This is a genomic window from Thalassobius vesicularis (genome assembly GCF_004799325.1).
Classification (GTDB): Bacteria; Pseudomonadota; Alphaproteobacteria; order Rhodobacterales; family Rhodobacteraceae; genus Thalassobius; species Thalassobius vesicularis.
The window spans coordinates 1-113344 of sequence record NZ_SSMD01000001.1 but is presented as its reverse complement, the minus strand read 5'-3'; the positions used below and the strand labels follow the sequence as shown (position 1 = coordinate 113344).

The window sequence follows — 113344 nt, the reverse complement described above, 5'->3', positions numbered from 1 at the left end:
GTGTTGGTTCACCTTGTGCTGCCCGAAGGGCATGTCCTGCGGCTGAACACGGGCGGCAGCGTTGTGCCGTGGCTGATGCTGGGGGGGATTGCCGCTCTGGTGCTGGCTTATCGCGCCGGGTTGCGCTGGCTGCGGGCGCGGGCGGTTCCGGTGGTTGAGGCCGCGCCGCAGACCTTCACCGAGACCGAATTGAACCGCTATGCCCGCCACATCGTGCTGCGGGAAATCGGTGGCAAGGGCCAGAAACGGCTGAAGAATGCTCGTGTTCTGGTGATCGGGGCCGGGGGGCTGGGCTCGCCCGCCTTGTTGTATCTGGCAGCGGCGGGTGTCGGCACCATCGGGGTCATTGATGATGACGAGGTGGACAACTCGAACCTGCAGCGGCAGGTGATCCATTCGGACGCGGCCATCGGGATGCCCAAGGTGTTTTCCGCGCAAAAGGCGATGGAGGCGCAGAACCCCTTTGTCACCGTGCGCCCCTACAAGCGCCGTCTGGCCGCCGAGGATGCCGAGGCGCTGTTCGCCGAGTATGATCTGGTGCTGGACGGTACCGACAATTTCACCACGCGCTATTTGGCGAATGCGGCGGCGGTGAAGCGGGGGATCCCGCTGATCTCGGGCGCACTGGCGCAGTGGGAGGGGCAGATCAGCGTCTTCGACCCGGCCAAGGGCGGCCCCTGCTATCAATGCGTGTTTCCGCAGGCCCCTGCCGCAGGTCTGGCCCCGTCTTGTGCCGAGGCCGGGGTGATCGGCCCCTTGCCCGGTGTGATCGGCGCGATGATGGCGGTCGAGGCGGTCAAACTGATCGCCGGGGCAGGCGCGCCCCTGCGTGGCGAGATGCTGATTTATGACGCGCTTTGGGGTGAGACCCGCAAGATCACCCTGAAAAAGCGCGCCGATTGCCCGGTTTGCGGGGGAATGCACTAGGCGCTCTGGACGGGCCGCGACGGGGTGATTACCTGTTGCTCCAAAGGAGACTTCGCATGACCAATCCGCTTTTGTCCCACTGGGATACGCCGTTCGAACTGGCCCCCTTCGATGCCATCAAGGACGAGGATTTCGCCCCCGCCTTTGCCGAGGCGCTGGAGGCGCACAAGGCCGAGATCGCGGCGATTGCCAACAATCCCGAAGCCCCGACATTCGCCAATACCGTCGAGGCGCTAGAGACCGCAGGCAAGGCGTTGGATCAGGTTCTGTCGGTGTTCTACACGGTCTCGGGCGCGGACAGCACCCCCGCGCGCGAGGCGCTGCAGACCGAGTTTTCCCCCAAGCTGGCAGCTCATTGGGCGGCGATTTCCTCGAACAAGGCGCTGTTCGGGCGGGTGGCCGATCTGTGGGCGCGCAAGGATGATCTGGGCCTGATCGCCGAACAGGCGCGCGTGCTGATGCTGACGCATCGCGGCTTCGTGCGCTCGGGTGCAGCGCTGGAGGGGGCGCAGGATGCTCGCATGGCCGAGATCAAGTCGCGTCTGGCCTCGCTCGGCACGCAATTCACCCAGAACCTGCTGGCGGACGAACGCGCGTGGTTCATGGAGCTGACCGAGGCCGATCTGGACGGGCTGCCCGATTTCGTGGTCAAGGCGATGCGCGCGGCGGGTCAGGAAAAGGGCGTCGCAGGGCCGGTGGTGACGCTGGCGCGTTCGATCATCACGCCGTTTTTGCAATTCTCGTCCCGGCGCGATCTGCGCGAGGTGGCCTACAAGGCGTTCATCGCGCGCGGGGCCAATGGGGGCGAGACGGACAATCGTACGATTTCGGCCGAAATTCTTACGTTGCGCCAGGAACGGGCTCAGCTTTTGGGCTATGACAGCTTTGCTGCCTACAAGCTGGAAACCGAGATGGCCAAGACGCCCGAGCGCGTCGAAGAGCTGTTGATGGCCGTCTGGACCCCCGCCAAAGCCCGCGCCGAGGCCGACGCCAAGGTGCTGGAGGACATGATGCACGCGGACGGTATCAACGGCGATCTGGAGGCCTGGGACTGGCACTATTACGCTGCACGCCGTCGCAAGGCTGAACATGATCTGGATGAGGCCGCGCTGAAGCCCTACCTGCAGCTGGACCGCATGATCGAAGCGTCGTTCGCCTGCGCCAACCGCTTGTTTGGCCTGGAGTTTTCGCCGCTGGACGTGCCTTTGTACCACCCCGATTGTCGGGCGTGGGAGGTGACGCGCAATGGCGAACATGTGGCCGTTTTCATCGGCGATTACTTCGCGCGCGGGTCCAAGCGCTCGGGGGCGTGGTGCTCGGCGATGCGGGCGCAGGCGAAGTTCCCGCAGGTGCAGACCCCGGTCGTGATCAACGTGTGCAACTTTGCCAAGGGTGACCCGGCGCTGCTGTCCTATGACGACGCGCGGACACTGTTCCACGAATTTGGCCACGCGCTGCACCAGATGCTGTCGGATGTGACCTATGAAAGCATCTCGGGCACCTCGGTCGCGCGGGATTTCGTGGAACTGCCCTCGCAGCTCTACGAGCACTGGCTGGAGGTGCCGCAGGTGCTGGCCGAGTTCGCAACCCATGCCGAAACCGGCGCACCGATGCCGACCGAGATGTTGGAGAAGGTGCTGGGCGCGGCGAATTTCGATCAGGGGTTCCAGACGGTGGAATATGTCGCCTCGGCGCTGGTCGATCTGGCGTTCCATCGCGGCGACGCCCCGGCCGATCCGATGGCGATGCAGGCCGAGGTTCTGGCCGGGCTGGGGATGCCCAAGCAGATCGCCATGCGCCACGCCACCCCGCATTTCGCGCATGTTTTTGCGGGCGACGGCTATAGCGCTGGCTATTACAGCTACATGTGGTCTGAGGTGATGGATGCCGACGCATTCGAGGCGTTTGAGGAGGCGGGCGATGCGTTTGACGCGGCGACCGCGCAAGCGTTGCAGGCGAACATTCTGTCGACCGGCGGTTCCGAGGATGCCGAGGCGCTGTATGTGGCGTTCCGCGGCCGGATGCCGGGGGTCGAGGCCCTGCTGAAGGGGCGTGGGTTGGCGGCCTAAAGGGGGCTTTGCCCCCTCTGCGTTGAAAATGCAGCCATTTTCAACGCATTCACCCCCAGGATATTTGGAAAAAGAAGAAGGCCCGGCGGTTCAGTGCCGGGCCTTTTCCGTTGAGATGGGAGATCAGATGGTCTGGTCGTAGTCGCCGACACCGGGTTCGGTGCGGATGACGTCGTCGACGGCGGCGAAGATGGCGCGCATCTCGGCGTCGCTTTCGCTGCTTTCGCAGACCACCACCAGGTTGGGGGTGTTCGACGAGGCACGGACCAGCCCCCAGGAGCCGTTTTCCAGGATCACGCGGGCACCGTTGACGGTGACGACCTCTTTGACAGCTTTGCCGGCAAAGCTGTCGCCGGCGTCGGCCTTGGCGACCAGTTTCTGCACGATGCGCTCGAGGATGTCGTATTTTTCCTCGTCGGCGGCATAGGGCGACATGGTCGGGGTCGAGTAGGTTTTCGGCAGGGCCTTGCGAAGGTCCGACATCGACATGTCGGGGTTGCGGTCCATCAGTTTGCAGATCTCGACCGCGACGCGCATGCCGTCGTCGTAGCCGCGCCCGATCGGTTCGGCCAGGAAGTAGTGGCCGGATTTTTCAAAGCCTGCCAGCGCGCCCAGGGCGTGGACGCGGCGCTTCATGTGGCTGTGGCCGGTTTTCCAGTAGTCCGCCTTGACGCCGTGCTTTTGCAGTTCGGGGTCCGAGGCGAAGAGGCCGGTCGATTTCACGTCGGCCACGAAGGTCGAGCCGGGGTAGAGCTTGGCCAGGTCGCGCGCCATGATGACGCCCACCTTGTCGGCAAAAATCTCTTCGCCCTCGTCGTCTACCACGCCACAGCGGTCGCCGTCACCGTCAAAGCCAAGCGCGAAATCGGCGCCCGAGGCCTTCACGCTGTCGGCCATGTCATGCAGCATTTCCATGGCTTCGGGGTTCGGGTTGTAGTTGGGGAAGGTGTAGTCCAGCTCGTTATGGCTGGGGACGATTTCCACGCCGATGCGTTCGAACAGCGCCGGCGCAAAGGCCGAGGCTGTGCCGTTGCCGGTGGCGCAGACGACCTTGAGCTTGCGGGACATTTTGAAGTCGCCGACCAGATCGTCCATGTAGGCATCCCAGACGCCATCGACGAATTCATAACCGCCACCGGGTGCCGGTTCGCCCTTGCCGTTCAGCACGATGTCTTTCAGTTCGGCCATCTCGTCGGGGCCGTGGGTCAGCGGACGCTGGAAGCCCATCTTGACCCCGGTCCAGCCGTTCGGGTTGTGGCTGGCCGTCACCATCGCCACGGCGGGCGCGTCCAGGTGGAACTGGCTGAAATAGGCCATGGGGGTGATGCAAGGGCCGATATCCTTGACCTGGATACCCGCCTGCATCAGGCCGATCACCAGCGCGTTCTTGATCGCCAGCGAGTAGTCGCGGTAGTCGTTGCCGACGGCGATCACCGGCTCCAGACCGTGCTTGCGCATCTGGGTGCCAATGCCCAGGCCGAGGGCCGTCATGCCGGGCAGGTTGATCTCGTCGGGGTATTTCCAGCGCGCGTCATATTCGCGGAAACCCGTCGGTTTGATCATCGGTGACTTCAGAAAATCCCACGTGTTCGGGGTGACGATATAATTCGGTTTGGTCACAGTCAGCTCGCTGTTTGAAATCAGAAAAAAGGTCTAACCGGTTAACGGTATGCCCCCCCTGCAGGGGGAATACAACATTCTTGCGCCGCGTTTTTCGGCAGGTGAACCGGAAGTGACGCGTTTATGGGCAACGGCGGTGGTTGCTCAGTTGGAAACCTGTTCCCTCAGGATCGAGGCGGTCAAAGAGAACATCAGGTAAAGGCCCGAGAAAACCAAGAATGCCAAAAGGGTGCTTTCGAACGATCTGGGATAGCTGGGGGCATCCGGCGGGACAGGTTTGACCGAAGTGGTCAGGTAACGCACCTGGCGGTTCGCCTCTTGCGCGGTCTGTTTCTCGTTTTGCAGGGCCGATTGCAGGAACAGATCAGCCGTCGCAAGGTCGGCCTGCGCGATCTGGATCTGCGCCGCCTTGGCCGCCAGCGAGGTGTCGCCAGCAGTCGCTTGGGTCAGGCGCGCGCTTTGCTTGGTCAGCTCTTCTTTCAGCAGGCGGATTTCCGTGCGCAACGCATCGACGCGGGGTTTCGAGGGGCGCGGGTTGTTCAGCAGCGTCTGCAGTTGCAGTTCCTTTTCCTGAAGCTGCAGCTCGACGTTGTTCATCAGGGCGCGGATGCTGGCGATCTCGCCCTCGGGGTCCAGCAGCGTGCCTTCTTGCAGTTGCACCAGACGGACCTGTGCCTCGCGGCGTTCGCGCTTGGCTTCTTCCAGACTGGTACGGGCTTCTTTCATCTGGTCCTCGCGCTTGCGACGGGACAGGTCATCGACGCGCTCTTCAGCATAGCCGATCAGGTGCTCGGAAAACGCCGCGCTGATCTTGGGGTCGGCGGCGATCACTTCCATGCGGATCACGCCCTCGGTCGGGTCATAGCCGATCTGGACGTTTTTCTTGTAGATCGTGTAGGCCGCTTCGTCCGTGGCGCCGGGTTCCAGCCGTTGGATCGGGTCGATGCCGTCCTGGCTGAAATGGGCCTTGAAGCCCAGGTCGCGGTCTAGTCGCAGCATCGCGTCGCGGGATTTCAGATAGGACTGAACCGCGATCGCATCCTGGTTGGTGGCGAATTGCGTGCCGCTCAGCAGCCCACCCAGGGCCGAGCCGCCAACGGCGTCCGCCTCTAGGATCAGGAATTCGGACTTGGTGCCGTACATGGGCGAGGCGACGGCGAAGAAATACCAGCCGGCCAGGATCGTGGGCAGGAAGACAAAGAACGCCAGGCGCGACAGCAGCAGCAGGGATTTACGGCGACGACGGCGGGCGATGTCGCGCTGAATCTCGGTGATTTCGCGCACGCGCCGTTCAGCCGGGCTCAGCTCGGTCGAGGGCAGCTGCGCTTCGCGGGCCGGGACGGTTTGCGGCAACTGGGGCGCGGCGACGGTCGCAGGGACGTTGTCCTGCGGCACCACCAGTTCCAGCATGGTCGAGCGTTGGAACGGATCGATCCCCTTGGCGCGCAGCAGGCGCACCGCGTCGAAGTCCGAGGTCGGGGCCAGCCCGTGCTTTTGCGCCACGCGGCGGGCCATGCGCAATTGCCGGCCGGTCAGCCCCTCGCGGCGGATTTCGTCAATCGTGTTTTCGCCCTTCACCTGCCGAGGAGAGGCGACCTCGCCCGCCTGTGCGGGCGCCTTTTCAGGCTCTTTCCCGACGGTTTCAAACGCGTCGGGCAGGCCCGGGTCGCGGTTGGGGTCGGCCATCGGTTCGGGCATGGGGTCGGGTGCTACGGCGCGCAGGTGGCGACGGATGCCTGCCTCGGGCTTGGGCTGGTCCTCGGCCATTTCGGCTGGCTCCATATGCTCCGCAACGACGCTGGGATGGCCCCCGTAGGAGAGGGGCTGGCTGCGGCGGACACGGAACTTTCTAGCTTTTGGTTTCGTAGTCATACAGCCTCTTGGCCTCTTCCAAGGTATCGAACATATGCAGCTTGCCGTTCATCAGAACGGCCGCCGAACGGGCGAATTTTTCCAGCGTTGCAGGCTGGTGCGAGACGATGATCACCGTGGTGGTTCTCAGCCGTTCGCGCAGGATGTCACCGGCTTTCTTGTTGAACTCGACATCGGTGGTGCCGGGCATCCCTTCGTCGATCAGGTATATATCGAAGTCCAGCGCCAGCAGAAGCGCAAAGGAAAACCGCGATTTCATCCCGGCACTATAGGTGCCCAGCGGTTGGTCGAAATACTCGCCCAGGCCACACAGCCAGCGGCAGAATGCCTCGACATAGTCGGGGTCCAGGCCATAGAGGCGCGCGATGTAGCGGCTGTTCTCCATCGCCGAATGCTTGTTCACGACGCCACCCATGAAGCCCAGCGGAAAGCTGACATTGCAGCTGCGCCGAATGGCGCCTTCGTCCGGTTTTTCCAGCCCGGCCATCATGTTGATCAGCGTCGTCTTGCCAGTGCCGTTGGGGGCCAGAATGCCCAGCGACTGCCCCAAATCCACGCGAAAGGACACACGGTCAAGGATCACCTTCCGCTGTGTACCCGTCCAGAAGGACTTGCTGACATTTTCGAACTCCAGCATCACTGGCTCCGGCGCTGCTCTTGGCTTCTCGATACCGGCCGCGTCTTTCGACGAGTTTAATCTTTGGGCGGTCCGATCCGAGGTTTAACGTAAAATCTTACATTCTTTCTGGGCGAAAATAAGGCCCGGAAATGCGGAAACCGGCCCCTTTCGAGGCCGGTTTCGCAAGATTGTGAACGGTTGTGCCGGTCAGAGTTCGCGTTTTTCCACGCGGCAGACGACCCCTGCAATCAGCGACATTGCTGCGGCGGCAAAGCTGAACAGGGCGCCCATCTTGGCGGCGTCTTGCACCGGACCACCCGGGAAGGCGACCGAAGCGACGAACAGCGACACGGTAAAGCCGATGGCGGCAACGCAGCCCAGAACGAACAGGTCGATGGTCCGCATCCCTTTTGGCAGGCCAAAGCGCAACACATGCGCGCCGATGATGCCCATGATCAGGATGCCCACCGGCTTGCCGATCAGCAGACCGCCCAGCACCAGCCAGGTCGGCTCGCCGATGGCCGAGAATTCGACGCCGGCATTCATCAGGCCAAAGAAGAACAGGATGATCTCGACCGGGTGTTTCAGCGCATGTTCGATGTGGTTCAACAGGTCCGACAGGTACTGCTCGGCCTCGCTGAAGATACCAAAGGCGCGGTCGGCGTGCGGGATGGTCGGCACGATCGGCAGCAGGCCCAGAGCCGGGTGGATACCCGCGCGCATGAAGGCGTACCAGCTGATGCAGCCCGCGATCAGATAGGGCCAGAAGCTGATTTTCTGACGCATCCAGGTCGAGGTCGGGCGATCCTGGTTGCCGCGGTCCAGATGGCGGGGCAGCCAGTTGAACAGCACGAACACACCGACGGCAGCAGCCAGCGAGACCAGCAGCCAGATCGGGGCCAGCTCGGCCGAGGGGTAGAAGATCGCAAGGATGATCAGGCCAGCGGCGTCATCGGCAATCGCCAACAGCAGCAGGAAGCGCACGGCAGGGTGGCCCGCGCCGAACACCAGGCGGCCAACCAGGTACGAGAACGCGATGTCGGTCGCGGTCGGGATGGCCCAGCCGTTCTTGACCGCTTCGAACGTGTCGGGCCAGAAGAACACTGCCATGCCCAGGTAGACGGCGATCGGGCCCAGCATCCCGCCAGCGGTGGCGATCAGCGGCGTCGCGGCCTTTTTCCCGCGCAGCGAGCCGTTCTTCAGGATCACCGCTTCCCAGACTTCCTTGGCGGCGATGGCGAAGAACAGCGCCATCAGCACGTCGTTGACCAGATAGTGCAGCGTCAGCGTGCGGTGTCCGTCATGCAGATGCCCGATGGGAGCATGTTCCCACAGGGGCATCTCGACGAAGTGGTGATAGCTTTCGGCATCCACATTGGCCCAGACCAGCGCCATCAGCGCGCCGATGATCAGCAGCAGTGAATAGTTGGTGACGAAATTCCAAACGCGATACATCCAACTCCCCGTCATGTTCTGTATTCGGATGGTCGCGAGACCTATGGCATTTGCGCCAAATCGGCAACCGAAAGCCTTGTTTGTCGGTCCGAATTTGACATTTTCCAACGAAATGTAGCGGATTTCGAGGTCACGCGAGGGTAGGAAGCAGTGCGAAGGACAGCTATATGCCAAGCATGACCGAACTGGCGCAGCAGATTCAGGAATGTCGCCTGTGCGAGGGGCGCTTTGCCGGGACGGCGACGCGTCACCGGCCGAATCCGGTCGTTTGGTTCCGGCCTTCGGCGCGGGTGCTGATCGCGGGGCAAGCGCCGGGGATGCGGGTGCATGAGACCGGGCTGCCGTTCAACGATGCCTCGGGCGACCGGCTGCGCGACTGGCTGGGGCTGGGTCGGGACGCGTTCTATGACCGCGACCGCGTGGCGCTGGTGCCGATGGCGTTCTGCTTTCCGGGCTATGACGCCAAGGGCTCGGACCTGCCGCCGCCCAAGGTTTGCGGCCAGACGTGGCACTCCAAGGTCATGGAATCGCTGACAAATCTGCGGATGATCGTGCTGGTGGGGGGCTATTCGCAAAGCTATCACATGGGCGGGCGCGTGCCGGTGACCCAGCGCGTCGCCGCGTGGCGCGACCATGCGCCCCGGGTTTTTCCCTTGCCTCATCCGTCCTGGCGCAATACCGCTTGGCTGCGCCGCAACCCGTGGTTCGAGGACGAGCTGGTCCCGGAACTTCGCACGCAAATTCAAAGGCTTATGAATGACTGAGCACACGCCCCTGGACGCCGCCCACGCCGCCATGATCGCAGATGAGGGCAACGACGCCGCCCGCCTGCGCTTTTACGAGCGACTGGCGGATAGCGAATTGTTCCTGCTGCTGACCGAGGAACCGAGCGGCGAAAACATCTCGCCCGAGGTGTTTGAAGTGCAGGATCAGGCCTTTGTCCTGGTCTTTGACCGCGAGGAGCGCCTGGCGGATTTCGTTGGAAAAACAGCGCCTTACGCGGCGCTTTCCGGGCGGATCGTGGCGGGGCTGCTGGCCCAGCAGGGCATGGGGCTGGGGCTGAACCTGGAGGTCGCGCCGTCCTCGATCCTGATCCCGCCGCAGGCCGTGGCTTGGCTGGACGAAACGCTGGGCAATGCCCCCGACGAGGCCGAGGCACGCATCACCGAAGTCACCCCGCCGGTCGGGATGCCCGAGAACCTGTTGTCGGGTCTGGACGCCAAGCTGGCGACCGCCGCCGGACTGGCCCACAGCGCCTATCTGGTTGGAGTCATTTACGAAAATGGCGTCCGCTCGCATCTGTTGGCTTTCGTGGACGCGGTGCCGGGGGCCGAGGGGGCGCTGGCGAAAGCGGTGTCCGAGGCGCTGACATTCTCGGGCATCGAGGCGGGGGCGCTGGACGTCAGCTTTATCCGCGCGAGCGACCAGAAGGCCGCGGTTTTCGCCAAATGGGGCCTGCAATTCGAGCTGCCCGTGCCGGAAGAGGCGCAGGAAATCGGGAGGGTCGCGCCGGGCACCGACCCCAGCAAACCGCCCATTCTGCGCTGATCGTTTCAGGGGGTTTGTGGGGTTTGACCCGCAAACCACAGGGAAAGCCTGCGCCGGTTTCGGCGGCGGGATTTTGAGTATTTGGATCAGAAAGAAACCAAGGGCGGGGTGCGCCGTCAGTAGCCCAGGGCGCGGTCGACGAGGTAGAGCAGGGGCTGTCCGGCCTCGCTGCGTCGGACGTTTTCGGCGATCACTTCGGAGGCGGTTTCGGGCCGGGTTTCGGACGCGATATGCGGGGTCACCGTGACGCGGGGGTGAGCCCAGTAGGGGTGATCTTTCGGCAAAGGCTCGATCCGGAAGACATCGAGCGTGGCGCGGCTGACCTGGCCGGTCTTGAGGGCGGCGAGCAGGGCGTCGTCGTCGATCAGCGGGCCGCGGCCGGGGTTGATGATCGCGGCACCGGGGGCCAGCAGGGACAGCGTGCGGGCGTTCAGGGTGTTCTCGGTCGCGGGGGTTTTCGGCAGCAGCAGGACGACGATCTCGGCGCCGGTCAGGGCCTGGTCCAGCCCGTCCGCGCCGTGCAGGCAGCGGATGCCGGGATGCGATTTGGGCGAGCGGCTGTAGCCGGTGACGTCGAAGCCCAGCGTGGCGAGGGCGGTGGCGCAGGCGCTGCCCAGCTCGCCCATGCCAAGCACGGTGACTTTGCGGTCGCGGGCCAGTTTGGGGATGTGGCGGGTCCAGCTGCCGTCCTGGTGTTCAAGGTCGAAGTCGATGTCGAGGTGGTGGCGCAGGACGTGGCCGGTGACCCATTCGACCATGCCCTGACGCAGGCCGAAATCGACCATGCGGGCCAGCGGCTGGGTCAGGGTGGGGTTGCCGACGATCGCCTCGACCCCGGCCCAGAGGTTCAGCACGGCCTTGGTGCGGGTGTAGGGGGTGAAGTCCTGCAGCGGCGAGTTGGGGGCGTAGACGATGTAATCGACCTGATCGGCGGCGTGATCTGTGCGCAGATCGACCGAGAGGCCGGCCTTGGCGAAGGCATCGCGCAGGGGGATCTGATACTCGGGCCAGCGGGTGGGGTGGCCGGCGAAAAGGACGTTGATCATGGCTTACCTCGGGCGGTGGACATGGGCGCTTTGGACCAGGCCGAAGGCGGCCAGAAGCACCAGCATAGCAGAGCCGCCATAGCTGACCAGCGGCAAGGGCACGCCGACCACGGGGGCCAGGCCCATCACCATCGACATGTTCACCGCGAAGAACAGGAAGAAGGTCATCGCGATGCCCAGCGTCAGCAGCGAGGAGAAGCGGTCCTTGTTCTGGAAGGCGGCGGCGACGCAGAAGATGATGATCAGCGCGTACAGCATCAGCAGGGAGAAGCCGCCGAGGAAGCCGAACTCTTCGGCGAGGGTGGTGAAGATGAAGTCGGTGTGTTTTTCCGGCAAGAAGTTCAGGCGCGATTGGGTGCCTTGCATGAAGCCGCGCCCGGCCCAGCCGCCCGAGCCAAGCGCGATCTTGGATTGCGTGATGTGATAACCCGAGCCCAACGGATCGCTGCCCGGATCAAGGAAGGTGTCGATGCGGCGGAACTGGTAGTCCTTGATCAGCTGCCACGTGGTACCGCGCGACTGGAACACCGCTGTCACCAGGCCGACGCCCATCGCGATCACGGCGGCGAAATAGCCCCAGTGCACCCCGGCGAAGAACATCATCGCGCCGCCCGCCGTCAGCAGCAGGATCGCGGTGCCAAGGTCAGGCTGTTTCAGCACCAGCGCGGTTGGCAGCAGGATCAGGAACACCGGCAACGCCACCCAGATCGGGTGCGAGACCTTTTTCACCGGCAGCCAGTCGTAATAGGCGGCCAGCAGCATCACCAGTGTGATCTTGGCCAGTTCGGACGGTTGCAGGCGCATGAAGCCCAGGTCGATCCAGCGCTGTGCGCCCATGCCGACGGTGCCGAAAAATTCCACGAACAGCAGCAGGGCCAGCGCGCCCAGATAGGCCACGCCCGCGATGTTGCGCCAGAAATAGATCGGGACCATGCCGACGATGATCATCACGACCATGCCAAGGGCAAAGCGTTTCATCTGCGGCTCGGCCCAGGGCTGGAACGAGCCACCGGCGACCGAGTACAGCATCAGGAACCCGAAACACGCGACCGAGGTCAGCAGCAGCGCCAGCGGCCAATGCAGGAACAGCAGCTTGCGGATGCCCGAGGGGGTCGTTTTGACGGAATACTCAAGATAGCTCATGTGCGCACCTTGCCGACGGTGCCGAAATCGGGGCGTTCCCGTTTCAGCCGGTCTTGTAGCGCCTTGATGCGGTCGCGGTCTTTTTCCGGGTAGGCGGTCAGGGGCGGGTCTTCGCCGTAAAGCGCCTGCAGGGTGATGTCGCGCGCAATCGGCGCCGCCGCGGCCGAGCCGCCGCCGCCATGTTCGACCACCACCGCCACGGCATAGCGCGGGTTGTCGAAGGGGGCGAAGTTGACGAACAGCGCGTGGTCGCGGCGTTCCCAGGGCAGGTCCTCGTTCTTGGTGACGCCGCGCGCCCGTTCGGCGGCGGTGATGTTGCGGACCTGGCTGGTGCCGGTCTTGCCGGCCATGCGGAATTCTTCGGTCACGATGCGGCTGCCATAGGCGGTGCCGCGACGGTTGTTCGAAACCTCGAACATGGCGCGGCGGACCTGACGCAGCAGCGCCTCGTCAACGCCCAGCGGTTCACCGGCACCCGAGGGTTGCTCGACCCCGTCCACGGATTTCAGCAGGCGCGGGGACACGGCGCGGCCGGTGGCGATGCGCGCGCTCATGACCGCCAGTTGCAGCGGCGAGGCCAGCACATAGCCCTGCCCGATCGAGGCGTTCACGGTGTCGCCCACGACCCATTCCTGCCCGGTGTTGGAGGATTTCCATTCCTTGGTGGGGGCGCGGCCGGTGGCGACGGCGGACATCGGGATGTCAAAGCGGTGCCCAAGGCCCAGACGCTCGGCCATGGCCGAGATCTTCTCGATCCCGACCTTGAGGGCGACGTCGTAGTAATAGACGTCGCAGCTTTCGCGGAGCGAGCTTTTCAGGTCGACATGGCCGTGGCCGGTGCGTTTCCAGCAGTGGAAGCGGCGGTTCGAGACCTCCAGGTGGCCGGGGCACCAGACGGTTTCCTCGGGCGAGATGACGCCCGCGTCCAGCGCGGCCAGCGCCGTCACCATCTTGAAGGTCGAGCCGGGCGGGTACAGGCCCTGCACCGATTTCGAGGCGAGCGGGCGGTACTTGTTCTCGGTCAGGGCCCTGTAATCGCTGACGGAAATCCCCTGCACGAACAGGTTCGGGTCGAAACTGGGGGCCGAGGCCATCGCCAGCAGGTCGCCGGTTTCGCAATCGATCACCACGGCGGCCGCACTTTCGTTGCCCAGACGGGCCTGCGCGTAGTTTTGCAAGCGGTGGTCCAGCGTCAGTTGCAGGCTGGCGCCGGGCTGGCCCTCTTGGCGGTCCAGTTCGCGCATGACGCGGCCGACGGCGTTCACCTCGACCCGTTTGGTGCCAGCCTTGCCGCGCAGTTGATCCTCGAGCCGGGCTTCGATGCCGACCTTGCCGATCTGGAAGCGCGGGATGCGCAGCAGCTGGTCGGGGTCTTCGATCTTGGACAGGTCATAGTCCGAGATCGGGCCGACATAGCCCACCACGTTGGCGAAATCCGGCCCCAGCGGATAGCCGCGCGACAGGCCCACCTCGGGGGTGATGCCGGGCAGGGCGGGGGCGTTGACGGCGACGCGGCTGATATCGGCCCAGCTGACACGATCGGCCACGGTGACGGGCAGGAAGGGCGGGCTGCGCTTCATCTCGGTCAGGGCGCGGTTCAGGTCTTCGTCGTCCAGTTCCACCAGGGCAGAAAGGCGGGCGATCACGGTGTCCACGTCGCCGGCATCCTCGCGCACGATGGTCAGCCGGTAGCTGGGTTCGTTCTGCGCGATGGGCAGGCCGTGACGGTCGAAAATCTCGCCCCGCGCGGGCGGGATCAGGCGGACGTTGATGCGGTTTTCCTCGGCCAGCAGGCGGAACTGATCGGCCTGTTCGACCTGCATGTAACGCATCCGGGCGGCCAGCATCGCGGCAAAGCCCAGCTGCATCCCGCCGACGATCAACCCCCGGCGCGAGATGATGCGGGCGCTTTCGGCGCTATCCTTCCCGGGGCGCTTCATGTCCGGCCTCCGATCGCGTCGGCGTCACCGGGCTGCTGTTTCTGCACGCCGAAGACGAAGGCGGTGATCGCGGCGGCGGGCGGGTAGGCGATCACGGTCATCACCGTCTGCATCAGCGTCAGCCCCAGCGGAGCCTGCGGGATCAGCAGGACCGACAGCACCAGCCGCGCGCTGAGCATCAGCACGATGACGGTCACGCCGACGGTCAGCCATTCCACCGCAAAGGTCTGGTCGCGCAACCCGGCCGCGCGGCGTTTCAGGGCCTGGGTGGCCAGCACCGTCAGCGCGGCGGCCAGACCGGGTGGGCGCTGGAACAGCATGTCGGCGGTCAGCATCAGCACGGCGATGGACAGCGCCGGCACGTGATCGGGCCGCCGCACCGCCCAGGCAAAGGTGAAGGCGACGATCAGGTCGGGCCCGGCAAAACTGCTGGGCAGCGTCTGCAGCGGCAGCAGCTGGAAGAAGATGATCATCAGGCCAAGCGACAGGTAGCCCGCCCGCATGATCCACAGCTGAAGCGAGGCGTTCTCAGTCATTTCCGGCCCCGCCAGCGGTTTCAGGCGGCAGCGCGACCCCGGTGACAGGGGCGATCAGCGCGCCATGATCTGTGATGACCTCGGTGCCGGGGTTGCGCAGCACGCGCAGGAATTCCAGACGCTCGTAATCGGCGGACAGGCGCACGCGCAGGCGGCCGCCGGGGTCTTCGGCGACCTGGCCAATCAGCAGGCCCGAGGGGAACACCCCGCCATCGCCCGAGGACACGACCCGGTCACCGGGGCGCACCGCGTCGGGGTTTTCCAGAAAGGCCAGCAGCGGGGCCAGCGTGTTGTCGCCCATCACGATCGCGGTCTGCCCCGAGGGCTGGATCGTCGCCGGAATGCGCGAGGACGTGTCGGTCAGCAGGATCACCCGGCTGGTGCCCTTGCCCACGCCCGAGATGCGCCCGACCAGCCCGATGCCGTCCATCGTGGCCCAGCCGTCCAGGATCCCGTCGCGCTGGCCCACGTTCAGCAGCACCGATTGCCGGAACGGCGAGCCGCTGTCGGCCATCACCACGCCGGTGACATAGGTCAGGCGCGGGTCCAGCCGGACGTTGTTCAGATCCAGCAGGCGGGCGTTTTCCTGCTCCAGCTGGAGGGCGGCCTCTTTCCAGGCTTTCATCTGTTGCAACTCGCGGCGCAGCTCGGCGTTCTGTTCGACGATGCGGCGGTAGGACTGGAAATCACGCGCCAGGTGGACCGCACCGGTCACGGGCGCCATCGCCCAGTCGAACGAGGGCACGACGGTGTCGATCACCTTGGCGCGGAAGCGTTCCACGCGCGGGCTGTCGATGCGCCAGACGATGAAGATGCCGATCAGGCACAGGATGACCACCCCCGTCAGCAAACGCTTTAGCGGGGCGATGAAATCCTCTGACTGGTTCCGATCCTTGGCCAATCGTCCCCCTTACAGGAAAAGGTGGGCGCCTTAGCTGTCGTAGTCAATCGCGTGGCGCAGCTGCTTTTCGTATTCCAGCGCCTTGCCGGTGCCCAGAGCCACGCAGTTCAAACTTTCGTCAGCGATGGACACGGCCAGCCCGGTCTGTTCGCGCAGGGCAAGGTCCAGCTCGCCCAGCAGCGCGCCGCCGCCGGTCAGCATGACGCCACGATCCACGATGTCGGCGGCCAGATCCGGCGGAGTCGCCTCGAGCGCGGTCATCACCGCCTCGCAGATCTGCTGCACGGGTTCGGCCAGCGCCTCGGCCACCTGGGCCTGGCTGATCTCGGTTTCCTTGGGCACGCCGTTCAGCAGGTCGCGGCCACGGATCATCATCGACTGGCCACGGCCGTCGTCGGGCATCCGGGCAGTGCCGATGCTGGTCTTGATGCGTTCTGCGGTGGATTCACCGACCAGCAGGTTCTGCTGACGGCGCAGGTAGTTGATGATCGCCTCGTCCATGCGGTCACCGCCAACGCGGACCGAGCGGGCGTACACGATGTCGCCCAGCGACAGAACCGCCACCTCGGTGGTGCCGCCGCCGATGTCCACGACCATGTTGCCGGTGGGATCGGTGATCGGCATGCCCGCACCAATGGCGGCGGCGATGGGTTCGGCGATCAGGCCGGCGCGACGGGCACCTGCGGACAGAACCGACTGGCGGATCGCGCGTTTTTCAACCGGGGTCGCGCCATGGGGGACGCAAACGATGATCTTGGGCTTGGAGAAGGTCGAACGCTTGTGAACCTTGCGGATGAAATGCTTGATCATCTCTTCGGCCACGTCGAAATCGGCGATCACACCGTCGCGCATCGGGCGGATCGCCTCGATGCTGCCGGGCGTCCGGCCCAGCATCAGCTTGGCATCCTCGCCCACGGCCAGAACCTTTTTCACGCCGTCCTTGATGTGATAGGCAACCACCGACGGTTCGCTGAGCACGATGCCGCGCCCCTTGACGTAAACCAGCGTATTCGCCGTCCCAAGGTCAATCGCCATATCCGACGAAAACAGACCGGGCATTTTATCAAACAAAGCCATTATGCGTGAAGTCCCGCGCTCGAATCCCCATGAGGCCCCGACTCTGATGCCGTGACCACCAGCCTTATAGGGGCGAGGGCCGGATTGGGAAAGGGCCGATCCCCCTCAAATCAGCGCGATTTCGCCACCCGTCGATGCCGTGCCGAACGGCTGCGCGATTGCATCACAGGGGTGGGTCGGTCTATCAGCAGGGAAAATAACGAAAGGCGGGGCGATGCTGTCCTATCAGCACATCTATCACGCAGGAAATCTGGCGGACGTGCAGAAACACGCGCTGCTGTGCACCATGCTGGGCTACCTGACCCAAAAGGACAAACCGCTCAGCTATCTGGAAACGCATTCAGGACGGGGCCTGTACCAACTGGACGCCCCCGAAGCCGTGAAAACCGGAGAGGCCGCCGTCGGCATTGACCTGATCAAGGCGCGCGGGCTGCTGCCAGCCGATCACCCCTATCTGCAGGCGCTGGAACGGGTGCGCGATGCGCATGGCAAACGCGCCTATCCCGGCTCGCCCCTGCTGGCAGCCGAAAGCCTGCGCCCGCAGGACAAGATGCACCTGGCCGAGCTGCACCCCCAGGAACACGCGGCACTGGACTACGTGATGTCGCCCTACGACGCCTATGTCGTCAAAAAAGACGGCCTTACGATGGCACAGTCGCTGTGCCCGCCGCAACCGCGCCGCGGCCTGCTGCTGATCGACCCGTCCTACGAGGTAAAGGACGAGTACGAGGCGATCCCCAAGGCGATCGGCCAGATCCACCGCAAATGGAACGTCGGCGTGATCGCGCTGTGGTACCCGATCCTGACGGATGACCGCCACACCCATATGCTGGCCACGCTCGAGGCGCTCTCCCTGCCCAAGACCCTGCGCCACGAGGTCCGCTTCCCCCCCGCGCGCGAAGGGCACCGGATGGTCGGCTCGGGCATGTTCGTGGTGAACGCCCCCTGGGGTCTGGAAGACGAGGCCGCCCGCCTGGACAGGGTGTTCGCGGCGCTCTGACATCTGCAGCCGGTCGCCTGTGTCTGGCGGCGGAATTTGAGTATTTGCATCAGAAAGAAACACAAAGTCAGCGCCTTGATAGGGCGCGCGGCGAGGCTTCAGGCGCCAAGCCGCTGGCTTCTTTCTGATCTAAATACTCATGTCCGCACGGCGCCACGCGCGTGCCGGATCATTTCTCGGAGGCGGCGGCCATGGCGTCCAGTTTCACCAGCAGCGCCTTGATCTGGTGATCCAGCCAGACGCGGCCCTTGTCCACCGATTGCACGTAGCCTTGCAGCGGGGAGGAGAGCTGGGGGACCTTGGCGCTGATCTGGGGCGCGAAGGCGTAGGTCGACCAGGCCAGCACCGTGACCAGCAGCGCCAGAGAGAACCCGCGGCGGAAGCCGCTGGGGGCGGCGGGTGGCAGCGGGGTGCCGGTGGGGGCGTGGTCGCTGGCGCGGGCGGGGCGGCGGCCTTCGGCGTTCAGCGAGGAGTTGATTTCCTCGATGTCGGGCAGCAACTCGCGGCGCGAGCCGGTGGGTTCGTCTTCTTCTTCGGGCTCGGGGTCCGGTTCGGGCTGCGGCTCGGGCTGGCCGGTGCGGCTGGCCATGCGGCGGCGCGCCTCGAGCGCGCGGCGGGCGGCTTCGTCGGGGGCGGGTTCGTCCAGGCCAAGTTCGGGTTGGGTTTCCAGACCGCCCGTATCGGCGGCGCGGCGGCGGGATTCCAGCTCGGCCTCTTCGCGCAGCAGTTCGGCGATGGCGGGGTCCAGTTCACGCCGGGAGGGGGCGGGAGCGGGTTCCGGCGCGGGTGCTGGTGCCGGCGCGGGGGCTGGCGCCTCGTCCTCTTCGGGGGTGTCGAATTCGGCGGGGTCTTCGAGGTGCTGGCCCTGTTCTTCGGCCAGTTCCTCGGTCAGGTCGCGGTCCTGATCGGGGTGCAGCTGGAACCACGTATTCCCGCAGTTGGAACATTGCACATCACGGCCCTGTTCGGGGATCACCCCGTCGGGAACTTCATACTGTGCGCCGCAATTCGGGCAAATCAGCCGCATCCTGACCCCTTGGAACCGTTTCGTGCCGCACCTTGCGGTGCCGCGTCACTATAGGGTGTACGCTGTTAGCGGAAAAGTGCAAAGCAATCATAAGCCTGAGCGATTGCAACTGTGGCCTTCCTGTTGCAGAACAGGGCATCAACAGGGGAAGCGTTCCGTGATCGAGCTGGACAAGGTGGCCTATAGCTATGGCGGGGGCGAATTGCTGAGTGAGATCTCGCTCAAGCTGTCGCCGGGGTCGTTCCATTTCCTGACCGGCCCGTCGGGCGCGGGCAAGACCACGTTCCTGAAGTTGTGCTATGGCGCGCTGGTGCCGACCTCGGGGCAGGCGCGGCTGTTCGGGGCGGATGTGCGCGGCATGAGCCGCGATGACATCGCCATGACCCGCCGCCGGATCGGGGTGGTGCATCAGGATTGCCAGTTCCTGGACCATCTGAGCGTGACCGAGAATGTCGCCCTGCCGCTGACCGTGGCCGGGCAGGACACCCTGCAAGAGCTGTCGAACCTGCGCGAGTTGCTGAAATGGGTGGGCCTGTCCCACCGGGCCGAGGCCCTGCCGCCCGAGTTGTCGGGGGGTGAACGCCAACGCGCGGCGCTGGCGCGGGCGGTCATCATGTCGCCCGACGTGATCCTGGCGGATGAACCGACGGGCAACATCGACTGGGAAATGTCGCAACGCCTGCTGCAATTGCTGGTCGAGCTGAACCGGATGGGCAAGACGATCATGGTGGCGACGCACGATTTGAACCTGATCCGCGCGGCCAAGAACCAGGTGCAGGCGCGCGTCTTGCGCATCGCCAACCGGCGGCTGCAACTGGCGGGGGCGGACCTATGAGCGCGCTGAGCCGGATCGCGGGGTTTGTTGTGGGGGACGCGCAGGCGGACCGGGCGGTGCCTCCGTCCGGGTTCACGGCGAACCTGACCACGTTCAGCGCCGCGGCGATGGCGTTTCTGGCGGTGTTCGCGCTGGCGCTGTCGCTGGCGACGGGGCGGCTGGCGGATCGCTGGGGGCAGGAGCTGGCGCGCAGCTCGACCCTGCGGATCTCGGCGCCGGGGGACCAGATCCAGACCCAGACACAGGCCGCGCTGAAGGTGCTGCAGACGACGCCCGGCGTGGCCAGCGCCCGCGCGCTGAGCGCCGACGAACAGCGCGCCCTGCTGGAGCCGTGGTTCGGCCCCGACCTGCCGCTGGAGGGGTTGCCGATCCCGCAACTGATCGAGATTTCCGAGGACAGCACAGGCTATGACGCCGCCGGGCTGCGGCTGCGCTTGCAGGCCGAGGTGCCGGGCGCGGTGCTGGACGACCATACGCGCTGGCGCAAGCCGCTGATCCGGGCGGCCGGGCGTCTGCGGGCGCTGGGCTGGCTGTCGATCGCGCTGATCGGCGGTGCGCTGGCGGCGATGATCACGCTGGCCGCGAATGCCGCGCTGGCGGCGAATGCCCGCGTCATCGCCGTGCTGCGGCTGGTGGGCGCGACGGATGGCTATATCGCGCAGGCGTTCGTGCGGCGCTTTACCCTGCGCGGGCTGAGCGGCGCCGCGCTGGGCACCGCACTGGGCATGGGGGCCGTTGCGGTTTTGCCCGCCGCGCAGGATACTGCGGGCTTTCTGACCGGGCTGGGCTTTCAAGGGGCCCATTGGCTGGTGCCTTTGTTCATTCCGCTGCTGGCGGGTGCCGTGGCGTTCATCGCCACACGCGCCGCCGCGCGCAAGACCCTGAGGGAGTTGCCCTGATGGCCTATGCATTGCGATGGCTGCAATCGTTCGTGTTCATGATGTGCGTCTACGGCTGGATGGCCGTGATCGGCATCGGGTGTTTCCCGCTGGCGCTGGTCAGCCGCAAGGGCGCGCGCTGGGTTTGCCGCAGCTATTGTCGGGGCGTGATCTGGATGGCCGGCTGGATGGTCGGCATCCGCACCGAGGTGCGCGGCACCCCGCCTCAGGACGAGGTGATGGTCGCGGCCAAGCACCAGTCGTTCTTTGACATCCTGATGATCTTTGCCGCGCTGCCCTCGGCCAAGTTCATCATGAAGCGCGAGCTGCTGTGGACCCCGATCATCGGCGTTTACGGGCTGCGGATCGGTTGTGTCCCGGTCAATCGCGGCAAAAAGGGTGCCGCGATCTACAAGATGGTCGAGGACGTGAAAAAGGGCACGGCCCAACCGGGGCAGCTGGTGATTTATCCGCAGGGCACCCGTGTGGCCGCGGGCGTCAAGGCGCCGTTCAAGGTGGGCACGGCGGTGCTGTACGGGCAGCTGCAACAGGATTGCGTGCCGGTGGCCACCAATGTCGGTGTGTTCTGGCCGCGCAACGGGTTCTACCGCAAGCCCGGTCTGGCCATCATCGAGTTCCTGCCGCGCATCGAGCAGGGCCTGAGCAAATCGCAATTCCTGGAACGGCTGGAGGACGAGGTAGAGACGGCCTCGGACGCGCTGATGCGCGAAGTGGGGTTCGATCCCGATGCCGTTCGTTGAGACGATCGAGGCGCTGGAGGCCCTGTATGGCACGCCCGGCGCGGCCTCGGTTCGCAAGGTGGTGCACCGGCTGACGCCGCTGTACCGCGACTGGATCATGGCGTCGCGCTATTGCGTGGTGTCCACGGTCGGCCCCGAAGGCGTGGACGGCAGCCCGCGCGGCGATGACGGCCCCGTGGTGCTGGAACTGGACGAGCAGACGCTGGCGCTGCCGGACTGGCGCGGCAACAACCGGCTGGACACGTTGCGCAACATCGTGCGGGACGGACGGATCGCGCTGATGTTCATGGTGCCCGGATCAAACACCGTGGTGCGGGTCAACGGGCAGGCCAAGCTGACCGCCGACGACGCGCTGCGGATGCGGTTCGAGCAACAGGGCAAGCACCCGGCGACGGTGATCGTGATCCGGATCGAGGAGATCTATAGCCAATGCGCCCGCGCCACGATCCGGGCCGGGTTGTGGAACCGCGATGACAGTGCCGGGTTGCCGACGATGGGCCAGATATTGGCCGAGGCGTCGAATGGCGACGAAGGCGGTGACACCTATGACGCGGAATGGGCAGCGCGGGCGGCGTTGACCATGTGGTAGAAGGGGCGCGCTCGGGCGTCCCACCCGGACCCACCCGAGCCCTCGCGCGCCCCTGTCGCCCTGCGGGTTCTGCCCCCCGGCATGATACAGGTCAGAGACTTGGGGTTTGGCGGTGCTAAGCTCGCGGCCGGAGAGTCGATGAGGTGAAAATGAGCACGACATTGCGGAAGATCCTGGCCGGTCGGCCGGTGCATTCGGTGACCCCGGACACGAGCCTGCGCGCGGCCGCGCGGGTGATGGCCGAACATGGCGCTGGCGCCATCGTGGTGACAGAGGGCGACCGCCTTGTCGGTATCCTGTCCGAGCGGGACATCGTGTTCCGCGCCGTGGCGCAGGGGTTGCATTCGGACGACACGCCGGTGCGCGCGGTGATGACCGCCGACCCCGTGACGGTTGACGTGGACGAGCCGGTCTCGAACGCGCTGGCAAAGCGGCTGGGCGATGCGTTCCGGCACCTGCCGGTGACCGAGGGCGGCACGGTCGTGGGCGTGCTGTCATTCCGCGACATCCCGGCCGAATACGTGATGATGTACGAACATTTCCGCGAAATGCAGGGCGCGCGCGCCGACGGGATGTGACGTGGCGTTGCCCCGCGTGGGTGCTTGACCGATGTGCTGGCTGATCCCACCCTGAGCCGCAAGGACAAGGGAGGGAGACACCGCATGGACCTGGACAAGGCGATCAACGAACGGCGCAGCATCAGGGGCTACAAGCCCGACCCGGTGCCGCGCGAGATGCTGGAGGAGATCATCGCGCTGGCGAACCGCGCGCCCTCGTCCATGAACACGCAACCCTGGCATTTCCACGTGCTGACGGGGGAACCGTTGGAACAGGTCCGGCGGGGAAATTCCGAACGGATGCTGGCAGGGGTGCCGCCACAGCGGGAAATCCCCGATCACGGCGCCTATACCGGCGTGCATCGGGACCGGCAGGTCGAGATCGCCAAGCAGCTGTTCGCCGCGATGGGCATTGCCCGCGACGACAAGGTGATGCGTCAGGACTGGGTGATGCGCGGGTTCCGGCAATTCGATGCGCCGGTCTCGATCGTGGTGACGTTCGACCGGATGATCGAGGATCAGGGCACCATTGCGCATTTCGATCTGGGGGCCGTGACCTATGGGCTGGTGCTGGCCGCCTGGGCGCGGGGGCTGGGTGCTGTGATCAACGGGCAGGGGATCATGCAGTCGCCGGTGGTGCGCGAGGTCGCGGGGATACCGGATGACGAGGTGATCCTGACCTGCGTGGCCTTGGGCTGGCCGGATGACGAGTTCGCGGCGAACGAGGTGCGATCAAACCGCCGGACGGTGGGGGAAACCGCGCGCTTCGTGGGGTTCTGACGCACCGGACAATGGCAACGACAAAGGCCGCCCCGAGGGGCGGCCTTTGGTTTGAGCGGGTCGCGATTACGCGTGGATCGCGCCGTCGCCGCAGGCCAGGGCGGCTTCGCGCACGGCCTCGGAGAAGGTCGGGTGGGCATGGCACGTCAGCGCCACGTCCTGCGCCGAGGCACCGAATTCCATCGCAACGCAGATCTCGTGGATCAGGTCGCCAGCGCCCGGGCCGATGATGTGGCAGCCCAGAACGCGGTCGGTTTCCTTGTCGGCCAGCAGCTTGACGAAGCCTTCGCCCTGGAACACGGCCTTGGCGCGGGCGTTGCCCATGAAGGGGAACTTGCCGACCTTGTAGGCGCGGCCCTCGGCCTTCAGCTGCTCTTCGGTCTTGCCGACGGTGGCGACCTCGGGGGCGGTGTAGATCACGCCGGGGATCACGTCATAGTTCACGTGGCCATGCTTGCCGGCGATAACTTCGGCGGCGGCCATGCCTTCGTCTTCGGCCTTGTGAGCCAGCATCGGGCCGTCGATCGCGTCACCGATTGCGTAGATGCCGGGGACGTTGGTCTGCCAGTGGCCGTTGGTCTTGATCTGACCGCGCGGCGACATTTCCACGCCAAGGGCTTCGAGGCCCAGACCGTCGGTGTAGGGGCGGCGGCCGGTGGCGCACAGAACGACATCGGCGTCCAGCGAATGCTCGGAGTCATCCTTGCGCAGCTTGTAGGTGACTTTGGCCTTGGTCTTGGTGGCTTCGACCTTTTGCACAGCGGCGCCCAGAACAAACTCCAGCCCCTGCTTTTTCAGCAGTTTCAGGAAGTTCTTCTGAATCTCGCCGTCCATGCCGGGGGTGATGTTGTCGAGGAATTCGACCACGGTCACCTCGGTGCCCAGACGCTTGTAGACCGAGCCGAGTTCCAGACCGATGACGCCCGCGCCGATCACGACCATCTTTTTCGGGATCTTCGGCAGGGCCAGCGCGCCGGTCGAGGTGACGACGACGGTTTCATCGACGGTCACATCCGCGCCGGGAACGGGCGAGGCTTCGGAGCCGGAGGCGATGATGATGTTCTTGGTCTCGTAGACGGTGTCGCCGACCTGCACCTTGCCAGCGGCGGGGATCGAGCCCCAGCCCTTCAGCCAGTCGACCTTGTTCTTCTTGAACAGGAATTCGATGCCGGTGGTGTTGCCCTTGATGACGTCGTCCTTGTAGGCCAGCATCTGTTTCCAGTCGACCTTGGGGGCGGCGACTTTCAGGCCCATTTTCTCGAAGTTGTGCTCGGCCTCGTGCAGGCTGTGCGAGGCGTGCAGCAGCGCCTTGGAGGGGATGCAGCCCACGTTCAGGCAGGTGCCGCCGAGGGTCTCGCGGCCTTCGACGCAGGCGGTTTTCAGGCCCAGCTGGGCGCAGCGGATGGCTGCGACATAGCCGCCGGGGCCGGCGCCGATTACGATCACGTCATATTGTGCCATTGGGTGTCTCCGTCAGATGTTTGGGTGTTTGAGGGGCAGGGGCAGGGGGCTGTCTGCCCCCTCTTCGTTGAAAATCTGGCGATTTCCAACGCATTCACCCCCGAGGATATTTTGAAAAAGAAGAAGGCTCATGCGTGGGCCTTTCGGTGGGTCCATTCAGCGATGCGTTCCGGTGTCAGGATGGCGGCGCGGCGGGCGCTGAACCAGGTCTGGCAGGCGGTTTCGGCAGCGGCGATGGCGGGGTCGGCGCGCAGGGCGGCCAGGCGGCGTTGGGTGTCGGGCCAGTGGCGCAGGATCGCGGTGTCTTCGACCTCGTTGCGGTTGGCGATGCGGTGCCAGCGCGAGCCGAGGTGGTATTTGCGGCCCTCAACGGTGCCCTGGCCGTTGCCGCGGTCGTTCTTCATCAGGAAGAGGTCGCGGGATTTTACGGCGTAGTGGTTCAGGCGGGCGCGGCGGGTGCGGCAGGCCACGTCATGGGGCCGGAAGCGTGCGGATTTGGCCTGATAGAGGCTGGTGTTGGACAGCTCTTCGCCATCCGGCGACAGGACGGTGGGGGTTTCGACCAGCGGGGCCAGCGGGTTGTGATCGGTGGCAAAGGCGAAGCTGGCGACGCGGAACAGGCATTTGAACTTGGTCACGCCGGGTTCTGCCGCGGCCTGGGCGCGGGTGAAGGCGGTCAGGACGGTGTCGCCCGGCGTCCACTCGGCCACGCCGTTGTCGCCGAAATTGCGCCAGGGCAGGGGGATCACGTCGGCCTGTTGCAGGTCGGCCAGCAGATCATGGATCGAGCCGTTTTCGAGCAGCACAAACTCGTCGCTGTCGATGTGCAGGGCCCAGGTGATATCGTGGCGGCGCATCCAGATCAGCGCGAGATCCATGCCCACATCCTGCGGCGAGGTGCCGGCGGGGACGGTCTGGTCGATGTGGATGATGTGGCCAGCAGCGGCCAGTGCTTCGGCCAGCGTGTCAGAGCCATCGGTGCAGTCGTTGGTGACGACGATGATGGCGTCGAACCCCAGGCCCTGGTGATAGGCGACCCATTCCAGCAAGAAGATGCCTTCGTTCCTCATGCAGGCGACGAGGGCGACTTGGGCAGAGGGGGCGGGGTTTGTCATTGTGCGTAAAGGTGCGTGGTGGCCCGCACCCCCAGGGGATGCGGGCCGCGTTGCATTACAGGTCCATCAGCAGGCGGCGCGGGTCTTCCAGCGCTTCCTTGACGCGGACCAGGAAGGTCACGGCGCCTTTGCCGTCGACGATGCGGTGGTCATAGGACAGCGCCAGGTACATCATCGGGCGGATGACGATCTGACCGTTCACGACCATCGCGCGGTCCTGGATCTTGTGCATGCCCAGGATGCCCGACTGCGGGGGGTTCAGGATCGGCGACGACATCAGCGAGCCGTACACACCGCCGTTGGAGATGGTGAACGAACCGCCCTGCATTTCCGCCATCGAGAGCTTGCCGTCACGGGCGCGGCGGCCCTTCTCGGCGATCTCTTTCTCGATCTCGGCGAAGGACTTCTGGTCGGCGTCGCGGATGACCGGAACCACCAGGCCCTGCGGGGTGCCCGCAGCGATGCCCATGTGCACGTAGTTCTTGTACACGATGTCGGTGCCGTCGATTTCGGCGTTCACTTCGGGCACTTCTTTCAGCGCGTGCACGCAGGCCTTGGTGAAGAACGACATGAAGCCCAGACGGACGCCGTGCTTCTTCTCGAACTGGTCCTTGTAGGTGCTGCGCAGGTCCATGGCTGCCGACATGTCCACCTCGTTATAGGTGGTCAGCATGGCGGCGTTGTTCTGCGCGTCCTTCAGGCGGCGGGCAATGGTCTGACGCAGGCGGGTCATCTTCACGCGCTCTTCGCGCGAAGCGTCGTCTGCCGACACGGGCGCGCGCGGTGCGGCGGCCGGGGCTGCGGGGGCCGCAGCAGCAGCAGCGACGGCGCGGGCGACGTCAACCTTGGTGGCGCGGCCATCGCGGCCGGTGCCGGTCACGGCGTCACGCGAAATGCCGGCTTCGGCCATGGCTTTCTCGGCGGCGGGGCCGTCCTTGATGTCCTTGGCGCCCGAGGCTGCGGGGGCAGCGGCGGGGGCGGCAGCAGCAGCCGGAGCGGCGGCGGCGACAGCACCCGAGGCCGAGATCACGGCCAGCTTGCCGCCAGCGGCGACGGTGGTGCCTTCGGGGGCCAGGATTTCAGCCAGAACGCCAGCGGCGGGGGCGGGAACCTCGACGGACACCTTGTCGGTTTCCAGTTCGCACAGCATTTCGTCCTGCGCGACGGTGTCGCCTGCTTTCTTGAACCAGGTCGACACGGTTGCCTCGGACACCGATTCACCCAGCGCCGGAACCATCACGTCAACGGTGTCGGCTGCGGCTGCGGGGGCAGCGGCGGCGGGCTTGGCTGCGGCGGGGGCCACGGCGGCGCCAGCTTCGCTGATCATCGCCAGCAGGGCGTCGACACCCACGGTGGTCCCTTCGGCGGCCACGATCTCAGCCAGAACGCCAGCGGCGGGGGCCGGAACCTCGACCGTCACCTTGTCGGTTTCCAACTCGCACAGCATTTCGTCTTGTGCGACGGCATCGCCGGGCTTTTTGAACCAGGTTGCGACCGTGGCTTCGGTTACGGATTCGCCAAGGGTGGGGACGCGAACTTCAGTCGTCATGGGTTATTTCCCTTCGATGGTCAGCGCTTCGTCGATCAGCGCCTGTTGTTGTGCTTTGTGCTGGCTGGACAGACCGGTTGCCGGCGATGCCGATGCTGCGCGGCCGGCATAGGTCGGGCGCTTGTGCTTGGCGTCGATGCGGGTCAGGACCCATTCGATGTTCGGCTCGATGAAGGCCCAGGCACCCTGGTTCTTCGGTTCTTCCTGACACCAGACCATCTGGGCGTTCTTGAAACGCTCCAGTTCCTTGGTCAGGGTCATGGCCGGGAACGGATAGTACTGTTCGATCCGCATCAGGTAGACGTCGTTGATGCCACGGGCGTCACGTTCCTCCAGCAGGTCGTAATAGACCTTGCCCGAGCACATGACGACGCGCTTGATCTTGTCGTCGGCCACCAGGGTGTTGTCCGAATGGCCCTTTTCGGCATCATCCCACAGCACACGGTGGAAGGACGAGCCGGTCACGAAATCCTCGACGTCCGAGATGCACATCTTGTGACGCAGCAGCGATTTCGGGGTCATCAGGATCAGCGGCTTGCGGAAGGTGCGGTGCAGCTGACGGCGCAGGATGTGGAAGTAGTTCGCCGGGGTCGAGCAGTTCGCCACGATCCAGTTGTCACCGCCACACATGGTCAGGAAGCGTTCCAGACGCGCCGACGAGTGTTCCGGGCCCTGGCCTTCGAAGCCGTGCGGCAGCAGGACGGTCAGGCCCGACATACGCAGCCACTTGGATTCGCCCGAGCTGATGAACTGGTCGAACATGATCTGCGCGCCGTTCGCGAAGTCGCCGAACTGTGCTTCCCACATGGTCAGGGCGTTCGGTTCGGCCAGCGAGTAGCCGTACTCAAAACCCAGCACCGCGTATTCGGACAGGGCCGAGTCGATGACTTCGTAACGGGCCTGGCCTTCGCGGATGTTGTTCAGCGGGTAGTAACGCTCTTCGGTTTCCTGGTTCACCAGGCCCGAGTGACGCTGCGAGAAGGTGCCGCGGGTCGAGTCCTGGCCGGCCAGACGGACCGGGTAGCCCTCGGTCAGCAGCGAGCCGAACGCCAGTGCCTCGGCGGTTGCCCAGTCAAAGCCCTTGCCCGAGTTGAACATCTCTTGCTTGGTTTCCAGCAGACGCGACACGGTCTTGTGCAGCGGGAAGCCATTGGGAACGCGGGTCAGCGCCTCGCCGACCTGTTTCATGGTCTCTTCGCTGATGGCGGTCTGGCCACGCTGGTAGTTTTCCTGCTTTTCGCGATCCAGGTGCGACCAGCGGCCGTCCAGCCAGTCGGCCTTGTTCGGCTTGTAGTCCTTGCCGGCCTCGAACTCTTCGTTCAGCTGGGCCTGGAAGGCGGCCTTCATGTCCTCGATCTCGCCTTCGGGGATCAGCCCGTCGGCCACCAGACGTTCGGTGTACAGCTGCAGCGTCGTCTTGTGACGCTTGATGTTGTTGTACATCATCGGGTTGGTGAACATCGGCTCGTCGCCTTCGTTGTGACCGAAGCGGCGATAGCAGAAGATGTCGATGACGACGTCCTTGTGGAACTTCATCCGGAACTCGGTCGCGACCTTGGCGGCGTGAACCACGGCCTCGGGGTCATCCCCGTTGACGTGGAAGATCGGCGCTTCGACCATCAGGGCGATGTCGGTCGGGTAGGGCGAGCTGCGCGAGAAGTGCGGCGCGGTGGTGAAACCGATCTGGTTGTTCACCACGATATGCATGGTGCCGCCGGTGCGGTGACCACGGATGCCCGACAGCTGGAAGCATTCTGCCACGATGCCCTGACCTGCGAACGCGGCATCGCCGTGCAGCAGCACGGGGATGACCGAGTGATGCTCGGCGTCGTTCAGCTGGTCGGTCTTGGCGCGGCACTTGCCCAGAACGACGGGGTTCACCGCCTCAAGGTGCGAGGGGTTGGCGGTCAGCGACAGGTGGACCTTGTTGCCGTCGAACTCACGGTCCGACGAGGCGCCCAGGTGGTATTTCACGTCGCCCGAACCATCCACGTCCTCGGGCTTGAACGAGCCGCCCTGGAATTCGTTGAAGATGGCGCGGTAAGGTTTGCTGAGCACGTTGGCCAGGATGTTCAGACGGCCGCGGTGGGGCATGCCGATCACGATTTCCTTGGCACCCAGGTTGCCGCCGCGCTTGATGATCTGTTCCATCGCGGGGATCAGGGCCTCGCCGCCGTCCAGGCCGAAACGCTTGGTGCCCATGTACTTGACGTGCAGGAACTTCTCAAAGCCCTCGGCCTCGACCAGCTTGTTCAGGATTGCCTTGCGGCCTTCGCGGGTGAACGCGATTTCCTTGCCGTAGCCCTCGATCCGCTCTTTCAGCCAGCCGGCTTCTTCGGGGTTCGAGATGTGCATGTATTGCAGCGCGAAGGTACCGCAGTAGGTCCGCTTCACGATGTCCATGATCTGACGCATCGAGGCAACCTGAAGCCCCAGCACGTTGTCGATGAAGATCGGGCGGTCCATGTCGGCATCGGTGAAGCCGTAGGATTTCGGGTCCAGCTCGGGATGCGGAGTCTTGTCGCGCATGTTCAGCGGGTCGATGTCGGCGATCAGGTGGCCACGGATCCGGTAGGCGCGGATGATCATCAGCGCGCGGACCGAGTCCAGAACGGCGCGTTTGACTTGCTCGTCGCTCAGCTGGATGCCTTTTTCGGCGGCTTTCTCGACGATCTTCTTGCCGGCGGCCTTGGTTTCCACGGGGGCGGGCCATTGGCCATCCAGCGCGGCAGTCAGGTCATCCGAGGGGACCGGCGGCCAGTCGGTGCGTGCCCAAGAGGGGCCTGCGGCCTCTTTCTTGACGTCCAGTTCCGCGTCGCCCAGCTGACGGAAGAAATCGGCCCAGGCCGCATCCACGGCGTTGGGGTCATTCGCCCAGCGGGCATACAGCTGTTCCAGGTATTCGGCGTTGTGCCCCTGCATGAAGCTGGAGGCATGGAACATGTCGTTCGGGCTCTGGTCGTTCATTATTGCACCTCAGGTTGCGGTTCACCGGACCACCAGCGCGGCCCGACGGGGTGTAGGATCTGACGGGAGGCCGTTTGGGTCGGGACGGGCGAAAGCATAGCCTTCGGAACACATCGTGTTCGGCGCGCTTCCTTCCCCAGAGCGGTCGTCCAAGAGCATCAGGAAAGAAACCCGGCGGGTGCCTTTCATGAGGCTCTGGTTTTTGCGGGCAGGCCGGACATGTGTCCGGCCCGCGCCAGTGTCTTTGGTGCCGTTGGCGCCGATCAGCCCTTGGCGATGGCGGCCTGCACGGCCTCGCCCAGGGTGGCGGGGCTGTCTGCGACGACGATACCGGCCGATTTCATGGCTTCGATCTTCGATTCCGCGTCACCCTTGCCGCCTGCGACGATCGCGCCGGCGTGGCCCATGCGACGGCCCGGAGGGGCGGTACGGCCTGCGATGAAACCTGCGGTCGGCTTCCAGCGGCCTTTTTTGCGCTGTTCTGCCAGGTATTCTGCGGCTTCTTCCTCGGCCGAGCCACCGATCTCGCCGATCATGATGATCGACTGGGTTTCGGGGTCGTTCAGGAACATTTCCAGCACGTCGATATGCTCGGTGCCCTTGATGGGGTCACCACCGATGCCGACTGCGGTCGATTGGCCCAGGCCGATGTCCGAGGTCTGCTTGACCGCTTCGTAGGTCAGGGTGCCCGAACGCGACACAACGCCAACCGAGCCACGCTTGTGGATGTGGCCGGGCATGATGCCGATCTTGCAGGCGTTGGGGGTGATGACGCCGGGGCAGTTCGGGCCGATCAGGCGCGACGAGCTGTCGATCAGCGCGCGCTTGACGCGCATCATGTCCAGAACCGGGATGCCTTCGGTGATGCAGACGATCAGCTCCATCTCGGCGTCGATCGCTTCCAGGATCGAGTCAGCCGCGAAGGGCGGCGGAACGTAGATCACGGTGGCGTTGGCTTCGGTCACGTGCTTGGCTTCGTGGACCGAGTTGAACACCGGCAGGTTCAGGTGGCTGGTGCCGCCTTTGCCGGGGGTCACGCCGCCAACCATCTTGGTGCCGTAAGCGATCGCCTGTTCCGAGTGGAACGTGCCCTGCGAGCCGGTGAAGCCCTGACAGATGACTTTGGTGTTTTCGTCGATGAGGACTGCCATTTTCTTATCCTTTCACCGCTTTCACGATCTTCTCGGCGCCGTCCGACAGGTTGTCGGCTGCGATCACGTTCAGACCCGAAGTGTTGATGATCTCTTTGCCTTTTTCCACGTTGGTGCCTTCCAGACGGACGACCAGCGGAACCTGCAGACCCACTTCCTTGACCGCGGCAACGACGCCCTCGGCGATCACATCGCAGCGCATGATGCCGCCGAAGATGTTGACCAGGATGCCTTTGACGTTCGGGTCCGAGGTGATGATCTTGAACGCTTCGGTGACCTTTTCCTTGGTTGCGCCGCCACCGACGTCCAGGAAGTTGGCCGGCTCGGCACCGTACAGCTTGATGATGTCCATGGTGGCCATTGCCAGGCCCGCACCGTTCACCATGCAGCCGATTTCACCGTCCAGAGCGATGTAGTTCAGGTCGTATTTCGACGCTGCCAGCTCTTTCGGGTCTTCTTCGGTTTCGTCGCGCAGGTTGGCGACGTCGGGGTGACGGTAAACCGCGTTGCCGTCAAAGCCCAGCTTGGCGTCCAGCAGCTTCAGGTTGCCATCGGGCATGACGATCAGCGGGTTGATTTCCAGCATCTCCATGTCCTTCTCGACGAAGGCACGGTACAGGTTGCCCAGCAGCGCGACGCACTGCTTGACCTGACCACCGGTCAGACCCAGCGAGAAAGCCACGCGACGGCCGTGGTAGGGCATGTAGCCAACCGCGGGGTCGATGGTGAAGGACAGGATCTTCTCGGGGGTGCTTGCAGCCACCTCCTCGATGTCCATGCCGCCTTCGGTCGAGGCCACGATCGAAATCCGCGAGGACTGACGATCGACCAGGAAGGCCAGGTACAGCTCGCGCTCGATGTCCGAGCCGGCTTCGATATAGATGCGGTTCACCTGCTTGCCGGCCGGGCCGGTCTGGTGGGTGACCAAGGTCTTGCCCAGCATCTTCTTGGCTTCTTCGGCGGCTTCTTCCACCGACTTGGCCAGGCGGACACCGCCCTTTTCACCGGCTTCGGCTTCTTTGAATTTGCCCTTGCCGCGACCACCTGCGTGGATCTGAGCCTTCACGACCCACAGCGGGCCGTCCAGCTGACCAGCAGCGGTTTTTGCATCCTCGGCCTTCAGGACGGCACGTCCTTCAGAAACCGGGGCACCGTATTCGCGAAGAAGTGCTTTCGCCTGATATTCATGGATGTTCATGAAAACTGTCCCGTCTTGCTACGATTGGGGGTCGTATACCCCCATTGGACGGTCCTACCTAAAGGAATATTGCGTGGGAAGCAGAATTTCGCCGTTTTTCTGGGCTTTGTGATCACACTCTGAAAAACTGTGATCACAACACCTGGTGACGTTGCGTTCCCATCCGGCGCAAGCAGGGATTGATTCGTCCCTGATGACCCGAATTTACGACATGGGCATGACACTGCAATGGGCCGCGAGTGCCTGATTTGCCGTGAAAATCATGCGAAAATTTGAATTTGGACGGGTCGGCGCATGAAAAAGGGGCGCCCGAAGGCGCCCCTGAAATCCGTCCCGAAACCGGCTTAGGCCAGCGAGGGGTCGATCTCTTTACAAGCAGCGACCAGGCCTTTGACGGCGTCAACCGACTTGTCGAACATGACCTGCTCTTCTTTGGTCAGCTTGATGTCCACGACGCGCTCGACGCCGCCGGCGCCGATCACGGTCGGAACGCCGACATACATGTCCTTCACGCCGATCTCGCCGTCGCAATAGGCGGCGCAGGGCAGAACGCGCTTCTGGTCTTTCAGGTAGGCTTCGGCCATTTCGATGGCCGAGGTGGCCGGTGCGTAGAACGCCGAGCCGGTCTTCAGCAGGCCAACGATCTCGGCGCCGCCGTCACGGGTGCGCTGAACGATCGCGTCCATCTTCTCTTGGGTGGTCCAGCCCATCTCGATCAGGTCGGGCAGGGGGATACCGGCAACGGTCGAGTAACGCACCGACGGCACCATGGTGTCGCCGTGGCCGCCCAGAACGAACGCGGTCACGTCACGCATGGACACGCCGAATTCGACCGACAGGAAGTGACGGAAACGGGCCGAGTCCAGCACGCCAGCCATGCCGCACACCTTGTGCGGGGGCAGGCCCGAGAACTTCTGCAGGGCCCAAACCATCGCGTCCAGCGGGTTGGTGATGCAGATGACGAATGCGTCGGGTGCGTGCGCGGCAATGCCTTCGCCGACCGACTTCATGACCTTCAGGTTGATGCCCAGCAGGTCGTCGCGCGACATGCCCGGCTTACGGGCGACACCGGCGGTGACGATGCAGACGTCCGCGCCTGCGATGTCCTCGTACGAGCTGGTGCCCGACATGGCCGCGTCGAAGCCTTCCGAGGGGCCCGACTCCGCGATGTCGAGGGCCTTGCCCTGGGGCAGGCCGTCGGCGATGTCGAACATCACGATGTCGCCGAGTTCTTTCAGGGCTGCGAGGTGGGCAAGGGTGCCACCGATGTTGCCTGCGCCGATGAGGGCAATCTTGGGTCTGGCCATGGAATTCATCTCCGGTCCGTTTGAATTTCGCGCATGGCGTAATCTTTTCGCGCCTTCGTTTCAAGTCTGCTGCGCAGCGGCGACAGGCTTTTGTGACTGTGATATGACGCGCAAACGCCCTAAATCCGAGTGGCGACGGGACTTTACGGAATACAACGGTATGCAATTGGACTGGGCTTTTTTTGCTGTCGCAGCACCGGCAGTCACCTTTGCGGGGATTTCCAAGGGTGGTTTCGGGTCCGGAGCGGCCTTTGCGGCGGCCTCGATTCTCGCTCTGGTTCTGGAGCCGGGACAAGCACTTGGCATCATGTTGCCACTGCTGATGCTGGTCGATGTGACCACCCTGCGCCCCTATTGGAAGAAGTGGAGCTGGCCCGACGCCCGCCTGCTGATCCTGGGCGCGCTGCCCGGCGTGGCGATCGGCGCGTGGCTGTATCAGGTCGCCGACGCCGATCTTTTCCGGCTGCTGATCGGCGGGATCTCGCTGGCTTTCGTGGGCTGGCAGATGGCGCTGAAGACCCGGCTGATCCGTCCGCCCGCCCGAGAGATGCCGCAATGGGGCGGCGCGCTGGCCGGCGCGCTGGCCGGGTTCACCAGCTTTGTCAGCCACGCCGGAGGGCCGCCCGCCGCCGTCTACCTGCTGTCGCGCGGGCTGGGAAAGACGCCGTATCAAGCGACCACAGTGCTGATCTTCTGGGCGATCAACATTGCGAAATTCATCCCCTACGCCTTTCTGGGCATCTTCACGGCGCAGACGCTGTGGGCCGATCTGCTGCTGGCGCCGTTCGCCGTTCTGGGCGCCTCGCTGGGGGTCAAGGCGCATCACATGGTGCCCGAGCGGGCGTTTTTCAGCCTGACCTACGTCCTGCTGACCCTGACCGGGGTCAAGCTGATCTGGGATGCATTGACCTGAGTTCCGCACCGGAATTGTAGCGAATTCTGCGGCGCGGCGACATTCCGCTTGAAATTTTCGCTGAAATTTGGCCATGTCCCGCGCAAGATTATTACGAGGACAAGACTCATGGACATGACTGCTCGCCCCTATCGCTCGGTTCTGTATATCCCCGGTTCCAAGGACCGGGCGCTGGACAAGGCCCGCACCCTGCCCGTTGACGCGATCATCTTCGATCTCGAGGATGCCGTGACCCCCGACGCCAAGGTCGAGGCCCGCGCCACCCTGAAAACCGCGCTGACCGAGGGCGGCTATGGCAACAAGGCCAAGATCATTCGCATCAACGGCCTGGACACCGAATGGGGCAAGGGCGACGTCGAGGCGCTGCGCGACGCCGACTGCGACGCCTTCCTGCTGCCCAAGGTGAACTCGGCCGCCGATGTGCAGGCGCTGGCCGACCTGCTGGGCAACGGCAAGCCGATCTGGGCGATGATGGAAACCCCGCTGGGCATCCTGAACGCGCTGGAAATCGCCGCCCACCCGCAGCTGACCGGCTTCGTCGCGGGCACCAATGACCTGGCGAAAGAGCTGAACTGCCGCTTCCGCGCCGACCGTCTGCCGATGCAGGCCTCGCTGCAGATGATCCTGCTGGCCGCCCGCGCCCATGGCGTGATCGCCATCGACGGCGTCTACAACCAGTTCAAGGACGACGAGGGTCTGAAATACGAATGCGATCAGGGCCGCGACATGGGCTATGACGGCAAGACCCTGATCCACCCCGCGCAGGTCGACGTGACCAACGCGGCCTTTGCCCCCTCCGAGGCGGAAATCGACCTGGCCAAGCGCCAGATCGCGGCCTTTGAAGAGGTCGAAGCCTCGGGGCAGGGCGTGGCGGTTGTGGACGGCAAGATCGTCGAGAACCTGCACGTCGAGACCGCGAAAAAGACCCTGGCCAAGGCCGCAGCCATCGCCGATCTGGCAGGCTGACGCGAACCGCAACACAGGAGACACGCCATGGACATCAGCCAATCTGCACCGATGCAGCTGGACCTCTATCAGGGGATGCTGATCCTTGGCGTGCTGCTGTGGTCGGGCGCGCATGTGTTTGGCCGGATCGCTCCGGCCAGACGCGCCGCGATGGGCCCCGCCGGGCGTGGGCCCGTGGCGTTGGCGATCGTGGCGGGCATTGCGCTGATGGGCTGGGGTTACCTAAAGGCCGACGGCCCGGTGTTCTGGGGTCGCACCCCGGCGCTGACCGGCATCAACAACCTGCTGATGCTGCTGTCGCTGTACCTGTTCGCCGTTTCGGGCCTGAAAACCCGTCTGGCCCAGTACATCCGGCACCCCCAGCTGACTGCGGTCAAGCTGTGGGCCGTCTCTCACCTGCTGGTCAACGGCGCGCTAGAGGATCTGATCCTGTTCGGCGGGCTGCTGGCCTGGGCCGTGGCCGAGGTCATCATGCTGAACCGCCAGACCACCTGGACGAAACCCGCCCCCGCGCCTGCGAAAAAGGAAATCCGCGCCGTTCTGGGCACGCTTCTGATATATGGTGGCTTTGTCGCCATCCACTATGGCCGCGGCTATTACGTATTTGGATAACACCATGAAACTGTACAGATTCCTGACCGAGGACGACACCTCGGCCTTCTGCCACAAGGTCACCGCCGCCCTGAACAAGGGCTGGGAACTGCACGGCCAGCCGACCTATGCCTTTGACGCCGCCAATGGCGTCATGCGCTGCGGGCAGGCCGTGGTGAAAGAGGTCGAAGGCACCTACACCCCCGACACCAAACTGGGAGAACACTGATGGCGAAGACCAACCCGGGCCGCTTTTTCGAAGACTACAAGATCGGCGACGTGATCGCCCATGCCGTCCCGCGTACCGTGGGCGAGGGCGAGCGCGCGCTGTATCATGCGCTGTACCCGGCGCGTCACGCGCTGTACTCGTCCGATGAGTTTGCCCGCGACAGCGGCCTGCCCGAAAGCCCGCTGGACGACCTGGCCGCGTTCCACGTCGTGTTCGGCAAGACCGTGCCGGACGTGTCGCTGAACGCCGTCGCCAACCTGGGCTATGCCGAGGGCAAATGGCTGAAGCCGGTCTTCGCCGGGGACACGCTGCGCTCGACCTCCGAGGTGATTGGGCTGAAGGAAAACTCGAACGGCAAATCCGGCGTGGTCTACGTCCGCACCCGTGGCTGGAACCAGCTGGACGAGGTGGTTCTGGACTATGTCCGCTGGGTCATGGTGCGCAAGAACGACCTGGGCGCGCCCGCCCCGGAAACCGTCATCCCCGATCTGAAAAAGGTCATTCCGGCGGGCGAGCTGGTGATCCCCGAGGGGCTGGATTTCTCGAACTACGACTTCGTGCAGGCCGGCGAGCCGCACCGCTGGGGCGACTACGAGGTGGGCGAGATCATCGACCACGTCGACGGCGTCACCATCGAGGAAGCCGAGCACATGATCGCCACCCGCCTGTGGCAGAACACCGCCAAGGTGCACTTCGACGCCACCTTCCGCCCCGACGGGCAGCGGCTGATCTACGGCGGCCACGTGATCTCGATGGCGCGGGCTCTGTCGTTCAACGGCCTGGCCAATGCGCAGATGATCGTCGGCCTGAACGGCGGCGCGCATGCCAACCCGTGCTTCAGCGGCCTGACCGTCAAAGCCTGGTCCGAGGTGCTGGACAAGGCCGAAACCACCGCCCCCGGCGTCGGCGCGATCCGCCTGCGCCTGGTCGCCGTCAAGGCCGGTGCCGAGCCCGGCCAGCTGAAGGGCGAAGACGGCAAGTACCTGCCCGACGTCCTGCTGGATCTGGACTACTGGGCGCTGATGCCGATGTGATCTGTCGGGCCGCGCAGGGAAATTCCGGCGCGGCCCAACAAATTCGCCGATCCAAATGTTAGCGGTGCAGCTGCAGCATCGGCGACGGAATCGGCGCAAATCCCGACAAATTCCCTTATGATTGGTTTTGTGATCACGCATAGGAATGCTGTGATCACAACGCGTCTCTTTTCTAACGTTTTCGTGAAATTTGCTGCCGCCGGGGCATCCGTTGCGCGTGACAAATCGGAAAAAACGGCTATTAAAGCGGGCAAGCAAGGGAACCCTGAAAGGATCTGATATGGCCGATGTGAAACGGGTCGAGCGCCCTCTTTCGCCGCATCTTCAAATCTATCGCCCCCAGCTGACCTCGTTCACCTCCATCCTGACGCGGATCACCGGCAATGCGCTGATCGTTTCTGCGATGCTGGTCGTGTGGTGGCTGCTGGCGGCTGCAACCTCTGAGGCATATTTCGACATCGCGAACGCGGTGCTGACCTCGTGGTTTGGCGATATCGTCTTCACCCTGTCGGCCCTGGGCGTGTGGTATCACTACCTGGCCGGTCTGCGTCACCTGTATTACGACGCCGGCAAGGGCCTGGACATCCCCACCGCCGAGAAACTCGGCTGGGCCTGTCTGATCGGATCGGTCGTTCTGACCGTCCTGACCATCGTGATCGTGTAAGGAGACCGACATGCGTTACCTGACCGCACGCAAGCGCGCCGAAGGCAAGGGCGCCGCACATACCGGCACCGAACATCATTGGTACATGCAAGTCAGCGCCGTCGGCCTGGCCTTTCTGGTGCCGCTGTTCGTGTACATCTTCGGCAGCGCCCTAGGTGGCAGCCATGCCGATGTGATCGCCGTTTTCTCGCGTCCGATCCCGGCCATCCTGACCGGTATGACCCTGGTCGTGGCCATGCGCCACTTCGCCAAGGGCGCGCAGATGATGATCGAAGACTACGCGCACGGGACCAGCAAAAAGATGGCGATCATGTTCGTCATCGGCCTGTCCTATGTCCTGATCGCCGTGGGCCTGTTCGCCCTGGCCAAGATCGCGCTGTAAGGAAGAAGAACAATGGCATCTTACGAATACGAAGTTCACGAATACGACGTGGTCGTGGTGGGCGCCGGTGGCGCTGGCCTGCGCGCGACGCTGGGCATGGCCGAGCAAGGCCTGCGCACCGCTTGCGTCACCAAGGTTTTCCCGACCCGCTCGCACACCGTTGCGGCGCAGGGCGGTATCGCCGCCTCGCTGGCGAACATGGGCCCGGACAACTGGCAGTGGCACATGTTCGACACCGTCAAGGGCTCGGACTGGCTGGGTGACACCGACGCGATGGAATACCTTGCGCGTGAGGCCCCCAAGGCCGTCTACGAGCTGGAGCATTACGGCGTTCCGTTCTCGCGGACCCAAGAAGGCAAGATCTACCAGCGTCCGTTCGGTGGCCACACCACCGAATTCGGTGACGGCCCGCCCGTGCAGCGTACCTGCGCCGCGGCTGACCGCACCGGCCACGCCATCCTGCACACGCTGTATGGCCAGTCGCTGAAAAACAACGCCGAGTTCTACATCGAATACTTCGCCATCGACCTGGTCATGTCCGAGGACGGCCAGTGCCAGGGCGTGGTGTGCTGGAAACTCGACGACGGCACCTTCCACGTGTTCAACGCCAAGATGGTCGTTCTGGCCACCGGCGGCTATGGCCGTGCCTATTTCTCGGCCACCTCGGCCCATACCTGCACCGGCGACGGTGGCGGCATGGTCGCGCGGGCCGGTCTGGCGCTGCAGGACATGGAATTCGTGCAGTTCCACCCCACCGGGATCTACGGCTCGGGCTGTCTGATCACCGAGGGTGCGCGCGGCGAAGGCGGTTACCTGACCAACAGCCAGGGCGAACGCTTCATGGAGCGTTACGCACCCCACTACAAGGATCTGGCCCCGCGTGACTACGTGTCCCGCTGCATGACCATGGAAATCCGCGAAGGCCGCGGCGTGGGCGAGCATGGCGATCACATCCACCTGAACCTGTCGCACCTGCCCGCCGAAGCACTGGCAGAGCGTCTGCCGGGCATCTCGGAATCGGCCAAGATTTTCGCCGGTGTGAACGTGACCAAGGAACCGATCCCGGTTCTGCCGACCGTTCACTACAACATGGGCGGCATTCCCACCAACTACTGGGGCGAAGTGCTGAACCCGACCGCCGAGAACCCGACCGGCGTCGTTCCGGGCCTGATGGCCGTGGGCGAAGCGGGCTGTGCCTCGGTGCACGGTGCGAACCGTCTGGGCTCGAACTCGCTGATCGACCTGGTGGTCTTTGGCCGCGCCGCCGCGATCCGCGCCGGCAAGGTTGTGAACCCCGAGGCGCCGAACCCGGTTCTGAACCAGGCGTCCGTGGACAAGGCATTCGACCGTTTCGATGGCCTGCGCCACGCCAAGGGCGGCATCGCGACCGCAGACCTGCGTCTGGAAATGCAGCGCACCATGCAGGCCGACGCTGCCGTGTTCCGCACCGACAAGACCCTGGCCGAAGGCGTCGTGAAAATGACCGCCATCGCCGCCAAGCTGGATGACCTGAAGGTCACCGACCGCAGCCTGGTCTGGAACAGCGACCTGATGGAAACGCTGGAACTGACCAACCTGATGCCGAACGCGCTGGCCACCATCGTGGGTGCCGAAGCGCGCAAGGAATCGCGCGGTGCACACGCTTCGGAAGACCACACCACCCGTGACGATCAGAACTGGCGTGTCCACACCGTCAGCCGCGTCGAGGGCAACAAGGTCGACCTCAGCTACCGTCCGGTCATCCTGGACCCGCTGACCACCGAAGCCGAAGGCGGCATCAGCCTGGCCAAAATCGCGCCCAAGGCGCGGACGTTCTAAGGGGCGTCCCGCACCATGCCCATGGCTCCTGCCATAAGCCACGCAAACGCGCCGCGGATCATCTGGCATTTCGGTTTTCAGAAAACCGGAACCACCGCGGCGCAATGGCTTATGCGTGCGAACCGGGCGCGGTTGCGGGATCGCGTCACCCTTTTCCCGCGGGGGCGCCTGACGGCGGCCCTGCGCACCACCGCGATGACCTATCTGCGCGAGCGGACCGAGGCGGCGAAAACCGCCTTCCAGGCCGAGCTGCGCAAGATCGCCGATGCGGTGCTGGGGGCCGGTGCGCCGGTCGCCATCGTCTCTGACGAAAACGTGCTGGGCCTGCGTGTGCAGGACGAAACCGGCCTGATCTTCGACCATGCCGCGGCGATCCTGCCCGTGGTCGAGGCTGCCGATCTGCCCGCGCGTTCCGAGTTTCATTTCACCACCCGCGATGCCGGGGCCTGGCTGCGCAGCGCGCATAACCAAGAGGTCAAGCAGCTGGGCTGTACCGTCGCCTATGCCGACTGGCCTGCCGCCGCGCTGAACGTGGACTGGCCCGCGCTACAGGCGCGTTTGGCCGCCGTGACCGCCTCGCCGGTGATCTTCCGCGACATGGCGGACGGCAACCAGCCGATGGGCGCCGCCCTGCTGCGCGCCGCTGGCATCGACGCCGACACCATCGCCGCGCTGGACATCCCCGACCGCCGCAACGAAAGCCTGACCCCGGCCGCGCTGGAGTTCATGCTGGAGGTCAACCGCGCCGGCCTGAAGCGCCGCGACGTGGGCATCATCCGTGACATCGTCACCGGCAACATGGGGGTGTTCAAATGACCGCCCTTGCCATGCAGCCGATGACCGCCCCGCGCATCCTGTGCGTCGGCACCCATCACAAGACGGGCACGATCTGGATGCAGCAGGTGTTCAAGGCGCTGTCCACCGCGCTGAACCTGCCGAAATTCTCGATGTGGAAGCGCGCCGTCAAACGCCTGCCCGCTGAGGGCCGCGTTCTGGGCACCAACTGGGATTCGGCCTTCCCGGACGAGCTGTTCGCCCGCGACGACGTCCTGTTCCTGCACATCATCCGCGATCCGCGCGACGTGCTGCTGTCCGGCGCGCGCTATCACGAAACCGCCCCCGCCTCGAAAGAGGACTGGCTGCACGAACCGCGGCCCGAATTCGGCGGGATGACCTACCAGCAAAAGCTGCTCTCGATCCCCGATGCCGACGACCGCATCCTGTTCGAGATGGAGCACAAGCACGCCGACACCCTGCGCCAAATGCGGGCCTGGGATTATTCCCGCGCCAACAGCATCGAATGGCAGTACGAGGCGCTGATCGCAGATACCGACTGCACGCAATTCCGCGATGCCCTGACCCGCTTTGGCCTGAGCGCCGAGCAGGTGGAAAAGGGCACCCGCGCGTTCTGGGAAAACTCGCTGTTCGGCGGCATGGCCGATCCCGCGCAGCGCAAGACCGTTGTGGCCGGTCACGTCAATTCGGGCGTGGCGCGGCAATGGCCCGGAAAGATGTCGCCTCGTGTGGGGCGCGCCTATCTGGACCGTTTTGGTGACGATCTGATTGCACTTGGATACGAGACAGACAAAAACTGGCTTGGGGCCCTACGGTAACCCCAAGGCCGATGCCGATCGAAAGGTAAGAACATGGTACAATTCACCCTACCCAAGAACTCGAAAATCAAGACCGGCAAGACCTGGCCGAAGCCCGAAGGCGCGACCAATGTCCGCAAATTCCAGATCTACCGCTGGAGCCCGGAAGACGGTGAAAACCCCCGTGTGGACACCTATTTCCTGGACATGGACAAGTGTGGCCCGATGGTTCTGGACGCGCTGATCAAGATCAAGAACGAGATCGACCCCACCCTGACCTTCCGCCGGTCCTGCCGCGAAGGCATCTGCGGGTCCTGCGCGATGAACATCGATGGCATCAACACGCTGGCCTGTATCTACGGCATGGACGAAATCAAGGGCGACGTGAAGATCTACCCGCTGCCCCACATGCCCGTGGTCAAGGACTTGATCCCCGACCTGACCCACTTCTACGCGCAGCATGCCTCGATCATGCCGTGGCTGGAAACCAAGACCAACCGCCCCGCAAAAGAGTGGAAGCAGTCGATCGAAGACCGCAAGAAACTGGACGGCCTGTATGAATGCGTGATGTGCGCGTCGTGCTCGACCTCGTGCCCCAGCTACTGGTGGAACTCCGACCGTTACCTCGGCCCGGCCGCGCTGCTGCACGCCTACCGCTGGATCATCGACAGCCGCGACGAAGCCACCGGCGAGCGTCTGGACAACCTCGAAGATCCGTTCAAGCTGTACCGCTGCCACACCATCATGAACTGCGCCAAGACCTGCCCCAAGGGTCTGAACCCGGCCAAGGCGATTGCCGAGATCAAGCGCATGATGGTCAACCGCGCCGTCTGATATTTCCGGTTGCACCGGTTTGCAAAGGCCCGCCTCTGGCGGGCCTTTCGCTATGTTGACGCTGGGAAAATCTGCAAATGCTGCATAGCAGAAATTCTGCATTGGGGGATGTCGCGGCGCGGAAAATCCCTATTTTCCGCCGTAGGGAGGCTGACTGTAAAACGACACGAGGCACCCGATGTCCAACACCGACAAGACCCGCGCCCAGCAAGCTCTGGCCGTTCTGGAACAGGCTTACGCCTACTACACCCCCGCGCCGTACATCGCCGCGAAGAAAGACGCAGAACCCGCCGAGTATATCGAGTACGCCGTCGCCGCCTGATCGCGGCTTACGCGAGGTTCCATTTGGCGCAAATCGCGCCGCGATTTAGCCTTCCCCAAACGGGAGGGCTTTTTCATGTCGGACGTCATCGTGATTGGCGCCGGGTTGGCGGGTATGGTCGCCGCTTGCGAGGCGGCAAGCCGGGGCCGCAAGGTCGCCCTGCTGGACCAGGAAGGGCCGCAATCAATGGGCGGGCAGGCGTTCTGGTCGCTGGGCGGGCTGTTCATGGTCGACACGCCTGAACAGCGCCGCATGGGCATCCGTGACAGCGCCGATCTGGCCCTGTCCGACTGGCTGGGTAGCGCCCAGTTCGACCGCCCGGAAGACGCCAACCCCCGCAAGGTCGCCGAGGCCTATATCGACTTCGCTGCTGGCGAGATGCGCAGTTGGCTCCGCGCGCTGGGGATGCGCTGGTTCCCCGTTGTCGGCTGGGCCGAACGCGGCGGCGCGCAGGCGCATGGGCATGGCAACTCGGTTCCGCGGTTCCACGTCACTTGGGGCACCGGGCCGGGCGTGGTGGCCGCGTTCGAACACCAACTGCGCACCCATGTCGAGCAGGGCCGCATCACCCTGCATTTCCGCCACCGCGTCACCGACCTGATCGTCGAGCACGGCATCGTCACCGGCGTCACCGGCCAGGTTCTGATCCCCGACACCGCCGAGCGCGGCAAACCCACCAGCCGCGCCGTCGCCTCGGATTTCACGCTGCGGGCGGGGGCGGTCATCGTCACCTCGGGCGGGATCGGCGGCGATCACCAGATGGTCCGCGCGCAATGGCCGGTGGACCGGCTGGGCCCGCCGCCGCAACGCATGGTCGCCGGGGTGCCCGCCTATGTCGACGGCCAGATGCAGCAGGTCGCCCATCAGGCCGGCGCCGCGATCATCAACCCCGACCGCATGTGGCACTACACCGAAGGGCTGGCCAACTGGGATCCGATCTGGCCGAACCACGGTATCCGCATCCTGCCCGGCCCCTCGTCCCTGTGGTTCGACGCGCTTGGCCAGCGGATGGAGGCGCCCTTCTTGCCCGGTTTCGACACGCTGGGCACGCTGAAACGCATCCTCTCGACCGGCCATGAACACAGCTGGTTCATCCTGACCCAGAAGATCATCGAAAAGGAATTCGCCCTCTCCGGGTCCGAGCAGAACCCCGATCTGACCTCGGGCAAGTGGTCCGCCGTGTTGCGCGCGCGGCTGGCTGGAAAAGGTGCCCCCGCCCCGGTCGAGGCGTTCAAACAGCACGGCGAGGATTTCGTTGTCGCCGAAACGCTCGAGGCGCTGGTCGCGGGCATGAACCGCCTGACCCCCGACACGCCGCTGGATCTGGCCGACCTGCGCCGCCAGATCCGCGCCCGCGACAGCCAGCTGACCAACCCCTTTGCCAAGGACGCCCAGATCAACGCGATCCGCGAGGCCCGAAACTATCGCGGGGACAAGCTGATCCGCACCGCGCGCCCCCACGCGATCCTGGACCCCGCCAACGGACCGCTGATCGCCGTGCGCCTGAACATCCTGACTCGCAAATCGCTGGGCGGGCTGCACACCGATCCCACTGGTCAGGTCCTGCGCGCCGACGGCAGTGCCTTTCATGGCCTGTTCGCGGCCGGAGAGGTCGCGGGTTTCGGCGGTGGCGGCTATCACGGCTACAACGCGCTCGAAGGCACCTTCCTCGGCGGCTGCATCTTCTCGGGACGGGCGGCGGGACGCGCCGTTTGACAAGGCCGCGCAGTCGCGTCACAGCTTGACCCATGCACATTCTTATTGGCCTGATCGTGGCCTTCCTTCTGGTCCTGCTGCTGACCAACCGCAAAACCCGCAACTGCCGTTGGCGCGCCAATCGCCGGGCAGACACGGACGGGCGCGCGGCCTGGCATTGCGTCACCTGCGGGGCGCAAAGCTTCACCACGGACGGTAAGGCTCCGCAAACCTGCCACGCCGAAACCCCACCCCCAACGCTCTGAGGTAGCCATGACCGAACCCGCCGATGCCGCCGCCCGCCGGGCCATTGCCCCGGTGATCTGCTACCCGAACGAGACGCTGCCCACGCCGCCGCTGGGCCTGTACCGCGCCGCCCGCGCCACCGCGACCAAGATCGACGAGGTTCTGGCCCCCCCGCGTGAGGCCGCCGCCTTTCGCGTGCCTGCCGGCCACTTCTTTCGCATCTCCAGCATCGAGGGGCCGCAGGTTGGCGACCTGAACCTGTGGAACGCGCATGACCTGACCGAGCGGTTCTTTTCCGGTAAGACCCGCGCCTTGCATGGCACCCATCTGACCACCGGCCAGCGCATGTGGTCCAGCTTTCCCAACCTGCGCCCGATGGCGACGATCATCGACGACACGCTGTCATGGTACGGCATCGACGCGTTCGGCGGCTCGGTCCACGATGTGATCGGCACGCGCTGCGATCCGTATACCCACGCGCTGCTGTCCGGCGGGCAGTATCACCACTGCTGTCACTCCAACCTGACGCGCGCACTGGCGGATGCGACAGGCCTGTCCCTGACCCAAGCCGAACCGCATGTCCACGACGTGCTGAACGTCTTCATGTGCACCGGCTTTACCCGCGACACCGGCCAGTACTTCATGAAGGCGAGCCCCGTGCGCCCCGGTGATTACCTTGAATTCTTCGCCGAGATCGACCTTCTGGGTGCGTTGTCGGCCTGTCCGGGGGGCGACTGCTCCTCCGAACACTCCTCCGACGCGGCGGCGTGTCATCCGCTGCTGATCGAGGTCTTTGCCCCGCAGCCGGGTGCCCTGGGCGACTGGGCATCGCCACCGGTGAGCGGATACGACCGTAGCCACGGTCGGTGAATTGAGCGTCAGGTTTCATCCGGGAATCGTACGACCGAACGGATGAAGACTTCGTTAAGCGCCGGTGATGAAATGCAGCCGGTCAAATTGTTTGCGGTACTCAGATACCTCGGTGGCCAGCGACTCTGGCGCGTTTGATCGTAGCGCAGCCGCGATCAGGCGGGCCAACTCGGGCATATCCGCAGGGGTCATGCCCCAGCGCACCAGCTCGGGCGTGCCAATGCGCAACCCATTGAGATCGTTTGGAACCTCGGCAATCGGCAACCCGATCCCGCAGGCCAGAAAGCCCGCCTTCTCCAACGTTTTCGAGGCCGTCTGCCCGCCGCCGAACGCCGCTGCTTCGATGGCGAACTGGTGCGACTGCGTGGCCCCGCGATCCGCCGCGAAAACCGGGATGTTCAACGCCGAAAGCGCCCCCGCCAGCGCCTGCGCGGTCGCAATCATGCATTCCGCATAAGCCCCGCCATGATCCCGCCAGTCCAGCATCGCCACGGCAAGGGCGGCCGATTTGGACACGTCGAAATTCGCAGTCATGCCGGGAAATGCAATCGAATCCAACGACTTAGCGATCTCTGGGGCGTCCGTGACGATCAGGCCCGAGGGCGGCCCGCCCAGCGATTTATAGGTGCTCATCGTCATCAGATGCGCCCCTTCGGTCAGCGGATTTGGCCAAGCACCACCCGCGATGATCCCGCATTGGTGGGCCGCGTCGAACAGCACATAGGCGCCCACATCGTCCGCGATCGCGCGAATGTCCGCGATGGGATGGGGGAACAAGTTCAGGCTGCCTCCGATCGTGATCACGCGCGGGCGCAATTCGTTGGCAAGCCGCGAAAGCTCTTTCAGATCGACGGTATAGCCGTCCGCATCGACCGGGGCAGGGACGCTGTGCAGCCCGTACAACCCCGCACATCCGGCAGCGTGATGGGTCACGTGGCCGCCGATTTCAGAGGGCGGTGCGATGATCGTGTCGCCCGGTTTGGTCAACGCCATGAAGGCGTAGAGGTTGGCAATCGCGCCCGACGGCACCCGAATTTCCGCATACTTGGCCCCGAACACCTCGGCACACAGTTCGGCGGCGATAATCTCTATCTTTTCAATGGCCTGAAGGCCCATTTCGTATTTGTCGCCGGGGTAGCCCAGCGACGGCCGCGTGCCCAGACCCGAGGCCAGCAGCGCCTCGGCGCGGGGGTTCATCACGTTGGTCGCGGGGTTCAGGTTGAAGCAGCGTTTTTCGTGAATCTCGCGGTTTTTCTTGGCCAGCCCCTCGATCATGTCCAGCACGTCGGCGCTGGCGGAATGGGCGACCTCCTCGGCGACCTCGTGCACGAAGGCTTCGATGTTCTCGGCGACCCAAGAGCGCGGGATGAGGCTGTGCATGATGTTGACTCCGTTAGGAAAACGCGGCGTGCAGGGCGATTTCGACCATGTCCCCGAACGAGCGTTCGCGGTCCGCGCTTGGCAGGGCTTCGTGGGTGATCAGGTGGTCGGAAACCGTCAGCACGGCCAACGCGCGCACCCCGTAACGGGCCGCCAGATTGTAGAGCTCGGCCGCCTCCATCTCGACCCCAAGAATGCCGTGGCGGATCATTTGTTCGTTCAGATCGGGGCGTTCGTCATAGAACACGTCGGACGAGTAGATGCCGCCGACATGGCAAGAAATCCCTTTGGTTTCAGCCGCTTCTGCCGCCGCGCGCAACAAAGACCAGTCCGCGCAGGGGGCGAAATTCAGCTCTTTGAAAATCCCGCGCGACGGGGTGGACAGCGACGAGGCGGTCATCGCCAGGATCACGTCGCGGATGTTCACCTTGGTCTGCATCCCCCCGCACGATCCGATCCGGATCAGCGTTTTCGCCCCGAAATCCCGGATCAGTTCGTTGACGTAGATCGACAGCGAGGGCATCCCCATGCCAGAGCCGTGGATCGTGACCGGGTGGCCGTTCCAGGTGCCGGTGAAGCCCAGCATCCCCCTGACTTCATTGACTAATTTTATGTCTTTCAAGAACGTCTCGGCGGCCCATTTGGCGCGGTAGGGATCGCCCGGCAACAAGACCGTTTCCGCGATTTCGCCGGGTTTGGCACCGATATGGATGGTCATGCTGATGTCCTTGTTCAGGGAATATTAAGAGAAGCGACCGTAGCCTGCCCCTAGCGTTGATATTTGATGAAAGGGGTCACATGGGCAATCCGGTCGTACAGTTGGCGCGCCGTTGCGTTGAACTCTTGCGTCAGCCAGTACACGGTTGGTGTGCCGTTTTTGTCTGCGAAATCATAGACTTTCTCGATCAGCGCGCGACCGATGCCTTGGCCGCGCACGGTCGGGTCTGCGTAAAGATCTTGCAGGTAAACCACATCTTCGACGCGCCAATTGTGCGGATGCGTGATGTAATGCACCAGGCCCACGGCCCGCCCGTCCAGCACGGCCAGGAAAGCGTTCTGATCCGGATGATCCGCTGACAAAAGGCGGGCAAAGGTGGTTTGATAGACCTCCTCGGCGACCGAGCTTTCGTAAAATTCCAGATAGGCGGTCCACAGGCGGCGCCAATCGGCTTGGTCTTCTGGGCGAAGGGGGCGGATATCCAGCGTCATGCGGCAATTCCCTTGGGTGTTTCGCCGCCAGAATGCAGAACCGCCCGCGGCATGGCAACCACGGGCGGCGTGTCAGAGGTATTCTTGCCAGATTACTCTGCGGCAGCTTTCTGGGGATCGACCAGCGCCACGATGTCCATCATGATCGTGTTCAGCTCGAAATCCTTGGGGGTGTAGACCTTGGCCACGCCCATCGCCAGCAGGCGCTTGCCGTCTTCGTCGGGGATGATCCCGCCGACGACGACCGGGATATGGCCCAGGCCAGCGGCGCGCATGCGGTTCATCAGGTCCTCGACCAGCGGAATGTGCGAGCCGGACAGGATCGACAGGCCAACCACGTGGGCGTCCTCGTCCTGCGCTGCCTTGACGATTTCCTCGGGCGTCAGGCGGATGCCTTCGTACGAGATATCCATGCCGCAATCGCGGGCGCGGAAGGCGATCTGCTCGGCCCCGTTCGAGTGGCCATCCAGGCCCGGTTTGCCGACCAGGAACTTCAGGCGGCGGCCCAGGCGGTCCGACACAGCGTCGACGGCGGTGCGGATGTTGTCCAGCCCTTCGGTCTTGTTCGAGACCGATTTCGAAACACCGGTCGGGCCGCGATATTCACCGTGCACGACACGCATCTGTGCGGCCCATTCACCGGTGGTGACTCCGGCCTTGGCGCACTGGATCGAGGCGGGCATGACGTTTTCGCCCTTTTGCGATGCGTCACGCAGCGCGGCCAGCGCCGCGTCAACGGCGGCCTGATCCCGGCTGGCGCGCCATTCGTTCAGGCGGCCGATCTGCTCGGCTTCGACGGCCGGATCGACGACCATGATGCCACCGTCACCGGCGGTCAGCGGCGAGGATTCGCCCTCGATCCAACGGTTTACGCCGACGACGACGGTCTCGTTCTTCTCGATCCGGTTCAAGCGCTCGGCGTTCGAATCCACCAGGCGCGACTTCATGTATTCGATCGAGGCCACGGCCCCGCCCATCGAATCCAGGTTGGCCAGCTCGTGGCGCGCGCCCTCTTTCAGGGCGGCGACCTTGCGGTCAACGGCGGGGTTGCCGTCGAACAGGTCTTCGTATTCCAGCAGGTCGGTTTCGTAGGCCATGATCTGCTGCATCCGCAGCGACCATTGCTGATCCCACGGACGCGGCAGGCCCAGGGCTTCGTTCCAGGCGGGCAGCTGCACGGCGCGTGCGCGGGCCTTTTTCGACAGGGTCACGGCCAGCATCTCGATCAGGATGCGGTAGACGTTGTTTTCCGGCTGCTGCTCGGTCAGACCCAAGGAGTTCACCTGCACGCCATAACGGAAACGGCGGTGTTTCGGGTCGGTGACGCCATAGCGCTCCAGGCAGATTTCGTCCCACAGCTCGACGAAGGCGCGCATTTTGCACATCTCGGTCACGAAGCGGATGCCCGCGTTCACGAAGAACGAAATGCGCGCCACCATCGGGCCGAAATCTTCGGCGGGGACGCGGGGTTTCAGCTCGTCCAGCACGGCGATTGCGGTCGCCAGCGCAAAGGCCAGTTCCTGCTCGGGCGTCGCGCCGGCCTCTTGCAGATGGTAGGAACACACGTTCATCGGGTTCCATTTCGGCACGCTGGTATAGCAATACTCGGCCACGTCGGCGATCATCTTAAGCGACGGTTTCGGCGGGCAGATATAGGTGCCGCGCGACAGGTATTCCTTGATCAGGTCGTTCTGCACGGTGCCCTGCAGCTTGGTCACGTCGGCGCCCTGTTCCTCGGCCACGGCGATGTACAGCGACAGCAGCCAGGGCGCGGTCGCGTTAATCGTCATCGAGGTGTTCATCTGTTCCAGCGGGATCTCGTCGAACAGCGCGCGCATGTCGCCCAGGTGGCAGACGGGCACGCCGACCTTGCCGACCTCGCCACGTGCCAGCACGTGATCCGAATCATAGCCGGTCTGGGTCGGCAGATCGAAGGCCACGGACAGGCCGGTCTGGCCCTTGGACAGGTTGCTGCGATACAGGGCGTTCGAGGCCTTGGCGGTCGAATGGCCTGCATAGGTGCGGAACAGCCAGGGGCGATCTTTCTTGGTCTCGGTCATGTCGGCCTCGTGAATCAAGTTTGGCAATAATCTTGCGTCCGGGTGTTGATACTTGGAATTTCGTGTCGCTGTCAATTCGCCGCGTTGCGGCATATCCGTGCGAGGGGTGGATTGCCCGCTGCACAGGCGCTGGACGGGGCCAAAGTGCCGCGGATGACCGTATTTCGGACGATTCCGAAATCCCGGCTGCGCGCGTGGTCACTATACTATAGTCTGATCCTGTCCGATGCGATGTGCTGCGGGCCTGATGCAGGACAGCAACGTCCCGTCTGCATGACGCCACGGCAGCGAAATCAGCGCATATGGCTTATGCTGCGCCAAACAAACATCTTTTTCGCAAATGCAGCATGATCTGCCTGAAATTTCTGCATTCGCTCGGTCATAAAATTACAAAAAAGTCTTAATTGCGATTGCATTGTTGCGCGGCCACAATTATCTCAAACTCATGACGCCGCGATTCTGCACTGCGGCAAGAGACGACAGATGGAGGCTTGGATGGCTTTGGACACCAATACGGGCATTGCACCCTACGAGGCGCCCGAAAAAGACCTGTACGAGATCGGTGAAATGCCGCCGCTGGGTTACGTTCCCAAGAAAATGTATGCTTGGGCGATCCGCCGCGAGCGTCACGGCGAGCCGGACAAATCGTTCCAGGTCGAAGTCGTGGACACCTGGCAAATCGACAGCCACGAAGTGCTGGTTCTGGTGATGGCAGCCGGTGTGAACTACAACGGCGTCTGGGCCGGTCTGGGCGTTCCGATCAGCCCCTTCGACGGCCACAAGCAGCCCTACCACATCGCCGGTTCGGATGCCTCGGGCATCGTCTGGGCCGTGGGTGACAAGGTCAAGAACTGGAAAGTCGGTGACGAGGTCGTCATCCACTGTAACCAGGACGACGGCGACGACGAAGAATGCAACGGCGGCGACCCGATGTTCTCGCCCAGCCAGCGGATCTGGGGCTACGAAACCCATGACGGTTCGTTCGCTCAGTTCACCCGTGTGCAGGCGCAGCAGCTGATGCCGCGTCCCAAGCACCTGACCTGGGAAGAGTCGGCCTGCTACACGCTGACCCTGGCGACTGCGTACCGCATGCTGTTCGGCCACCACCCGCATGAACTGAAGCCCGGCCAGAACGTTCTGGTTTGGGGCGCGTCGGGCGGCCTGGGTTCCTACGCGATCCAGCTGGCGAACACCGCCGGTGCCAACGCGATCGGCGTGATCTCGGACGAATCCAAGCGTGATTTCGTGATGGCACAGGGTGCCAAGGGCGTGATCAACCGTTCGGACTTCAAATGCTGGGGCCAGCTGCCCAAGGTGAACTCGCCCGAGTATAACGAGTGGCTGAAAGAGGCCCGCAAGTTCGGCAAGGCGATCTGGGACATCACCGGCAAGGGCGTGAGCGTTGACATGGTCTTCGAACACCCCGGCGAGGCGACCTTCCCGGTGTCGACCCTGATCGTGAAAAAAGGCGGGATCGTCGTGATCTGCGCCGGCACCTCGGGTTTCAACTGCACCTTCGACGTGCGCTACATGTGGATGCACCAGAAGCGTCTGCAGGGCTCGCACTTTGCGAACCTGAAGCAGGCCGCCTCGGCGAACCGCCTGATGATCGAGCGTCGTCTGGACCCGTGCATGTCCGAAGTTTTCACCTGGGACGAAATTCCCAGCGCACACATGAAGATGCTGCGCAACCAGCACAAGCCCGGCAACATGGCCGTGCTGGTTCAGGCCCCGACCACCGGCCTGCGCACCGTCGAGGACGTCCTGGAAGCCGGCAAGAAATAATCCGCGTTTTGCCGCTGACGGATCGGGCCGCCGGAGGGTAACCTCCGGCGGTTTTTTCTTGTCCATTTCCGGGGCTGGCCCCCGGCGCGGATGGGCTGTAGGGTCCGCCCCATGACCGTGCCCGCGCTGACATTTTCCCACGATCAGGCCGAAGCCTATGACCGCATCGCCGAGGCGCTGCGCGGTTTCGGCGTGGACATCGAAGAGGGCGAACTGACCCCCGCGACCGAGGGCAAAACCCGCGTCATGGCCGTTCTGGGCAAGGCCGGGTCGGGCAAAACCCTGCTGCTGTCCGAGCTGACCAAGGCGCTGGAACAGGCCGGGGTCGACATCGTTTCCGGTGATTACGAGGGCAAGCGCCGCAAGGACCGCCGCACCCTCGCCATTCTGGCCCCCACCAACAAGGCCGCCAGCGTTTTGCGAAATCGCGGCGTCCCTGCGACCACGATCCACCGCATCCTCTACACCCCGGTCTATGACCCGGAGTACGAGAAGATCGCTGACTGGCTGGCCAGCAACGGCGAGCGCCCGCAGATCGAAGGCCTGACCGAAGAAGCACTCGACCGCGCCCACGCCTTTTATCAGCTGCACAAATCCATCCCCGGCGCGCTGGCCGCGGCTGGCCTGCGCGGCAGCGATTTCATCACCGGCTGGAAACGCCGCGACGATCCGCTGGACATCGGCTTCATCGACGAATCCTCGATGCTGGACGAAAAGCAGTTCGAGGATCTGAAAGAGATTTTCCCGATGCTGGTGCTGTTCGGCGACCCCGCGCAGCTGGCCCCCGTTGGCCAGTCCGGCCAGATGGTGTTCGACGTGCTGCCCCCCGAGGCCAAGCAGGAGCTTCACCGCATCCACCGTCAGGACGCCGACAACCCTATTCTGGATCTGGCCCACGCGCTGGCCGACCCCGCCCTCAGCTTCGAGCAGTTCGAACGCATGATCGAGGACGCCGCCCGCCGCGACGACCGCGTCGTCTGGGCCCAGCGGGTCGAGGTGGACCTGATGGCCCGCTCGCCCGTTCTGGTCTGGCGCAACGCCACCCGCATCCGCCTGATCAACGCCTTCCGCGCCGTCTATGGCGCCCCCGAGGACGAGCTGTTGGAAGGCGAGCCGCTGATCTGCGACGGGATCGAGCTGCCCCTGAAACACCGCAAGAAACGCGTGGATCTTGAGGCACGCGGCCTCATCAAGGGCGCGCAGGTCATCTATCTGGGGCCGGGGCGCAAGCCCGGTTTCTCGCGGATGCACGTCATGGGGGCCGAAGACCCGCAGGTCAACGTCGCCTCGATCATCAAGATCGAGAAACCGGACGAAGAGGAACCCTTTATCCCCTTCGCGGCCAACATGGGTGCGGCCTTTCTGCATGGCGCGGCCGTGACGATCCACAAGGCGCAGGGCAGCCAGTGGGAAAACGTGCAGGTGTTCGCCCCCGACCTCTACGCCGCCGCCCGCATGGGCCGCAGCGAGGCGGGCCAACCCCTGTGGAAACGCCTCGCCTATGTCGCCATCACCCGGGCCGAGCAGCGCCTGTTCTGGGTCGTCCGCAACCGCCTCTCCAAACCGTCCGAGCCGCTGCGCGTCGATGACCTGCGCGCGCTGCCCGCCGCCCCCCTGACCCTGCAACCGACTGTGGAGGAGCCATGAAAACCGTCCTCATCACCGGGGCCAGCGCCGGTATCGGTGCCGCCTGTGCGCGCAAATTCCTGGCCGAAGGCTGGCGCGTCGGCCTGCTGGCCCGCCGCCGCGAGGCGCTGGACACCGTGGCCGAGGGGCACGCCAACGCCGTGATCCTGCCCTGCGACGTGACCGACCCCGCGCAGGTGGACGCCGCGTTCGACGCCTTCGCCGCGCAGGCCGGGCGGCTGGACGTGCTGTTCAACAACGCCGGCATGTTCGGTCAGGCCGCCCCCATCGACGAAATCACGCTGGAGGACTGGCACCGCGTCCGTTCGGTCAATCTGGACGGCATGTTCCTGTGCGCCCGCGCCGCGTTCCGCCTGATGCGCCGTCAGCAGCCGCAGGGTGGGCGGATCATCAACAACGGTTCGATCAGTGCCCACACCCCGCGCGAAGGGTCGGTGACTTACACCACCACCAAGCACGCGATCACCGGCCTGACCAAGACGATCTCGCTGGACGGCCGCCCGTTTGATATCGCCTGCGGCCAGATCGACATCGGCAACGCCCGGACCGAACTGCTAGAGGGCATCATCGCCCGCAACCCCGACAACCCGCCGCCCTCGATGGACGTGTCTCATGTCGCTGACGCGGTGCTGAACATGGCGCAACTGCCGCCTGCGGCGAACGTGCAGTTCATGACGATCATGGCGACGAAAATGCCCTATATCGGGCGCGGCTAGGCCGGTCAGCCCAGCCGGATCAGCCGGAACAGCGCCGAGGCCCCCCAACCCGCGATCACCGCAATCACCAGCGACAGCAGCCCGTACAGCGTGGCCTGCTCTTGCGCCAGATTGTACAGGAACCGCTCCAGCCCGACCTTGCGCACGTCGATCTTGGTTTGCAGGCGGGCGATCACCTTGCCTTCGCGGGCCAGGAAAATCCGGGTCCGATAGGTGCCCTCGGTCAGGTTCGCCGGCAGCGCGATCGAGCTGTGAAACAGCGTCTGCTGGTCCACCCGCACTGCGCCTTCCAGCTGCTGATAAACGCCTTCCTCTTTGCGGATGCGCAGCAGCGCCTGCGTGAATTCGTTGGCATTCACCGTCATGCCGGGCGTCACGATCGCGTTGATGCTGCGCTCGACCGAGATGCCATAGCGGCGGTCCTCGTCCTCGCTCAGCACCTGTGTCAGGGGGCGCGAGCTGGCCACCGCATAAAAGCTCGGGGCGGATCCGATCTGAACCGAGGCCGCGTTCACCCAGATCCCCGCCACCCGATCCTTGCGCCGCAACGTGACCGGGCTGGACGGCCCGGCAATCGCGATGATGACGTCCAGCGGATCGGTCGGGATCGCGGTTTCGCGTTTTACCGCGCCAAAAATCAGGATGTCCGAGCCATCGAACCGCGCCGTGATCGCCACCTCGTCGCGGCTCAGGCCCAGCACGACGGCCTCTTCGGCCCACAGCGGGCGGGCGAACAGCAGGGCCAGCAGGACAAGCAACCGGATCATTTGCCGCCTCCCGTCGCGATCGAGTAGAGCTCGGACGGCTCCAGCAGCAGCTCCAGCGCGATCTTGGCGCAGACCGCCAGCACCAGCAGCGCCAGCAGCACGCGCAGCTGTTCAGCCTTCAGCTGTACCCCGATCCGCGTGCCGATCTGCGCGCCCACGACCCCGCCGACCAGCAGGAACAGCGCCAGCGGCAGGTCCACCGTGTGGTTGGTGATCGCGTGCAGCAGCGTGGTGAACGCCGCCACGAATATGATCTGGAACAGCGAGGTGCCGATCACCACCCGCGTCGGCATGCCCAGAATGTAGATCATCGCTGGCACCATGATGAAACCGCCGCCCACGCCCATCACCGCCGCCAGCATCCCCACGCAAAACCCCACCAGCAGCGGCGGAATGATCGAGATATACAGCCCCGAGGTCCGGAACCGCACCTTCAGCGGCGCCGTGTGCACCCAGTTGCGGTTGCGTTTCTTCAGAACGGCACCGCCGCCCATGCGGGCGCGGCGCAGGGCGCGCAGCCCCTCGACCAGCATCAGCGCGCCGATCACGCCCAGGAACAGCACGTAGCACAGCCGCACCAGCAGATCGACTTGTCCCAGCGATTTCAGGTAGTTGAACAGCGCCACCCCCAGCCCCGAGCCGACAAGCCCGCCGCCCAGCAGCACCCATCCCATCTTCAGGTCGACGTTCTTGCGCCGCAGATGCGCCAGCAGCCCCGACACCGAGGACGCCACGATCTGGTTGGCCGAGGTCGCAACGGCCACCGCCGGCGGGATGCCCACGAAAAACAGCAGGGGGGTAATCAGAAACCCGCCGCCCACGCCGAAAATGCCGGACAAAACGCCCACCATTCCGCCGATCCCCAGCAGAAGGAACGCATTCACCGAGATTTCCGCGATCGGCAGATAGATTTGCATGTCCTACCTTTGCGCGGGGGCGGGGCGATTGGCAAGCGGCCCAGCCGGGGAAATCCGGCTGGGCCTAAAAAAGATGCTGATACGCTGTGTTCAGCGTTCCTTGACGTAGGGCTCGCCGCCCGCGCGTGGGGGGATGGCCTTGCCGACAAAGCCCGCCAGGATCACCACGGTCAGGATATAGGGCAGCGCGTCCATCACCTGCACCGGGATCGTGATCGCGCCCAGGTCGATGTTCTGATAACGCAGCGCGATCGCCTGCAGCAGCCCGAAAAGCAGCGTCGCCAACAGTGCGTACCACGGCCGCCACTTGGCGAAGATCAGCGCCGCCAGCGCGATATAGCCCCGGCCCGCCGTCATATCCTTGACGAAGCCCGCCTGAAGCGCCGTGGCCAGATAGGCCCCCGCGATACCGCACAGCACGCCGCAGATGGCGACCGCCGCATAGCGCAGCCCCACCACCGACACGCCTGCCGTATCCACCGCTGCGGGGTTTTCACCCACCGCCCGCAGGCGCAGGCCAAAACGCGTGCGATACAGCGCCCACCAAGTCAGCGGCACGCAGGCAAAGGCGATGTAGACCAGGCTGGTGTGGCCCGAGATCAGCTCGGCGTACAGCGGCCCCAGAATGGGCACGTCCCGCAGCGCCTCGGCGCCGGGCAGGGTGATCGGCTCGAACCGGGCGGCACCCGACAGCGACGGGGTGCGCCCGCCCTGCTTGAACCAGTCCTGCGCCACGACCACCGTCATGCCCGCCGCCAGAAAGTTCACCGCCACGCCCGAGATCAGCTGATTGCCCCGGAACGTGATCGAGGCCAGCCCGTGCAGCGCCGACAGCACCAGCGACGCGCCCATCCCCGCCAGCAGCCCCAGCCACGCGCTGCCCGACACCGCCGCCACAGCGCCCGAGAAGAACGCGGCGGCCAGCATCTTGCCCTCTAACCCGATGTCGAAAATCCCGGCGCGTTCCGAATACAGCCCGGCCAGACAGGCCAGCAGCAACGGCACCGCCAGTCGCACGGTCGAGTCCAGGATTTGCAGGATCGTCATGTAATCCATGGCTCAGCCCTCCTTCCGGCGCAGGGACAGGAACAGTTTTTCCAGCGGCATCCGCACCATGTTGTCCAGCGCGCCCGTGAACAGGATCACCAGCGCCTGAATGACCACGATCATCTCGCGCGGGATGTTGGTCCACAGCGCCAGCTCGGCCCCGCCCTGGTACAGGAACCCGAACAGGATCGCCGCCAGCAGCACTCCGAACGGGTGACTGCGCCCCATCAGCGCCACCGCGATCCCGATAAAGCCCGCGCCCTCGGTCGCGTTCAGCACCAGCCGCTCGGCCTCGCCCATGGTGGTGTTGACCGACATCAGCCCGGCCAGCGCGCCCGAGATCAGCATTGCCACCACGGTGATTTTCACCGCGCTGATGCCCGCGTATTTCGCCCCCGATTCTGAATGGCCAAAGGCGCGGATTTCATACCCCAGCCGGGTGCGCCAGATCAGCAGCCACACGAAGACACAGGCCGCCAGCGCGATCAGCAGGCTGACATTTGCAGGCGCGGCCTTTGAGAACTTGATCCCCAGCGGCAGCAGCAGCTCATGCAGGGTCGGCAGATGCGTTGCGGCCGGAAACTTGGCCGTCGCCGGATCCATCGAGCCCTTGGGCCGCAGCACGTTCACCAGCACGTAGTTCAGCAGCGCCGAGGCGATGAAGTTGAACATGATCGTCGTGATCACAATGTGACTGCCGCGTTTGGCCTGCAGCCAGGCGGGCAGGGCCGCCCAGGCCGCGCCGAACGCCGCCCCCACGACCGAGGCCCCGATCACCGCCACCGTCCAATGCGGCCACGGCATGTACAGGCACACCAGCGCCACGCCAAGGCCGCCCAGCATGGCCTGTCCCTCGCCGCCGATGTTGAACATCCGCGCGTGAAAGGCGACCGCCACGGCCAGCCCGGTGAAGATGAAGTTCGTCGCGTAATACAGCGTGTAGCCCCAGCCATAGGTGCTGCCCAAGGCACCCTGCACCATCATCTTCAGCGCGGCCCAGGGGTCTTCTCCGATCGCCAGGATCACCAGCGCCGACAGCACTGCCGCCAGCAGCAGGCTGATCAGCGGGATCAGCACCACGTCGGCCCATTTCGGCATCTTTTCCATCACGCGGCCCTTCCGTTCATGCCTGCCATCAGCAGGCCCAATTCGCCCGCATCGGTCTGGCCGGGCAGGCGTTCGCCCATGATCTTGCCGTCGAACATGACCGCGATCCGGTCCGACAGGCTCAGGATTTCGTCCAGCTCGACCGAGACCAGCAGCACCGCCGCCCCCTGATCGCGCAGCGCGACGATCTGGTTGTGGATGAACTCGATCGCGCCGATGTCCACGCCCCGCGTCGGCTGGCCGACCAGCAGCAGGGTGGGGTTGCGCTCGATTTCCCGCGCCACCACGATCTTCTGCTGGTTGCCCCCGCTGAAGTTCTTGGCCGTCAGCCACGGGTTCGGCGGGCGGACGTCGAATTTCTCCATCTTGCGCGCGGTGTCTTCCTGCAGGGCGGCGTTGTCCATCAGCACCCCGCGCCGATACGCCGGATCGCGGTGATAGCCGAACGCCACGTTTTCCCACGCGAAGAAATCCATGATCAGCCCTTCGCGCTGGCGATCCTCGGGGACATGCGCGATGCCCCGCGCCCGGCGCGATTGCCCGTCCGAGTGCCGCCCCGTCAGGTCGATCTCCTCGCCGTTCAACGTGATCCGCCCGGTGGCGCGCGTCATGCCGCCAAGCACCTCCAGCAGTTCGGACTGACCGTTGCCGGCGACCCCCGCGATGCCCAGAATCTCGCCCGCCCGGATGCTCAGCGAGACATCCTTCAGCCGCTGCACACCCTTTTCATCGGTGACGTTCAGCCCCTGCACGTCCAGCACCACCGCGCCCGGCTTGGCGGGCGCCTTGTCCACCCGCAGCAGCACCTTGCGGCCCACCATCAGCTCGGCCAATTGCTCGGGGCTTGTCTCGGCAGTCTTGACCGTCGCCGTCATCTGACCCCGTCGCATGACGCTGACGGTGTCCGTTATCTCCATGATTTCGCGCAGTTTATGGGTGATCAGGACGATGGTTTTCCCCTCGGCCCGCAGCCTGTCCAGAATGCGGAACAGTTGGTTCGCCTCGGCGGGCGTCAACACGCCCGTGGGTTCGTCCAGGATCAGGATATCCGCCTGACGGTACAGCGCCTTCAGGATTTCGACCCGCTGCTGCATCCCCACGCCGATCTCCTCGATCACCGCGTCCGGGTCCACGTTCAGGCCGTAATCCTCGGCCAGCCGCTTCAGCTCTTTCCGGGCCTTCGCCAAGGATGGCCGCAGCAGCCGCCCGTCCTCGGCGCCAAGGATGACGTTTTCCAGAACGGTGAAATTCTCGACCAGCTTGAAGTGCTGGAACACCATGCCGATGCCCGCCGCGATCGCGGCCTGGCTGTCGGGGATCGCGGTGCGCTTGCCGTGGATGAACACCTCGCCCTTGTCGGCCTTGTAGAACCCGTACAGGATCGACATCAGCGTCGATTTCCCGGCCCCGTTTTCCCCGATGATCCCGTGGATCGTGCCGGGCATCACCCGGATCGAGATATCCTTGTTCGCCTGAACCGGCCCAAAGGCCTTGGAGATCCCCTTCAGCTCGATCGCTGGCGCCACGTCCGACATCTGTCCCCCTGACATCAAAAGGGCCGCGCCGATTTCCCAGCACGGCCCAAGGTTTACGTACTAACCCGAAATCAGAATTTCAGAACGGGGCAGCTGTCGTTTTCGTAGTAGCTTGCGACCTTCAGCTTGCCGTCGATGATGTCCTGACGGGCGGCATCGACCTTGGCCTTCATCTCGTCGCTGATCAGCGCGGCGTTGTTGTCGTCCAGCGCATAGCCCACGCCGTCTTCGGCCAGGCCCATGTTCACGACGCCGGTTTCCACCGCGTCACCGGCCTTCATCGCCTCGTACACGGCCACGTCCACGCGCTTCAGCATCGAGGTCAGCACCTTGCCCGGATGCAGGTGGTTCTGGTTGCTGTCCACGCCGATCGACAGGATGCCTTCGTCGGCTGCGGTCTGCAGAACGCCCACGCCGGTGCCGCCGGCCGCGGCATAGATCACGTCCGCGCCCTGGCTGATCTGCGCTTTCGCCAGTTCCGAGCCCTTCACCGGGTCATTCCACGCGCTGGGGGTGGTGCCGGTCATGTTGGCGACCACTTTGACATCCGGGTTCACCGCCATCGCGCCCTGCGCGTAGCCGCAGCCAAAGTGACGGATCAGCGGAACGTCCATGCCGCCGACAAAGCCCACGGTGCCGGATTTCGAGGCCATCGCCGCCAGCATCCCGACCAGGTACGAGCCCTCATGTTCCGCAAAACCGATCTGGCGGATGTTGTCGCCACTGATCCAGGTCACGTCGACCACGACGAACTTGGTGTTCGGGTAATCGGGTGCCACGGCGCTCAGCGGGTCGGCCATGGCAAAGCCCATGGTGATGATCGGGTTCGCGCCAGCTTCGGCGAAGCGGCGCAGGGCCTGCTCGCGCTGTGCTTCGGACTGCAGCTCGATCTCGCGGAAGGTGCCGCCAGTTTCGTCGGCCCAACGGGATGCGCCGTTGAAGGCGGCCTCGTTGAACGACTTGTCGAACTTGCCGCCCAGGTCAAAGATCAGGGCCGGTTCGGCCAGGGCCGCGCCAGCGGACAGCGCCACGGCAGCAGCGGCGCCCAGGAATTTGGTCATCAGGGTCATTGGTATTCTCCCACGGTGTTGGCGGGGGCTGATCGTGCAGCCCCGCTTATTGAGCAGATCAGGTCTGTTCCTGAAAGAATTTAGGCCGCAGGGGGGTGTGGCGGTCAACAGGAATCTGGGGGGAAAGCGCGCAGATTTTGACCAAATGGAAAGGTTACGTCAGGGCAATGCGCGTGACATCAGCACCGCATCCACACGTGCGCCATTTTGCATGTGGTAATAGCCCGGCCGCCGTCCGTCCGATTTGTAACCCGCTGATTCATATAGCGCGATGGCCCCGAAATTATCCGCCGCGACCTCCAGGAAACTGCGGGTCGCGCCGCGTTCGGCGGCCTGAGCGTGGTAGGCGTCCAGCATCATCCGGCCCAATCCCCGGCGCTGGTGCTGCGGATCGGTGGCCAGCGTCAGCAATTCCGCCTCATCCGCGATCACCCGCCCCATCGCAAATGCCGCGTCCGAGCCGACCGCAAACACAAAGGCCGAGTCCAGAAGATCGGCAAATTCCGCGCTGCTCCACGGTCGCTGCACCGTAAAGGCCCGCGCGTGGAGGGCGGCAAGGGCCTCAGGCGTCATCCAGAATCACCGGCGGCGCGTCCTTCGACGGGGCCGCGTCTGCGGGTTTGACATACATAGGCGCGGGCGCCTCATGCGGGCCGTCCAGCCTCGAAAGGGCGACGCGCGCGATGGCCACGGCGAAATCGGCCGGGGCAGGGGGCAGGGCGACGGGCTCGTCCACCTCGTCCGCCGGGATCAGATCAGGGGTGCCGCGCTGCACATACAGCTGCCCACGCGGGCCCGGAATGGCGGGCAGGTCGGTTGTGCCAAAGGCGATCGCCTCGAACCCGGACACGCCGATGGCCGGCACGTCCAGCCCCAGCGCCAGCCCACGCGCCGCTGACACGCTGATGCGGATGCCGGTAAAATTGCCGGGGCCCACGCCCACGCCGATGGCGTCCAGATCGCCCCAGCCGATGCCGCCCTCGGCCAGCACGTCCTCTAGCAGGGGGATCAGCCGTTCGGCCTGGCCGCGGCCCATTTCCTCGGCGCGCGCCACGATCACCCGGTCCCCGCATAGCAAAGCGGCCGCGCAATGCGCGGCCGATGTGTCGAAGGCCAGGATCCTGCGATCAGACATTGACCGGGCGGACCTCGGTCACTTCGGGGATGTAGTGGCGCAGCAGGTTCTCGATGCCCATTTTCAGCGTCAGGGTCGAGGACGGGCAGCCCGCGCAGGCGCCCTGCATGTGCAGGTAAACGACGCCGCGATCAAAGCCGTGGAACGTGATGTCGCCGCCATCTTGCGCCACGGCCGGACGCACCCGCGTATCCAGCAACTCTTTGATCTGGCCGACGATTTCACCGTCCGGGCCGTCATGGTCAGCATGGCCGCCCGCAGCGGTGCCTTCGCCTGCCATCACCGGCTGGCCGGATTGGAAATGCTCCATGATCGCGCCCAGCAGGGCCGGTTTGATGTGGTCCCACTCGACCTTGTCCGACTTGGTCACGGTCACGAAATCGGTGCCAAAGAACACGCCCGACACGCCGTTCACCGCGAAAATCCGCTGTGCCAGCGGCGATTTTTCCGCGCCCTCGGCCGAGGGGAAATCAGCGGTTCCCATCTCCAGCACGGACTGGCCGGGCAGGAATTTCAGCGTTGCGGGGTTCGGGGTGGACTCGGTCTGAATGAACATCTGTCACGTGCCTTATATGGTCTGCCTTGGATATGCGCCCGAGGGGCGTCAGAGTCAAGGTTTGGAATGGTTCTAATCTGTTACTCGGACATCGGCACCGGCGGGATGGTGAAGCTGCCCGAGGCAATCGGCGCGGCCGGCCGGCCGATCCCGATCCCCCCGCCCGAGCCTCCGCCCGGCTGTGCCGGCGGCGCAGGCTGGGTGCCCGTCCCCGGTGCGGGCCGCGAAATCCCGATGCCGCCGCCCGATCCGCCACCGGAAATCCCGCCCCCCGGCTGGGCCGGTTGCGACGGGCGCACCGGGGTGGTGCCTTCGCTCATCAGCCGCGCCAGCGTGCCGTATTGGTCCAGCGTCAGCGTGATCGGCCGGTCATAGCTGATCGAGGCCGCCACCAGCTGCCCGCGCTCTTTCTCCGAGGGGTCGTACTGCACCAGCACCGTCACGATCGTCTGGCTGCGCGCATATTGCGAGCGCAGGTACACCGTCTTGCCGTTGCCCAGCAGCCCCGAGGTGATCAGCACCGTCTTGTCATACTTCTGGTACAGCTGCTGCTTGGTGCCTTTGTGGTTTTCGATCAACCACTTGTGCATCTCGACGGTCTTGTCCTTGTCGTTCTCGATCAGGCGGATCTTCAGGCTCTGGTCCGGGGATTGCAGCGTGAACAGCTCTGATCCCAAGTCCTGCTGGACCACGGACATCGGGGCCAGGAACGTCACCTTGTCGGGGAAATCGGTGACGCCCTGCCAGAAATCCGTCTGGATCGCATCGCGCGTCGCCTGCAACAACGGCAGCAGATCGCGATTGCGGATGTCCGAGCCGGACGCGCGACCCAAAGCACGCTCCAAAGCGCCCTGACTGCCCTTGCCCCACTTGCCGTCGATCAGCCCGACATACAGCCCCTGCAGCGTCAGCCCGGTTTGCAGGAATTGCAGGTCGGAATAGCTCATCCAGTCGGGGCGGAACGGGTCGTCCATCGATTGCGCCCGCAGCGCCGAGCCAAGGGTCAGCAGGGGCAGAGCAATCAGCAGGATCACGCGCAAGGATCGGGTCATCTGGGCCTTCCTCTGGGCAATTGTCATGTGATGGCTTCCAGCCGCTCCTTGGACATGTCGCCCGGAACGATGGTGATGGGGACGGGCAGGGTGCCCGCGCTGCGGCTCATCTGTGTCACCAGCGGGCCGGGGCCCTTGCGTTCGGTGCCCGCGCCCAGCACCAGCACACCGATATCGGGATCGGCCTTGATCTGCGCCAGGATCTCGGTCACCGCCTCGCCTTCGCGGATCACCAGTTCGGGGTCCACGTTCTGGCGGTCGCGCATCCACTTGGCGAACACCTCGAAATGCACGGTGATGCGTTCCCGCGCTTCCTCGCGCATGATGTCCGAGACGCCGATCCAGTGGTTGAACTCTTCCGGCGGGATGACCGACAGGATCTGCACTCCGCCCCCGGTCTTGGCCGCGCGCATCGCGGCAAAGCGCATCGCGTTCAGGCATTCACGGCTGTCGTCGAGGATCACCAGAAATTTACGCATGAAAAGCCACTCCTTGCACCGGATCATGGCGCAAGGTCGGGGCTTAGGCAATACGAAGGCGGCTCAGTTGCAGGCGGCGGCGGCAGAGGCGCCGAATTCCTTGTAGCGTTCCCAGAACGCCTCGTGCCGGGTGTTGACCGACTGGCGGATTTCCTGCGCGCGATGCGGATCCTCAAAGAACCTGGCGGCGATGCGCTGGTCCTGGCTGGTCAGGGTCTGGTCAGCGACGCGCTGGATGCAGCCACACAGCTGCCCGCTGGCGCTTTGCCGGGCCGAGGTCAGGCACGCCTGCTCGATCAGGCCAGCCGCGGCGGGGGAATGGCTAACAAGAACGGTACAGCAAGCCAGCGACAGGCTTGCAAAAAGGGACTTCATGGTTGGTTTGCCTCGGTTCGGGTGGGCGCGGTCCGGAGATTTTACCTGTATCCCGTGCCCGGGTCTGCTACTCTTGCGCATACTATGCCGAATGTGCCGGGGGTTTTCAATCGACCTCCCAGCGCGCTTTGTCACACTGAATTTGCAGAGGTCCAAAAGGTGTTCCGTCTCGTCGCTGTCATTCTCTTGCTGGTTGCCGGCCCCGCGCTGGCGCAGGACAAACCCGTCAACATCCGCCCCGATCTGGCCGAAGTCACCGTGCCCACGCCCGACGGCCCCGCGCGGATCGCCCGAATTCAGGACAACGCGAACGAGCTGAGTGGCGAGTGGGCCCGCACCTCGCGCGCCTGCCCGCCCTTCTGCGTCCAGCCGATGAGCCCGGCCGAAGGCGTCACAACCATCGGCGAGCTGGAACTGCTCGAGATGCTGCAAGACCCCGAAGTGGTCGTGATGGATTCGCGCACGCCTGAATGGTTCGCGAACGGCTCCATCCCCGGGGCGGTGAACGTGCCCTACACGCAGGTCATCGACTACCTGGGCGAGCTGGGCTGCGAGCCCGACTTCGACGGCTGGGATTGCGCGGCCCCCAAACGCGTGGCGCTGTTCTGCAACGGCAACTGGTGCGGCCAGTCCCCCACGGCGATCCGCAACATGATCGAGGCCGGTTACCCCGCCGACCACATCTCCTACTACCGCGGAGGCATGCAGGCCTGGCGCCTTCTGGGCCTGACCGTCACGCACGACTGACGCCCCCGAAATCTTTGAAAGATTTCGGACCGCTTTCTTTGAAAGAAAGCGGCACCGCGCGTGGTGGCCGGGGCGCTGTCAGCCAGCGGACCGGCCCCTGGTTGCACAGGATCACCACTTGCCCCGCGTTTTCGAACGCCTGATAGCCGCGTCGCTCCACCTCTGCCAGGAACAGCCTCATGCCGGCATATCGCTCGATATCCCGCGCCTTGCGCCGGATCACGCCGCCTTGCATCACGGATTTGCTGGTGAACAGGTCGTTCAGCCACACGTCGGGCGTCAGAGGAGAGCTTGGAGTCTGCATCCCCGCAGCCTGCCCTGAACAGGGTTAAAACGGCGTTAAGCTCAGCGCCCCCGCCGTTTCACGCCACCCCGTTGCCCCGGCCGCCCCGCGGTTGAGCGACCGCGCGCAGCACCTGCCGCCTCGACCGCCTCGTCCACCGCCGATTGCCGCGCCAGCGGGTCGTCCGAGATCACCAGGTCGACCGCTTCCAGCCGCTTGATCTCGTCGCGCAGGCGGGCCGCCTCTTCGAACTCCAGGTTCTCGGCGGCCTTGCGCATCTGCACCCGCAGCCCGTCCAGGTGCGCCTCCAGGTTCGCGCCGTGCATCGGCTTGTCGATCTTGGCCGTGACCCGCGCCTGATCCGTGTCGCCCTGATAGAGCCCCGCCAGAATATCCTCGACGTTCTTCTTGACTGTCGCCGGGGTGATCCCGTGCTCCTCGTTATAGGCGATCTGCTTGGCCCGCCGTCGGTCCGTCTCGGCCAGCGCCCGCTCCATCGAGCCGGTGATCCGGTCCGCATACATGATGACCCGCCCTTCGGCGTTCCGCGCGGCCCGGCCGATCGTCTGGATCAGCGAGGTTTCCGAGCGCAGGAACCCCTCTTTGTCCGCATCCAGAATCGCCACCAGCCCGCATTCCGGAATATCCAGACCTTCGCGCAGCAGGTTGATCCCGATCAGCACGTCGAACGCTCCCAGCCGCAGGTCGCGCAGGATTTCGATCCGCTCGATCGTGTCGATGTCCGAATGCATGTAGCGCACCCGGATGCCCTGTTCGTGCATGTATTCGGTCAGGTCTTCGGCCATGCGTTTGGTCAGCGTCGTCACCAGCGTGCGGAACCCCGCGGCCGAGACTTTGCGCACCTCGTCCAGCAGGTCGTCCACCTGCATTTCCACCGGCCGGATTTCCACCAGCGGGTCCAGCAGGCCGGTCGGGCGGATCACCTGTTCGGTGAACACACCGCCGGTCTGCTCCATCTCCCACGCCGCCGGGGTGGCGCTGACGAACACGGATTGCGGGCGCATCGCGTCCCATTCCTCGAACTTCAGCGGGCGGTTGTCCATGCAGCTGGGCAGCCGGAACCCGTGCTCGGCCAGCGTGAACTTGCGCCGGTAGTCGCCCTTGTACATGCCGCCGATCTGCGGCACCGAGACGTGGGATTCGTCCGCGAAAACAATGGCATGGTCTGGGATGAACTCGAACAGCGTGGGCGGCGGCTCGCCCGGTGCGCGCCCCGTCAGATAGCGCGAGTAATTCTCGATCCCGTTGCAGACGCCCGTCGCCTCCAGCATTTCCAGGTCAAAGTTGCAGCGCTGCTCCAGCCGCTGCGCCTCCAGCAACTTGCCCTCGTTCACCAGTTGGTCCAGCCGTTGGCGCAGCTCTTGCTTGATGCCCTGAATGGCCTGCTGCATCGTCGGTTTCGGCGTCACGTAGTGCGAGTTCGCGTAGACCCGGATCTGCTCGAACGAGTCGGTCTTTTCGCCCGTCAGCGGGTCGAATTCGGTGATCGCCTCCAGCTCTTCGCCAAAGAACGACAGCCGCCAGGCGCGGTCCTCCAGGTGGGCGGGCCAGATCTCCAGCACGTCGCCGCGCACCCGGAAAGACCCCCGCTGAAACCCCTGATCGTTGCGCCGGTATTGCTGCGCCACCAGGTCCGCGATGACGGCCCGCTGGTCATACTCGCTGCCCACCTTCAGGTCCTGCGTCATCGCCCCGTAGGTCTCGACCGAGCCGATACCGTAGATGCAGCTGACCGACGCCACGATGATCACATCGTCCCGCTCCAGCAGCGCCCGCGTGGCCGAGTGGCGCATCCGGTCGATCTGCTCGTTGATCTGCGATTCCTTCTCGATATAGGTGTCTGACCGCGGCACGTAGGCTTCGGGCTGGTAGTAGTCGTAGTAGCTGACGAAATACTCGACCGCGTTTTCCGGGAAGAACCCTTTGAACTCTCCGTACAGCTGCGCCGCCAGCGTCTTGTTGGGCGCCAGGATGATCGCCGGGCGCTGGGTTTCCTCGATCACCTTCGCCATGGTGAACGTCTTGCCCGTCCCCGTCGCCCCCAGCAGCACCTGATCGCGCTCGCCGTCCAGCACGCCCGCCGACAGCTCCTTGATCGCGGTGGGCTGGTCGCCTGCCGGTTCAAACGCCGAGTGCATGACGAATTTCTTGCCGCCTTCCAGTTTCGGGCGCGATTTCACGTCGGGCGCAGGCGCGTGCATCAGCGGCATCGAGCCGTCATTATGGGCATAAGGCATGAGAATCTCCGGCGGTTGCCACAGATTTGATCTGTTTTTGTTCTTGTTCAACCCCTGCTTTTTGCTGCGGAACGGCCTGGCCGATTCTGTTCGCACAGCGGAAGACGGAAAAACGCAATTGAATTGGTAAAGGTTTCAGACCGGTTGGAAATATTCGTAAAAAATATGCGTGATGTTTGAAATTTATTGAATTGAAACGCTTGCGAAAAGGTGCGCCCCGCACGTATGAATACAGCTAGCAAGCAGCAGGCTTGGCCGTCATCGGGTCTGCGTTCACCCACCCCTCGCTCCCTGCGGGCCCTTTGACGGCCAACGCCCATTTTCCGCGGCATTTTTGCACTGAAAACGGGCGGTCTGCTCTTGCCGTTTACGGCTTTTTCCCTGATAAACTCGCCGTGATAGAGGAGTTCCGACATGCCTGCGCGTATCTACAAACCTGCGAAAACCGCGATGTCCTCGGGGACGGCCAAGACCAAAGCCTGGGTTCTGGAATATGCGCCCGCCTCGGCACGCGAAGTTGACCCGCTGATGGGCTGGACCTCCAGCACCGACACGCAGTCGCAGGTGAAGATGAGATTCGCCACCAAAGAGGCCGCGCTGGACTACGCCAAGGAACACGGCATCGACGCCGTCGTGACCGAGCCGCACTCGCGCAAGCCCAACATCCGCAACGGTGGCTACGGCGAGAATTTCGCCACCAACCGCCGCGGCCCCTGGACCCACTGACATCCCGGCGCGGGGGACCGCGCCCTATGCGGTCCCGTAGCTCAACTGGATAGAGCAGGCGACTTCTAATCGCCAGGTTGAGGGTTCGAGTCCTTCCGGGATCGCCATATCCACGCCTTTGCCCGCGATACAGACCGGCTGCCCGGTCTGTCGCGTTTCGTGGGGCACTCGCAAATCTTCCGAGCAAAATCTTCCAAGGGAAGAGACCACAGCCTGTCAGAAAAGGTGTGGCCCGTATCGTCTGTCCAGGTGTTGCCTCGACGGCGCACCACACGGCTGCTGCTGGTGCAGGTGATAACCCAGCTCGGATCGCCGTTGATGCGGCCATTGTTCCGGATCGACCGCACGCCCCGCGTCGACCCAGACGAACTGGCCGACTTGGACCCGCCCGAAGATGGATTCGACGACGAGCCAGACCCACTCTCCGAAGGCGACGGCGCGTAATAGGTCGGGTTCCGCTGTGCTTCCTCGGCCTGCCGTTTGGCGTCTTCAGCCCGCTTGCGATCCGCCGCTTGCTCTTTCTTCAGCCACTGCCTGTTGGCCTCTTCCGATCGCTCAAACGCGCTGTTGCCCTCGTTGACCAGCTTGCCAAGGCTGCCCGCCATCACGGGGACGGGCAGGCTCAGGCACAGCGCCAGGGCGATGGATCGGGTCACGCCGTTCCGCATCATCCGGCCCCCCATCCTCAGGGCGCCTTCGGAGCGCGGCGGACGACGTTGCCGTACTTGTTCTTCTGGTTGCCCGCGCTCTTGAAATACGGCTTGTAGGCGTTCAGCGTGCAATCCTTGTCAAACTCGCGCGAGACGACGACAGCCGGGCCGAAATTCTTGGGATTGATGTAGCGCGCGCCGTATTCCACCACCATGAACGGCCGCGTCCGGATCGCCGCGACATGGGCATACCCCTCGATCGAGGTGCCGTACCAATCTTCCGAGTATTTGCCCAGAATCGTGTCGGCACGGGTCTTGTCCCGGATGCGGATCTTGGGTTCCGCATAGACGCTGACCCGGTAATTGTTGCCCGGATACAGAACGAAGGTGTAGCCCTCGCAGGTCTTGCCCTCCAGGTTCACGCCGCCTTTCTTGACCCGCTTCTTACCATTGCTGACGACATCCATGCGCAGTTGGGTGCCCGCGTAGACATACAGCGCCTCGCCCTTGGCCTTGATCTTCTTGGCCGCCTCCGAGTTGCCCAGCTCGGCGGTGAACCGCATCGGCTGGGTCGCGTATTGCGTCGTGGCGGTGATGTTCATGAACCCGGTCGCGGTACGCTTGGTGGTCTGGTTCTTGGCATCCCCCAGCGTCAGGCTGACCTTGACGCCGCCCTCCCCGGTCAGCGAGTCCCGCGCAGGGGCCCCGGACGGTCCGGCACCACAGGCAGCAAGGGTCAAAGTGGAAAGCAACGCGATAGAGCGAAGGGAACGAAACATGTGACCGCGTTATTCTTATATGTTTCAATCGAATGGCGAAACGCGATCCGACGAAAAGCTTTTTTCACGCTAGTTTTGTAACAATATTGTGTCGATCGACTTTGCCCGCGCGATTTGCCACGCCGTTTCGCTCGCGCTAGTTGGGCCGTATCAAACCAAGGTGCCCCATGACGATTGCCTTCGCCCGTTTGCGCGACATTCCCCCCGAACTTATTGCGGCGCACATGTCCGATCCGGTCATGGCGCGGCACATGCCCTTGCTGACCGGCGCGTGGGACGTGGCCACCGCCACGCAATTCATCGCCGCGAAAGAGGCGACCTGGCACCGCGATGGTCTGGGCCACTGGGCCTTTCTGTCCGACGGGGACTATGTCGGCTGGGGCGGTTTCCAGAAAGAGGGCGAGGAGTGGGATTTCGGCCTGGTCCTCCGCCCGCAGAATTTTGGGCTGGGTCAGCGCATCGCCCGCGCCGCGCTGGACTTTGCCCGCGCCGATCCGCGGATTCCGTTCGTCACCTTCCTGCTGCCGCCCTCGCGCCGTCATCTGGGCGCGTTGCGGCGGCTGGGTGCGCAGCCGCTGGGCACCGTCGATCACGCCGGGTCTGCGTTCCTGAAATTCCGTCTGGAAACCGCCTGATCCGGGCGTACGAAAACCCGCCGAAACCTTACGATTCGGCGGGTTGATGCGTCGTTACGGGACCGCTCAGTAGTCCTTTTCGATGAAGATCCCCAACCCGGTTTCCCCGTCCGAGCTGAGCCGCCCGCGCGCCGTCACCGTGCGGTTGATCGACAGGTTCAGGTTGATCTGGGAATTGCCCTCGGTGTCTGCAGTGACCTCGGAATAGATGTTTTCGCTCAGGTACTTACCGGCGCGCGCTTCGGTCGCGCCGTCCTCGGACGTGGTGACGTCCAGGTCGTCCAGCGTCAGCTCCTTGCGGATGCGCCCGCCCACCCCGTCGCCGCCAATGCCCGTCAGCGTGCGCACAGCCGCCGCCAGACGGACCGCCTGCAACGGCGATATCATACTGATTTCCTTGCCAAAAAGGATCAGCGCCAGCACTTCGTCCTGCGGCAATTCGGGGCTCGAGGCAAAGGTCAGCCCCGGCGCCGATGCCTGCCCCTCGATCACGATGCTGGCCGTCGTATCCGCCGCCGTGGTGCTGGCGACAAAGCGCACATAGGGGTCGAACGCGCCTTGCAGACGGATCAGCCCCTCGCTCAGCGTCAGGCGTTTGCCCAGGATGTCCAGACGTCCGCGGATCAGGTCGAACCGGCCCTGCGGAACCACGTCGCGCGTGGTTCCGGTCAGGCGCAGACTGCCGCCCAGTTCCGCGTCCAGCCCCCGTCCGCGCACGAAAATCCGTTCCGGCGCAATGACTTGGATGTCCAGCCCATAGACCGGCCCGCTGGCTGCGCTGGCGGCCTCAGTGCTGACCATGCCAGCGTTCACGCGGGTCTGGTAGACGGCGGCAGGCTCGCCCACATGGCGCAATCCGGGCAGGTCGGCATAGTTGGAGCCCGACGGGTTCGGCACCCGCAATTCTGTCTGGCCCAGCGTGATCCGCCCGCCCAGTTGCGCCCCCCCGGCCAGCGGCCCGGTGACCCGGAAATCGCCGCCCAGATAGGTCTCGTACAGCTGCGGATCGCTCAGGTATGCGTCGGTCAGCGTGCCCGTCAGATTGGCCTGATACGGCGCCGCCAGACTGATCGGCCCCGACACCGACAGCGCCCCGTTCGAGGAAAGCCGCGCCTGCGCCGACACCTGCGCCTGCCCGCCCGACAGGGTGATGTCCGCATTCAGCCCTTCCAGCGCAACCCCTTCATTTGGCAGGGCAAATCGGCCGTCCCGTGCGCTGATCGTCCCGCTGATATTGGCCGGAACCGGCGCCCCGTTCACCGTCAGATCATAGCGCACCAGACCGCTCAGGCTGCGCGGGCGGATCAGGTCGTTGGCCAGCGCCAGCGGGGCCACGCCCGCCAACGACAGGTCCACCGACTTGCCGTCGCGCCGGATTGTGCCCTTGGCCGCCATGTTGGTCTGGCCCGGCCCGTCGCCGGTGATGTCCAGCCGCCAGTCGCGATCCTCCAGCGCGATCGTGCCCTTGGCCGTCGCCGGCCCCGACAGCCCCGAGGCCAGCAGCCCCAAGTCCCGCAGGCGGGTCGAAAACTCCAGCGTCTCGCCGGTTTCCGAGGTCGCGTTGAGCGTGATTTCCGGCGTCTCCACCTCGGCCGAGGTCAGGCTCAGCAGCCCGTCGGCGTCCCGCGCGGCGGTGATCGTCACCTGCGATTTGCCGCGCAACAGCTGGTCCAACTGCGGCAGCCCGGTCGCCAGATTGCGCCCATTGGCATGGGCCGTGGTCTCAAAGCTCAGTTTCGCGGGCTGCACGGTGCCCGAAACGCTCAGCTGCACCGCGCCCGACAGGTCCTGCCCGGTCAGCGCGGCATAGGCGTTCAGCGCCTCGGCGCTGGCGTCCAGCGTGCCCGCGACGCTCAGGTCGGCCCAGGTCTGGCCGGTCGCCGTGGCGGTCAGGCGGGCCTTGGCTTGGCCCGGCGCACTGGCCTGCAGGCTGACATCCCAGGTCTCGCCGCTGCGCGTCAGGTCCGCGTTCAGCGCGGCGGCCCCGCTCAGCTGCGGCAGGATGCGCGCGAGGTCGGTCACCTGGGCCGAGACCTGGCCAGCGGCGCTCTGCGCGCTCAGCGATCCGGTGCCGTCGATGCGGGCATGCTCCGAGGCAATGTGAAGCGTTTTCAAAGCGATACCCGTCGCATCCCGCGTCGCCGCGATATCCAGTGCGGCGCGGCCTGCCAGCAGCGGGTCCAGCATCGGCTGACCCACGGCCAAATCCTGCGTGGCCCCCGTGATCGCCAGATCGAACGCCCCGCTGACCGGTTGCACCCAGCCGTTCACGCGCAGATTGCCGCCGCCTGCCAGCGGTTGCCCGGCCAGCGCCGCAAAGCGCGACAGGTCAGGAGTCGTCAGTGTTGCATCCGTCACGATCTGCACATCCGCCGTCCGCGGCAGCGTGCTGATCCGGGCGGAACCGTCCAGCCGCAGCCCCGTTCCGGCCAGCGTCACACGTTCCAGCCCCAGCGGTTGCCCCGTCGCCCAGTCAAAGGTCAGCGCCGCGCGCAAGTCGCGCCCCAGCGCCTCGGCCAGGGCCTGATCCTGTGGGTCCAGCCCTTGCAGCGCCACCTCGGCGCGGCCGTCTACATGGCCGGGGGTCAGCGTGCCGTTTGCGTCGATGCGCGCCGATTGCAGCGACAGGCTGTCCCGTGCCAGCCCGTCCAGCGTGGCGGCCAAGGTCCAGCCATCGCCGCGCCCGGCGTCATAATCCAGCGCCAGTTTCGCACCCGACACCCGCGTCGGCGCGCCCGAGATCGGCAGCAGCACCGTGTCACCATTGCGCGGCGCCAGTTCGGCGTTCAGGCGGGCCAGTTCGGGCCAGCCGCCCGGCCCCAGCGTGGCGCGCCCCGAAACTGTCAGCGCGTCGGCCTGCAGGCTCAGCTGCTCCAGCGTCACGCGCCCGTCGGCACCCCGCGCGCCCGTCGCGGCGATCTGCATCTGCGGGCCAAAGAACGGCCGGTATTCCGGGGCGAACAGCGGCGCGATATCGCCCGCGATCTGCGCGTCGAACTGCGCCACATCCGCCGGTTTGGTCAGGCGCACTTGCCCCGTCAGCCGCGGCACCCCGTCCGAGCCGAGCTCCAAATTGGCGGTGAAATCCTCCAGCGGGCCGTCGCCGTTCACCCGCAGCGTCAGCGCAGGCTGGCCCGGCAGGCCCATCAGTTGCGCGGCCAGGCCGTTCTGCGGCTCGTCCAGCGACAGATCCAGCGCCAGGTTCCGCGTGGTGTTCGAGTAGCTGGCGCTCAGCAGCACAGATCCCGCCTGCGGGCTGGTCCGCGTCACCGACAGGGCGGCTTGCCCCTCGCCATTGGCCAGCGTGGCCGTGCCGGTCAGCGACATCACCGAGTCCTGCCCCAGTAGCGCAGCCCCCAGTTCGGCCTTGACGATCTCCAGCTTGCCGATGCTGACCGAGACCGGCAGATCGGGCAATTGCAGTGGCGTCGCCTCGGCGTCGGGCAGGCTGTCTGGCACCACCGGCCCGCGCGGCAGGATCAGCTCTTGCGCCGACAGTTCGGCCACGTCCAGACGGCCCGACAGCAGGGCGGTGCGGCTCCAGTTCAGGGTGACGCCCTTCAGGGTCAGCCAGACGCCGGTGTCATCTGCAATCGTCAACGTCTCGATCGTCGCGACCGAGCTGAGCGCCCCGCTGAAGCCCTGCACCTGCACCACGCGCCCCGCGCCGGACAGGTTGTCCTCCAGCAGCCCCTCAAGGAAACTGCGGTCGTCGTTCTGCGCCATCAGGGGCAGGGGGGCGGCCAGAACCGCGATATACAGCCACTTGCGCATCAGAACGCCTGTCCAATCCCGATATAGACCTGCACGCCGTCGCCGGTGTCGCCGCCCAAGGGGCCCGCGACGTCCAGCCGGACCGGCCCGACCACGGTGTCATAGCGCAGGCCCAGACCCGCGCCGGAATGCCACGAGCCGCTGCCGTCATACAGGCTTTCGGCCCCGATATAGCCGGCATCGGCAAAGCCCACGACGCTGAACGCGCCGCTGATCTTGGCCCGCAACTCGCCCGAGACGCCGACGAATGTGCGCCCGCCGGTTGCGTTGCCGCCGCCCAGATCGACGTTCAGCGACTGGTAGGGCTGGCCACGCACCGTGCCGCCTCCGCCCGAGTAGAACAGGAAATCCGGCGCGGTTTCCGACAGCTCCGGCCCCATGACCGAGCCCATCTGGAACCGCCCCGCCGCCACGAACCGCCCATCCCCGACCAGCGAGCGATAGATCCGGCTGTCCAGCTTCAGCTGCGCGCCCGCGGTTTCGCCCGCCAGCCCGACAAAGGGCGTCATCTGGGCGTTGACGTAATGGCCGCGCGTCGGGTTCAGGATGCTGTCGCGGTGATCCCAGCGCAGCGCGGTCGGCAGCGACAGCAGCGTGAAGTAGCGTTTGCCGTAGAAATCGTTGGTCTCGAAATGGCTCAGCGCGATTTCGACGTCGCCTTCCAGATGGTCGGTGAAAATCCGCGTGGTCCCGATCCCCAGGGTGATGTTGTCCGAGCGGTAATCCACCTCGTCGAGGCTTTCCAGTGTCAGGTAGGCATAGCCCTTGGTGTCCGCGCCGAACACGGCGGGGCGCTCGAACCGGGCCGACATGGTGTAGTCGATGCCGCCGGTATCGCCACCGATCCCCGCCACCTTGGCGTCCAGCCGCAACCGCTCGGCCCGGCCTTGCAGGTTGCGGTGCATCCAGAAGCCCGACAGCGTCAGCCCCTCGTAATTCGACAGTTCAGCCCCCGCGCCAAAACGGCGGGGTTTTTCATCCACGACCGTGGCGGTCACGTCCATGCTGTTGTCGGGGTTCAGCTTTTCCGCCTCGCTCAGCGTGACCGAGCGGAACGCCCCCGTGCGCCGCAGCCGGTTGGCGGCCTTCTCCATCTGTAGCGGAGAGTACTTCTCCCCCACCGGCAGCCCGGCAATGCGCCGGATTCGGTTCGGGCGGACCTTGCTGGCGCCTGCGACCTGAACGGTGCCAAAGGTCACCTCGGGGCCGGGGGCGATGCCGATCTCGGCGTCCAGGATCTGGCGGGCATGGTTGGCGGTCAGGTGCTGCGTCGTGGGCTGGGCCTTGGCGTGACCCGCCAGCCGCCAGCCATCCACGGCGGCCTGCGCGGCCTCGATCACGGCGGTGGAATGGGCGGGCTGACCGGGCGCGAACCCCTCGGGCAGGGTCGATCCGGGGGCCAGCGGCGCGACACTGGCGCGGCCAAATCGGAACTGCTTGCCCGGCGCGACCGTCACCTCGATTTTGCCGATGCGGTCGGGGGCGTCCAGCGGCGGGATCGCCGCGGCCTCGCGTCCGTCCAGCCGGATATGGATCACGCCGGAATAATAGCCCTGCGCGTACAGCGTCTCCAGCAGGCGCTGGTAATCCGCCAGCGCGGTCGAGAACACGTCCTGCGCGTCGCTCACCCCGTCCTCTTGCGCCATCCGCAGCAGCGACGACGCGCGCAGCCGTTTTTGCAGCGCGTCATTCTGCGCGCCCTCCAGACGGATCGACAGGCTGTCGAACGCAAAGGCGGGCATGGCCCCCAGCGCAAGGCACAGGCTCAGGGCAGACAGGGCACGGAAAGGAAGCAGCAGGCGTTTCAAATCAATATCTGGTCCAATCAGGGGGCAACCGAGTATCTGTATCAAAGGATAGGGGGTTCCGAGGGCGAGTACACGCGCTTTCCCCCGCGTTTCAGCAGAAACCGGCGGGAAAACGCCGCACTGCCGCGTTCCGTTACTGATAGGCGCTGCGACGGGCCACTTTTTGCCCATCCGTCAGCCCGGCGGGCGGATACAGCACGATCACGTCGCCTGCATTGACACCTTCCGTGATCGCCGCGACCAGCCCGTTATTGGCCGCAACACCCACCCGGCGCTGCACGGCGACCCCGTCCTGCACCACGAACAGCGCCCATGCGTCGGGGCCATCGCGGAACAGCGCGCCCGCCGGAACGGTCAGCGCCTTGTCCTGCGCCCATGTCACGATCCGCACCTCGACGCGGAAACCATGCCCCAGCGCCTTGCGGTCCTCCCACGGGGACAGAAAGCGGACGGTGACGTTGACCCGCTGCTCCTCGACCCCCAGCGCCGAGACCTTGGTGAAGCCCCAGGGTTCGATCCGCGCGACCTCGCCTTGCAGGGGGATGTCGCCGCCCCAATTGTCGATGATCACCGCATCCCCCGGTGCGATCCGCACCGCGTCGGTGGACAGCAACTCGGCCAGCACCTCCAGATCGGTCTCGACATTGCCGATCTCCAGGATCGGTGTGCCGGCGGGCAGCGTCACCTCAGAGCGTTGCATGATCTGCAGGATCGCCCCCGGCACCGGCGCCTTCAGCGGCAGCACCTCGCCCTGTTCGGCCTCGATCGCCTCGGCCAGTCCGCTGTCGTCGAAACTGATCAGCGCCGCGCGGGCGTTGTTCAGCTCGGCCACCCGCATCGAGATCGCCGCCCGCGCCGTGTCCAGCGCCGCATTCGCCGCCTTGGCCGAGCGTTCGTCCGAATCCAGCGCCGCGTGGCTGACGATGCCGCTGTCGAACAGCCGCTTGGTGCGCTCCAGGTTGGCCTGCGCCAGATCCCGGTCGGCGCGCGCCTTGTTCAGGTCGGCCTCGGCCACGCGCAGCGCGGCTTCGGCGGCGGTGACATTGGCCCGCGCCTGCTCGCGCGAGCGGGCATCCAGCGCCGAGGGCGAGGTCGGCAACAACCGCGCCACCACGTCGCCGCGCTCTACCCGGTCGCCCGGTTCCAAAGTCAGGCGCATCATCCGCCCCGCGATCGGGGTCGAGACGACATAGGGTTCATGCACCCGCGTGCGGCCTTCCTCGTCGATGGTCACTTGCAGCGGGGCCTCGGTCACGGCGCCCATGTCCACCAGCGTGGGCCGTGGCCAGAACGCATAGGTCAGCGCCCCCGCCACCACGACGCCCGCCGCCAATGTCATCCCCAGACGAGAGTGCTTGTGTTCCGCCATCGTCTCAATCCCGTGTTTTCAGGGCCGCAACCAGGTCGACCCGGTCCAGTTCCCGTTTCACCAGCCAGCCCGACAGGGCCGCCGCCACCAATACCGCCACCATCGCCAGACCAAAGCTTTCGGGGCTATAGGTCACCGGGATCTGGTATATGTCAGTCGAGAACCCCTTGACCGTGAGATAGGTCAAACCATAGCCCAACCCGACCCCCAGCGGCAAAGCGGCCAGCGTCACCACCGCCAGTTCGCCCAGCAGCACGAACGCCGCCTCGCCCCGCGAAAAGCCCATCACCCGCAGGCTGGCCAGATCCCGCTCGCGCTCGGCAAAGGCAATCCGGGCCGAGTTGTAGACGATCCCGAAGGTGATGATCGCCGCCACCGCCAGCATCACGAAGCGCACCGCGCCGGGGCCTTCGTTCATGATCCGCACCAGCGCCTCTCGCATGTCGGATTTCAGGGTGACGCCCGCGATCTGCGGCATCGCCTTCAGCCGCGCGATCAGCCCGTCCAGCTGCGCCTCGTCGATGGTCAGCGCGGCCCCCGTCACCTGTCCCGGCTCGTTCAGCACCCGCGACAGCGCGCCGATCTCCATGAAGGCGGGGGCCCCCATCAGCGTTTCCGCCACGCCGATCACCGGCAGATGCAGCACCGGGCGGCGGCCTTCCTTGATCTCGGCGATCAGCGTGTCGCCCGGTTGCAGATGCAGCAGATCGGCCAGCGGCTTGGACAGGATCACCCCCTCGCGCCGCATGGAAATCGGGGCCTCGTCCGTGTCGATCACCCGGTTCAGCACCGGAAATTCCGGCCGCCCCTCGATTGCGCCGCGATAGCTGTAGGTGCCGTTTCGGAACACCGTCGACACCGCGCGCGAGGGTTCGACATGCTCGACGCCGGGCAGGCGGGCCAGCTCCAGCAGGGCCTTGTCGGTCTGCTTGCCGGTGAACGAGACACTCAGCTCGCCCCGGCTCATCACGTTGAAGCTCAGGTCCAGTGTCTCGTCGAACCCCGCCATCAGCGTCAATGAGGCGACCGACAGCGCCAGCCCCGTCGCGATCCCGATCACCGCCCCGATCATCCGCCCCGGATAGCGCGTCAGCCGCCGCACCACCATGCGGCTGGGCTGGTCCAGCCAGCGTTTCAGCCGGGCCGCCAGATCAAAGCTGCGCGAATAATCCGGCGGGGCAGGGGGGCGCATCGCCACCGCGGGCGTCAGTCGGAACACCCCGCGCAGCACGAACAGACTACCGGCCGAGGCGGTCAGGATCGACACCGCGAACCCGGTGACAAAGCTGCGCGGATCGACGCTGAACACAAGGAACGGGAACTTGTAGTAAATCTGGTAGACCCGCGCCAACGCATGGCCCGACCACATGCCCCCCAGACTGCCCAAAACCGCGCCCAGCACCGCGATCACCAGCACCAGTTTTAGATAATGCAGGCTGACCTCCAGCCCCGAATAGCCGAACGCCTTCAGCAGCCCGATCTGTTCACGCTCGGCCTGCACCATGCGGTTGATGACGATGTACAGCAGGAACGCCGCCACCCCCAGAAAGATCGGCGGCACCACGCCCGAGGTGCTGCGCAGCCCCTTGATCTCTTCCATGATGAACCGGTTCGAGATCAGGTCCTCCAGCCCGTAACTGCCCGCCGATCCGTAGGGCGCCAGCATCTGGTCGGCCGCCAGCATCACCCCCTCGGACGAGGCCCCGCGCCCCAGCGCGATCAGCGCCTGATTGAACGCGCCCTTCATGTCATAGGCCGCCGCCAGCGCCGAGTGCCGCATCCAGAACACCGCGAACCGCGCGTCGTCGGGCACCATCTCCCCCGGCGCGGTCGAGTACAGAAACTCGGGCGATTGCGCGAAGCCGGTGATGCGGAACGCCCGCCGCGTGCCGTTCATCGTGGCGATCAGTCGGTCGTTCAGCGCCAGCCCGCGCGCCTTGGCAAAGCCGTCCAGCAGCACGATCTCGTCGGCGCGGCCCAGCTCGGGCAGACGCCCGCCCACTAGGTAGATGTCGTTCAGGCGCGGGCGGCCCAGGTCCGGCAGGCTCAGCGCCTGCGCGCGCACCGGCAATTCATGCGCGCCGATGTCGATCAGGGCCCAGCCGCTGACCCGCCCCTCGACCGCCGCCACCCCCGGGATCGCCGCCAGTCGCGCCAGCACCGGCTCGGGAGCGCGCGTCACCGGCGCGAAGACCTGCGCCAGGCGGTAACGGTCGTAATAGGCCAGCCGGGTCTGATCCAGCGTGTTCACCAGCCCCGTCATCATCACCATCATCAGCACGCCAAGCGCGATCACCAGCCCGATCGCGGCGGCCTGTCCCTTGATCCGGGCCAGGTCACGCAGCAATTTCCGGTCCAGCGGGCTCAGCATGTTACCAGTCGATCTGTTCGGCGGTCAGTTTCTCGCGGTTCCGGATCACCTCTCGGATACCGCCATCGGCAAAGTGGATCACCCGGTCCGCCAGCATCGCCGTGTTGGCCGCATGGGTCACGATCATCACCGTGGTGCCCAACTGCTGATTTACATCGGTCAGCACCTTCAGCACCGCCCGGCCCGTCGCACTGTCCAGCGCCCCGGTGGGTTCGTCGCAAAACAGCACCGTCGGGCGTTTGGCCACGGCCCGCGCAATCGCCACGCGCTGCTGTTCACCCCCCGACAGTTCCGAGGGGAAATGATGCGCCCGCTTGTCCAGCCCGACCAGCGCCAGCGCCTCTTTGGCGTCCATCGGGGTTTTGGCGATCTCGGTCACCAACTCGACGTTTTCGCGGGCGTTCAGGCTGGGCATCAGGTTGTAGAACTGGAAAACGAACCCGACATGATCACGCCGGTACTTCGTCAGCTCGGCATCCGACATGCCCGTCAGCTCCACGTCCTTGAAATGCGCGGTGCCGGCGCTGGGCCGGTCCAGCCCGCCAAGGATGTTCAGCAAGGTGGATTTGCCGCTGCCCGAAGGGCCCAGCAGCACGACGAACTCGCCCTCGGGGATGTCCAGATCCACGCCGCGCAACGCGTGCACGGCAGCCGGACCTTCGCCATAGGTCTTGGTCAGCGCCTTGGTGCAAAAGACCGGCCTTGGGGATGCGGCAGACGTGTCGGTCACAGGATCGCTCGCAGGTTGATCGGGATCAGCATAGCCGAACCGATCCGCGATGACAGCCCCGTTCGCCCTGATGTCGGGTGCGTCTCAGGGCAGCACTTAGGGCAGCAGTTGCAGCCAGATCCACGCCGTCACGATGCACAGCGCCGTCCCCACCAGCACCGAGGACGCCGCCACCCGCTTGCCCACGCCGTACATGTTGGCAAAGACATAGGCATTCACCCCCGGCGCCATCGCCGCCGTCATTACCGCCGAACGCTGCGAGGCGATCGGCAGATCGAACTGCCGCGTCAGCCCCCACGCGATCAGCGGGTGCACCAGCAGGCTCAGGCTCAGCACATAGGCGATGACCTTGCCGTCACCCTCGGGGCGATAGCGCACCAGCACGCCGCCCAGCCCGAACAGCGCCGCCGGCAGGGCCGAGCGTTTCAGCAGGTCCACCGCCGCCGTCAGCGGGGCGGGCATGTCGAAACCCGACAGGTTCACCGCAAAGCCCAGGATCAGCCCGACCACCAGCGCGTTGCGGAACATCGCCCGCGCCACCTGTCTGACCAGCAGCACCGGCGAGCGCGACTTGGCCCGCGCGATCTCCATCGCGGTGATGCCCAGCATGTAGCAGAACGGCGAGTGGATCGAGATGATCGCATAATTGCCCGCCAAAGCTTCGTGGCCATAGGCGCGCTCGGTGATCGGCAGGCCCAGCAGCAACGAGTTCGAGAACAGCCCGACGAAGCCGATCGCCACGCTGTCCTCCCACGGGCGGTTGAACAGATAGCGCGCGCCCAGCAGGCCCAGCGTGAATCCCGTCGCCGCCCCGGTGTAGAAACTGACCATCAGCTTCAGATCGAACGACTCGGCCAGGTCCAGCGTCGAGATCGCCGAGAACAGCAGCGCCGGGATCGCGAATGTCTGGGTGTATTTCATCAGCCCGTCGACATGGGCCTCGGAAAAGAACCCCCGCCACACCGCGACATAGCCAAAGCCCAGCACGATAAAGACCGGCAGAACGACATTCAGAAGATCTTGCATCCCCGCGGCCCTTTCCTGAAGCGGACGTTGGGGCAGTCCTACGACCGTCGCGACAAAAGGTAAAGTTCGTTGTCCTAATGTCCGCCGACCACCGGGTTTCTACGGCCCCACCGGTTTTTCCCCCGATTTCCGCGCGCCCACCCGTCCGAACGGCAAGTTGACGCAAGTCACCGCCGCCGCGCTGTTGCTGCATGACCCTAGGGGAGGACCACCATGAACCATCCGTCATTTCACGCCCGCACCACGCCGGACAAGATCGTTTACCAGATGGCCGGCTCGGGCAAGTCGCTGACCTATGCCCAGCTGGACCGGCGCTCGAACCAGGGCGCGCAGGCGTTGCGGCACCTTGGCGTCGGGCCGGGCGGCAGCATCGCGCTGCTGATGGAAAACCGGCTGGAGTTTCTGGAGCTGTGCTGGTCCGCCCATCGCTCGGGCGTGTTCTACACCGCCCTCAGCCGCTACCTGCAACCGGAGGAGATCGCCTATATCGTCCGCGACTGCGGCGCGCAGGTGCTGGTGATCTCGGACCGCTACGCCCCGCAAGTCCCCATGCTGCGCGAGGCGCTGGGCGATGTCCCGATCTACTGCGTCGGCGATGCCGTCCCCGGCCTGCCCGATTGGGATGCCCTGTGCGACGCCATGCCCGTCACCCCCATCCCAGACCAGACCGCCGGGTCCGATGTGCTCTACTCCTCGGGCACCACGGGGCGGCCCAAGGGCATCATCCGCCGGTACGAGGCAAAGCCGCTCGATTTCATCATGCCGCTGCTCGATCTGCTGTGCGTCAAGATGTGCGGCATGGATGCCGACTGCACCTACCTGTCGCCCGCGCCGCTCTATCACGCCGCCCCCCTGCGCTTTACCATGACCGTCGCGCAGATGGGCGGCACCGCCATCATCATGGAGAAGTTCGAGCCAGAGGAGTTCCTGCGCCTCGTCCAGCATCACCGCATCACCCACAGCCAGCTGGTGCCGACCATGTTCGTGCGCATGCTGAAACTGCCCGACGCCGTGCGCACCGCCTACGACACGTCCACGCTTCAGGCCGCCGTTCACGCCGCCGCCCCCTGTCCGGTCGAGGTCAAGCGCCAGATGATCGACTGGTGGGGCCCGATCCTGATCGAGTATTACGCGGGCTCCGAGGCGTCCGGCGTCACGCTGGCCACCTCGCAGGAATGGCTGGAACACGCGGGCACCGTCGGGCGCTCTTTGATCGGGCCGGTCCGCATTCTGGACGACGACATGCAAGAGCTGCCGCAGGGCCGCATCGGCAACGTCTATTTCGACAGCGGCATCAGTTTTGAATACCGCAACGATCCCGAAAAGACGGCCAAGGCGTTTGCCCGGCCCGGCTGCTCGACTCTGGGCGATGTCGGCTATCTGGATGCCGACGGCTACCTGTTCCTGACCGACCGCGCGGCCTACACCATCATCTCCGGCGGCGTGAACATCTACCCGCAAGAGATCGAAGACCTGCTGATCGGCCACCCCCTGATCGCCGACGCCGCCGTCTTTGGTGTCCCGAACGAGGATCTGGGCGAAGAGGTGAAGGCGGTCGTCCAACTCGAAGACCCCGCCCGCGCCACGCCCGAGACCGAGGCCGAGCTGATCGCCTACATCCGCGCCCGCCTGTCCCACGTGAAGGCCCCCCGCAGCGTCGATTTCCGTCAGGACATGCCCCGCACGGAGACCGGCAAACTGCTCAAGCGGCTGCTGAAGGACGAATACTGGAAGCGCTGAAAAGGGGCGTTTTCGGGCGTACAAAAAACGCCCGGAATCATACAATTTCCCGGCTTAACGAAAGGTGCACATGGCGCCCGGTCCAAGCCGTTGGCAACGCTTTGAGCGGGTCGATCCCGGGGCCGCACAGGGCCGGGCGGCAATGCTCGTGATTTGAGGTGTCCACTGTGTGATGAGATCAAACACCAGCCCGGGCGGCCCAGACCCTAATGGCAGTCTTTATCAAGTACCCCATTCGGTAACTTTTGAATACTAGCCGAGAATGTCGGACAGTCTTGCGACTGCTTCCTGTCCCTTGAGGCTGTTGCGCCACAACTGTTCGGTCATCTTCTGGTGCAACGCCACCGATTCTTGGGCAGAGGTGATCGTCGCAACTCCAATGCGGACATTCGGGTAAGTGCCCAGACGGAACGGGCTGACGGCAACCTGAGCTTTCGGACCGTTGCGGAAAATCTGGAAACTGGACCCCGGAATCGAATCTTCGACAACGCCGATCTGCACGCCCATGGGCTGCTCGGCTATCATCTCGATAATATTCTCGATTTCGAGACGGGCAATTTCGCGACGTTTGCACAAAGTTTTATCATCGACGTTGTGGCATCCAACAAAACCAAGCTGCACGAACTGCTCCAGCTCTGCGCTGGAAACAAGACTTACGATGGTTGGCTGACGTTGCCGGTAGGCCGCCTTACGTTCCTTCAGCGTGGTCAGGATCTGCTGAACCTGCGCCGACAGGCAGTCGCGGTCGGGTGCATTTTCGGGGACGCTTTCCAGCAGGACATCGCCCAACGCCTCGTCGAAGCGGTCGGTCGTCAACAGGTATGAAATGGGCCCGAAAAGCACGCTGATCTGTTCGGCATTTGCTTCGATTTGCTTCATGCGTTCGAAGAAAGTCACAGCGGAATCAATGTATTCCGACCCAACGCCAAACAACGAGGTCAAAGACACACCCAACAGATCCGCGATGCGTCCCAAGACGTCGACCTTGATCGGCTGGCCGGATTCATAGCGATAGATTGCAGCCCTAGAGATGCCAGCCTTGTTTGCGACTTCTTCCGGTGAAAGACCCTTGCCAATCCGATAGGAACGAAGCCGCTCTCCGACTTGCAGAATAGCATCGTATTGTGATGGCATCGTTCGTCTGTCCATTCGGCTGCATTAATCGATCAAGTACAGCCAATATCGCAGTATTTAGAAAAAAATCAAGTCAGTCTCAAATTTGAGAAAAGTCTTGACCATGAAATTGCCCCCGGGTTACGTTTGGCTATAACCAACCGGGAGAAAACCATGCCTGCACTCACCAACAAGCTTCGGCGCCGCTCGGCCCTTGCCCTCGGCGCAGCGGCCATCGTGTTGGCCGGCCTTCCTGCCATGGCGCAGGAATATGTCGCGCGGATCGGACACCTCGAGTCGCCGCAGCAAAGCCGCCACATCCACCTAGAAAAGGTCGCCGCTCTGGTCGCTGAGCGCACCGGTGGCGCCGTCGAATTCCAGATCTTCCCGCAAGGGCAGCTGGGCAATCAGCGCCAGATGACCGAAGGCGTCCAACTGGGAACGCTGGAAGCAACCGTTTCGCCCGCAGCCTTCTTGGGCGGCTTCAACCCGGCGGTATCGGTTCTGGACATCCCCTATCTGATGCCCGCAGACGACGCCAAGGCACAGGCGCTGCGCGAAGGCCCCTTCGGCCAGGCACTGCTGCATTCGTTCGACACGCGCGGCGTTGTCGGCGTGGCCCTCTGGCCCAACGGCAAGAAGAACTTCACCTCGAACAAGCCGCTGGCAGACATCTCGGACTTCGCGGACCAGAAGTTCCGCGTGATGGACAGCAAAATCCTGATTGAACAGTTCAACGCACTGGGCGCATCGGCGATCGCCCTGCCGTTCGGCGAACTGTACACTTCGCTTCAGACGGGCGTTGTCGACGGTCAGGAAAATCCGCTGGATACGATCCTGCGGATGAAGTTCCACGAAGTGCAGGATTACCTTGTGGTGTCCGAACATGGCGCCATGGAAGATGTCGTCCTGTTCAACCCGATGTTCTGGGAAGGCCTGCCGGAGGATTACCGAAAGATCATCGTGGACGCGTTCTCCGAAGTCGTGCCGGAACTGATTTCGCATAAGGCGACCGCAGTGGCAGCAGCCCTGAAAGAGATCGAAGCCAGCGACATCAATGTCCGCGTCGCATCCGATGACGAACGCGCGGCCCTGCGTGCCAAGATGTATGAACCCGCCAAGGCGGCCTATATCGAACGTGCGGGCGACGAAGGTGCAGCGCTGATGGCCACCTACGAGGCGCAGGTCGCTAACTGATCTGGTCCTTGCAGATGGATAAATGACGAAGGTGCGCGGTCATTGCTCGATTGCGCACCATCACACTGTCGATCCCGGTCGGGAAGGCGCAGGTATCGAGGGATAAAGCCAATGCTCAATCTACTAAGACTGGCCGAGCGTACGCTGCTGGTTACCATATTCCTCACGATGGCGGGCCTGTTTTTCTTAAGCGTGGTCACGCGCGAAATCGGCGGCACCTTTGCCAGCCAGTTCGCCTGGATCGAAGAGGCCGTCCGGATCATGAACACCTTTCTGGTTTTCCTGGGGCTGGGCCTGGCACTGGAGCGCGGACGGCATGTCGGCATCGACTCGCTGCGTGAACGGTTGCCCGAGCGGTTTCGTTCGGTTCTGCTCAAGGCGATCGACGCGATCGGTTTCGGCTTTTCCATGTACCTTGCATGGCTTGGCTACGGTCTTGCCCAATTTGTTCTGAAAACCGGGCAACGTAGCCCGACCCTCGATATCCCCATGGGGTATGTCTATCTCGCTCCAATCATCGGGTTCGCCCTGCTTGGCCTGCGGTTCGGGCTCAGCTTTTTCGGTGTGATCGACAGGTTCTCCAAGTCGGAGACCGAGGCAGTGGAGGCATAATGATACTGCTCCTCATCATTCTGCTGGCGATTGCGTTGCTGGTTCTGGGTTTCGAGATGTTCCTGGTTCTGGGTTTGCCGGCCATTGCGACGAAAGAGGCGTTCTATGGACGCCTGCCCGATCCGGCCATCGTGCAGAAAATCTTTGGTGGCATCGATCACACGACGCTGCTGGCGATCCCCTTCTTCATCTTTGCCGCGCATCTGATGGGCTCGGGCCAGATCGCCAAGCACCTGACGGGGCTTGTTCGTGCGCTGATCGGCCATAGCCGTGGTGGCATGGGGCATACGGTAATCGGCGGCTCGATGGCCTTCGGGTCTGTGTCGGGATCGGCCCCCGCGACCGTCGCCGCAATGGGCAAGATGGTCTATCCCGAGATGCGCAAATCCGGTTTCAGCCAGAAATTCAGCCTTGGCCTGCTGGTCGCCAGCGCCGAAACCGCGCTGCTGATTCCGCCCTCGATCACCTTCATCATCTACGGCTGGATGACCGGCACTTCGATTGCGCGTCTGTTCGCGGGGGGGCTGGCCGTGGGCATCTTTCTTGGCCTGGCATTTGCCATCATGGTGATGATCGAGGCGCGCCGGAACGGCATCCAGTCAGGCGATCGCAGCAGTTGGGCTGAACGTGCCCGCGCCGTGAAAGACGCCGGTTGGGCGCTTGGCATGCCAGCGATCATCCTTGGCGGCATCTACTCGGGCGTCATTACCCCGACCGAAGCTGCGGCGGTCAGCGTGATCTACGCGATCTTCGTGGAAATGATCGTCTACCGTAATTTTGGATTCCGCGACCTGTTCCGGATCACCGAGCAAAGCGCGATCGCGACTTCGGTCATCTTCGTACTGCTGGCGATGGGGGGGCTAATCTCGTTCTTTGTCACCCTGGCGCAGGTGCCGACGCAAATCAGCTCTTTCCTGAGTGTGATCGACGCCGGCCCCATCACATTTCTATTGGTAGTAAACGTCTGCTTCCTGATCGCAGGTATGTTCATCGACCCGAACTCGGCCCTGTTGATCCTGGTGCCGCCGCTCTATCCGGTGGCGACCGCATTGGGGGTCGACCCCGTGCATTTCGGTATGATCGTCACGCTGAACATCAGCCTCGGGATGATTACGCCTCCATTCGGATTGGACATATTCGTGGCGTCCTCGACGCTCGGGATGCCCGTCCTTGATATCATCAAGGGTGTCTGGCCCTTCGTTGCGGTTAACATCATCGTGCTGTTGATCGTGACCTATGTGCCCGACATCTCGCTTTTCATTCCGAAACTGATCTTCGGATAAGAAAGGGAAACCATGCAAGTGAACCACTTAGACGTCGAAGCCGGTGCTTCGGCGAACGGGAAAGTTTTCGAAGTTGAAGCGACAGTAAAAAGCAACGTGGTCGTGAACGGCGAGTACCGGAAACTGGTCCTGGCCGCCCCTGCGAAGGTGCTGAATTGTCAGCCCGGCCAGTTCTTTCATCTGCTGTGCCCCGTTTCGGCTGAACATCAGCCATATCTGCGTCGCCCGATGAGCATCTACGGCTACTACCCCGAAGCCGGAGAGCTTCACTTTCTCTACAAGGTGGCGGGCGAGGGAACGCGCGCCATGGCGATGCTGCGCGAAGGCGACACTTTCAACATCATGGGTCCGCTGGGCAAGGGCTATGTGATCGGGGCAGACTGGCAGAACCTTCTGCTGGTCGCTCGCGGGGTCGGTCTTGCTACGTTGGCCCCGCTGGCACAGGAGGCGCGACGCCTTGGGCGGAACCTGACCGCGATCTGTTCGGCCCGCTCGCCTGACGTGCTGATGTCAGCCGAACTATTCCGGGACATGGGTGCCGAGGTCATTACCGTGACCGACAGCGAAGGCACCTCTGGCATGGACCACATCCGCGCCATCATTGCCGACCGGATCGCGCAGAACCGCGTGGATGCCTTGTACACCTGTGGGTCGAATCGGATGTTGACGATGTTGCAGGGCCTCGGCGCTGAGCACGGCATCCCCGGCCAGATCGCGCTGGAACAGCAGATGGCCTGCGGTGTGGGTATGTGCCAGTGCTGCGTCCGCTCGTTCCGGCGGGGAGGGAAAATCACCCATGAACGGGTCTGCCGCGAGGGCCCCGTGTTTGACCTGCAGGAGGCAATGGCATGGTGAACCTGACAACCCGGATCGGCAATCTGACCCTTGCGAACCCGATCATGCCGGCCTCTGGCACCTTTTCGGAAGATCTGGCCGACATCATCGACCTTGGTGTTCTTGGCGCACATGTGACCAAAACAGTGACCCGCGAAAAACGCGGCGGCAACCCGACACCCCGCGTGTGCGAAGTGCGCGGTTCGATGCTGAATTCGATCGGGATTCCGTCGAAGGGTATCGATCACTTTATTCAAAACGTGATCCCCTTTTATCACCGCTACGATGTGCCGTTGGTGGTCAGCATCTCGGCTCACAGCGCCGACGAATTCGCTCGCCTGTGTGAGGAAATCAGCGTCCCCGGCGTCAGCGCGATCGAAGTCAACATCTCGTGTCCCAATATCGAAGAGGACGGCAAAGCCTTTGCCATGCGACCTTCCTCGGCCCATGCAGTGATGAAGAAACTTCGTGGCGCTTCCGATCTGCCGCTCTGGGCAAAGCTGTCACCGAATACCGGAGAAACGACCGAAGTGGCCCTTGCCACGCAAGAGGCGGGTGCGGACGCGCTGGTTGTGTCCAACACCTTGCTGTCGATGGCGATCGACATCCACACACGCAAGCCAAAACTGGGCAACCTGATGGGCGGTCTGTCCGGGCCGGCGCTGAAACCGATCGCCCTGCGCATGGCCTATCAATGCGCCAAGTCGGTGGATATTCCCGTGATAGGCTGCGGCGGCATTTCCACGATTGAGGACGTGATCGAATACCTGATCGCCGGGGCAACTGCCGTGCAAGTCGGCACCGCGACCTTCATCAACCCCACCACCATGGTGCGCTTGATCGACGATCTGCGGCATTTTCTAAGCGACCAGAACATCGCCAACGTCAGCGACTTGATCGGAACGGTGAGGGACGCCGATGCCGCCGACGCCGTGGTCTTCATGGAGGCGGCACCGTGACATTTGATGCAAGCTTTGCCATCGATCAAGCCGAACGGGAGCAGGCCGCAGAGTTTTTCGAGGTGATTGCGGCCATGAGCCCGGACAAGGCCGGGGTCAGTCGGCCCGCGTTTTCCCGGGTTGAGACCGCAACGCTGGAATTTTTAGAAGGCGCAGCCCAACAGGCCGGTTTGGCCACGACTTATGATCGCGGCCAAAACCTGCTGATGTCTCTGCCCGAGGACGCTGAGGCAGAGCAATTCGTTCTTGTTGGCAGCCATGTGGATTCCGTGCCAATGGGAGGTAATTTTGACGGGCTCGCTGGCGTTCTGGCCGGATTAATGTGCCTGCTGCGCGCCCGCCGGCAAGGTCTTCGTTTTGCGCGACCGGTCAAAGTCATTGCCATGCGCGGCGAGGAAAGCGCCTGGTTTGGCCCCTGCTACATCGCATCCAAAACCTTGATGGGGGTGCTTGGCGCGGATGAACGTGCGGCACCGCATAAGGGCGACGGGCGCAGCCTTGAGGCGCACATGGCCGATGTCGGAATCGATCTTGCGCCGGTGCGGGATGGCCAACCGCTGATGCAAGTACAGCAGATCCTTGAATATATCGAACTGCATATCGAACAAGGGCCGCTTCTGATCGGTAAAGACATGCCTGCGGCTATCGTGTCAGGCATCCGGGGCAATTTCCGCCACAAGGCCGTGCAATGCATCGGTGAGGCGGGGCATTCCGGCGCAGTCCCCCGCGCCTTCCGCAAAGATCCGGTGCTGGCCATGGCCGATCTGCTGAGCCGTCTGGACGAGGCATGGCTGTCCATCCTGCAACAGGGGGACGATCTGGTGCTGACTTCGGGCGTGGTGCATACCGACTCCGAAAGCAATGCGATGTCGCGGATACCGGATAGGGTGGAGTTCAGCCTTGATATTCGCAGCCAAGACCCCGCGATTCTGACCGGCATGCGTCGGATGCTGTCCGAAGAAATGGCCCAGATCGCACGCGAACGCAAAGTTCTGTTCGAACCGGGCAGCGCCAACGAAACCGCGCCTGCCTTGATGGATCCGAAAGTGGTGGCGAAACTCGCCCATGCGATGGAGCGGCTGGGAATCGAACCGATGATCATGGCATCGGGTGGTGGTCACGATGCGGCCGTATTCGCGAATGCAGGTGTCCCCAGCGCGATGGTTTTTGTCCGCAACCGCAACGGATCACACAATCCCGACGAAGCCATGGAGATCGACGATTTCCTGGTCGGGATGTCGATCATCTACGAACATTTAGTCCATGAGATTGGCGATGCGTAAAGAACCAATTCTGGCCAGATCTGACCAACAATACGACCTCCGCATTAAACATGACTTGCCATTGTCCGGGGCCAATCGGATCATGGCACTACAGGACGAGGTGCAGGTGTTCGTTTCAGGTTTCCCTACCGTTTGGGAATGCACTCCGTTGACGTACGAGCGCAACGGCGGCGAAAGGAAATACGCATGACGTCCCATGATTATCCAAGCAAGGAAGTCATCGCTGACTCCACGGCGCGGATGTTGCTGGAAATCGGTGCGGTCAGGTTTCGCGCCGACCAGCCCTTTATGTTCACCTCGGGTCTGGCCAGCCCGGTCTATATTGACTGCCGCAAAGTGATTTCTCACCCCCAGGTGCGCGAAAAGATGATGAGTTTCGCCTCCTCACTTCTGCTGCGTGATGTCGGGCTGGATCAGTTCGACACGGTGGCGGGTGGTGAGACCGCAGGCATTCCCTTTGCGGCGTGGATCGCCGCCGATCTTGGACTGCCGATGCAATACGTCCGCAAGAAGCCCAAGGGATATGCTCGCGATGCTCAGGTCGAAGGCGACATCACGCCAGGCCAACGCGTGCTGCTGGTAGAGGATCTGACAACCGACGGTGCCTCGAAGATCAAGTTCTGCGAAGCTCTGCGCCGGGCCGGTGCGCGCGTTGACCACACGGTGATGATCTTTTTCTACGACATCTTCCCTGAAACCCGCACTCGGCTGGCAGAACACAACCTGACCCTCCATTCACTGGCCACTTGGCGTGACGTACTGCGGGTCAGCAAAGAATCTACGTATTTCGACCCGACAACTTTGGCCGAGGTTGAAAGTTTTCTGGGCAACCCGTTCAAGTGGTCAGGCGACCACGGCGGCGCCACTACCCTGTCACTGTGAAGGAGATACACATGTTTGCCGAATTCATCGAAACTTTGGTCGAGCATGGCAAAGGCATCCACGCCTTTAGGAAATGCGCCGCGCAAGCTCGGTCCATGGCTGGAACAACAGACAACGCAGCAGCGTGCTTTCTGTTGGCGACGGTGGCCGAGGAATTTGTGGAAAACAACGAACGCCAGCCGACGACAACCCGCGAGGCAACGGCAGCTTTCGAGCGGTTTACGCGCTATGTAAGCATGTTGGAAAACGCCAGCCAAAATGGCCCCGAGGCGTTCCTGTCCGCGCTCAATACCATTGCCAAAGACCAAGCGAAACAGGCCGAGACGGCCTGATCCAGAAGGCAGCCAACATCGCCGCATTCTGGGGCGCCATTCCCGCCGGTCGTACCGAAACGTGGTGCAAGAGCCCACAGGCGTGCCAAGCGTCATGCTTGCAACGTCTTCGGTCGACACTGGTTCTGTGAAAGACCGGTTAATGCGCGAAGGCCGACCTGTTCAAAATGACCACTGTAACCAGCGTGGTGGGCCTGCCGTTATTGGCAGCGCCCATCTTTTCCGCTCGCCCCTCAACGGTGACAAGAACGGTTGATAGCAACTCTGAATGGATCGTGAGCTAAGCCCCACCTTCCCTTTGGCGGAAGCCCTGAGCGCTATGTGCACCTTAATTTATCGCCAGTAAGCGCAAATTTTTTGGCGGGTATCTGGGGGTAGCGTGCGTGCGCGCTCTATTTTTCAATAAATAGGTGGCGGAAGCGGTGGGATTCGAACCCACGAACGAGTCTCCCCGTCGCTGGTTTTCAAGACCAGTGCCTTCAACCACTCGGCCACACTTCCGTCGATCTCCGCGCCTTCTACACTCCTCCGCCCGCCGCCGTCCAGCCATCAACGTGTGAAAATCCGCCGAGGCCGCCCCTTTGACTTTTCTTGAAACCCGCCTGCCGCTACACTGCGGGCGAAACAGCCGTGGCAAGGGGCGCCGGGTCGGTGTTCGGGGCAGTTAACGGCGGGGAAAACCGCTTTGAAATTGGCAGGTTAGGATGATTTCTGGGATCAATAAGATTGATCAAGGCAAGACGCGCTTGTTACTGGCTGCGGCGGCGCTTGCGCTGTTGGCCGGGTGTCAGGGCAGCGATTTCTCGTTGTTCAACAAGACGCCGCCTGCCGAAGACGGCGAACCCGCGCGTGCGGTCAAGCTGATCGAGCATGACGTCGAAGCGCCCGATGTTTTCCAGGTCACCGAAGCCGGCCTTTGGGACGGCCGCCCCTCGCTGGGTGGGGTCTGGGTTGCGCACCCCGACGTGATCGAGCCTGAGCGGGTCATCATCCGCAACACCACCAACGGCAAATTCGTCATCGGCGCGCTGTTCCGCCGCGAACGAGAAAACCCGGGCCCGCGTCTGCAGGTATCCTCGGACGCCGCTGCCACGCTGGGCGTTCTGGCAGGGCAGCCCGTCCGCCTGAACGTGACCGCGCTGCGCCGCGAGCAGGTGGCCGAAGAACCCGCCGCCCCGCCGCCGTCCGAAGCGCAGGTTCCGCCCGCGTCGAGCATCGAAGAAAAGCCGCTGGACCCGGTCAAGTCGGCCGAAAAGGCGATTGAAAAGGCCGAGGCAAAGGCCGCGCCCGCAGCACCCGCTCCGGCGCCCAAGCCCGCCAAGCCGTCGAAATCGAAACTGGAAAAACCCTTCATCCAGATCGGGATTTTCAGCGTCCGCACCAATGCCGAGGCCGCTGCGAAAAACCTGAACGGGGCCGGGGTCAAAACCGACGTGATCGAGGGCAACTCGAAGGGCAAGGCGTTCTGGCGCGTGGTTGCTGGCCCGGCGAAATCCGCCTCGGACCGCACCGAGCTGCTGAAGAAGATCAAGGCCAGGGGCTTTGCTGACGCATATGCCGTAACCAATTGAACCGGAAAGGAAAGGTCATGAAAAACCGTCTTCTCCGAGTGCTGGGCGCTCTGGCCGCTTCGGCCCTGCTGGCGTTGCCTGCGCATGCGTTTGACACCAAGGCGCGCTCGGCTTTCGTGATCGACCAGACCACGGGAACCGTGCTGCTGAACAAGAACGCCGATGTGGCGCTGCCGCCCGCGTCGATGTCAAAGCTGATGACGCTGTACATCGCGTTCGAGGCGATCCGCGACGGCCGTCTGACACTGGACGAACGCCTGCCGGTCTCTGCCCATGCGATGAGCTATGGCGGCTCGACCATGTTTCTGGACACGACGGACCGTGTGCGTGTCGAGGACCTGCTGAAAGGTATCATCGTGCTGTCGGGCAACGACGCCTGCGCGGTGATCGCCGAAGCGCTCAGCCCCGATGGGACCGAGGCCGGTTTCGCGCGCTACATGACCCAGCGGGCGCATCAGTTGGGCATGTCCAACTCGTCCTTCGCCAACTCGAACGGCTGGCCCGCCGCCGGACATCTGATGTCCACGCGCGATCTGGCGTTGCTGGCGAACCTGCTGATCACGGATTTCCCGCAGTTCTATCCGCTCTTCTCGCAGCGCGAGTTCGCCTTTGACGGCCGCGCGCCGCAGAACAAGACCAACCGCAACCCGCTGCTGGGTTTGGGCATCGGCGCCGATGGCCTGAAAACCGGCCACACCGCCGAGGCAGGCTATGGTCTGGTCGGGTCGGCATTGCAGGGTGATCGCCGGGTGATCTTTGTGATTTCGGGGCTGGATAGCGTGCAGGCCCGCGCCGAGGAATCCGAGGCCATCGTTAACTGGGCATTTCGCCAATTTGTCCACAAAAGCGTCGCCAAGGCCGGAACGGTGATCGCCCGCGCCGATGTCTGGATGGGGGATGAGCCGCGCGTCGGTCTGGTGCCGGCGCAGGACATCGCGTTGCTGCTGCCGGTGCTGGAGGCCAAGCAGGTTCAGGCCGAGGTCGTCTATAATGGTCCGGTGCAGGCTCCGGTCACGAAGGGGCAGGAGCTGGGCAAACTGATCCTGCAACCCAACGGGATGGAGGCGATGGAAATTCCTCTGGTGGCGGAACGTGATGTGCCAAAGGGTGGCTTCATCTCGCGCGTGACGACGGTGGCGCAACTGCTGCTCAAACGCCTGGACCAAGGGCCCGAGGGCGCGTCTTGACCGGACTGTTCGTCAGTTTCGAAGGCATAGACGGGTCCGGAAAATCCACTCAGGCCCGTGTACTGGCGGAAACCCTGCGCAAGCGGGGTTTCGACGTGATTCACTCCCGCGAACCGGGCGGCAGCCCGGGGGCAGAGGAAATCCGTGCGCTGGTGCTGCAGGGCGATCCGGATCGCTGGTCGGCAGAGACGGAAATCCTGCTGTTCACCGCTGCCCGTCGCGATCATCTGGAGCGGACCATCCGCCCGGCGCTGGAGGCCGGCAAGGTGGTGATCTGCGACCGTTTCGCAGACAGCACACGGATGTATCAGGGCCTCAGCAGGGGGGATTTGCGCGCGCTGGTGGACCAGTTGCATGCGCTGATGATCGGGCAGGAGCCTGACCTGACAGTGCTGATCGACATGGACCCGGCGGTCGGCCTGTCGCGGGCGCTGTCGCGCAACGGCACCGAAGAACGGTTCGAGTCCTTCGGACAAGACCTGCAAGAAAAGATGCGCGCGGGCTTTCTGGCTCTTGCGGGTGAATACCCGGCGCGGTTCCGCGTCATTGACGGCGCGCGCAGCCCCGAGGCGGTGGCCGCTGACGTGCTGGCCGCGGTGGAGCCGCGCCTGCCATGAGCGATCTGCTGCCGGAACCCGACCGCATCGAAGGCGCGCCGCATCCACGTGAAACCGCGCGGCTGTTCGGGCAAGATCCGGCCGAGGCCGCGTTTCTTGAGGCATATAACTCGGGCCGAATGCATCATGGCTGGCTGATCACCGGGCCGCGTGGCGTGGGTAAGGCGACGCTGGCCTGGCGGATTGCGCGGTTCCTGCTGGCGACGCCTCCGGCAGGGGGTGACGACATGTTCGGTGGCCCTCCGGCTCCTGTCAGCCTGGACATATCGCCGGATCATCCGGCGGCGCGGCGGATGCTGGCGCTGTCCGAACCGGGTCTGTTCCTGCTGCGGCGGGGCGGGGCGGGCAGCAGCGACAATGACCGTGACAAGAACCTGCGCGAGGGCAAATTTGCCGCCGAAATCCGTGTGGACGAGGTGCGGCGACTGGCGAATTTCTTTCACATGTCGGCCAGCGATGGCGGCCGGCGCGTGGTCATCGTGGATGCCGCTGACGAGATGAACGTGCAGGCGGCCAACGCCCTGCTGAAGATGCTGGAGGAGCCGCCCGCGAACACCACGCTGCTGCTGGTCTGCCACCAGCCGACGCGTCTTTTGCCGACGATACGCTCGCGCTGCCGCGAGCTGCGTTTGACCCCGCTGCCGCCCGAAGCGATCGCCGATGCGCTGGAACAAGCGCATGTGACGCTGCCCGATCACCCCGAGGGGTTGGCGGAACTGGCCGCAGGCTCGGTCGGCGAGGCGATCAGCCTGATTAACCTCGGCGGCATGCAGATGTATCGCGAATTGGTGGGCCTTTATGGCACCTTGCCGCGCATGGATCGCGCCCGCGCTTTGGCATTGGCCGAGGCGGCAGGCGCCCGCGGGGCCGCGGCCAAGCTGGACCTGCTGATCGATCTGAACGACTTGTTGCTGACGCGACTGGCGCGCAGCGGCGCGATGGGGTGTCCCCCGGCGGTCGAGGCTGTGCCGGGCGAGGCAGCGCTGTTCGCGCGGTTGGCCCCGAATGTACACAAGGCGCGGGACTGGGCAGTGATCGCGCAGCAGATCGGCGCGCGTGTGCGGCATGGCCGGGCCGTCAACCTTGACCCTGCCGCGTTGATCCTAGATACGGTTTTCAAGATCCAACAAACCGCCGCGGGGTGATCCCGTGCAGGGATACCTATGACCGAATTGATCCAGATTACCGACAGCCATTGCCACCTCGATTTCCCGGATTTCGAGGGCGAGCTGGATCAGGTGATCGACCGCGCGCTGGCCGCCGGGGTCACGCGGATGGTGACGATCTGCACCAAGCTGGAGAACGAACCCAAGGTCCGCGCGATGGCCGAGGCCTATGAACCAGTGTTCTACGCCGCTGGCATCCATCCGATGAGCGCCGAAAAACAGCCTCTGGTCACGGTCGAACAGCTGGTCGGGTTCGCGGCCCATCCCAAGTTTGTCGGCATCGGCGAGACCGGTCTGGATTACCACTACACGCCAGATAGTGCCGAGATTCAGAAGGCTTCGCTGCCCATTCATATCGAGGCAGCGCGGCAGACCGGCCTGCCCCTGATCATCCATTCGCGCGACGCGGATGAGGACATGGCTGACATCCTGAGCCGCGAATACGCCAACGGGGCCTATAGCTGCGTGATGCATTGCTATACCTCGGGGCCAGAGCTGGCAAAGATTGCGCTGGATCTGGGCTTCTACCTGTCGATGTCCGGCATCGCCACCTTCCCCAAAAGCCAAGAAGTGCGGGACATCTTTGCCGCTGCGCCCGTGGATCGCATTCTGGTGGAAACCGACAGCCCCTATCTGGCGCCCAAGCCCTATCGTGGCAAGCGTAACGAGCCGGGCTACACCGTCCACACCGCCCAAGTCGGGGCCGAGGTGTTCGGGATGGACTATGCCGATTTCGCCGCGCAGACGCAGGCCAATTTCGACCGCCTGTTCTGGAAGGCGGCCCAGTATAAGGCGGCCGCATGATGGCAGAGCTGCGTTTCACCATTCTGGGCTGCGGCTCGTCCGGCGGGGTGCCGCGTCTGGGCGGCCAATGGGGCGACTGCGACCCGACCAACCCGAAAAATGCTCGTAAGCGGTGCTCGATGCTGGTGCAGCGGATCACGGATGAGGGTACGACCTCGGTTCTGATCGACACCGGCCCGGACATGCGCCAGCAATTGCTGGATGCCGGGATCGGGCGGCTGGATGGGGTCATCTGGACCCATGCCCACGCCGACCACGTCCACGGGTTGGATGACCTGCGCATGATCGTCTTCAACATGCGCAAACGACTGCCGGTCTGGGCCGATGGCGATACACAAAACAGCCTGTTCGCGCGCTTTGGTTATGCGTTCATTCAGCCCGACGACAGCCCGTATCCGCCGATTCTGGACATGCACTCGATCCACGGGGACGTGACGATCAGCGGCAAAGGTGGGGACATCGTGCTGACGCCGTTCAAGGTGGGGCACGGCTCGATCGACTCGCTGGGGTTCCGGGTGGGCGATCTGGCCTATCTGCCCGACGTGGCCGAGATGTATGACGAGGCGTGGGATACCCTGCAAGGGCTGGATTGCTGGGTGCTGGACACGCTGCGCCGCACGCCGCACCCCACCCACTCGCACCTGGCCCAATCGCTGGAATGGATCGAGCGCGCCGCCCCGCGCCGGGCCGTGCTGACCAACATGCATATCGATCTGGATTACCAGACGGTGATGGATGAAACCCCCGACCACATCGTGCCCGCCTATGACGGGATGGTGATCTCGTACAGCGTGTAAGCCTGCGGGTTTGTGCCTATCTGCTACGCGCGACGCGACGGAAATGCCGCGCTGCCGCGTAATATTGATCGGAGTCATGTCGGCGTCGCACAGCGCCCGCCACGATGACCCCGAACAAGCAGGGGAAAGCACATGCCGGACACCGCCGCACAGGACCGCAAATCCGAGATCGAAGCCCGTTTGCAGATGGGTAAAAAGACCGGCGGCAGCCGCATCCTGAAATGGGGTGGCGGGGCTTCCGTGCTGGCGATCGGGGCTTGGGTGCTGATGGCGATGCTGTCGGGGGGCGATGGCGGGGTGACGTACCGGACGGCTGCCGTTCAGCGGGGCGATCTGCGGATCACCGTCACGGCGACCGGCACGGTCGAGCCGACTAACCTGGTCGATGTTTCCTCGGAACTGTCGGGCACGCTGAAATCGGTGCTGGTGGATTTCAATGACACCGTCACGCAGGGCCAGCCTTTGGCCGAGTTGGACACGACCAAGCTGGAGGCAGCTCTGGCGGTGGCCAAGGCGACGGTCGCCTCGGCCCAGGCGCAGGTCAGCAGCGCCGAGACTACGCTGGCCGAAACCAAGGAAGATTATGAAAGCACCGTCGCGCTGGATGAACGCGGGGTGACCAGCCACTCGACCCTGCTGAGCAAGCGCGCCGCCTATTATCGGGCGCAATCGCAGCTGAAAGTGGCCAATGCCAACCTGGATCTGGCCAAGGCGCAGATGCAAGAGGTCGAGGCCGATCTGGACAAGGCGTGCATCTGCTCGCCCATCGCCGGAGTGGTGCTGGACCGCGAGGCGGACAAGGGGCAGATCGTGGCCTCGTCCCTGTCCGCGCCGGTGTTGTTCACCATCGCCGAGGATCTGGCCAAGATGGATGTGCAGGTCGCCGTAGACGAGGCCGATATCGGCAAGGTCACCGAGGGCAAAAGCGCCACTTTCACTGTCGAAGCCTATGACGAGCGGGAGTTTCCGGCGACCATCCGGTCGGTGCGCTATGCCTCGGAAACCGTGGATGGGGTGGTCAGCTATACGGCGATCCTGAGCGTGCAGAACGACGATCTAGCGCTGCGCCCTGGCATGACGGCCACGGCGGAAATCCTGGTAGCCGAGGTCAAGGACGCGCTGAGCGTGCCCAACGCGGCGCTGCGCTATGCACCGCCGGTCGAGGTCGAAGAGACGAGCGGCGGCAGTGGCCTGCTGGGGATGATCATGCCCAAGCGTCCAACCAGTGACACGCCGCGCGCCGATGGCAAATCGGTCTGGGTGCTGAAGGACGGGGCCCCGGTAGAGGTGCCGGTGACGGCGGGCGACTCTGACGGGTCGCGCACGCAGATCGTCGAGGGGGCGCTGGCCGCTGGCGATCTTGTCATCACCGGGCAGGAGGGTTGATCCGATGCCTCAGGACGGGTCGGGCGACACTCCGGTCATCGAGTTTCGTAACATTTCTCGCGTTTATGGTACGGGCGAGGCCGAGGTCCGTGCGCTGGACGGGGTGGACCTGAAAATCCACCACGGGGAATTCGTGGCGATCATGGGCCCCAGCGGCTCGGGCAAGTCGACGGCGATGAACGTGATCGGCTGCCTCGACAGTCCGACGGGCGGGGAATACCTGTTCAACGGGGTCGATGTGGCGGGGCTGAGCCAGGATCAGCGGGCGCTGTTGCGGCGGCACTATCTGGGCTTCGTGTTTCAGGGCTTCAACCTGCTGCCACGCACCCCCGCGCTGGAAAACGTCGAGTTGCCGCTGATCTACAAGGGCATCCCGCCCGAGGAACGCCGCGCCCGCGCGATGGAAGCGTTGGAGCAGGTCGGGCTGGCACAACGGGCAGCGCATGATCCGTCCGAGCTATCGGGCGGCCAACAACAACGCGTGGCGATTGCCCGTGCGTTGGCGGCCAGTTCCGAGGTGCTGCTGGCGGACGAACCGACCGGGAACCTGGACAGTCACCGCTCGGTTGAGATCATGGAACTGCTGGTGAAACTGCGGGCCGAGCGTAACCTGACCATCGTCATGGTCACGCACGAGGACGACATGGCTGCCTTTGCCGACCGGCTGATCTGGATGGTCGATGGCCGCGTCGAGCGCGACGAGCCGACCCGCAAGGAGGTGCCGCATGTGGGCTGAGACGATCCGGCTGGCGATCAAGGCGGTGGCGCGGAATGCGCTGCGATCGGTGTTGACGGTGCTGGGCGTGGTGATCGGCGTCGCGGCGGTGATCGCGATGGTGACGGTGGGGCAGGGCTCCTCGGATCAGGTGACGCAGGACGTGGGCAAGCTGGGCACCAACGTGCTGATCGTGCGGCCGGGGCAGAACACGATGGGACCGGGGGGATCAAGCACTTCGGCCCGGCAATTCGAACAGCGCGACATCGACCGGCTGATCGCGGAAATCCCGCAGATCGAGGCGGCCAGCGGGGCCGAGCGCACCACGATGATGGCCGTGGCGGGCAACGTGAACCATCAGGCGACGGTGCAGGGGGTGACGAATGCCTATCTGCAGGCGACCGACTGGCCGGTCAGCCTGGGCCGGACGTTCCTGAGCGCCGAGGAAGATTCCGGCCGCCCGGTCTGTTTGCTGGGTGAAACCGTACGGCAGGATCTGTTCGGCAACGCCGATCCGGTGGGCGAAAAGGTGCGCCTGAAGTCCCTGTCGTGTGAAGTCGTGGGCGTGCTGGAGGCCAAGGGTGCCTCCAGTTTCGGCAACGATCAGGACGACACGGTGATGATCCCGCTGCGCACGTTCCAACGGCGGATCTCGGGGACCAGCACGATCTCGATGATCTACATGGCGATCGAGGATGGCTACTCCACCGATCTGGCCAAGTCCGAGATCGAGGCCGCCCTGCGCGACATGCGTCGGATCGGGCTGGGCGAAGAGGACGATTTCAGCGTCATGGACATGAAGCAGCTGGCCTCGATGCTGACGGGGATCACCTCGGTGCTGACGGGTCTGTTGGCGGCGGTGGCGGCGGTCAGCCTGCTGGTGGGTGGCATCGGGATCATGAACATCATGCTGGTCAGCGTGACGGAACGGACGCGCGAAATCGGCATCCGTCTGGCCATCGGCGCGCAGGCGCGGCAGGTGCTGCAACAGTTCCTGGTCGAGGCGATCGTGCTGTCGCTGATGGGCGGCTTGCTTGGGATCGCGCTGGGTCTGGGGCTGGCGGCGATTGCCGCGAATGTCATGGCGATCCCGTTTTCGCCCGACCCGCTGGTGGTGCTGGGGGCATTCGGGTTCTCGGCCCTGGTGGGGGTGGTGTTCGGCTATTTCCCCGCCCGCCGGGCCGCGCGGATGGACCCGATCGAGGCGCTGCGCCACCAATGATCAGGCGGCTTGCAGGCTGTTCGCGATCAGTTGCGGCACCTGCGGCCAGTCGATCATCGGAGGCAGGACGGGGCCGGTGAAACCGGCCTCCTCCAACGCCTGAGGCATGTCGTCCAGCATGTGGCCAGCGTTCAGCGCAAAGAAGCAAAGGCAGATCGCCTGCCCCAGATCGCGGGCTTGGTCGGCGACGTGGGGTGGCTCCTCGATAAAGCCCGAGCGGGTGGTGCGGAAGGGCAGGCGTTGGGCCAGCTCCTCCTCCATCGCGCGGGTCGAATTGGCGCTGGTGCGCGAGACGGCGCTGCCATGCGCGGCAAGCAGCAGCGCGGTGTCTGGAGCCTGCCAGCCTTGGGCCGTCAGCGTGTCGGTCAGCATCGCGGCGACGCAATCGGACAGGGCGGGTTCGACACCGAAGGGCGCCATCTGGGTCAGGCCAAGCGCCTTGGACCGTGGGGCCAGAACGCGGTTGGTGAAATAGCCCTGCGCCATGAAGAACGGGTAGATCAGCGGCTGGTCCAGCTGTGCCAGTGCTGCGTCAACGGCCCCATCGGCGGCCAAGGTCGCGCCACGGATCTGCCAGCCGGGCAGCAGCGATTGGACGCGGGCGGCCAGCCCTTGCAGGGCGGCCTCTTGCGGGGCGGGGTCGGAGGGGCTGCCGTGGGCAACGATCAGGGCGCTTTGTGTCATGGGGCTGAACCTAACGCAGTGCGCCGCGGGGGCAATCCCCCTCAGGCGCGGCGGATGACGTGGCTAAGGCTGGACAGCGCGAACAGCACGGCGGCCAGACACACGATCGACGGGCCGGTGGGCGTGTCGAACTGGTAGGACAGCGCCAGTCCCCCGATCGCAGAGAGGCTGCCCAGCACCGCCGCGACGATGCCCATCCGTTCCGGCGTGGTGGCAAAGGGGCGGGCGGTGGCGGCGGGGATGATCAGCAAAGCGGCGATCAGCAGCACGCCGACGACCTTGATCGCGACGGCCACGACAAGGGCCAATGCAACGGTCAGAACCATCTGCTCGCGCCGCGGGTTCAGACCGGCGGCATAGGCCAGATCCTGGTTCAGCGAGGACAACAGCAGCGCCGACCAGCGCCACCACAGCAGGCCCAGTACCAATGCGGCCCCGGCCCAGATCACGGCTAGATCGGCTTTGCTGACGGCAAGAATGTCGCCGAACAGATAGCCCATCAGGTCAATGCGGACTCCGTGCAGAAAGGATACGGCGACCAGACCGAAGGCCAGCGCGGAATGCGCCAGCACGCCCAGAAGCGTGTCCATCGCATAGCCTCGCCCGCTGAGCGACGAGACGGTGACCGCCATCAGCAACGCCGCAGCCAGCGCCCCGACAAAGACCGAAGTAGCAAAGCCCAGCGACAAGGCCACGCCCAGAATCGCGGCGTGCGCGGTGGCGTCACCAAAATAGGCCATGCGGCGCCAGACCACGAAACAGCCCAAGGGGGCGGCAGCGATGGCCACGCCCACCCCGGCCAAAGCGGCGCGGATCAGGAAATCGTCGAGCAGGGTCATTCGGCGGCCTCGTGGTCGTGGGAATGGTCATGCGCATGATCGTGGGCACAGGCCTCGTCATGGCTGTGGGTGTGTTCGTGCCGGTAAAGCGCCAGAGCGCCCTGCGTGCCCGAGCCGAACAGCGCCCGGTATTCGGGGGCCGAGGCGACCTGTTCCGGTGCGCCCTGACAACAGACGTGACCGTTCAGGCAGATCACCCGGTCGGACGCCGCCATCACCACGTGCAATTCATGGCTGACCATCAGCACGGCGCAGCCCATGTCGCTGCGGACTTGCTCGATCTGACGGTAGAACGCGGCGGAGCCGGGCTGGTCCAGACCCTGCGTTGCCTCGTCCAATATCAGCAGGTGGGGTTTGGACAGCAGCGCGCGGGCCAGCATCACACGCTGGAACTGCCCGCCGGACAGATCGGCCATCTGGCGATCCGACAGCGCACCCGCCCCGGCCTCGTCCAGCGCGTCTTGTGCGGCGGCGTCCGAGACATGGCGGGGCAGGTTCATGAACCGGCCCACGGTCAGCGGCAGGGTCGGGTCGATATGCAGCTTTTGCGGGACGTACCCGATGCGCAGGCCAGACTGGCGCACCACTTTGCCCGCATTGGGGCGCAGCGCGCCGACGATGGCCTTCAGCAGCGTGGATTTGCCCGAGCCGTTGGGGCCGACGATGGTGACGATCTCGCCCTGATCCATGCGGAAATTCACGCCGGACAGGATGGTGTTGCCGCCCATGCGGACGGTCAGGTTCTGGACGTCGATCAGGCTCATGCGGTGGCGTCCTGGCAATGGGGGCACAGGCCCTCGGCCTCGATCACGGCCTTTTCGATGCGGAACCCTTCGGCGCGGGCGGTGCGGCCCAGCGTGTCCGAGGGCAGATGGGCCACGGCCTCGGCCACGGATTGGCAGGCGCGGCAGATCAGGAACATCGGCGTGTGATCCTGCCCCGGATGCGCGCAGGCGGCAAAGGCGTTCAGGTGCTCGATCTTGTGGGCGAAACCGTTCGAGACGAGGAAGTCGAGCGCGCGATATGCGACGGGCGGTTGCGAGCCAAGCCCCTCGTCGCGCAGCCGGTCGAGGATTTCATACGCCCCAAGCGCGCGGTGTTCGTGCAGCAGAATCTCCAGCACGCGGCGGCGCACCGGGGTGAATTGCAGGCCTTGATCTGCGCACATCTGTTCGACGGCCGAGAGGTTCTGCGCGATGCAGCTGTGGTGATCATGCTGGGTGAAACCGACGGGGTCCATGGGTGGCCTTTCGCTGCGGTGCCGAGATTGGGTCTTGATGTGATATACTGTAACATATATCAAGCGGTGTTACGTTATACAATCACATGGAGCGAGACAATGCGGCTGGCCTTTGCAGGGGCGTTTCTGTTGGCGGGTGCGGCGCAGGCCGAGGTGCCTCAGGTGGTGGCGGATATTGCTCCGATACATGCGCTGGTGGCGCGGGTGATGCAGGGCGTCGGGGAACCGGCGCTGCTGGTGGAGCCGGGCGCCTCGCCGCATGGATACGCGCTGCGGCCGTCGCGGGCGGCGGCGCTGGACAGGGCGCAGGCGGTGTTCTGGATGGGCGAGGGGCTGGAGCCTTGGCTGGAAGGGCCGCTGGAAACGCTGGGCGATAAGGCGACGGTCGTCGAATTGCTGCAGGTGCCGGGCACGACCGTGCTGGAGTTCCGCGAGGGCGCGACGTTCGAGGCGCATGAGCATGAGGCCGAGGGGGGGGCGCATGCGGATGAGCACGGCCATGACGAGGGTGATCCCCATGCGTGGCTGGACCCGATGAACGCCTGGGTCTGGCTGGGCGCGATTGCGGATACGCTGGGCCAGATCGACCCGGAAAACGCCACGCGCTACGCCGCCAATGCCGCCGAGGGGCGGGCGGAGCTGGACGCTTTGACTGCTGAATTGACCGCAACTCTGGCTGATGCGGCGGGGTTGAAGTTCATCGTGTTCCACGATGCCTTTCACTATTTCGAGAACCGTTTTGGCCTGTCGGCTGCGGGCGCGATCTCGTTGTCGGATGCCTCGGACCCCAGCGCCAAGCGGATCGCCGAAATCCGCCAGACGGTGACGCAGATGAATGTCACCTGCGTTTTCACCGAGCCTCAGTTTAACCCCGGCCTGATCAACACGGTCACCGAGGCAGGCGTAAATGTCGCCACGCTGGACCCGCTGGGCGCCAATCAGGCGCCGGGCTGGCCGCTGTACGCGCAGATGCTGCGCGACCTGGCCGAGAGCATCCGCGACTGTACGTAACGATCAGGCGCGGAAGGCCGCGGCGAAGGGCTCGGGCAGGTCGAATTCGTCCAGCACCCGGGCGCGGGCTTCGGCGGACATCTTGCGCGCCGTGCGGATGACGATTTTTTCCAGCGCTTCGGGGGATTGCGTGCCCGCGAAGGGCTGGAAATACCACTTGAGGAAGGTGAAGCAGATCACATCCTCAAGCGCCTGCACCTCGGGGTCGCGTTTGATGCCTTCCTTGCGCAGCATCACGCGGACCTTTTCCTGATCTTCCTCGGAATAGCCAGCCTCGGCCATCATGCCGGCCAAACGTTCGCCATGACGGCGGCCCTGTTCGCGGCGCCAGTCCAGGTAACCGGTGCGCCCCTCGGGGTAGTCTTTGCGCGGCAGAAGCCAGCGTTCGACGTGCTGACCGCGCGCTGCGATGCGCAGACGTTCCGAGGCATCGGGGAACAGGCGCAACAGTTCCTCGGTCATGCGTTCGCCGTATAGCAGGGCGGCGGGGCGCTCCATCTCGTATCCGGGATCAGCGGCGTTGGCGGTGTCGATCGCGGTCAGAACGGTTTGCAGACGGTCGGACATGGGGGGCCTTTCGAGTATGTGTCCCGGCCACGGTACACCGGCTGGATTGGCATCGCCAGCCTTGGCCGGCAACGTGTGCTTGAATAGAGCGGCCGGGGCTGCCTTTATGGGCGGGTGATCGCGCCAATGTGTTGCGCGGGCTATTGGATGTGAGGCCAGGATCAGGCGATAAAGGCAGATAACTTGCGCATTTTCGAGATTCCATTCGCCGTTTTTTTCATTGCGGGAAGGTGACGATGCAGTCGCTTCGATCCTCTGCTTTCTTGTTGGCCAGCGTTGTTTGGGCCGTCTTTCCAAGTGCCGGTCAGGCTGACGGGCAAAACTACTATCTGGATCTGGATACGGGCGGCCACCGGGCTGTGATCCGCGACGTGGATGTCAGCGCGGATGGGGCGGTGATCGTCAGCGCCTCGGACGACAAGACGGTGCGGGTCTGGGATTGGCAGGCGGGGATCAGCACGGCGGTGCTGCGTGGCCAGATCGGGCCGGGCAGCGAAGGGCTGGTCAACGCGGTGGCGCTGTCGGTGGACGGGACGCATGTGGCGGTGGCGGGGTATTTCGGGGCGAACCTGGCCTCGGACCAGGCATTCGGGGATGTGCGCATCTTCGATCTGCGCAGCGGGGCCGTGGTGAACGTGCTGAAGGGCCACCAATACGTGGCCGAGGCGCTGGCCTATGATCCGGTGCGCGACGAGCTGTCGGTCAGCGGGCAGGGCGGTCAGGTGCTGCGCTGGCGCGCGCCGTTCTCCGATACGCCCGAGGCGTTAGCGACGCTGGACACCGAGGCGCTGCGGGTCTCGGAGCTGGGCTATGCCGGGACGCGGCTGATCGCGGCGACATATGATTACGGGCTGCGGATTTGGGACACTGGAACCGGCGAGGCAATCACGCCCCCGGATGCCGAGGCGCTGTGGGATTTCCCGCTGATTGCTTTGGCGGTCAGCCCTGATGGCGCGCGGTTCGCGCTGGCCGACGATCAGGGGCGCGTGACCCTGCGCGATGCGGCGACGGGGACGGTTCTGGCCGATCTGCCGCCACGCCCGTTCCGGGTGGATGCGATGACACTGGCGGGCGACGTGCTGACCTTGTCCTGCGGCTATCGCTGCGCGGGCGCGCACGGGACCGAGGTTTGGGACGTGGCGACCGGCCAGATGCTGGGCGAATACACGGCGCAGGAAACGGGCGTCCATGCCTCGGCCCTGCTGCCCGACGGGGTGGTGCTGACGGCAGGCGGGCGGCGCAATTCGTTGCATCTGTGGCGGGCGGACACGCGCAGCGCGGTGCGGGTGATGGGCGGGATCGGGGCGCCGGTCGCCTCGGTTGGGCTGTCGGTGGCAGCGGACCGGATCGGCTGGGGGCTGGACGATCCCTGTCCGGATCAGGCGATCTGTCCCGCCGCTATGGGTGAGCTGACGCAAGAGATGACCCTGCCCACGGGCGAGCGCAGTTTCGACAAACCCTCGGTTCGCGGCACGGCCCGGTTGGGTCGTGCGGTGACGGCGCTGCCCGATCTGACGCCCAACCTGGAAAGCGAGCCGGGCAGCGGGTTCGAGGGCTCTCGTCTGGTCGTGGGCACGGTGCCGATCGTGAAGGGAGATCAGGACGGTTATTACCACTCTGCCTACAGTTTCGTGCCGGGGCAAGAGCGGCTGATCGACGGTGGTGGCAACGGTATCCTGCTGGATTACGGGTTGGATGGCGTAGTGGCGGGCGAATTCACCGGCCATACCGGCGATATTCTGGCGCTGGCGGTGGCCCCGCGCGCGGGGCGGGTGCTGTCGGGCAGCGCGGATCAGACGCTGAAACTGTGGAACCTGGAAACGCATGAGCTGATCGTGACCATGTTCTTTGCTGGTGACGACTGGATCATCTGGACGCCGCAGGGCTATTTCCATTCCTCGCCCGAGGGCGACCGGCTGGTCGGCTGGCAGATCAATCAGGGGCAGGACCGCGAAGGCCGTTATGTCCGCGCGCGGCAGTTGCGCCAGCACCTGCACAGCCCCGAGATCGTGCGGCGGGCGATCCTGACCGGCTCGGCCAGCGGAGCGGCGAAAGAGCTACGCGGGAGTGACAGCGAGTTGGACGAGTTGCTGACCCGCCGCCCGCCGGAGTTCGACATTCGGATGGTCGATGACCCGCCCGCACCTGACGGCTATGCCATGATCGAGGTGACGGGCGCCGCATTGGAAGAGGTCGAAAGCTGGGGCTATGCTGTTCTGGTGAATGATCGCAGCGTGCGTCCGGTGCGGGCTGGCGGCTCGGACGGGCGGTTGCTGTACCAGATCCCGGTTGAAGAGGGCGAGAACCGCATCACCGTCAGCGGGCGGAATGAGTTTGGCTATGTCACCGAACGCTCTGCCATCGCGCTGTCCAAGAAGCGCCCGGTCGAAGAGAAGAAGGGCAAGCTATTCGTCGCGGTCGTGGGCGTGAATAAATACCCCAAACTGCCCGAGGGCTGCGCCGGCAAGCCCTGCGATCTGGCTTATCCGGTCGCTGACGCGCTGGAGTTTCTGAACGTCCTGCGCGACCGCTCAGCCCCGCTGTATACCGGGATGGAAACACTGGTGATGGTCAACCCCGAGGTGCTGGAGGATGACGCCCCGCGTCAGGCCGCGCTGTCGCTGTTCATGGACCCGCTGGATGTTTTGGAACCCGATGCGCGCACCGTGTCCTCGGAACTGGTGGATTTCCTGGCCAAACCCGGGCCGGATGACACCACGGTGATTTTCGTGGCGGGGCATGGGATGAATCTGGAGGAACAGTACTTCCTGCTGCCCACCGACGCGCAGATGCGGGGGGACAAATGGCGGACCTCCTCGCTGGTGGATTGGAGCGTTATTCAGGAGGAGATCGGTTATGCCCAGGGCCGCCGCATTCTGGTGCTGGATACGTGCCACGCGGCCAATGCCTTCAACGCCAAGCTGGAAAAGGAAGCAGCAGATGCGCGGGTGATCGTGTTCTCGGCCACGGCGGCGAACAACACGGCGGGCGAACGCACTGATCTGGGTCACGGCATTTTCACCTACGCGATGCTGGAGGGGCTGAAGGGCGCCGCCGATCCCAAGGGCGAGGGCGTGCGCCTGCTGGGGCTGGCCGATTACGTCTATCATGAGGTCGTGCGGCTGAGCCAAAGCAAGCAAGAGCCGTTCTATCACATCTCGCAGACCTCGAATTTCCTGTTGGCGAAGGGCACGAAATGAGAGCGCTGCTGCTGGTCCTTTTGCTGATCGGCGGCATGGCGCGGGCGGAGTGTCCGGCGGGGGATTTCCCGCCGTTCTACGCTCAGACCAAGCATTTCGATGCGGGTCTGGCGCGGTCCGCCGATGTAAAGCCGGTGGACGGCATCAGCGGCGCGATCCTGCCGCATCACCTGGAAATGCCCGAGCTTCTGGGCGCCGCGATCCGCATGACTGCACGGCCCGGAGTCAAACGCGCGATCGTGCTGTTTCCCGACCACTTCTTTCGCTCGGACGCCCCCTTTGCCACCACGGCGCGCGGGTTTGAAACGGTGCTGGGGCCGGTGCCGACCGATCCGGCGGCGGAGGGGCTGATCGATGGCGCGTTGGTGCAGGATAGCTGCCTGTTCGACAAGGAGCATGGGCTGCGCGCGGTGCTGCCCTTCATGGCGCGGCTGATGCCGGGGGTGAGTGTGATCCCGGTGGCGGTCTCGATCAACTCGCGCCGGGAACATTGGGACGCGCTTGCCGAGCGACTGGCACCCCTGCTGGGGCCGGAGACGGTGGTGCTGCAAGCGACGGATTATTCGCATTACCTGCCGCTGCACGAGGCGCGGCAGCGGGATCAACAGGTGCTGAACCTGCTGGCGGCAATGGATCTGGACGGCGTGGCGGGGCTGGTGCAGCCGGATCACGTGGACTCGACCGGTGCGATGTACATCACGATGAAATTGCTGGGTGCGCGGGGTGCGCGACCGGTCGTGGTGGCGAATGCCAACATGCAGGAACTGTACAAGCCGTTCATCGCCGAGACGACCAGCTATGTCGTAGCTGCCTATGCGCCCGAAGGGGCCGAGGTGCCGCCCTTTGTCGGGCAGCGGTTCATGATCGGGGGCGATCTGTTCCTGGGCCGGGTGCTGCCGGGGTTGCTGAGTGACGAGCTGATCTCGGATCGTGTCGCCAAGGCTGCGCTGGCGGCCACGCATGGCCTGCCGCTGGTGCTGAATCTTGAGGGCGTTCTGCTGCCGCAGATGCCGGCGGGGCTGGATCACATGGTGCTGGGAATGCCTGCCGATCTGCTGCGCGACTGGGCGCGGCTGTTGAATGTGGTGGCGGTCTCGCTGGCCAACAACCACGCCCGCGACATCGGCGAGTCCGGTCTGGCCGAGACACGCGCCGCGCTGGCCCGGTTCGGCATCGCCGCGTTCGGGCAGGGAGAGGCGTTGCCGCTGATGGGGGCGACGCTGGTGGGGCTGACCGATCTGGAAGGCCGGGCTGTGCCGCCGGTGGACCGACTGACGCCCGAGCTGCTGGACCGCGTGATCCATACGGACGCGACCAGCCCGGTCATCGCCTTTCTGCACTGGGGGCGGGAATTTGTGACCCAGCCCGCCGCCCGCGAAACTGATCTGGCCGAGGGGCTGCGCCAACGCGGCGTGGCGGTGGTGATCGGGGCGCATCCTCATGCCGCCAGCACGGACCTGCGGGCGCTGGGGGGCGGGGACACGGTGGTGCTGCACTCGCTGGGCAATTTCCTGTTCGACCAGTTGCCGCCGCACAGCTCGGGTGCATTGGCCGAGGTGCGGGTGTTCCCGCAAGGCACGGTCTTTGTCCGGCAACTGCCGCTGCCGCATCTGTTTGAGCTTACGCAGGCGGGAAACTGACTTATCCCTTGTCGGACTCGGCTCATGGCGGCTAGCCTTTATTCAAAACCCAAGGAAGGATGCCATGGTCAGCAAGATGAAAGGTTTCGTTTTCGGTGTTGCCGCTGGTCTGACTTTGGCCGGGATGGTCTGGGCCGAAGAGGCCGCGACCGATCTGCGGGAACGGTTGCAGGTGATCTATGACCCGGTCAGCCGCGAGGTCACCCGCCGGATGGTGCGTATCTATGACCCCAACCCCGGCATGGCGTTGGAATTCACCTGGGAACCTGCCGCTGGCAACTGGCCGGGTGTGAATGCCGAAGGTCTGGCCACAGGCCGCGGGGTTCTGAGTTGGCGCATCTCGGGCGCGCCCAGTTATGACCCGCGCGCGGTGCATCACTCTTATGATGGGACCATGAAGGACGGTCGGTTCGACGGGCCGGGCAAGCTGAGCTTTCGGGACGGCTCGTATTTCAGCGGCACCTGGGTCGCGGGCGTTCTGCATGGTCAGGGCCAGCACTTGGACGCGCGGGGCAACCGCTACGAAGGGCCGTATGTGAATGGCAAGGCCGAGGGGCAGGGCTCTTTCCGGTCGGCGGATGGTCTGGTCTATATCGGCGGGTTCCGCGATGGCCTGCGTGATGGCAATGGCCATGTGACCGAACCCGGCGGGCTTTCCTATGATGTGGTGATGGATGCGGGCGAAGAAGTCTCCAGCACCAGACCCGTTGTTTACGCGGACTCGCGGATCGGCGGGCTGCAAAAGGCCCAAGATGGCGGGGCGGCTGGCAAGACGGACATGACCGTGATTGTCGATCCGCGCCTTGGGGCTAATCAAGAGGTCGCCTATACCCACTACGCCCAGAACGGCGAGGTTCTGATCCTGCCCTCCGAAGCGCGCTGGCGTCAGGCGTGGAATGGCGACGGCCCGATCGCCAGCCAATGGGAATACGCCCAGATGGGCCCGAACGAATGGCTGATGAACCGCGCCCACACGCTGTTCCGTCTGGCAACGACGGATGGCAGCCGGGTAAAGCTGGCCTCGCTGGATCTTGCGGTGGAATACAGCGTGCCGCATCTGCGCCCCGTTCTGTCGACGGTCGAGCATTTCGGCTGCGTCAGCTTCCGCCCCGATTTCCACTTCGTCAATTACGGCTGGGGCCAGGTCGAGAACGCCACGGCCCGCGTCGGCTTTCGCAACCCCGATCTGGTGGAGTGGGAGGAGCGCACGACCAAGGCCCCCGATACGCCTTGGTTCGACGTTTCGGTCGGCGATTTCGACGAAGGCGTGGATGTCAGCATCCGCAATGCTCTGATCGATGCCGGCGTGGATGTTGCAACGCTGGAAAACAAACGCCTGACCTGCCCCAGTGCGGATATGCTGGACAGCTGCCGGGCAAAGCTGGTGCAGGATCTGGGGCTGTCCCGTTTGGCAGGCACCCAGCAGGGCGGCGGCAGCCTGACGACCGACATGATCGGAGAGCTGTCCTATGACTGGACCGACGCGCTGGGGGAGCGCCATCAGGAAACCCAGGTATTCGCGGTGAATATCGTTCTGGGCACGATCGAGGTTCCCGGCGGGCTGGCGGAATGCGGCGACGGTGGTGCCTTCGCAACCCAGGCCCCGCAATATATGGATGTGGACCTGCCCTATGACGCCGCAGGTTACCGGATCAACATCCCGTTCCGTGGCAACCCGAATATCCAAAGCCTGCTGAGCGGGCTGAAGTTCTACTCGGAACGCTCCTCGATGCACCTGATGCAGATGGAAGCGACATTCGCCGATGGCAGCATCCGCCGCTCGCCTCCGGTACGGCTGTTCATGGTGCATACGCGCATCCCGAACTTCCAAAGCGGGATGACTCCGGCGGTCTGTACCTTGCCTGAAGACATCGAAAGCTCCTGCTAAGCTGAAAGGGCCGCGAAAGCGGCCTTTTCCCTGCGTGGAATCGGGATTTGGAATCAGATTCGAGCCGAAAACGGCCTCTAGTCGGTGGATTTTACGCCTCAGAGGATGCGGTGCACAAAAGGCAGGCGATTTAACTAATTGATTTTACGTTGTTTTGTTGGGGTGTCTCGGAAAATTTCGGGATTTCACACTTTTTCCGAAAAAAGCGCTTGCGGGTCTTTGGTGAAAGCCATAGAACCCCCTTCACCGGCGGCGCTGAGGCGCTTGACGGTGGGACGGACGGAACGACGGGGCGGTTGCTTCGGTGGGAAGTTCGGAACGAAATCTGAGGCATCTGACGCAGGTTGCGCCAAGAAGAACTGGCGCTTCCGGTTGATTTTGTCTCTGGGGCTTAGGCTCCGCGCTCTTTGACATTGATAATATCTGAAGAGATATGTGGGCGGTTTGGTTCATTCGATGAACAAACAACTGCATATCGGGGTCCTTAGGCTTCGGCCG

The 113344-nt window shown here is 64.4% G+C and carries 104 protein-coding genes and 2 tRNA genes (1 of these 106 cut by a window edge); 56 read left to right on the top strand and 50 right to left on the bottom strand.

The annotated features are described in order from the left end of the window. Positions 1-927, top strand: partial view of a HesA/MoeB/ThiF family protein gene (locus E7681_RS00520; RefSeq protein ID WP_136337304.1) — the 3' portion only. Its footprint begins 108 nt before the window's first position; only the last 927 of its 1035 coding nucleotides appear in the window; its start codon lies beyond the left edge, outside the window; it ends in the stop codon at positions 925-927. A 56-nt stretch (positions 928-983) separates the two neighbouring features. Further along, positions 984-2996 carry a M3 family metallopeptidase gene (locus E7681_RS00515; protein WP_136337303.1) on the top strand — a complete coding sequence of 671 codons (2013 nt, stop codon included), beginning with the start codon at positions 984-986 and terminating at the stop codon, positions 2994-2996. A 123-nt stretch (positions 2997-3119) separates the two neighbouring features. On the opposite strand, the gene E7681_RS00510 is transcribed toward E7681_RS00515, so the two are convergent. The 4 genes from E7681_RS00510 to E7681_RS00495 all read right to left on the bottom strand — a co-directional run bounded on the left by E7681_RS00510 (position 3120) and on the right by E7681_RS00495 (position 8562). Then, a complete protein-coding gene (locus E7681_RS00510; protein ID WP_136337302.1) occupies positions 3120-4616 on the bottom strand; it encodes a phosphomannomutase/phosphoglucomutase in 1497 nt (498 codons plus the stop codon). A gap of 144 nt (positions 4617-4760) precedes the next feature. Next, positions 4761-6488 carry a KpsE/RkpR family capsule polysaccharide export protein gene (locus E7681_RS00505; RefSeq protein WP_136337301.1) on the bottom strand — a complete coding sequence of 576 codons (1728 nt, stop codon included), beginning with the start codon at positions 6486-6488 and terminating at the stop codon, positions 4761-4763. Then, the gene (locus E7681_RS00500) at positions 6466-7125 is read right to left on the bottom strand and encodes an ABC transporter ATP-binding protein (protein ID WP_136337300.1); all 660 of its coding nucleotides are present in this window, start codon (positions 7123-7125) and stop codon (positions 6466-6468) included. The genes E7681_RS00505 and E7681_RS00500 overlap by 23 nt, the downstream gene beginning before the upstream one ends. A gap of 189 nt (positions 7126-7314) precedes the next feature. Then, a complete protein-coding gene (locus E7681_RS00495; RefSeq protein WP_136337299.1) occupies positions 7315-8562 on the bottom strand; it encodes a Na+/H+ antiporter NhaA in 1248 nt (415 codons plus the stop codon). Between the two features lie 176 nt (positions 8563-8738). Between E7681_RS00495 and E7681_RS00490 the strand changes: the two genes are divergently transcribed. Continuing rightward, entirely contained in the window at positions 8739-9326 is a 588-nt protein-coding gene (locus E7681_RS00490; protein WP_136337904.1) for a uracil-DNA glycosylase family protein, read from the top strand. Next, a complete protein-coding gene (locus E7681_RS00485) occupies positions 9319-10110 on the top strand; it encodes an SseB family protein (RefSeq protein ID WP_136337298.1) in 792 nt (263 codons plus the stop codon). The genes E7681_RS00490 and E7681_RS00485 overlap by 8 nt, the downstream gene beginning before the upstream one ends. A 116-nt stretch (positions 10111-10226) precedes the next feature. On the opposite strand, the gene E7681_RS00480 is transcribed toward E7681_RS00485, so the two are convergent. Genes E7681_RS00480 through E7681_RS00455 form a run of 6 tightly spaced genes read right to left on the bottom strand, consistent with a single transcriptional unit; the run spans position 10227 to position 16753 of the window. After that, positions 10227-11156 (bottom strand): 2-hydroxyacid dehydrogenase, encoded by a 930-nt coding sequence (locus E7681_RS00480; protein ID WP_136337297.1) that lies wholly within the window; start codon positions 11154-11156, stop codon positions 10227-10229. A 3-nt stretch (positions 11157-11159) separates the two neighbouring features. Then, positions 11160-12299 (bottom strand): rod shape-determining protein RodA, encoded by a 1140-nt coding sequence (gene rodA / locus E7681_RS00475; RefSeq protein ID WP_136337296.1) that lies wholly within the window; start codon positions 12297-12299, stop codon positions 11160-11162. Continuing rightward, positions 12296-14239, bottom strand: coding sequence for a penicillin-binding protein 2 (mrdA, locus tag E7681_RS00470; RefSeq protein WP_136337295.1), 1944 nt, complete (start codon positions 14237-14239; stop codon positions 12296-12298). The genes rodA and mrdA overlap by 4 nt, the downstream gene beginning before the upstream one ends. Then, entirely contained in the window at positions 14236-14775 is a 540-nt protein-coding gene (locus E7681_RS00465) for a rod shape-determining protein MreD (protein WP_136337294.1), read from the bottom strand. The genes mrdA and E7681_RS00465 overlap by 4 nt, the downstream gene beginning before the upstream one ends. Continuing rightward, positions 14768-15676: a rod shape-determining protein MreC gene (gene mreC / locus E7681_RS00460; RefSeq protein WP_136337293.1), complete on the bottom strand. Its 909-nt coding sequence runs from the start codon at positions 15674-15676 to the stop codon at positions 14768-14770. Before mreC ends, E7681_RS00465 begins: the two co-directional genes overlap by 8 nt. Before the next feature lie 30 nt (positions 15677-15706). Further along, the gene (locus E7681_RS00455; RefSeq protein ID WP_136337292.1) at positions 15707-16753 is read right to left on the bottom strand and encodes a rod shape-determining protein; all 1047 of its coding nucleotides are present in this window, start codon (positions 16751-16753) and stop codon (positions 15707-15709) included. A gap of 214 nt (positions 16754-16967) precedes the next feature. Here E7681_RS00455 and E7681_RS00450 point away from each other — a divergent pair, with 214 nt between their 5' ends. Continuing rightward, positions 16968-17753 (top strand): 23S rRNA (adenine(2030)-N(6))-methyltransferase RlmJ, encoded by a 786-nt coding sequence (locus E7681_RS00450; RefSeq protein WP_136337291.1) that lies wholly within the window; start codon positions 16968-16970, stop codon positions 17751-17753. A gap of 169 nt (positions 17754-17922) precedes the next feature. Here E7681_RS00450 and E7681_RS00445 read toward each other — a convergent pair whose 3' ends face one another. Continuing rightward, positions 17923-18780 carry a zinc-ribbon domain-containing protein gene (locus E7681_RS00445; RefSeq protein WP_136337290.1) on the bottom strand — a complete coding sequence of 286 codons (858 nt, stop codon included), beginning with the start codon at positions 18778-18780 and terminating at the stop codon, positions 17923-17925. A gap of 157 nt (positions 18781-18937) precedes the next feature. On the opposite strand from E7681_RS00445, the gene E7681_RS00440 reads away from it, so the two are divergent. The 6 genes from E7681_RS00440 to E7681_RS00415 all read left to right on the top strand — a co-directional run bounded on the left by E7681_RS00440 (position 18938) and on the right by E7681_RS00415 (position 23180). After that, a complete protein-coding gene (locus tag E7681_RS00440; protein WP_136337289.1) occupies positions 18938-19615 on the top strand; it encodes a cell division ATP-binding protein FtsE in 678 nt (225 codons plus the stop codon). Continuing rightward, positions 19612-20514 carry a cell division protein FtsX gene (locus tag E7681_RS00435; RefSeq protein WP_136337288.1) on the top strand — a complete coding sequence of 301 codons (903 nt, stop codon included), beginning with the start codon at positions 19612-19614 and terminating at the stop codon, positions 20512-20514. The genes E7681_RS00440 and E7681_RS00435 overlap by 4 nt, the downstream gene beginning before the upstream one ends. Continuing rightward, positions 20514-21254, top strand: a complete 741-nt coding sequence (locus E7681_RS00430) for a lysophospholipid acyltransferase family protein (RefSeq protein WP_136337287.1) — start codon at positions 20514-20516, stop codon at positions 21252-21254. The genes E7681_RS00435 and E7681_RS00430 overlap by 1 nt, the downstream gene beginning before the upstream one ends. Then, positions 21241-21843: a pyridoxamine 5'-phosphate oxidase family protein gene (locus E7681_RS00425; protein ID WP_136337286.1), complete on the top strand. Its 603-nt coding sequence runs from the start codon at positions 21241-21243 to the stop codon at positions 21841-21843. The genes E7681_RS00430 and E7681_RS00425 overlap by 14 nt, the downstream gene beginning before the upstream one ends. A 149-nt stretch (positions 21844-21992) precedes the next feature. Further along, positions 21993-22421, top strand: a complete 429-nt coding sequence (locus E7681_RS00420; protein ID WP_136337285.1) for a CBS domain-containing protein — start codon at positions 21993-21995, stop codon at positions 22419-22421. Positions 22422-22505: 84 nt separating this feature from the next. Further along, complete coding sequence (locus tag E7681_RS00415) at positions 22506-23180, top strand: nitroreductase (RefSeq protein ID WP_136337284.1); 675 nt, start codon at positions 22506-22508, stop codon at positions 23178-23180. Between the two features lie 66 nt (positions 23181-23246). Here E7681_RS00415 and lpdA read toward each other — a convergent pair whose 3' ends face one another. From lpdA to mdh, 7 genes are all read right to left on the bottom strand, one after another. Further along, positions 23247-24641 (bottom strand): dihydrolipoyl dehydrogenase, encoded by a 1395-nt coding sequence (lpdA, locus tag E7681_RS00410; protein WP_136337283.1) that lies wholly within the window; start codon positions 24639-24641, stop codon positions 23247-23249. 128 nt (positions 24642-24769) lie between these two features. Further along, positions 24770-25711 carry a glycosyltransferase family 2 protein gene (locus E7681_RS00405; RefSeq protein WP_211089748.1) on the bottom strand — a complete coding sequence of 314 codons (942 nt, stop codon included), beginning with the start codon at positions 25709-25711 and terminating at the stop codon, positions 24770-24772. Positions 25712-25811: 100 nt separating this feature from the next. After that, complete coding sequence (odhB, locus tag E7681_RS00400; protein WP_136337281.1) at positions 25812-27305, bottom strand: 2-oxoglutarate dehydrogenase complex dihydrolipoyllysine-residue succinyltransferase; 1494 nt, start codon at positions 27303-27305, stop codon at positions 25812-25814. 3 nt (positions 27306-27308) lie between these two features. Continuing rightward, positions 27309-30272 carry a 2-oxoglutarate dehydrogenase E1 component gene (locus E7681_RS00395; RefSeq protein WP_136337280.1) on the bottom strand — a complete coding sequence of 988 codons (2964 nt, stop codon included), beginning with the start codon at positions 30270-30272 and terminating at the stop codon, positions 27309-27311. Between the two features lie 263 nt (positions 30273-30535). Further along, complete coding sequence (gene sucD / locus E7681_RS00390; RefSeq protein ID WP_136337279.1) at positions 30536-31423, bottom strand: succinate--CoA ligase subunit alpha; 888 nt, start codon at positions 31421-31423, stop codon at positions 30536-30538. 4 nt (positions 31424-31427) lie between these two features. Beyond that, positions 31428-32621, bottom strand: coding sequence for an ADP-forming succinate--CoA ligase subunit beta (gene sucC / locus E7681_RS00385; protein WP_136337278.1), 1194 nt, complete (start codon positions 32619-32621; stop codon positions 31428-31430). 344 nt (positions 32622-32965) lie between these two features. Next, the gene (mdh, locus tag E7681_RS00380) at positions 32966-33928 is read right to left on the bottom strand and encodes a malate dehydrogenase (RefSeq protein ID WP_136337277.1); all 963 of its coding nucleotides are present in this window, start codon (positions 33926-33928) and stop codon (positions 32966-32968) included. A 160-nt stretch (positions 33929-34088) separates the two neighbouring features. On the opposite strand from mdh, the gene E7681_RS00375 reads away from it, so the two are divergent. The 15 genes from E7681_RS00375 (at position 34089) to E7681_RS00310 (ending at position 46084) form a co-directional block, all read left to right on the top strand. Beyond that, positions 34089-34841, top strand: a complete 753-nt coding sequence (locus E7681_RS00375) for a sulfite exporter TauE/SafE family protein (protein WP_136337276.1) — start codon at positions 34089-34091, stop codon at positions 34839-34841. A 108-nt stretch (positions 34842-34949) separates the two neighbouring features. Next, on the top strand, positions 34950-35807 hold the full coding sequence (locus tag E7681_RS00370; protein ID WP_136337275.1) for an HpcH/HpaI aldolase/citrate lyase family protein: 858 nt from the start codon (positions 34950-34952) through the stop codon (positions 35805-35807). Positions 35808-35834: 27 nt separating this feature from the next. Next, positions 35835-36419: an NnrU family protein gene (locus E7681_RS00365; RefSeq protein ID WP_246032371.1), complete on the top strand. Its 585-nt coding sequence runs from the start codon at positions 35835-35837 to the stop codon at positions 36417-36419. Positions 36420-36423: 4 nt separating this feature from the next. After that, a complete protein-coding gene (locus E7681_RS00360; protein WP_136337274.1) occupies positions 36424-36627 on the top strand; it encodes a DUF1737 domain-containing protein in 204 nt (67 codons plus the stop codon). Further along, complete coding sequence (locus E7681_RS00355) at positions 36627-37661, top strand: MaoC family dehydratase (RefSeq protein WP_136337273.1); 1035 nt, start codon at positions 36627-36629, stop codon at positions 37659-37661. Before E7681_RS00360 ends, E7681_RS00355 begins: the two co-directional genes overlap by 1 nt. A gap of 280 nt (positions 37662-37941) precedes the next feature. Beyond that, positions 37942-38325, top strand: coding sequence for a succinate dehydrogenase, cytochrome b556 subunit (sdhC, locus tag E7681_RS00350; protein WP_136337272.1), 384 nt, complete (start codon positions 37942-37944; stop codon positions 38323-38325). 10 nt (positions 38326-38335) lie between these two features. Next, positions 38336-38707 (top strand): succinate dehydrogenase, hydrophobic membrane anchor protein, encoded by a 372-nt coding sequence (sdhD, locus tag E7681_RS00345; protein WP_136337271.1) that lies wholly within the window; start codon positions 38336-38338, stop codon positions 38705-38707. A gap of 12 nt (positions 38708-38719) precedes the next feature. Beyond that, a complete protein-coding gene (sdhA, locus tag E7681_RS00340; RefSeq protein ID WP_136337270.1) occupies positions 38720-40525 on the top strand; it encodes a succinate dehydrogenase flavoprotein subunit in 1806 nt (601 codons plus the stop codon). Positions 40526-40636: 111 nt separating this feature from the next. Beyond that, the gene (locus E7681_RS00335; protein ID WP_136337269.1) at positions 40637-41341 is read left to right on the top strand and encodes a hypothetical protein; all 705 of its coding nucleotides are present in this window, start codon (positions 40637-40639) and stop codon (positions 41339-41341) included. Further along, positions 41338-42138, top strand: coding sequence for a hypothetical protein (locus E7681_RS00330; protein ID WP_136337268.1), 801 nt, complete (start codon positions 41338-41340; stop codon positions 42136-42138). The genes E7681_RS00335 and E7681_RS00330 overlap by 4 nt, the downstream gene beginning before the upstream one ends. A gap of 33 nt (positions 42139-42171) precedes the next feature. After that, entirely contained in the window at positions 42172-42951 is a 780-nt protein-coding gene (locus tag E7681_RS00325) for a succinate dehydrogenase iron-sulfur subunit (protein WP_136337267.1), read from the top strand. Positions 42952-43129: 178 nt separating this feature from the next. Then, the gene (locus E7681_RS18755) at positions 43130-43273 is read left to right on the top strand and encodes a hypothetical protein (protein WP_168733125.1); all 144 of its coding nucleotides are present in this window, start codon (positions 43130-43132) and stop codon (positions 43271-43273) included. 75 nt (positions 43274-43348) lie between these two features. Then, entirely contained in the window at positions 43349-44989 is a 1641-nt protein-coding gene (locus tag E7681_RS00320) for an FAD-binding dehydrogenase (RefSeq protein ID WP_136337266.1), read from the top strand. A 32-nt stretch (positions 44990-45021) separates the two neighbouring features. Continuing rightward, entirely contained in the window at positions 45022-45234 is a 213-nt protein-coding gene (locus E7681_RS00315) for a hypothetical protein (RefSeq protein ID WP_136337265.1), read from the top strand. Positions 45235-45241: 7 nt separating this feature from the next. After that, the gene (locus tag E7681_RS00310; RefSeq protein WP_136337264.1) at positions 45242-46084 is read left to right on the top strand and encodes an urea carboxylase-associated family protein; all 843 of its coding nucleotides are present in this window, start codon (positions 45242-45244) and stop codon (positions 46082-46084) included. 54 nt (positions 46085-46138) lie between these two features. Here E7681_RS00310 and E7681_RS00305 read toward each other — a convergent pair whose 3' ends face one another. The 4 genes from E7681_RS00305 to E7681_RS00290 form a co-directional block, all read right to left on the bottom strand. Continuing rightward, on the bottom strand, positions 46139-47464 hold the full coding sequence (locus tag E7681_RS00305) for a serine hydroxymethyltransferase (protein WP_136337263.1): 1326 nt from the start codon (positions 47462-47464) through the stop codon (positions 46139-46141). Between the two features lie 13 nt (positions 47465-47477). After that, positions 47478-48182 (bottom strand): purine-nucleoside phosphorylase, encoded by a 705-nt coding sequence (deoD, locus tag E7681_RS00300; RefSeq protein ID WP_136337262.1) that lies wholly within the window; start codon positions 48180-48182, stop codon positions 47478-47480. Between the two features lie 50 nt (positions 48183-48232). Next, a complete protein-coding gene (locus E7681_RS00295; RefSeq protein WP_136337261.1) occupies positions 48233-48673 on the bottom strand; it encodes a GNAT family N-acetyltransferase in 441 nt (146 codons plus the stop codon). A gap of 92 nt (positions 48674-48765) precedes the next feature. Then, the gene (locus tag E7681_RS00290; RefSeq protein ID WP_136337260.1) at positions 48766-50733 is read right to left on the bottom strand and encodes a protein meaA; all 1968 of its coding nucleotides are present in this window, start codon (positions 50731-50733) and stop codon (positions 48766-48768) included. A gap of 495 nt (positions 50734-51228) precedes the next feature. Between E7681_RS00290 and ccrA the strand changes: the two genes are divergently transcribed. The 3 genes from ccrA (at position 51229) to E7681_RS00275 (ending at position 54881) form a co-directional block, all read left to right on the top strand. After that, positions 51229-52518 carry a crotonyl-CoA carboxylase/reductase gene (gene ccrA, locus E7681_RS00285; RefSeq protein ID WP_136337259.1) on the top strand — a complete coding sequence of 430 codons (1290 nt, stop codon included), beginning with the start codon at positions 51229-51231 and terminating at the stop codon, positions 52516-52518. A 111-nt stretch (positions 52519-52629) separates the two neighbouring features. Continuing rightward, positions 52630-54165 carry an ATP-dependent DNA helicase gene (locus tag E7681_RS00280; protein WP_136337258.1) on the top strand — a complete coding sequence of 512 codons (1536 nt, stop codon included), beginning with the start codon at positions 52630-52632 and terminating at the stop codon, positions 54163-54165. After that, positions 54162-54881, top strand: a complete 720-nt coding sequence (locus tag E7681_RS00275) for an SDR family oxidoreductase (protein ID WP_136337257.1) — start codon at positions 54162-54164, stop codon at positions 54879-54881. The genes E7681_RS00280 and E7681_RS00275 overlap by 4 nt, the downstream gene beginning before the upstream one ends. Positions 54882-54886: 5 nt before the next feature. Here the strand turns inward: E7681_RS00275 and E7681_RS00270 are convergent, their stop codons facing one another. From E7681_RS00270 to E7681_RS00215, 12 genes are all read right to left on the bottom strand, one after another. Beyond that, positions 54887-55648: a TIGR02186 family protein gene (locus E7681_RS00270; protein ID WP_136337256.1), complete on the bottom strand. Its 762-nt coding sequence runs from the start codon at positions 55646-55648 to the stop codon at positions 54887-54889. Then, positions 55645-56565 (bottom strand): sulfite exporter TauE/SafE family protein, encoded by a 921-nt coding sequence (locus E7681_RS00265; RefSeq protein WP_136337255.1) that lies wholly within the window; start codon positions 56563-56565, stop codon positions 55645-55647. The genes E7681_RS00270 and E7681_RS00265 overlap by 4 nt, the downstream gene beginning before the upstream one ends. Positions 56566-56655: 90 nt before the next feature. Beyond that, positions 56656-57621, bottom strand: coding sequence for an ABC transporter permease (locus tag E7681_RS00260; protein WP_136337254.1), 966 nt, complete (start codon positions 57619-57621; stop codon positions 56656-56658). 3 nt (positions 57622-57624) lie between these two features. Further along, a complete protein-coding gene (locus tag E7681_RS00255) occupies positions 57625-58719 on the bottom strand; it encodes an ABC transporter permease (protein ID WP_136337902.1) in 1095 nt (364 codons plus the stop codon). After that, positions 58719-60254: an ABC transporter ATP-binding protein gene (locus E7681_RS00250; RefSeq protein WP_136337253.1), complete on the bottom strand. Its 1536-nt coding sequence runs from the start codon at positions 60252-60254 to the stop codon at positions 58719-58721. Before E7681_RS00250 ends, E7681_RS00255 begins: the two co-directional genes overlap by 1 nt. 71 nt (positions 60255-60325) lie before the next feature. Continuing rightward, on the bottom strand, positions 60326-61324 hold the full coding sequence (locus tag E7681_RS00245) for a BMP family lipoprotein (protein WP_136337252.1): 999 nt from the start codon (positions 61322-61324) through the stop codon (positions 60326-60328). Positions 61325-61483: 159 nt separating this feature from the next. Further along, positions 61484-61897 (bottom strand): GNAT family N-acetyltransferase, encoded by a 414-nt coding sequence (locus E7681_RS00240; RefSeq protein ID WP_136337251.1) that lies wholly within the window; start codon positions 61895-61897, stop codon positions 61484-61486. Beyond that, the gene (gene tsaB, locus E7681_RS00235; protein WP_136337250.1) at positions 61887-62459 is read right to left on the bottom strand and encodes a tRNA (adenosine(37)-N6)-threonylcarbamoyltransferase complex dimerization subunit type 1 TsaB; all 573 of its coding nucleotides are present in this window, start codon (positions 62457-62459) and stop codon (positions 61887-61889) included. Before tsaB ends, E7681_RS00240 begins: the two co-directional genes overlap by 11 nt. Further along, positions 62452-63015 (bottom strand): NifU family protein, encoded by a 564-nt coding sequence (locus E7681_RS00230; protein ID WP_136337249.1) that lies wholly within the window; start codon positions 63013-63015, stop codon positions 62452-62454. Before E7681_RS00230 ends, tsaB begins: the two co-directional genes overlap by 8 nt. 80 nt (positions 63016-63095) lie before the next feature. Next, entirely contained in the window at positions 63096-64067 is a 972-nt protein-coding gene (locus E7681_RS00225) for a hypothetical protein (RefSeq protein WP_136337248.1), read from the bottom strand. A 23-nt stretch (positions 64068-64090) separates the two neighbouring features. Beyond that, a complete protein-coding gene (locus E7681_RS00220) occupies positions 64091-64546 on the bottom strand; it encodes a universal stress protein (RefSeq protein WP_136337247.1) in 456 nt (151 codons plus the stop codon). Between the two features lie 63 nt (positions 64547-64609). After that, positions 64610-64921, bottom strand: a complete 312-nt coding sequence (locus E7681_RS00215; protein WP_136337246.1) for a hypothetical protein — start codon at positions 64919-64921, stop codon at positions 64610-64612. Between the two features lie 159 nt (positions 64922-65080). Between E7681_RS00215 and E7681_RS00210 the strand changes: the two genes are divergently transcribed. Continuing rightward, the gene (locus tag E7681_RS00210; protein WP_246032370.1) at positions 65081-65668 is read left to right on the top strand and encodes a rhodanese-like domain-containing protein; all 588 of its coding nucleotides are present in this window, start codon (positions 65081-65083) and stop codon (positions 65666-65668) included. Here E7681_RS00210 and E7681_RS00205 read toward each other — a convergent pair. Beyond that, positions 65655-65972 (bottom strand): aspartate aminotransferase, encoded by a 318-nt coding sequence (locus tag E7681_RS00205; RefSeq protein WP_136337244.1) that lies wholly within the window; start codon positions 65970-65972, stop codon positions 65655-65657. The two genes, E7681_RS00210 and E7681_RS00205, sit on opposite strands and share 14 nt — an antisense overlap. A gap of 41 nt (positions 65973-66013) precedes the next feature. Beyond that, entirely contained in the window at positions 66014-68209 is a 2196-nt protein-coding gene (uvrB, locus tag E7681_RS00200; protein WP_136337243.1) for an excinuclease ABC subunit UvrB, read from the bottom strand. Positions 68210-68623: 414 nt separating this feature from the next. Between uvrB and E7681_RS00195 the strand changes: the two genes are divergently transcribed. The 3 genes from E7681_RS00195 to E7681_RS19235 all read left to right on the top strand — a co-directional run bounded on the left by E7681_RS00195 (position 68624) and on the right by E7681_RS19235 (position 69379). Then, positions 68624-68935 carry an ETC complex I subunit gene (locus E7681_RS00195; RefSeq protein WP_136337242.1) on the top strand — a complete coding sequence of 104 codons (312 nt, stop codon included), beginning with the start codon at positions 68624-68626 and terminating at the stop codon, positions 68933-68935. A gap of 30 nt (positions 68936-68965) precedes the next feature. Next, positions 68966-69042 (top strand) — tRNA-Arg (locus E7681_RS00190). Between the two features lie 211 nt (positions 69043-69253). After that, on the top strand, positions 69254-69379 hold the full coding sequence (locus tag E7681_RS19235; protein WP_281277635.1) for a hypothetical protein: 126 nt from the start codon (positions 69254-69256) through the stop codon (positions 69377-69379). Positions 69380-69620: 241 nt separating this feature from the next. Here E7681_RS19235 and E7681_RS00185 read toward each other — a convergent pair whose 3' ends face one another. After that, entirely contained in the window at positions 69621-70364 is a 744-nt protein-coding gene (locus E7681_RS00185; protein WP_136337241.1) for a hypothetical protein, read from the bottom strand. A 167-nt stretch (positions 70365-70531) separates the two neighbouring features. Here E7681_RS00185 and E7681_RS00180 point away from each other — a divergent pair, with 167 nt between their 5' ends. After that, positions 70532-70999 (top strand): GNAT family N-acetyltransferase, encoded by a 468-nt coding sequence (locus tag E7681_RS00180; protein WP_136337240.1) that lies wholly within the window; start codon positions 70532-70534, stop codon positions 70997-70999. A 66-nt stretch (positions 71000-71065) separates the two neighbouring features. Here the strand turns inward: E7681_RS00180 and E7681_RS00175 are convergent, their stop codons facing one another. The 6 genes from E7681_RS00175 to E7681_RS00150 form a co-directional block, all read right to left on the bottom strand. Beyond that, positions 71066-74773: a translocation/assembly module TamB domain-containing protein gene (locus tag E7681_RS00175; RefSeq protein ID WP_136337239.1), complete on the bottom strand. Its 3708-nt coding sequence runs from the start codon at positions 74771-74773 to the stop codon at positions 71066-71068. After that, positions 74773-76581 (bottom strand): autotransporter assembly complex protein TamA, encoded by a 1809-nt coding sequence (locus tag E7681_RS00170; RefSeq protein ID WP_246032368.1) that lies wholly within the window; start codon positions 76579-76581, stop codon positions 74773-74775. Before E7681_RS00170 ends, E7681_RS00175 begins: the two co-directional genes overlap by 1 nt. Before the next feature lie 133 nt (positions 76582-76714). Then, positions 76715-77950, bottom strand: coding sequence for an efflux RND transporter periplasmic adaptor subunit (locus E7681_RS00165; protein WP_136337238.1), 1236 nt, complete (start codon positions 77948-77950; stop codon positions 76715-76717). A gap of 4 nt (positions 77951-77954) precedes the next feature. Then, positions 77955-80321 carry an ABC transporter permease gene (locus E7681_RS00160; protein ID WP_136337237.1) on the bottom strand — a complete coding sequence of 789 codons (2367 nt, stop codon included), beginning with the start codon at positions 80319-80321 and terminating at the stop codon, positions 77955-77957. Position 80322: 1 nt separating this feature from the next. Then, positions 80323-81051, bottom strand: a complete 729-nt coding sequence (locus E7681_RS00155) for an ABC transporter ATP-binding protein (RefSeq protein WP_136337236.1) — start codon at positions 81049-81051, stop codon at positions 80323-80325. A 96-nt stretch (positions 81052-81147) separates the two neighbouring features. Further along, the gene (locus E7681_RS00150) at positions 81148-82077 is read right to left on the bottom strand and encodes an AEC family transporter (protein ID WP_136337235.1); all 930 of its coding nucleotides are present in this window, start codon (positions 82075-82077) and stop codon (positions 81148-81150) included. 213 nt (positions 82078-82290) lie between these two features. On the opposite strand from E7681_RS00150, the gene E7681_RS00145 reads away from it, so the two are divergent. Continuing rightward, on the top strand, positions 82291-83817 hold the full coding sequence (locus E7681_RS00145) for an acyl-CoA synthetase (protein ID WP_136337234.1): 1527 nt from the start codon (positions 82291-82293) through the stop codon (positions 83815-83817). Positions 83818-84069: 252 nt separating this feature from the next. On the opposite strand, the gene E7681_RS00140 is transcribed toward E7681_RS00145, so the two are convergent. After that, positions 84070-84966 carry a helix-turn-helix domain-containing protein gene (locus E7681_RS00140; RefSeq protein WP_211089747.1) on the bottom strand — a complete coding sequence of 299 codons (897 nt, stop codon included), beginning with the start codon at positions 84964-84966 and terminating at the stop codon, positions 84070-84072. Positions 84967-85104: 138 nt separating this feature from the next. On the opposite strand from E7681_RS00140, the gene E7681_RS00135 reads away from it, so the two are divergent. The 8 genes from E7681_RS00135 to E7681_RS00100 all read left to right on the top strand — a co-directional run bounded on the left by E7681_RS00135 (position 85105) and on the right by E7681_RS00100 (position 92312). Then, positions 85105-86127 carry a TRAP transporter substrate-binding protein gene (locus E7681_RS00135; RefSeq protein ID WP_136337233.1) on the top strand — a complete coding sequence of 341 codons (1023 nt, stop codon included), beginning with the start codon at positions 85105-85107 and terminating at the stop codon, positions 86125-86127. A 111-nt stretch (positions 86128-86238) separates the two neighbouring features. After that, positions 86239-86739: a TRAP transporter small permease gene (locus E7681_RS00130; protein ID WP_136337232.1), complete on the top strand. Its 501-nt coding sequence runs from the start codon at positions 86239-86241 to the stop codon at positions 86737-86739. Next, entirely contained in the window at positions 86739-88022 is a 1284-nt protein-coding gene (locus E7681_RS00125) for a TRAP transporter large permease (RefSeq protein ID WP_136337231.1), read from the top strand. The genes E7681_RS00130 and E7681_RS00125 overlap by 1 nt, the downstream gene beginning before the upstream one ends. 12 nt (positions 88023-88034) lie before the next feature. Next, positions 88035-88877, top strand: a complete 843-nt coding sequence (locus E7681_RS00120) for a dihydroorotate dehydrogenase electron transfer subunit (protein WP_136337230.1) — start codon at positions 88035-88037, stop codon at positions 88875-88877. Continuing rightward, positions 88871-89815, top strand: coding sequence for a dihydroorotate dehydrogenase (locus E7681_RS00115; RefSeq protein ID WP_136337229.1), 945 nt, complete (start codon positions 88871-88873; stop codon positions 89813-89815). The genes E7681_RS00120 and E7681_RS00115 overlap by 7 nt, the downstream gene beginning before the upstream one ends. Continuing rightward, positions 89812-91098 carry a Zn-dependent hydrolase gene (locus tag E7681_RS00110; RefSeq protein ID WP_211089746.1) on the top strand — a complete coding sequence of 429 codons (1287 nt, stop codon included), beginning with the start codon at positions 89812-89814 and terminating at the stop codon, positions 91096-91098. Before E7681_RS00115 ends, E7681_RS00110 begins: the two co-directional genes overlap by 4 nt. Positions 91099-91284: 186 nt before the next feature. Then, the gene (locus E7681_RS00105) at positions 91285-91980 is read left to right on the top strand and encodes an orotate phosphoribosyltransferase (protein WP_136337228.1); all 696 of its coding nucleotides are present in this window, start codon (positions 91285-91287) and stop codon (positions 91978-91980) included. Between the two features lie 11 nt (positions 91981-91991). Next, entirely contained in the window at positions 91992-92312 is a 321-nt protein-coding gene (locus tag E7681_RS00100) for a hypothetical protein (protein WP_136337227.1), read from the top strand. A 411-nt stretch (positions 92313-92723) separates the two neighbouring features. Here E7681_RS00100 and E7681_RS00095 read toward each other — a convergent pair. After that, positions 92724-92813 (bottom strand) — tRNA-Ser (locus E7681_RS00095). Positions 92814-93058: 245 nt separating this feature from the next. Between E7681_RS00095 and E7681_RS00090 the strand changes: the two genes are divergently transcribed. The 9 genes from E7681_RS00090 to E7681_RS00050 all read left to right on the top strand — a co-directional run bounded on the left by E7681_RS00090 (position 93059) and on the right by E7681_RS00050 (position 101777). Then, positions 93059-93883 (top strand): SPOR domain-containing protein, encoded by an 825-nt coding sequence (locus tag E7681_RS00090; RefSeq protein ID WP_246032366.1) that lies wholly within the window; start codon positions 93059-93061, stop codon positions 93881-93883. Between the two features lie 17 nt (positions 93884-93900). Beyond that, positions 93901-95070 carry a D-alanyl-D-alanine carboxypeptidase family protein gene (locus E7681_RS00085; protein ID WP_136337225.1) on the top strand — a complete coding sequence of 390 codons (1170 nt, stop codon included), beginning with the start codon at positions 93901-93903 and terminating at the stop codon, positions 95068-95070. Then, the gene (tmk, locus tag E7681_RS00080; RefSeq protein WP_136337224.1) at positions 95067-95687 is read left to right on the top strand and encodes a dTMP kinase; all 621 of its coding nucleotides are present in this window, start codon (positions 95067-95069) and stop codon (positions 95685-95687) included. The genes E7681_RS00085 and tmk overlap by 4 nt, the downstream gene beginning before the upstream one ends. Then, on the top strand, positions 95684-96832 hold the full coding sequence (locus E7681_RS00075; RefSeq protein WP_136337223.1) for a DNA polymerase III subunit delta': 1149 nt from the start codon (positions 95684-95686) through the stop codon (positions 96830-96832). The genes tmk and E7681_RS00075 overlap by 4 nt, the downstream gene beginning before the upstream one ends. 18 nt (positions 96833-96850) lie before the next feature. Then, positions 96851-97657, top strand: coding sequence for a TatD family hydrolase (locus tag E7681_RS00070; protein WP_136337222.1), 807 nt, complete (start codon positions 96851-96853; stop codon positions 97655-97657). Further along, a complete protein-coding gene (locus tag E7681_RS00065; RefSeq protein ID WP_136337898.1) occupies positions 97657-98454 on the top strand; it encodes an MBL fold metallo-hydrolase in 798 nt (265 codons plus the stop codon). Before E7681_RS00070 ends, E7681_RS00065 begins: the two co-directional genes overlap by 1 nt. A gap of 132 nt (positions 98455-98586) precedes the next feature. Next, positions 98587-99840, top strand: coding sequence for an efflux RND transporter periplasmic adaptor subunit (locus E7681_RS00060; RefSeq protein ID WP_136337221.1), 1254 nt, complete (start codon positions 98587-98589; stop codon positions 99838-99840). 4 nt (positions 99841-99844) lie between these two features. Then, entirely contained in the window at positions 99845-100576 is a 732-nt protein-coding gene (locus E7681_RS00055) for an ABC transporter ATP-binding protein (protein ID WP_136337220.1), read from the top strand. Then, positions 100566-101777 carry an ABC transporter permease gene (locus E7681_RS00050; RefSeq protein ID WP_136337219.1) on the top strand — a complete coding sequence of 404 codons (1212 nt, stop codon included), beginning with the start codon at positions 100566-100568 and terminating at the stop codon, positions 101775-101777. The genes E7681_RS00055 and E7681_RS00050 overlap by 11 nt, the downstream gene beginning before the upstream one ends. Here E7681_RS00050 and E7681_RS00045 read toward each other — a convergent pair whose 3' ends face one another. From E7681_RS00045 to E7681_RS00030, 4 genes are read right to left on the bottom strand one after another with little or no spacing between them, the layout of a single operon-like run. Continuing rightward, positions 101778-102461, bottom strand: coding sequence for a cobalamin biosynthesis protein CbiX (locus E7681_RS00045; protein ID WP_136337218.1), 684 nt, complete (start codon positions 102459-102461; stop codon positions 101778-101780). It lies immediately after the preceding gene. A 41-nt stretch (positions 102462-102502) separates the two neighbouring features. Next, on the bottom strand, positions 102503-103300 hold the full coding sequence (locus E7681_RS00040) for a metal ABC transporter permease (protein WP_136337217.1): 798 nt from the start codon (positions 103298-103300) through the stop codon (positions 102503-102505). Further along, complete coding sequence (locus E7681_RS00035) at positions 103297-104064, bottom strand: ATP-binding cassette domain-containing protein (RefSeq protein WP_136337216.1); 768 nt, start codon at positions 104062-104064, stop codon at positions 103297-103299. Before E7681_RS00035 ends, E7681_RS00040 begins: the two co-directional genes overlap by 4 nt. Beyond that, positions 104061-104540, bottom strand: coding sequence for a Fur family transcriptional regulator (locus E7681_RS00030; RefSeq protein ID WP_136337215.1), 480 nt, complete (start codon positions 104538-104540; stop codon positions 104061-104063). Before E7681_RS00030 ends, E7681_RS00035 begins: the two co-directional genes overlap by 4 nt. A 99-nt stretch (positions 104541-104639) precedes the next feature. Here E7681_RS00030 and E7681_RS00025 point away from each other — a divergent pair, with 99 nt between their 5' ends. Continuing rightward, on the top strand, positions 104640-105551 hold the full coding sequence (locus tag E7681_RS00025) for a zinc ABC transporter substrate-binding protein (protein WP_136337214.1): 912 nt from the start codon (positions 104640-104642) through the stop codon (positions 105549-105551). Positions 105552-105554: 3 nt separating this feature from the next. Here E7681_RS00025 and E7681_RS00020 read toward each other — a convergent pair whose 3' ends face one another. Continuing rightward, positions 105555-106118 carry a DUF4202 domain-containing protein gene (locus E7681_RS00020; protein ID WP_136337213.1) on the bottom strand — a complete coding sequence of 188 codons (564 nt, stop codon included), beginning with the start codon at positions 106116-106118 and terminating at the stop codon, positions 105555-105557. Between the two features lie 236 nt (positions 106119-106354). Between E7681_RS00020 and E7681_RS00015 the strand changes: the two genes are divergently transcribed. The 3 genes from E7681_RS00015 to E7681_RS00005 all read left to right on the top strand — a co-directional run bounded on the left by E7681_RS00015 (position 106355) and on the right by E7681_RS00005 (position 112846). After that, positions 106355-109318 carry a caspase family protein gene (locus E7681_RS00015; protein ID WP_136337212.1) on the top strand — a complete coding sequence of 988 codons (2964 nt, stop codon included), beginning with the start codon at positions 106355-106357 and terminating at the stop codon, positions 109316-109318. Then, entirely contained in the window at positions 109315-110958 is a 1644-nt protein-coding gene (gene amrB / locus E7681_RS00010; RefSeq protein WP_136337211.1) for an AmmeMemoRadiSam system protein B, read from the top strand. Before E7681_RS00015 ends, amrB begins: the two co-directional genes overlap by 4 nt. A 76-nt stretch (positions 110959-111034) precedes the next feature. Next, positions 111035-112846, top strand: a complete 1812-nt coding sequence (locus E7681_RS00005) for an MORN repeat-containing protein (protein WP_168733124.1) — start codon at positions 111035-111037, stop codon at positions 112844-112846. Positions 112847-113344 lie beyond the last annotated feature (498 nt).

Coding starts and splice junctions, on each gene's coding strand:
- E7681_RS00515 (WP_136337303.1), top strand. CDS start 984: ATGACCAATCCGCTTTTGTCCCACTGGGATACGCCGTTCGAACTGGCC.
- E7681_RS00505 (WP_136337301.1), bottom strand. CDS start 6,488: ATGACTACGAAACCAAAAGCTAGAAAGTTCCGTGTCCGCCGCAGCCAG.
- E7681_RS00500 (WP_136337300.1), bottom strand. CDS start 7,125: ATGCTGGAGTTCGAAAATGTCAGCAAGTCCTTCTGGACGGGTACACAG.
- E7681_RS00495 (WP_136337299.1), bottom strand. CDS start 8,562: ATGTATCGCGTTTGGAATTTCGTCACCAACTATTCACTGCTGCTGATC.
- E7681_RS00490 (WP_136337904.1), top strand. CDS start 8,739: ATGACCGAACTGGCGCAGCAGATTCAGGAATGTCGCCTGTGCGAGGGG.
- E7681_RS00485 (WP_136337298.1), top strand. CDS start 9,319: ATGACTGAGCACACGCCCCTGGACGCCGCCCACGCCGCCATGATCGCA.
- E7681_RS00480 (WP_136337297.1), bottom strand. CDS start 11,156: ATGATCAACGTCCTTTTCGCCGGCCACCCCACCCGCTGGCCCGAGTAT.
- rodA (WP_136337296.1), bottom strand. CDS start 12,299: ATGAGCTATCTTGAGTATTCCGTCAAAACGACCCCCTCGGGCATCCGC.
- mrdA (WP_136337295.1), bottom strand. CDS start 14,239: ATGAAGCGCCCCGGGAAGGATAGCGCCGAAAGCGCCCGCATCATCTCG.
- E7681_RS00465 (WP_136337294.1), bottom strand. CDS start 14,775: ATGACTGAGAACGCCTCGCTTCAGCTGTGGATCATGCGGGCGGGCTAC.
- E7681_RS00455 (WP_136337292.1), bottom strand. CDS start 16,753: ATGGCTTTGTTTGATAAAATGCCCGGTCTGTTTTCGTCGGATATGGCG.
- E7681_RS00450 (WP_136337291.1), top strand. CDS start 16,968: ATGCTGTCCTATCAGCACATCTATCACGCAGGAAATCTGGCGGACGTG.
- E7681_RS00445 (WP_136337290.1), bottom strand. CDS start 18,780: ATGCGGCTGATTTGCCCGAATTGCGGCGCACAGTATGAAGTTCCCGAC.
- E7681_RS00435 (WP_136337288.1), top strand. CDS start 19,612: ATGAGCGCGCTGAGCCGGATCGCGGGGTTTGTTGTGGGGGACGCGCAG.
- E7681_RS00430 (WP_136337287.1), top strand. CDS start 20,514: ATGGCCTATGCATTGCGATGGCTGCAATCGTTCGTGTTCATGATGTGC.
- E7681_RS00425 (WP_136337286.1), top strand. CDS start 21,241: ATGCCGTTCGTTGAGACGATCGAGGCGCTGGAGGCCCTGTATGGCACG.
- E7681_RS00420 (WP_136337285.1), top strand. CDS start 21,993: ATGAGCACGACATTGCGGAAGATCCTGGCCGGTCGGCCGGTGCATTCG.
- E7681_RS00415 (WP_136337284.1), top strand. CDS start 22,506: ATGGACCTGGACAAGGCGATCAACGAACGGCGCAGCATCAGGGGCTAC.
- lpdA (WP_136337283.1), bottom strand. CDS start 24,641: ATGGCACAATATGACGTGATCGTAATCGGCGCCGGCCCCGGCGGCTAT.
- E7681_RS00405 (WP_211089748.1), bottom strand. CDS start 25,711: ATGAGGAACGAAGGCATCTTCTTGCTGGAATGGGTCGCCTATCACCAG.
- odhB (WP_136337281.1), bottom strand. CDS start 27,305: ATGACGACTGAAGTTCGCGTCCCCACCCTTGGCGAATCCGTAACCGAA.
- E7681_RS00395 (WP_136337280.1), bottom strand. CDS start 30,272: ATGAACGACCAGAGCCCGAACGACATGTTCCATGCCTCCAGCTTCATG.
- sucD (WP_136337279.1), bottom strand. CDS start 31,423: ATGGCAGTCCTCATCGACGAAAACACCAAAGTCATCTGTCAGGGCTTC.
- sucC (WP_136337278.1), bottom strand. CDS start 32,621: ATGAACATCCATGAATATCAGGCGAAAGCACTTCTTCGCGAATACGGT.
- mdh (WP_136337277.1), bottom strand. CDS start 33,928: ATGGCCAGACCCAAGATTGCCCTCATCGGCGCAGGCAACATCGGTGGC.
- E7681_RS00375 (WP_136337276.1), top strand. CDS start 34,089: ATGCAATTGGACTGGGCTTTTTTTGCTGTCGCAGCACCGGCAGTCACC.
- E7681_RS00370 (WP_136337275.1), top strand. CDS start 34,950: ATGGACATGACTGCTCGCCCCTATCGCTCGGTTCTGTATATCCCCGGT.
- E7681_RS00365 (WP_246032371.1), top strand. CDS start 35,835: ATGGACATCAGCCAATCTGCACCGATGCAGCTGGACCTCTATCAGGGG.
- E7681_RS00360 (WP_136337274.1), top strand. CDS start 36,424: ATGAAACTGTACAGATTCCTGACCGAGGACGACACCTCGGCCTTCTGC.
- E7681_RS00355 (WP_136337273.1), top strand. CDS start 36,627: ATGGCGAAGACCAACCCGGGCCGCTTTTTCGAAGACTACAAGATCGGC.
- sdhC (WP_136337272.1), top strand. CDS start 37,942: ATGGCCGATGTGAAACGGGTCGAGCGCCCTCTTTCGCCGCATCTTCAA.
- sdhD (WP_136337271.1), top strand. CDS start 38,336: ATGCGTTACCTGACCGCACGCAAGCGCGCCGAAGGCAAGGGCGCCGCA.
- sdhA (WP_136337270.1), top strand. CDS start 38,720: ATGGCATCTTACGAATACGAAGTTCACGAATACGACGTGGTCGTGGTG.
- E7681_RS00335 (WP_136337269.1), top strand. CDS start 40,637: ATGCGTGCGAACCGGGCGCGGTTGCGGGATCGCGTCACCCTTTTCCCG.
- E7681_RS00330 (WP_136337268.1), top strand. CDS start 41,338: ATGACCGCCCTTGCCATGCAGCCGATGACCGCCCCGCGCATCCTGTGC.
- E7681_RS00325 (WP_136337267.1), top strand. CDS start 42,172: ATGGTACAATTCACCCTACCCAAGAACTCGAAAATCAAGACCGGCAAG.
- E7681_RS18755 (WP_168733125.1), top strand. CDS start 43,130: ATGTCCAACACCGACAAGACCCGCGCCCAGCAAGCTCTGGCCGTTCTG.
- E7681_RS00320 (WP_136337266.1), top strand. CDS start 43,349: ATGTCGGACGTCATCGTGATTGGCGCCGGGTTGGCGGGTATGGTCGCC.
- E7681_RS00315 (WP_136337265.1), top strand. CDS start 45,022: ATGCACATTCTTATTGGCCTGATCGTGGCCTTCCTTCTGGTCCTGCTG.
- E7681_RS00310 (WP_136337264.1), top strand. CDS start 45,242: ATGACCGAACCCGCCGATGCCGCCGCCCGCCGGGCCATTGCCCCGGTG.
- E7681_RS00305 (WP_136337263.1), bottom strand. CDS start 47,464: ATGCACAGCCTCATCCCGCGCTCTTGGGTCGCCGAGAACATCGAAGCC.
- deoD (WP_136337262.1), bottom strand. CDS start 48,182: ATGACCATCCATATCGGTGCCAAACCCGGCGAAATCGCGGAAACGGTC.
- E7681_RS00295 (WP_136337261.1), bottom strand. CDS start 48,673: ATGACGCTGGATATCCGCCCCCTTCGCCCAGAAGACCAAGCCGATTGG.
- E7681_RS00290 (WP_136337260.1), bottom strand. CDS start 50,733: ATGACCGAGACCAAGAAAGATCGCCCCTGGCTGTTCCGCACCTATGCA.
- ccrA (WP_136337259.1), top strand. CDS start 51,229: ATGGCTTTGGACACCAATACGGGCATTGCACCCTACGAGGCGCCCGAA.
- E7681_RS00280 (WP_136337258.1), top strand. CDS start 52,630: ATGACCGTGCCCGCGCTGACATTTTCCCACGATCAGGCCGAAGCCTAT.
- E7681_RS00275 (WP_136337257.1), top strand. CDS start 54,162: ATGAAAACCGTCCTCATCACCGGGGCCAGCGCCGGTATCGGTGCCGCC.
- E7681_RS00270 (WP_136337256.1), bottom strand. CDS start 55,648: ATGATCCGGTTGCTTGTCCTGCTGGCCCTGCTGTTCGCCCGCCCGCTG.
- E7681_RS00265 (WP_136337255.1), bottom strand. CDS start 56,565: ATGCAAATCTATCTGCCGATCGCGGAAATCTCGGTGAATGCGTTCCTT.
- E7681_RS00260 (WP_136337254.1), bottom strand. CDS start 57,621: ATGGATTACATGACGATCCTGCAAATCCTGGACTCGACCGTGCGACTG.
- E7681_RS00255 (WP_136337902.1), bottom strand. CDS start 58,719: ATGGAAAAGATGCCGAAATGGGCCGACGTGGTGCTGATCCCGCTGATC.
- E7681_RS00250 (WP_136337253.1), bottom strand. CDS start 60,254: ATGTCGGACGTGGCGCCAGCGATCGAGCTGAAGGGGATCTCCAAGGCC.
- E7681_RS00245 (WP_136337252.1), bottom strand. CDS start 61,324: ATGACCCTGATGACCAAATTCCTGGGCGCCGCTGCTGCCGTGGCGCTG.
- E7681_RS00240 (WP_136337251.1), bottom strand. CDS start 61,897: ATGACGCCTGAGGCCCTTGCCGCCCTCCACGCGCGGGCCTTTACGGTG.
- tsaB (WP_136337250.1), bottom strand. CDS start 62,459: ATGTCTGATCGCAGGATCCTGGCCTTCGACACATCGGCCGCGCATTGC.
- E7681_RS00230 (WP_136337249.1), bottom strand. CDS start 63,015: ATGTTCATTCAGACCGAGTCCACCCCGAACCCCGCAACGCTGAAATTC.
- E7681_RS00225 (WP_136337248.1), bottom strand. CDS start 64,067: ATGACCCGATCCTTGCGCGTGATCCTGCTGATTGCTCTGCCCCTGCTG.
- E7681_RS00220 (WP_136337247.1), bottom strand. CDS start 64,546: ATGCGTAAATTTCTGGTGATCCTCGACGACAGCCGTGAATGCCTGAAC.
- E7681_RS00215 (WP_136337246.1), bottom strand. CDS start 64,921: ATGAAGTCCCTTTTTGCAAGCCTGTCGCTGGCTTGCTGTACCGTTCTT.
- E7681_RS00205 (WP_136337244.1), bottom strand. CDS start 65,972: ATGCAGACTCCAAGCTCTCCTCTGACGCCCGACGTGTGGCTGAACGAC.
- uvrB (WP_136337243.1), bottom strand. CDS start 68,209: ATGCCTTATGCCCATAATGACGGCTCGATGCCGCTGATGCACGCGCCT.
- E7681_RS00195 (WP_136337242.1), top strand. CDS start 68,624: ATGCCTGCGCGTATCTACAAACCTGCGAAAACCGCGATGTCCTCGGGG.
- E7681_RS19235 (WP_281277635.1), top strand. CDS start 69,254: ATGCGGCCATTGTTCCGGATCGACCGCACGCCCCGCGTCGACCCAGAC.
- E7681_RS00185 (WP_136337241.1), bottom strand. CDS start 70,364: ATGTTTCGTTCCCTTCGCTCTATCGCGTTGCTTTCCACTTTGACCCTT.
- E7681_RS00180 (WP_136337240.1), top strand. CDS start 70,532: ATGACGATTGCCTTCGCCCGTTTGCGCGACATTCCCCCCGAACTTATT.
- E7681_RS00175 (WP_136337239.1), bottom strand. CDS start 74,773: ATGCGCAAGTGGCTGTATATCGCGGTTCTGGCCGCCCCCCTGCCCCTG.
- E7681_RS00165 (WP_136337238.1), bottom strand. CDS start 77,950: ATGGCGGAACACAAGCACTCTCGTCTGGGGATGACATTGGCGGCGGGC.
- E7681_RS00160 (WP_136337237.1), bottom strand. CDS start 80,321: ATGCTGAGCCCGCTGGACCGGAAATTGCTGCGTGACCTGGCCCGGATC.
- E7681_RS00150 (WP_136337235.1), bottom strand. CDS start 82,077: ATGCAAGATCTTCTGAATGTCGTTCTGCCGGTCTTTATCGTGCTGGGC.
- E7681_RS00145 (WP_136337234.1), top strand. CDS start 82,291: ATGAACCATCCGTCATTTCACGCCCGCACCACGCCGGACAAGATCGTT.
- E7681_RS00140 (WP_211089747.1), bottom strand. CDS start 84,966: ATGGACAGACGAACGATGCCATCACAATACGATGCTATTCTGCAAGTC.
- E7681_RS00135 (WP_136337233.1), top strand. CDS start 85,105: ATGCCTGCACTCACCAACAAGCTTCGGCGCCGCTCGGCCCTTGCCCTC.
- E7681_RS00130 (WP_136337232.1), top strand. CDS start 86,239: ATGCTCAATCTACTAAGACTGGCCGAGCGTACGCTGCTGGTTACCATA.
- E7681_RS00125 (WP_136337231.1), top strand. CDS start 86,739: ATGATACTGCTCCTCATCATTCTGCTGGCGATTGCGTTGCTGGTTCTG.
- E7681_RS00120 (WP_136337230.1), top strand. CDS start 88,035: ATGCAAGTGAACCACTTAGACGTCGAAGCCGGTGCTTCGGCGAACGGG.
- E7681_RS00115 (WP_136337229.1), top strand. CDS start 88,871: ATGGTGAACCTGACAACCCGGATCGGCAATCTGACCCTTGCGAACCCG.
- E7681_RS00105 (WP_136337228.1), top strand. CDS start 91,285: ATGACGTCCCATGATTATCCAAGCAAGGAAGTCATCGCTGACTCCACG.
- E7681_RS00100 (WP_136337227.1), top strand. CDS start 91,992: ATGTTTGCCGAATTCATCGAAACTTTGGTCGAGCATGGCAAAGGCATC.
- E7681_RS00085 (WP_136337225.1), top strand. CDS start 93,901: ATGAAAAACCGTCTTCTCCGAGTGCTGGGCGCTCTGGCCGCTTCGGCC.
- E7681_RS00075 (WP_136337223.1), top strand. CDS start 95,684: ATGAGCGATCTGCTGCCGGAACCCGACCGCATCGAAGGCGCGCCGCAT.
- E7681_RS00070 (WP_136337222.1), top strand. CDS start 96,851: ATGACCGAATTGATCCAGATTACCGACAGCCATTGCCACCTCGATTTC.
- E7681_RS00065 (WP_136337898.1), top strand. CDS start 97,657: ATGGCAGAGCTGCGTTTCACCATTCTGGGCTGCGGCTCGTCCGGCGGG.
- E7681_RS00060 (WP_136337221.1), top strand. CDS start 98,587: ATGCCGGACACCGCCGCACAGGACCGCAAATCCGAGATCGAAGCCCGT.
- E7681_RS00055 (WP_136337220.1), top strand. CDS start 99,845: ATGCCTCAGGACGGGTCGGGCGACACTCCGGTCATCGAGTTTCGTAAC.
- E7681_RS00050 (WP_136337219.1), top strand. CDS start 100,566: ATGTGGGCTGAGACGATCCGGCTGGCGATCAAGGCGGTGGCGCGGAAT.
- E7681_RS00045 (WP_136337218.1), bottom strand. CDS start 102,461: ATGACACAAAGCGCCCTGATCGTTGCCCACGGCAGCCCCTCCGACCCC.
- E7681_RS00040 (WP_136337217.1), bottom strand. CDS start 103,300: ATGACCCTGCTCGACGATTTCCTGATCCGCGCCGCTTTGGCCGGGGTG.
- E7681_RS00035 (WP_136337216.1), bottom strand. CDS start 104,064: ATGAGCCTGATCGACGTCCAGAACCTGACCGTCCGCATGGGCGGCAAC.
- E7681_RS00030 (WP_136337215.1), bottom strand. CDS start 104,540: ATGGACCCCGTCGGTTTCACCCAGCATGATCACCACAGCTGCATCGCG.
- E7681_RS00025 (WP_136337214.1), top strand. CDS start 104,640: ATGCGGCTGGCCTTTGCAGGGGCGTTTCTGTTGGCGGGTGCGGCGCAG.
- E7681_RS00020 (WP_136337213.1), bottom strand. CDS start 106,118: ATGTCCGACCGTCTGCAAACCGTTCTGACCGCGATCGACACCGCCAAC.
- E7681_RS00015 (WP_136337212.1), top strand. CDS start 106,355: ATGCAGTCGCTTCGATCCTCTGCTTTCTTGTTGGCCAGCGTTGTTTGG.
- amrB (WP_136337211.1), top strand. CDS start 109,315: ATGAGAGCGCTGCTGCTGGTCCTTTTGCTGATCGGCGGCATGGCGCGG.
- E7681_RS00005 (WP_168733124.1), top strand. CDS start 111,035: ATGAAAGGTTTCGTTTTCGGTGTTGCCGCTGGTCTGACTTTGGCCGGG.